The 115,343-nt window shown below is 43.7% G+C and carries 108 protein-coding genes and 6 tRNA genes (2 of these 114 only partly in view); 38 read left to right on the top strand and 76 right to left on the bottom strand.

The genetic code is table 11. The annotated features are described in order from the left end of the window. Positions 1-737, bottom strand: partial view of an FAD-binding dehydrogenase gene (locus QQL66_RS03150; protein WP_284378666.1) — the start only. The gene continues 874 nt to the left of window position 1, outside the view; 737 of the gene's 1,611 nt are visible here — the first part of the coding sequence; its start codon is at positions 735-737; its stop codon lies beyond the left edge, outside the window. 143 nt (positions 738-880) lie between these two features. On the opposite strand from QQL66_RS03150, the gene QQL66_RS03145 reads away from it, so the two are divergent. Further along, complete coding sequence (locus QQL66_RS03145; RefSeq protein ID WP_284378664.1) at positions 881-1,888, top strand: AraC family transcriptional regulator; 1,008 nt, start codon at positions 881-883, stop codon at positions 1,886-1,888. Position 1,889: 1 nt separating this feature from the next. Here the strand turns inward: QQL66_RS03145 and QQL66_RS03140 are convergent, their stop codons facing one another. Then, positions 1,890-2,681, bottom strand: coding sequence for a substrate-binding periplasmic protein (locus QQL66_RS03140; RefSeq protein ID WP_284378662.1), 792 nt, complete (start codon positions 2,679-2,681; stop codon positions 1,890-1,892). Positions 2,682-2,953: 272 nt separating this feature from the next. Between QQL66_RS03140 and trpB the strand changes: the two genes are divergently transcribed. Then, a complete protein-coding gene (trpB, locus tag QQL66_RS03135; RefSeq protein ID WP_284378661.1) occupies positions 2,954-4,189 on the top strand; it encodes a tryptophan synthase subunit beta in 1,236 nt (411 codons plus the stop codon). Between the two features lie 125 nt (positions 4,190-4,314). Here trpB and lepB read toward each other — a convergent pair whose 3' ends face one another. The 4 genes from lepB to QQL66_RS03115 all read right to left on the bottom strand — a co-directional run bounded on the left by lepB (position 4,315) and on the right by QQL66_RS03115 (position 8,150). Next, positions 4,315-5,118, bottom strand: coding sequence for a signal peptidase I (gene lepB / locus QQL66_RS03130; RefSeq protein WP_284378660.1), 804 nt, complete (start codon positions 5,116-5,118; stop codon positions 4,315-4,317). A 355-nt stretch (positions 5,119-5,473) separates the two neighbouring features. Continuing rightward, positions 5,474-6,367 (bottom strand): TIGR02285 family protein, encoded by an 894-nt coding sequence (locus tag QQL66_RS03125; protein ID WP_284378658.1) that lies wholly within the window; start codon positions 6,365-6,367, stop codon positions 5,474-5,476. 154 nt (positions 6,368-6,521) lie between these two features. Further along, a complete protein-coding gene (locus tag QQL66_RS03120; protein WP_284378656.1) occupies positions 6,522-7,016 on the bottom strand; it encodes a pyridoxamine 5'-phosphate oxidase family protein in 495 nt (164 codons plus the stop codon). Positions 7,017-7,256: 240 nt separating this feature from the next. After that, complete coding sequence (locus tag QQL66_RS03115) at positions 7,257-8,150, bottom strand: DUF2167 domain-containing protein (protein ID WP_284378653.1); 894 nt, start codon at positions 8,148-8,150, stop codon at positions 7,257-7,259. Between the two features lie 363 nt (positions 8,151-8,513). Between QQL66_RS03115 and QQL66_RS03110 the strand changes: the two genes are divergently transcribed. After that, positions 8,514-9,290, top strand: a complete 777-nt coding sequence (locus tag QQL66_RS03110) for a substrate-binding periplasmic protein (RefSeq protein WP_284378651.1) — start codon at positions 8,514-8,516, stop codon at positions 9,288-9,290. Between the two features lie 24 nt (positions 9,291-9,314). On the opposite strand, the gene QQL66_RS03105 is transcribed toward QQL66_RS03110, so the two are convergent. The 3 genes from QQL66_RS03105 to QQL66_RS03095 form a co-directional block, all read right to left on the bottom strand. After that, positions 9,315-10,136 (bottom strand): metal-dependent hydrolase, encoded by an 822-nt coding sequence (locus QQL66_RS03105; protein ID WP_284378649.1) that lies wholly within the window; start codon positions 10,134-10,136, stop codon positions 9,315-9,317. 197 nt (positions 10,137-10,333) lie between these two features. Beyond that, a complete protein-coding gene (locus QQL66_RS03100) occupies positions 10,334-10,870 on the bottom strand; it encodes a heme NO-binding domain-containing protein (protein ID WP_284378648.1) in 537 nt (178 codons plus the stop codon). An 81-nt stretch (positions 10,871-10,951) separates the two neighbouring features. Then, complete coding sequence (locus QQL66_RS03095; RefSeq protein ID WP_284378645.1) at positions 10,952-11,584, bottom strand: TetR/AcrR family transcriptional regulator; 633 nt, start codon at positions 11,582-11,584, stop codon at positions 10,952-10,954. Between the two features lie 171 nt (positions 11,585-11,755). On the opposite strand from QQL66_RS03095, the gene QQL66_RS03090 reads away from it, so the two are divergent. Then, entirely contained in the window at positions 11,756-12,859 is a 1,104-nt protein-coding gene (locus QQL66_RS03090; RefSeq protein ID WP_284378643.1) for an MBL fold metallo-hydrolase, read from the top strand. On the opposite strand, the gene QQL66_RS03085 is transcribed toward QQL66_RS03090, so the two are convergent. Both QQL66_RS03085 and QQL66_RS03080 read right to left on the bottom strand, forming a co-directional pair. Beyond that, on the bottom strand, positions 12,856-13,632 hold the full coding sequence (locus tag QQL66_RS03085; RefSeq protein ID WP_284378641.1) for a substrate-binding periplasmic protein: 777 nt from the start codon (positions 13,630-13,632) through the stop codon (positions 12,856-12,858). The genes QQL66_RS03090 and QQL66_RS03085 overlap by 4 nt on opposite strands. 133 nt (positions 13,633-13,765) lie before the next feature. Next, complete coding sequence (locus tag QQL66_RS03080) at positions 13,766-14,344, bottom strand: TetR/AcrR family transcriptional regulator (RefSeq protein ID WP_284378639.1); 579 nt, start codon at positions 14,342-14,344, stop codon at positions 13,766-13,768. A gap of 275 nt (positions 14,345-14,619) precedes the next feature. Here QQL66_RS03080 and QQL66_RS03075 point away from each other — a divergent pair, with 275 nt between their 5' ends. After that, positions 14,620-15,393 carry a sigma-70 family RNA polymerase sigma factor gene (locus tag QQL66_RS03075; RefSeq protein ID WP_284378637.1) on the top strand — a complete coding sequence of 258 codons (774 nt, stop codon included), beginning with the start codon at positions 14,620-14,622 and terminating at the stop codon, positions 15,391-15,393. Between the two features lie 134 nt (positions 15,394-15,527). Here QQL66_RS03075 and QQL66_RS03070 read toward each other — a convergent pair whose 3' ends face one another. Next, positions 15,528-15,965: a PACE efflux transporter gene (locus QQL66_RS03070; protein ID WP_284378635.1), complete on the bottom strand. Its 438-nt coding sequence runs from the start codon at positions 15,963-15,965 to the stop codon at positions 15,528-15,530. A gap of 139 nt (positions 15,966-16,104) precedes the next feature. On the opposite strand from QQL66_RS03070, the gene QQL66_RS03065 reads away from it, so the two are divergent. Then, positions 16,105-16,983: a LysR family transcriptional regulator gene (locus tag QQL66_RS03065; RefSeq protein WP_284378633.1), complete on the top strand. Its 879-nt coding sequence runs from the start codon at positions 16,105-16,107 to the stop codon at positions 16,981-16,983. A gap of 45 nt (positions 16,984-17,028) precedes the next feature. On the opposite strand, the gene QQL66_RS03060 is transcribed toward QQL66_RS03065, so the two are convergent. Together QQL66_RS03060 and QQL66_RS03055 are read right to left on the bottom strand one after the other, a co-directional pair. Then, positions 17,029-17,105: transfer RNA gene (locus QQL66_RS03060), tRNA-Asp, on the bottom strand. A gap of 16 nt (positions 17,106-17,121) precedes the next feature. Then, positions 17,122-17,197 (bottom strand) — tRNA-Val (locus QQL66_RS03055). A gap of 381 nt (positions 17,198-17,578) precedes the next feature. On the opposite strand from QQL66_RS03055, the gene QQL66_RS03050 reads away from it, so the two are divergent. Beyond that, positions 17,579-17,830 carry a hypothetical protein gene (locus QQL66_RS03050; RefSeq protein ID WP_284378631.1) on the top strand — a complete coding sequence of 84 codons (252 nt, stop codon included), beginning with the start codon at positions 17,579-17,581 and terminating at the stop codon, positions 17,828-17,830. On the opposite strand, the gene QQL66_RS03045 is transcribed toward QQL66_RS03050, so the two are convergent. From QQL66_RS03045 to ppsA, 10 genes are all read right to left on the bottom strand, one after another. Then, entirely contained in the window at positions 17,810-18,388 is a 579-nt protein-coding gene (locus tag QQL66_RS03045) for a YjbF family lipoprotein (RefSeq protein ID WP_284378629.1), read from the bottom strand. The two genes, QQL66_RS03050 and QQL66_RS03045, sit on opposite strands and share 21 nt — an antisense overlap. 64 nt (positions 18,389-18,452) lie before the next feature. Further along, the gene (locus tag QQL66_RS03040) at positions 18,453-18,707 is read right to left on the bottom strand and encodes a ComEA family DNA-binding protein (protein ID WP_284378626.1); all 255 of its coding nucleotides are present in this window, start codon (positions 18,705-18,707) and stop codon (positions 18,453-18,455) included. A gap of 166 nt (positions 18,708-18,873) precedes the next feature. After that, on the bottom strand, positions 18,874-19,572 hold the full coding sequence (pyrF, locus tag QQL66_RS03035; RefSeq protein ID WP_284378624.1) for an orotidine-5'-phosphate decarboxylase: 699 nt from the start codon (positions 19,570-19,572) through the stop codon (positions 18,874-18,876). Positions 19,573-19,593: 21 nt separating this feature from the next. After that, complete coding sequence (locus tag QQL66_RS03030; RefSeq protein WP_284378622.1) at positions 19,594-20,754, bottom strand: tetratricopeptide repeat protein; 1,161 nt, start codon at positions 20,752-20,754, stop codon at positions 19,594-19,596. 11 nt (positions 20,755-20,765) lie between these two features. After that, the gene (locus QQL66_RS03025) at positions 20,766-21,065 is read right to left on the bottom strand and encodes a LapA family protein (protein ID WP_284378619.1); all 300 of its coding nucleotides are present in this window, start codon (positions 21,063-21,065) and stop codon (positions 20,766-20,768) included. Further along, a complete protein-coding gene (ihfB, locus tag QQL66_RS03020; RefSeq protein WP_284378617.1) occupies positions 21,065-21,367 on the bottom strand; it encodes an integration host factor subunit beta in 303 nt (100 codons plus the stop codon). The genes QQL66_RS03025 and ihfB overlap by 1 nt, the downstream gene beginning before the upstream one ends. A gap of 210 nt (positions 21,368-21,577) precedes the next feature. After that, positions 21,578-22,474: a diguanylate cyclase gene (locus QQL66_RS03015; protein ID WP_284378614.1), complete on the bottom strand. Its 897-nt coding sequence runs from the start codon at positions 22,472-22,474 to the stop codon at positions 21,578-21,580. 116 nt (positions 22,475-22,590) lie between these two features. Further along, a complete protein-coding gene (gene rraA / locus QQL66_RS03010) occupies positions 22,591-23,076 on the bottom strand; it encodes a ribonuclease E activity regulator RraA (RefSeq protein ID WP_284378612.1) in 486 nt (161 codons plus the stop codon). A gap of 15 nt (positions 23,077-23,091) precedes the next feature. Further along, on the bottom strand, positions 23,092-23,775 hold the full coding sequence (locus tag QQL66_RS03005) for an NAD(P)H-binding protein (protein ID WP_284378610.1): 684 nt from the start codon (positions 23,773-23,775) through the stop codon (positions 23,092-23,094). A 52-nt stretch (positions 23,776-23,827) separates the two neighbouring features. Further along, positions 23,828-26,194 (bottom strand): phosphoenolpyruvate synthase, encoded by a 2,367-nt coding sequence (gene ppsA / locus QQL66_RS03000; RefSeq protein WP_284378607.1) that lies wholly within the window; start codon positions 26,192-26,194, stop codon positions 23,828-23,830. A 245-nt stretch (positions 26,195-26,439) separates the two neighbouring features. On the opposite strand from ppsA, the gene ppsR reads away from it, so the two are divergent. Next, positions 26,440-27,261 (top strand): posphoenolpyruvate synthetase regulatory kinase/phosphorylase PpsR, encoded by an 822-nt coding sequence (gene ppsR, locus QQL66_RS02995; RefSeq protein ID WP_284378604.1) that lies wholly within the window; start codon positions 26,440-26,442, stop codon positions 27,259-27,261. A gap of 54 nt (positions 27,262-27,315) precedes the next feature. On the opposite strand, the gene QQL66_RS02990 is transcribed toward ppsR, so the two are convergent. The 5 genes from QQL66_RS02990 to QQL66_RS02970 all read right to left on the bottom strand — a co-directional run bounded on the left by QQL66_RS02990 (position 27,316) and on the right by QQL66_RS02970 (position 30,976). Continuing rightward, positions 27,316-30,423 (bottom strand): response regulator, encoded by a 3,108-nt coding sequence (locus QQL66_RS02990; RefSeq protein ID WP_284378601.1) that lies wholly within the window; start codon positions 30,421-30,423, stop codon positions 27,316-27,318. 199 nt (positions 30,424-30,622) lie between these two features. Beyond that, positions 30,623-30,698 (bottom strand) — tRNA-Gly (locus QQL66_RS02985). A gap of 2 nt (positions 30,699-30,700) precedes the next feature. Further along, positions 30,701-30,776 (bottom strand) — tRNA-Glu (locus QQL66_RS02980). A 46-nt stretch (positions 30,777-30,822) separates the two neighbouring features. Beyond that, positions 30,823-30,898, bottom strand: a tRNA-Gly gene (locus QQL66_RS02975). 2 nt (positions 30,899-30,900) lie between these two features. Next, a tRNA-Glu gene (locus QQL66_RS02970) sits at positions 30,901-30,976 on the bottom strand. A 213-nt stretch (positions 30,977-31,189) separates the two neighbouring features. Between QQL66_RS02970 and QQL66_RS02965 the strand changes: the two genes are divergently transcribed. Continuing rightward, positions 31,190-31,981, top strand: a complete 792-nt coding sequence (locus QQL66_RS02965) for a hypothetical protein (RefSeq protein ID WP_284378598.1) — start codon at positions 31,190-31,192, stop codon at positions 31,979-31,981. Between the two features lie 118 nt (positions 31,982-32,099). After that, positions 32,100-34,475, top strand: a complete 2,376-nt coding sequence (locus QQL66_RS02960) for an ATP-binding protein (protein ID WP_284378595.1) — start codon at positions 32,100-32,102, stop codon at positions 34,473-34,475. Between the two features lie 4 nt (positions 34,476-34,479). Here QQL66_RS02960 and QQL66_RS02955 read toward each other — a convergent pair whose 3' ends face one another. From QQL66_RS02955 to msrB, 3 genes are all read right to left on the bottom strand, one after another. Beyond that, positions 34,480-34,929, bottom strand: coding sequence for a MarR family winged helix-turn-helix transcriptional regulator (locus tag QQL66_RS02955; protein WP_284378592.1), 450 nt, complete (start codon positions 34,927-34,929; stop codon positions 34,480-34,482). 35 nt (positions 34,930-34,964) lie between these two features. Continuing rightward, a complete protein-coding gene (locus tag QQL66_RS02950; RefSeq protein ID WP_284378590.1) occupies positions 34,965-35,441 on the bottom strand; it encodes a glutathione peroxidase in 477 nt (158 codons plus the stop codon). Between the two features lie 132 nt (positions 35,442-35,573). Then, positions 35,574-35,978, bottom strand: coding sequence for a peptide-methionine (R)-S-oxide reductase MsrB (gene msrB, locus QQL66_RS02945; protein WP_284378588.1), 405 nt, complete (start codon positions 35,976-35,978; stop codon positions 35,574-35,576). 105 nt (positions 35,979-36,083) lie between these two features. Between msrB and QQL66_RS02940 the strand changes: the two genes are divergently transcribed. The 4 genes from QQL66_RS02940 to QQL66_RS02925 all read left to right on the top strand — a co-directional run bounded on the left by QQL66_RS02940 (position 36,084) and on the right by QQL66_RS02925 (position 39,268). After that, positions 36,084-37,295, top strand: a complete 1,212-nt coding sequence (locus QQL66_RS02940) for a pyridoxal phosphate-dependent aminotransferase (RefSeq protein ID WP_284378585.1) — start codon at positions 36,084-36,086, stop codon at positions 37,293-37,295. Between the two features lie 44 nt (positions 37,296-37,339). Beyond that, positions 37,340-37,768 (top strand): hypothetical protein, encoded by a 429-nt coding sequence (locus QQL66_RS02935; RefSeq protein ID WP_284378582.1) that lies wholly within the window; start codon positions 37,340-37,342, stop codon positions 37,766-37,768. A gap of 178 nt (positions 37,769-37,946) precedes the next feature. After that, on the top strand, positions 37,947-38,831 hold the full coding sequence (gene htpX / locus QQL66_RS02930; RefSeq protein ID WP_284378580.1) for a protease HtpX: 885 nt from the start codon (positions 37,947-37,949) through the stop codon (positions 38,829-38,831). 182 nt (positions 38,832-39,013) lie between these two features. Continuing rightward, positions 39,014-39,268 carry a hypothetical protein gene (locus QQL66_RS02925; RefSeq protein ID WP_284378577.1) on the top strand — a complete coding sequence of 85 codons (255 nt, stop codon included), beginning with the start codon at positions 39,014-39,016 and terminating at the stop codon, positions 39,266-39,268. A 63-nt stretch (positions 39,269-39,331) separates the two neighbouring features. Here the strand turns inward: QQL66_RS02925 and QQL66_RS02920 are convergent, their stop codons facing one another. Next, positions 39,332-40,495 carry an ATP-NAD kinase family protein gene (locus QQL66_RS02920; protein ID WP_284378575.1) on the bottom strand — a complete coding sequence of 388 codons (1,164 nt, stop codon included), beginning with the start codon at positions 40,493-40,495 and terminating at the stop codon, positions 39,332-39,334. Further along, positions 40,495-41,637 carry a 4-phosphoerythronate dehydrogenase PdxB gene (pdxB, locus tag QQL66_RS02915; protein WP_284378572.1) on the bottom strand — a complete coding sequence of 381 codons (1,143 nt, stop codon included), beginning with the start codon at positions 41,635-41,637 and terminating at the stop codon, positions 40,495-40,497. Before pdxB ends, QQL66_RS02920 begins: the two co-directional genes overlap by 1 nt. A 222-nt stretch (positions 41,638-41,859) precedes the next feature. Between pdxB and QQL66_RS02910 the strand changes: the two genes are divergently transcribed. Then, positions 41,860-42,120 carry a WGR domain-containing protein gene (locus QQL66_RS02910; protein WP_284378569.1) on the top strand — a complete coding sequence of 87 codons (261 nt, stop codon included), beginning with the start codon at positions 41,860-41,862 and terminating at the stop codon, positions 42,118-42,120. 116 nt (positions 42,121-42,236) lie between these two features. On the opposite strand, the gene rhlB is transcribed toward QQL66_RS02910, so the two are convergent. Beyond that, entirely contained in the window at positions 42,237-43,694 is a 1,458-nt protein-coding gene (gene rhlB / locus QQL66_RS02905; protein WP_284378566.1) for an ATP-dependent RNA helicase RhlB, read from the bottom strand. Positions 43,695-43,764: 70 nt separating this feature from the next. Beyond that, on the bottom strand, positions 43,765-44,376 hold the full coding sequence (locus QQL66_RS02900) for an elongation factor P hydroxylase (protein ID WP_284378563.1): 612 nt from the start codon (positions 44,374-44,376) through the stop codon (positions 43,765-43,767). A 110-nt stretch (positions 44,377-44,486) separates the two neighbouring features. Between QQL66_RS02900 and QQL66_RS02895 the strand changes: the two genes are divergently transcribed. Next, positions 44,487-45,962 (top strand): MATE family efflux transporter, encoded by a 1,476-nt coding sequence (locus QQL66_RS02895; protein ID WP_284378561.1) that lies wholly within the window; start codon positions 44,487-44,489, stop codon positions 45,960-45,962. Here the strand turns inward: QQL66_RS02895 and QQL66_RS02890 are convergent. Further along, a complete protein-coding gene (locus QQL66_RS02890) occupies positions 45,931-46,389 on the bottom strand; it encodes a gamma-glutamylcyclotransferase family protein (protein ID WP_284378558.1) in 459 nt (152 codons plus the stop codon). The two genes, QQL66_RS02895 and QQL66_RS02890, sit on opposite strands and share 32 nt — an antisense overlap. Positions 46,390-46,536: 147 nt before the next feature. Between QQL66_RS02890 and QQL66_RS02885 the strand changes: the two genes are divergently transcribed. Then, positions 46,537-47,202 (top strand): hypothetical protein, encoded by a 666-nt coding sequence (locus QQL66_RS02885; RefSeq protein WP_284378555.1) that lies wholly within the window; start codon positions 46,537-46,539, stop codon positions 47,200-47,202. A 133-nt stretch (positions 47,203-47,335) separates the two neighbouring features. Next, positions 47,336-48,229: a DMT family transporter gene (locus QQL66_RS02880; protein WP_284378553.1), complete on the top strand. Its 894-nt coding sequence runs from the start codon at positions 47,336-47,338 to the stop codon at positions 48,227-48,229. 20 nt (positions 48,230-48,249) lie between these two features. On the opposite strand, the gene tusA is transcribed toward QQL66_RS02880, so the two are convergent. After that, entirely contained in the window at positions 48,250-48,495 is a 246-nt protein-coding gene (gene tusA, locus QQL66_RS02875) for a sulfurtransferase TusA (RefSeq protein ID WP_284378551.1), read from the bottom strand. A 62-nt stretch (positions 48,496-48,557) separates the two neighbouring features. After that, positions 48,558-49,046 carry a hypothetical protein gene (locus QQL66_RS02870; protein WP_284378549.1) on the bottom strand — a complete coding sequence of 163 codons (489 nt, stop codon included), beginning with the start codon at positions 49,044-49,046 and terminating at the stop codon, positions 48,558-48,560. Positions 49,047-49,235: 189 nt separating this feature from the next. On the opposite strand from QQL66_RS02870, the gene QQL66_RS02865 reads away from it, so the two are divergent. After that, positions 49,236-49,520, top strand: a complete 285-nt coding sequence (locus tag QQL66_RS02865) for an antibiotic biosynthesis monooxygenase family protein (protein WP_284378547.1) — start codon at positions 49,236-49,238, stop codon at positions 49,518-49,520. Between the two features lie 205 nt (positions 49,521-49,725). Beyond that, entirely contained in the window at positions 49,726-51,273 is a 1,548-nt protein-coding gene (locus QQL66_RS02860) for a methyl-accepting chemotaxis protein (RefSeq protein ID WP_284378542.1), read from the top strand. Positions 51,274-51,424: 151 nt separating this feature from the next. On the opposite strand, the gene QQL66_RS02855 is transcribed toward QQL66_RS02860, so the two are convergent. After that, positions 51,425-52,057, bottom strand: coding sequence for an alpha/beta family hydrolase (locus tag QQL66_RS02855; RefSeq protein WP_284378539.1), 633 nt, complete (start codon positions 52,055-52,057; stop codon positions 51,425-51,427). Positions 52,058-52,268: 211 nt separating this feature from the next. Here QQL66_RS02855 and ccoN point away from each other — a divergent pair, with 211 nt between their 5' ends. The 10 genes from ccoN to fnr all read left to right on the top strand — a co-directional run bounded on the left by ccoN (position 52,269) and on the right by fnr (position 62,273). Then, the gene (gene ccoN, locus QQL66_RS02850) at positions 52,269-53,714 is read left to right on the top strand and encodes a cytochrome-c oxidase, cbb3-type subunit I (RefSeq protein WP_284378536.1); all 1,446 of its coding nucleotides are present in this window, start codon (positions 52,269-52,271) and stop codon (positions 53,712-53,714) included. A 20-nt stretch (positions 53,715-53,734) separates the two neighbouring features. After that, a complete protein-coding gene (gene ccoO / locus QQL66_RS02845; RefSeq protein WP_284378534.1) occupies positions 53,735-54,343 on the top strand; it encodes a cytochrome-c oxidase, cbb3-type subunit II in 609 nt (202 codons plus the stop codon). Positions 54,344-54,384: 41 nt separating this feature from the next. After that, positions 54,385-54,555, top strand: a complete 171-nt coding sequence (locus QQL66_RS02840) for a cbb3-type cytochrome oxidase subunit 3 (RefSeq protein WP_284378532.1) — start codon at positions 54,385-54,387, stop codon at positions 54,553-54,555. Between the two features lie 3 nt (positions 54,556-54,558). Further along, positions 54,559-55,458, top strand: coding sequence for a cytochrome-c oxidase, cbb3-type subunit III (gene ccoP / locus QQL66_RS02835; protein ID WP_284378530.1), 900 nt, complete (start codon positions 54,559-54,561; stop codon positions 55,456-55,458). A 125-nt stretch (positions 55,459-55,583) separates the two neighbouring features. Next, the gene (gene ccoG, locus QQL66_RS02830; RefSeq protein WP_284378527.1) at positions 55,584-57,035 is read left to right on the top strand and encodes a cytochrome c oxidase accessory protein CcoG; all 1,452 of its coding nucleotides are present in this window, start codon (positions 55,584-55,586) and stop codon (positions 57,033-57,035) included. Positions 57,036-57,094: 59 nt separating this feature from the next. After that, on the top strand, positions 57,095-57,601 hold the full coding sequence (locus QQL66_RS02825; RefSeq protein WP_284378525.1) for a FixH family protein: 507 nt from the start codon (positions 57,095-57,097) through the stop codon (positions 57,599-57,601). 44 nt (positions 57,602-57,645) lie between these two features. Continuing rightward, positions 57,646-60,033 (top strand): heavy metal translocating P-type ATPase, encoded by a 2,388-nt coding sequence (locus tag QQL66_RS02820; protein WP_284378523.1) that lies wholly within the window; start codon positions 57,646-57,648, stop codon positions 60,031-60,033. 16 nt (positions 60,034-60,049) lie between these two features. After that, complete coding sequence (gene ccoS / locus QQL66_RS02815) at positions 60,050-60,274, top strand: cbb3-type cytochrome oxidase assembly protein CcoS (protein WP_284378520.1); 225 nt, start codon at positions 60,050-60,052, stop codon at positions 60,272-60,274. A gap of 33 nt (positions 60,275-60,307) precedes the next feature. Next, positions 60,308-61,309 carry a sulfite exporter TauE/SafE family protein gene (locus QQL66_RS02810; protein ID WP_284378518.1) on the top strand — a complete coding sequence of 334 codons (1,002 nt, stop codon included), beginning with the start codon at positions 60,308-60,310 and terminating at the stop codon, positions 61,307-61,309. 184 nt (positions 61,310-61,493) lie between these two features. Then, positions 61,494-62,273 carry a fumarate/nitrate reduction transcriptional regulator Fnr gene (fnr, locus tag QQL66_RS02805; protein WP_284378512.1) on the top strand — a complete coding sequence of 260 codons (780 nt, stop codon included), beginning with the start codon at positions 61,494-61,496 and terminating at the stop codon, positions 62,271-62,273. A 95-nt stretch (positions 62,274-62,368) separates the two neighbouring features. Here the strand turns inward: fnr and ppnN are convergent, their stop codons facing one another. Next, positions 62,369-63,742: a nucleotide 5'-monophosphate nucleosidase PpnN gene (gene ppnN, locus QQL66_RS02800; RefSeq protein WP_284378510.1), complete on the bottom strand. Its 1,374-nt coding sequence runs from the start codon at positions 63,740-63,742 to the stop codon at positions 62,369-62,371. Between the two features lie 71 nt (positions 63,743-63,813). Further along, positions 63,814-64,362, bottom strand: coding sequence for a hypothetical protein (locus QQL66_RS02795; RefSeq protein ID WP_284378508.1), 549 nt, complete (start codon positions 64,360-64,362; stop codon positions 63,814-63,816). Between the two features lie 273 nt (positions 64,363-64,635). Here QQL66_RS02795 and QQL66_RS02790 point away from each other — a divergent pair, with 273 nt between their 5' ends. Further along, the gene (locus QQL66_RS02790) at positions 64,636-65,064 is read left to right on the top strand and encodes a universal stress protein (RefSeq protein ID WP_284378507.1); all 429 of its coding nucleotides are present in this window, start codon (positions 64,636-64,638) and stop codon (positions 65,062-65,064) included. 83 nt (positions 65,065-65,147) lie between these two features. On the opposite strand, the gene QQL66_RS02785 is transcribed toward QQL66_RS02790, so the two are convergent. After that, on the bottom strand, positions 65,148-67,079 hold the full coding sequence (locus tag QQL66_RS02785) for an ATP-binding cassette domain-containing protein (protein WP_284378504.1): 1,932 nt from the start codon (positions 67,077-67,079) through the stop codon (positions 65,148-65,150). A gap of 322 nt (positions 67,080-67,401) precedes the next feature. Here QQL66_RS02785 and QQL66_RS02780 point away from each other — a divergent pair, with 322 nt between their 5' ends. Then, positions 67,402-69,387, top strand: a complete 1,986-nt coding sequence (locus QQL66_RS02780) for a transglycosylase SLT domain-containing protein (protein ID WP_284378502.1) — start codon at positions 67,402-67,404, stop codon at positions 69,385-69,387. A gap of 28 nt (positions 69,388-69,415) precedes the next feature. Here QQL66_RS02780 and QQL66_RS02775 read toward each other — a convergent pair whose 3' ends face one another. From QQL66_RS02775 to QQL66_RS02755, 5 genes are read right to left on the bottom strand one after another with little or no spacing between them, the layout of a single operon-like run. After that, on the bottom strand, positions 69,416-70,546 hold the full coding sequence (locus QQL66_RS02775) for a glutathione binding-like protein (RefSeq protein WP_284378500.1): 1,131 nt from the start codon (positions 70,544-70,546) through the stop codon (positions 69,416-69,418). Between the two features lie 56 nt (positions 70,547-70,602). Beyond that, a complete protein-coding gene (locus QQL66_RS02770; RefSeq protein ID WP_284378498.1) occupies positions 70,603-70,914 on the bottom strand; it encodes a DUF4389 domain-containing protein in 312 nt (103 codons plus the stop codon). Continuing rightward, positions 70,914-71,942 (bottom strand): NAD(P)H-dependent glycerol-3-phosphate dehydrogenase, encoded by a 1,029-nt coding sequence (locus QQL66_RS02765; RefSeq protein ID WP_284378496.1) that lies wholly within the window; start codon positions 71,940-71,942, stop codon positions 70,914-70,916. The genes QQL66_RS02770 and QQL66_RS02765 overlap by 1 nt, the downstream gene beginning before the upstream one ends. Before the next feature lie 45 nt (positions 71,943-71,987). Continuing rightward, positions 71,988-72,482, bottom strand: a complete 495-nt coding sequence (locus QQL66_RS02760) for an STAS domain-containing protein (RefSeq protein ID WP_284378492.1) — start codon at positions 72,480-72,482, stop codon at positions 71,988-71,990. A gap of 1 nt (position 72,483) precedes the next feature. Beyond that, the gene (locus QQL66_RS02755) at positions 72,484-73,668 is read right to left on the bottom strand and encodes a response regulator (protein ID WP_284378489.1); all 1,185 of its coding nucleotides are present in this window, start codon (positions 73,666-73,668) and stop codon (positions 72,484-72,486) included. A gap of 245 nt (positions 73,669-73,913) precedes the next feature. Here QQL66_RS02755 and QQL66_RS02750 point away from each other — a divergent pair, with 245 nt between their 5' ends. Then, complete coding sequence (locus QQL66_RS02750) at positions 73,914-74,210, top strand: PilZ domain-containing protein (protein ID WP_284379356.1); 297 nt, start codon at positions 73,914-73,916, stop codon at positions 74,208-74,210. Positions 74,211-74,267: 57 nt separating this feature from the next. Here QQL66_RS02750 and QQL66_RS02745 read toward each other — a convergent pair whose 3' ends face one another. Together QQL66_RS02745 and QQL66_RS02740 are read right to left on the bottom strand one after the other, a co-directional pair. Next, positions 74,268-74,996: an MlaA family lipoprotein gene (locus QQL66_RS02745; protein ID WP_284379353.1), complete on the bottom strand. Its 729-nt coding sequence runs from the start codon at positions 74,994-74,996 to the stop codon at positions 74,268-74,270. 198 nt (positions 74,997-75,194) lie between these two features. Next, complete coding sequence (locus QQL66_RS02740; RefSeq protein ID WP_284378487.1) at positions 75,195-76,205, bottom strand: porin; 1,011 nt, start codon at positions 76,203-76,205, stop codon at positions 75,195-75,197. Between the two features lie 244 nt (positions 76,206-76,449). On the opposite strand from QQL66_RS02740, the gene QQL66_RS02735 reads away from it, so the two are divergent. From QQL66_RS02735 to nhaD, 3 genes are all read left to right on the top strand, one after another. Then, complete coding sequence (locus tag QQL66_RS02735) at positions 76,450-77,364, top strand: lysophospholipid acyltransferase family protein (RefSeq protein WP_284378485.1); 915 nt, start codon at positions 76,450-76,452, stop codon at positions 77,362-77,364. A 111-nt stretch (positions 77,365-77,475) separates the two neighbouring features. After that, positions 77,476-78,861 (top strand): ATP-dependent RNA helicase DbpA, encoded by a 1,386-nt coding sequence (gene dbpA, locus QQL66_RS02730; protein WP_284378483.1) that lies wholly within the window; start codon positions 77,476-77,478, stop codon positions 78,859-78,861. 150 nt (positions 78,862-79,011) lie between these two features. Continuing rightward, a complete protein-coding gene (gene nhaD / locus QQL66_RS02725) occupies positions 79,012-80,415 on the top strand; it encodes a sodium:proton antiporter NhaD (protein ID WP_284378481.1) in 1,404 nt (467 codons plus the stop codon). 90 nt (positions 80,416-80,505) lie between these two features. Here nhaD and hrpA read toward each other — a convergent pair whose 3' ends face one another. The 3 genes from hrpA to QQL66_RS02710 form a co-directional block, all read right to left on the bottom strand. Next, positions 80,506-84,486, bottom strand: coding sequence for an ATP-dependent RNA helicase HrpA (gene hrpA / locus QQL66_RS02720; protein WP_284378476.1), 3,981 nt, complete (start codon positions 84,484-84,486; stop codon positions 80,506-80,508). 129 nt (positions 84,487-84,615) lie between these two features. Next, the gene (locus tag QQL66_RS02715; RefSeq protein WP_284378474.1) at positions 84,616-86,301 is read right to left on the bottom strand and encodes an AMP-binding protein; all 1,686 of its coding nucleotides are present in this window, start codon (positions 86,299-86,301) and stop codon (positions 84,616-84,618) included. A 148-nt stretch (positions 86,302-86,449) separates the two neighbouring features. Further along, on the bottom strand, positions 86,450-88,153 hold the full coding sequence (locus QQL66_RS02710) for an AMP-binding protein (protein ID WP_284378472.1): 1,704 nt from the start codon (positions 88,151-88,153) through the stop codon (positions 86,450-86,452). 240 nt (positions 88,154-88,393) lie between these two features. On the opposite strand from QQL66_RS02710, the gene QQL66_RS02705 reads away from it, so the two are divergent. Beyond that, complete coding sequence (locus tag QQL66_RS02705) at positions 88,394-89,341, top strand: alpha/beta fold hydrolase (RefSeq protein ID WP_284378470.1); 948 nt, start codon at positions 88,394-88,396, stop codon at positions 89,339-89,341. Positions 89,342-89,376: 35 nt separating this feature from the next. Here the strand turns inward: QQL66_RS02705 and QQL66_RS02700 are convergent, their stop codons facing one another. The 21 genes from QQL66_RS02700 to QQL66_RS02600 form a co-directional block, all read right to left on the bottom strand. Further along, positions 89,377-89,790, bottom strand: coding sequence for a hypothetical protein (locus tag QQL66_RS02700; RefSeq protein WP_284378467.1), 414 nt, complete (start codon positions 89,788-89,790; stop codon positions 89,377-89,379). Positions 89,791-89,823: 33 nt separating this feature from the next. Next, on the bottom strand, positions 89,824-90,777 hold the full coding sequence (locus QQL66_RS02695; protein WP_284378464.1) for an AgmX/PglI C-terminal domain-containing protein: 954 nt from the start codon (positions 90,775-90,777) through the stop codon (positions 89,824-89,826). Continuing rightward, entirely contained in the window at positions 90,778-91,281 is a 504-nt protein-coding gene (locus QQL66_RS02690) for an ExbD/TolR family protein (RefSeq protein WP_284378462.1), read from the bottom strand. Beyond that, on the bottom strand, positions 91,278-91,796 hold the full coding sequence (locus tag QQL66_RS02685) for an ExbD/TolR family protein (RefSeq protein ID WP_284378460.1): 519 nt from the start codon (positions 91,794-91,796) through the stop codon (positions 91,278-91,280). Before QQL66_RS02685 ends, QQL66_RS02690 begins: the two co-directional genes overlap by 4 nt. 4 nt (positions 91,797-91,800) lie before the next feature. Further along, positions 91,801-92,466, bottom strand: a complete 666-nt coding sequence (locus tag QQL66_RS02680) for a MotA/TolQ/ExbB proton channel family protein (protein WP_284378456.1) — start codon at positions 92,464-92,466, stop codon at positions 91,801-91,803. Positions 92,467-92,530: 64 nt separating this feature from the next. After that, complete coding sequence (locus tag QQL66_RS02675; protein ID WP_284378454.1) at positions 92,531-92,842, bottom strand: hypothetical protein; 312 nt, start codon at positions 92,840-92,842, stop codon at positions 92,531-92,533. After that, positions 92,842-93,483 (bottom strand): tetratricopeptide repeat protein, encoded by a 642-nt coding sequence (locus QQL66_RS02670; protein ID WP_284378452.1) that lies wholly within the window; start codon positions 93,481-93,483, stop codon positions 92,842-92,844. Before QQL66_RS02670 ends, QQL66_RS02675 begins: the two co-directional genes overlap by 1 nt. Continuing rightward, positions 93,470-96,388, bottom strand: a complete 2,919-nt coding sequence (locus tag QQL66_RS02665) for a tetratricopeptide repeat protein (RefSeq protein WP_284378450.1) — start codon at positions 96,386-96,388, stop codon at positions 93,470-93,472. The genes QQL66_RS02670 and QQL66_RS02665 overlap by 14 nt, the downstream gene beginning before the upstream one ends. Continuing rightward, the gene (locus QQL66_RS02660; RefSeq protein ID WP_284378448.1) at positions 96,388-98,415 is read right to left on the bottom strand and encodes a tetratricopeptide repeat protein; all 2,028 of its coding nucleotides are present in this window, start codon (positions 98,413-98,415) and stop codon (positions 96,388-96,390) included. The genes QQL66_RS02665 and QQL66_RS02660 overlap by 1 nt, the downstream gene beginning before the upstream one ends. Positions 98,416-98,429: 14 nt before the next feature. Continuing rightward, positions 98,430-98,924, bottom strand: coding sequence for a hypothetical protein (locus tag QQL66_RS02655; protein ID WP_284378445.1), 495 nt, complete (start codon positions 98,922-98,924; stop codon positions 98,430-98,432). A 37-nt stretch (positions 98,925-98,961) separates the two neighbouring features. Beyond that, positions 98,962-100,080, bottom strand: coding sequence for a DUF3570 domain-containing protein (locus QQL66_RS02650; RefSeq protein ID WP_284378442.1), 1,119 nt, complete (start codon positions 100,078-100,080; stop codon positions 98,962-98,964). Further along, positions 100,067-100,249 carry a DUF4266 domain-containing protein gene (locus QQL66_RS02645; RefSeq protein ID WP_284378441.1) on the bottom strand — a complete coding sequence of 61 codons (183 nt, stop codon included), beginning with the start codon at positions 100,247-100,249 and terminating at the stop codon, positions 100,067-100,069. The genes QQL66_RS02650 and QQL66_RS02645 overlap by 14 nt, the downstream gene beginning before the upstream one ends. Before the next feature lie 81 nt (positions 100,250-100,330). After that, entirely contained in the window at positions 100,331-100,813 is a 483-nt protein-coding gene (locus QQL66_RS02640; protein ID WP_284378439.1) for a TlpA family protein disulfide reductase, read from the bottom strand. 59 nt (positions 100,814-100,872) lie between these two features. Beyond that, the gene (locus QQL66_RS02635; protein ID WP_284378438.1) at positions 100,873-101,547 is read right to left on the bottom strand and encodes an outer membrane beta-barrel domain-containing protein; all 675 of its coding nucleotides are present in this window, start codon (positions 101,545-101,547) and stop codon (positions 100,873-100,875) included. Then, positions 101,544-102,365, bottom strand: a complete 822-nt coding sequence (locus tag QQL66_RS02630) for an SH3 domain-containing protein (RefSeq protein WP_284378437.1) — start codon at positions 102,363-102,365, stop codon at positions 101,544-101,546. The genes QQL66_RS02635 and QQL66_RS02630 overlap by 4 nt, the downstream gene beginning before the upstream one ends. Beyond that, complete coding sequence (locus tag QQL66_RS02625; RefSeq protein WP_284378435.1) at positions 102,365-102,811, bottom strand: sugar phosphate isomerase family; 447 nt, start codon at positions 102,809-102,811, stop codon at positions 102,365-102,367. The genes QQL66_RS02630 and QQL66_RS02625 overlap by 1 nt, the downstream gene beginning before the upstream one ends. Positions 102,812-103,016: 205 nt before the next feature. Next, positions 103,017-105,938, bottom strand: coding sequence for an HzsA-related protein (locus tag QQL66_RS02620; protein WP_284378433.1), 2,922 nt, complete (start codon positions 105,936-105,938; stop codon positions 103,017-103,019). A 114-nt stretch (positions 105,939-106,052) separates the two neighbouring features. After that, positions 106,053-107,108: an FAD:protein FMN transferase gene (locus tag QQL66_RS02615; protein ID WP_284378431.1), complete on the bottom strand. Its 1,056-nt coding sequence runs from the start codon at positions 107,106-107,108 to the stop codon at positions 106,053-106,055. Continuing rightward, positions 107,089-107,871 carry a substrate-binding periplasmic protein gene (locus tag QQL66_RS02610; protein ID WP_284378428.1) on the bottom strand — a complete coding sequence of 261 codons (783 nt, stop codon included), beginning with the start codon at positions 107,869-107,871 and terminating at the stop codon, positions 107,089-107,091. The genes QQL66_RS02615 and QQL66_RS02610 overlap by 20 nt, the downstream gene beginning before the upstream one ends. Positions 107,872-108,008: 137 nt before the next feature. Continuing rightward, positions 108,009-109,190 (bottom strand): vWA domain-containing protein, encoded by a 1,182-nt coding sequence (locus tag QQL66_RS02605; protein ID WP_284378427.1) that lies wholly within the window; start codon positions 109,188-109,190, stop codon positions 108,009-108,011. A gap of 37 nt (positions 109,191-109,227) precedes the next feature. Further along, positions 109,228-110,076 (bottom strand): AAA family ATPase, encoded by an 849-nt coding sequence (locus QQL66_RS02600; protein WP_284379350.1) that lies wholly within the window; start codon positions 110,074-110,076, stop codon positions 109,228-109,230. 305 nt (positions 110,077-110,381) lie between these two features. On the opposite strand from QQL66_RS02600, the gene cysK reads away from it, so the two are divergent. Further along, the gene (gene cysK / locus QQL66_RS02595) at positions 110,382-111,350 is read left to right on the top strand and encodes a cysteine synthase A (RefSeq protein ID WP_284378426.1); all 969 of its coding nucleotides are present in this window, start codon (positions 110,382-110,384) and stop codon (positions 111,348-111,350) included. A gap of 84 nt (positions 111,351-111,434) precedes the next feature. On the opposite strand, the gene QQL66_RS02590 is transcribed toward cysK, so the two are convergent. Together QQL66_RS02590 and QQL66_RS02585 are read right to left on the bottom strand one after the other, a co-directional pair. Continuing rightward, positions 111,435-112,223 (bottom strand): class II glutamine amidotransferase, encoded by a 789-nt coding sequence (locus QQL66_RS02590; RefSeq protein ID WP_284378425.1) that lies wholly within the window; start codon positions 112,221-112,223, stop codon positions 111,435-111,437. 186 nt (positions 112,224-112,409) lie between these two features. After that, a protein-coding gene (locus QQL66_RS02585; protein WP_284378424.1) for a VWA domain-containing protein crosses the window boundary here: on the bottom strand, positions 112,410-115,343 show its 3' portion. Its footprint extends 249 nt past the window's final position; 2,934 of the gene's 3,183 nt are visible here — the last part of the coding sequence; the start codon falls outside the window, past its right edge; its stop codon occupies positions 112,410-112,412.

The raw sequence follows: 115,343 nt of genomic DNA, 5'->3' as shown, positions 1-115,343 counted from the left end.
TGCAATCGCCCGTCAGAGTAATGATGAGAGCCGTTCAAAATGGTCTCAGGAGCCGATTGCCACTCGCTGTCCCAATGCTGTCGTACCTTTTCCAGACAACCGTTGATGCCACCCGTTGCCACCACCGTATTATCAGCCAGGATTTGGAATTGCTGGCAGTGGGTTTCATCAAGCCCGACACAGCCCACCACTCGACCACCTTTTAACAGAACGTCATCCACCCGATGCTCAAAAAGACAGCGCAAGTTCTGAACGTTTGGATGAGAAATTAAATGATCGATTAAGGCCGTAATCAGCCCATGCCCGGTTCCCCAGACCATATGAAAGCGCGGCACCGAATTACCCGGCGTGTACAAACCACGCTCAACCCAGTGCACAACGGGGAAAAATCGAACGCCACGATCTTTCAGCCAGTGATAAATCATTTCGAGGGATTCGTGTACATAGCATTCGGCCCAAGCTCTTGGCCATTTATCCTCTGGGTCAAACTCAGCAAAATGCAGCCAGTCATGCAAAGCGAGCTCAGGGGAATCCTTAATGCCAGTTCTACGTTGCTCTGGCGTGTTCACCATGAACATCCCACCAAAGGACTCTTTGGCCAGGCCACCAAAGTTGGCCTCCGTATCACGATCAAGCAAAATCACCTGTTGATTGGCATCCAACAATTCAATAGCAGCGGTGATTCCCGCAACACCTCCGCCAACAATTACGGCATCGCACTGATACTCATTGGTCATTTTTTCACCTCATCAAGATGCAATTCATTGATTCAGTTCAGTAGATTAATTGACCAACTTGGTATGCTCATTGATCAGCAAGGTCTAGGTTTTTGTCCTGAGAGGACAGCCCCCATAAGAATAAGAGTTCAACGAGGCCATTCATGACACAGCACAGCATCACCGTCTCCTCCAATTGGGCAAAGAGTATTCTGGAGTACAGCGGTCGAGATAAAGACGCTCAGAAAGAGATTCTTCAACGCGCTCAACTCACTTCAGAAGACTTCTCTACAAAAAAACGCTTGTCGATGGATCAAACCGTTCAGCTCTGGGGTGCCTGTATTGAGCATTCGAACAATCCGTTTTTCGGATTACATTTTGGGGAACAAGTCCGACCTGGCACCTTCCATATTGTCGGATACACCTTGATGAACTCTGCAACACTGGGTTCAGCTCTGGACAAGCTAAATCAGTACCAACGGTTAATCAGTGACGGCGGGATTTTTCAAAAACTCCCAACCAAGAAAGGAACCTGGCTCATCTACCATCAAAAGCCCGATTCCTTGCCGTTTTACTATCATCAAATTGATGCGGTTTTTGCCGCGTTGATCGCATTTGCCCGCTGGACCACGGGGGAAGAAATTATGCCGATAGAAGTTTCTTTCCAACGACCTCAAACCAATGATGAAAGTGAATACCTCCGCCTGTTTGGAGCAGCCCCTAACTACGGGCAAACCTTCGATGGCATTTTGATAAGCGATGATGCACTGTCGCTGCCGCTCCTGGAAGCAGATGAAGAGCTTTGCACCATGCATGAAGAACACGCCAAGCAACGATTAGGTGAGTTGGGCCAGGTTCGCAATATTCGCCACAAGGTAGCTCAGCTCATCGAGCATCGATTAAGCTCCAGCCATGTGACGCGCCCGCATATAGCGCAATGTTTGAACATGAGTGAAAAAAGCCTGCAACGACGACTCGCAGAAGAAGATACCTGTTTTCAAACAGTGTTGGACAATGTCAGAGAACGCTTGGCCCGACACTATTTGGAAGAAACAAAATTACCGCTGAGCGAAATTGCTGAGCTGCTTGGCTTCACAGATAACAGCGCGTTTTATAAAGCATTCAAACGATGGACAAATTTAAATCCTGGCGCCTATCGAAAACAGAGTTAACTCAGAAAGATTCCATATACGTTTTACGAAAGGCCGTTTGAATCTCAGCCAGTCGCCCCTGTTTCCGAAGTTTGGTAAGACTGCGATTAAAATCTATTAAAAACTGGGGATCACTATCTCGCTTAAGAGCCAGATAAATATTCGCCAGAAGCAGAGGTTCAGGTAGACTTTCAAACTTGTTGGTAAGGTTTAAAGAAGCAATATTTTTCGGTGCGGCCAAGTCATTATCCACCAGTGCATCCAAACGTTTGGCGTCCAATAAGGCATACAACTTCTTAACGTTTCCATCGATAGCCTGGAATTTTTTCTCATGCTTGGCACGGTCAAAATCATCACCGTAGCTCCATCCAAGTTTAATACCCAAGACCAAGCCGGATAAATCAGCTATATCCTTAAAGTTAAATGACTGACCTTCCCTCACCCAAAGTAAGTTGCGTTCAACATAAAAGGGCTCCGAATGGTCCAACAGCTCAAGCCGCTCATCATTCTTAACGATACCAACGACGACACCCTCTCCCGCTTTAGCAGAATGCAAGGCACGCTTAAAGGGATACATACTGAATCTGTATGGAATCTTCATGTCATCCAGAATGTCACGCACCAGCCTCACCCATAAACCTTCTGGTTCCGAATTTAGCTGATAACTGAAAGGCGCATTGTCTTCATAGAAAATAATGTTCTTTGGCTCAGCCCATGAGACAGACGCACAAAACAAACCTAGAAAAAAACAAAGAAACAAAAAGCCTGAAGAAGAGAGAGGCTGTAAGCTAATTCCAAAAGACTGTCGATACATGGATGAAAGCACCTAGGATGAGCAGGATGGTAATTTGGGGCTTGCTGATCATTCGAAACAAACGAATTAAACAACTATAGCAGCCACCTCAAGGTTCCCTGATACAAAGAAACACCTGACACAATACACAACTTTAAGGTATTGTTCTTATTTAAGAAACCACGGTCTGATTAACCAGTCAATTATTTACAAATCTCTTCATTGATTTCGAACAAAGTATAGATTCAATAGCCACTTATACTTTCGAGATCAATTTTTCGCGGGAGGAAGACGTGAGCGATACTATTACCAACACCTTTAACCACAACCTACCGAATGCTGACGGTTATTTTGGTGACTACGGCGGCAGTTTTATCCCTGAAGAGCTACAAACCGTCATGAATGAAATTACCCAAGCTTATCTTGAGATTCGTGAAGACCAAGGCTTTCGGGATGAATTAGCGGATCTGTATCGCCATTATGTTGGACGCCCCAGTCCGGTTTTCCACGCAAAAAATCTAAGCCGCGAATATGGCGCAGATATCTATCTTAAACGTGAAGATCTGAATCACACCGGAGCTCACAAGATCAACCACTGTTTGGGTGAAGCCCTTTTAGCCAAAAAAATGGGCAAAAAGAAAATCATTGCGGAAACCGGTGCCGGACAACACGGTGTAGCACTTGCGACCGCTGCCGCATTGGTCGGTCTGGAATGCGATATCTACATGGGTGAAGTAGATATCAAGAAAGAACATCCAAATGTGGTTCGTATGGCTATTTTGGGGGCCAAAGTCATTCCTGCAACTCATGGACGAAAAACCTTAAAAGAAGCCGTCGATGCCGCGTTCGAAGCCTATCTGAAAGACCCGGTTAACCAACTGTATGCCATTGGCTCAGTAGTTGGCCCACATCCGTTTCCAATGATGGTAAGGGATTTCCAATCCATTATTGGCAATGAAGCCAAAGCGCAATTCCTCCAGCAAACCGGAAAACTACCGGAAAACGTTGTAGCTTGTGTGGGTGGTGGATCTAATGCTATGGGCATTTTCAGCGCCTTCCTTGAAGATATGGATGTCGATCTTTGGGGCGTTGAACCAGCAGGCCGAGATTTACATACCGACGGTGAACATGCTGCGACCATGTTCAAAGGTGAACCGGGCATCATGCATGGATTTAAATCGTACATGCTGAAAGATCAGGACGGAGAACCGCAGGAAGTTTACTCGGTTGCCAGTGGTTTGGATTACCCGTCAGTCGGTCCTCAACACAGTTACTTAAAAGATACCGGACGCGTTAACTATGACGTGATTAACGATCAAGAAGCCATTGATGCTTTCTTTGCACTCTCTCGTCACGAAGGCATTATTCCTGCTATTGAGTCAGCTCACGCGGTCGCGTATGCCTTAAAGTTAGCTTCTGATCATAAAGGAAGAAGCATTCTGGTGAATCTTTCTGGACGGGGTGATAAAGACATCGACTTTGTCGTTGAAAACTATGGTGAGGCCTATGGCGTGAACGTCACTAAATAAGCCCCTGATATGGAAAAGGCCCGAAAATATTCGGGCCTTTTTAGTGTTTACTCAGAATATATTCTTACTATGTATTAGTACTTACCTTGTATTAGTACTTACCTTGTATTAGAACTTGCTCTGAATTAGCGAACCGACTGCCCCAATCGACCAAAATCGAAAGACAAAAGCACATCGGTTACCGTACCGACCATCAACTTTTCAGGAATGGTCCCGAAGAAGCGACTGTCTTGGCTTTGATCACGAAAATCACCTAACACAAATATTTGCCCAGGTGGAACCATCCGCTCTTCCATACTCATCGAATGATCCATACGGCGAAGCACCTCTGGCACCTTTGTGGTCATATCAATTTCCCCATTGCGATAAACCTGACCATAAATGATTGAAACGCGATCCCCGCCTACAGCCACTACACGACTGATCGACGGCACAATATCAACCTCTGAGGTATAAAACGCAACCACATCACCCGGCTCAACTTGCTTGTCGCGGGAGTTAATCAAAACCCATTCCCCAGGATCAATAGCCGGTACCATTGCTGCATTCTTGGCAATCGTAACTTCAACCCCCAGTAAAGAAGTATTGGTGTATGACAAATAACTAAACCCTAACTGCCAAGCCAACACAAAACCGATATAGCCCCACCAGGAGTTATAAGCTTTTGGCTGAAAATATTGATCTGACTGTTTGGCTAAGCGTGCCGAATGCCATATGGAGAAGAGATAGATAGCAAGAAAAGTGATGAAGAAGAGCAAAGCGCCATTGAATGAAGATAACCAGCCCATAGACCCGAGCGAAATCAATGAGCCATAAATAGCCACCTGAATTGCTAACGCGATGTTTAAATGACCAACATAAAGATGGCCCAGACCAGGATAAATTAATGATAGGACGCCTGCTGTGGCAGGACTTCTTTCGTACAACATTCAGTACATCCTTATACTGTTTTTACCAACAAAAAAGTTCACATGAAAAGCTGAAACATCTAGCCCGAAGTCTCTTTCGCTTAAAAAGAACTAATGTTTTTCGCTTGAAAAGAACCAACGATCTTAAGCGTAATGTTCGGGCCAGAGAGAGTCTAACCTCAAATACAAAAATCACCTAATGATCTAAGAGGTCAATATATAGCCAAGTTCATAGCAGTATCCGAATCGGCATAATAGCTATCGTAGCAAATACGCGACTTAACGATCTGATCTCCTGTTCGAAAAAACACCGGAGTTGAGCAAGAGACCAGGATTAACACACAGCAGAATCAACAAAAAAGGATTCAACAAAAGATCATGGTTTAACGCTCAAGCCACGGGTTAAAAATTGCTGCTGATAGGCTTTTTCGAAAGACGATTGGCTGAGTTCATCCAACCATTGAGTAAAAAAGGCTTTATAAATATCAAGAGGACGTAATTGTAACAGCAGGCGATTAATGTCGCCCATTACCTGCTTGCCCCACTCGGTTTTAGAACAAGCCACATAGCCAAAATCATACGTACTGTGTTCATCCACCATAAGGTTCACAACGTGCCATTTATTACCAAGGCTATGCCGCACATAACCCGATTCCATTGGAGACCCCAACACATAATCAACCCTACCCAGAATCAGCATATTAATCAGGCCACGATAGATGTCATCTCCTGAGCGACGCTCTAATCGTGCTGTCTGGTCAAATTCAGACAGAAGCTCATCGAGCACTTTGCCGTATGAACGCCCGGTTGAGATGCCTCCTCTGAAAATCCGATCAGACAATATTCGTTTTATCGACACATGGGATTTTTTTCCAAACCGGTCAAAATCTTCCTGCCGGATAGTAATGCCTACCGGCGGGAACATGGTTGAAGGTACAGCTGAAAAATAGGCGATACCCTCTCGTTCAGGGGTTCTATACAAAGACCCGTGACAGACGTTCTGCCCAACCCGCATTACCTCAACCACCCGGGGCAAGTTCATCACTCTTTCAGAGTGTTGATAATCAGGCATGTATTGCTGCAAAAGATTGGTAATTTTATCTACAACCCCCTGATTTTTAGTCTCACCCTGTTGAATATGATAAGGAGGCGCATCCATTTCAAGCCACTTTATGGCCTTTTCTGCATGAGTATTCGCACTACAACATACGAAAAAAACACCAAGGAAAGCAGCCCAAATCAATGGATTATTTAGTCTATCTGTGATCACAACATTATCCCCCACCCTCAGCACAACTATAGCTGAAAGTCTCAACAGAGAAGAATAACGGACCAAACAAGGGTTAAAACTGCGAACAAAGAGCGAACCATGAGGTAATTACCAACATGGTTCGAAGATTAGAAATTAATTAAATAACAACCGATTAATTCCAAAGATGCTCCATCATTTTGGGGTATTGAACCGGTCTGAAATCCGATAACTGAATGTCTCTGACATGAGTGAAATCAGACCACAGCAATTTACTGCCTTTGGTCCACGCCAGAGGCTTAATACGTTGAGCGATAGCGGTCACTTCTTCACCAGTTGCTTCTCTTAGTTCACCCACCGTCCCGTAGAGACGTACACCGGGCGCTGATTTGAACTTTCCTTTCAAAAACGAGCTTAACCAAAAAGAAGTCTTGGTATTAACCGCCATCAGACAAATATTCGGATTGTGCTTGAGGTTCTCTGCCAGTTGAGAGGTGTAAGTGTCAAAAAAGAAGGCGGTTTGATCGTCTCTGAGAAAGACTGTACCAATCGGCGTGATATTAGGAACCCCATTCTCCCCTACCGATGCAATGGCACAATGCATGCTCGATCGTTGTCCTGTGGTTACTACGTTAACAATGTCGCTCCAATATTTTTTAAGTGGTGTCATACGTTACTCTCCAATGTAATAAGGAAACGGACAACCAACACTTTGCACGACATTAATGAGTAAATCAATCAAACGATCAATTTAAATTTATAGGTTTGGTTCAAACAATATTGCCGGCCAAGCCAAACAACAGACGTATCACTTTACTTAAAAAGAGCGGCTTGAAAAAGAAACGTTTGAAGCAAGCATAAAAAAGGGAGCCATTGGCTCCCTCTACAACACAGATAGCAAGCTTTTAACTTAATCGTCTGACTTCTTACGAGAGAACAACGATTTAAAGATGGCACCAATTCCCACAAGGATAAAAACACCAAACTTTTTAAGGAACAAAAGGGCTGCTGCCAAGATGCCAGTCTTAGCGATCACTTTGCCCGCCACTAATGCACCTAAGCCATAAGCTGCCACCTTATCAATTTCAGGATCAAAGTCGCTGTATTGAGAACCTTCGTCAAACGAAGCCAATGCTAGTACCGTAGAAATATTAGAATCAATGGTCTGTTTCTGATTCATTCCAGCAATGAAGTTAAGCACCAATACACCTTTACGACCTAGCACACGAATGTTGTAGTTCAGGGTGTGATTTTCATCGCTTCCGAACTGAATTTCCTTCGCCCAATGTAATTTTTTCTCAACCGAATCATAGTATGGAGGCGCAGCCCAACCAATGATCTCGATGGTGTCATAGCCGGCTTCTTTACGAGCTTTGTTCGTCGCCTTGGCATCGGCCTTCATTTCATCAAGCAATTCTTCGTAATCGATCTCATCAGCATCCTCATCAGACACATAACCATCTTCTTCATAGTTAATGGTCACCGCCCATGAGTCACCGTCGAACGGCGTCATGCCCTCAGGAAACAACATCCCTAACGATAGTTGCCCTGGTGGATTTCCCCACACATCAACCAATACTTTTTCTGCATCTTGTGGACCAAGGTAATAGAAATTTTCAGGTACGTTTAACACCGCACCCGCTTCTGGCAACTTGATTTCCCCTGTTTGGCGATCCAAGCTGTCCCAAATGTCTTTTGCCCAAGACAAATATTCCTGCTCTTCCTGCGAAACTTCTGCTTCTTCAGCAAACGCAAAAAACGACATCCAACCTAGCAAAATGCTTAAAACAATCCTTAACGTCATGTTTCTTCCTTTTATTATGATTTTAGAAAACGGCCATAAACAACAAACAGCGAAAAAGCAGACAAATACTGCGGGCTTCCGGATATACGTTGAAATGAAGTTGCGAAGAATGAACTTAAACTAATCGTACGAAGAGAAAACGAAAAGAGATATCACCGACGTCCTTCCATGACCGTCACAGAATATCGAAGGGTATGCCTTCACCCTACTCTCCTGTAGGAGGCATAAGTCTACAAATAAAAAACTCAATAATAAAGTATAGCGGTTGGAGCGACCGCCTATCCGATCCTAAGAAAACCAGAAATCTGCTAAGCTCAACCTTAGCGTATAAGATAATATGTTCGTGTACTGAGGCTCTCAGGAATGAGATATCTGGCTGTAACCTTACTGCTTTTGCTTCATTCAGATCCAAACTTTGCTGAAAACAGTTTCCCCCGAGTTGAAATTGTGTGCGAAGAGTGGAAAGACTATACCAACAAAGATGGTTCTGGCTTGTACTGGGATATTTTGAAAGCCATTTATCAACCAAAAGGCATTGAATTAAATTTACAGACGGTGCCCTGGAAGCGAGCGAAAAGACTCGTCAGCACAAGGAAAAAAGATGTACTGGTTGCAGAATACTATCTACCGCAATCAGACTATGTATTTCCTCAGATTCACTTTGCCGTCGAAGACCCAGTTGTTGCGCTCTTCGATCCATCGCTCATTCAGTGGAAAAAGATAGAGTCACTCAGCCCTGCTCGATTAGCCTGGGTGCGAGGCTATGATTTTTCTGATTACTTAAACTTTCCCATAGAATTAATAGAAGTAAATAACACCCAACAAGGATTAAAAATGTTATCGGCTGGGCGTATTGAAGTGCTTCTTGATTACGAGCAAGGCGTTAAGGAAGCAGCAAAACAAGAACATATGGATATCAGTCAATTTCAGTTGGAACAAGCCCTGCCCGGTAAAAAACTCTATCTTGCCTTTGCTAAAAATGACCATACCCCCAGACTCATTGAGTTATATGAACAGGGCATGAAAAGTATTTACTTATCAGGAGAATTAGAAAGACTCTACAAAAAATGGCATCAGTCGCAAAAATATCTCTGGTTTAAAGATTCAATAAAAAACCAAATTACGCCTACCGAGAAATAAGAGCAGTGGAAGATTTCTCAAAGCCTAAGGAACCTTATCCGAATTGGTATTTTGAAGAAGCCTTAGCTGGTCCTTTGTCCAAGGCGTGTAGCCTTTTCGACAGTATTTCCAAGCCCCACTAAAAAATAACGGCAAACTGTCTCCTATAAAACCAGCCCAACGTCGCCAGTCCGTCAGTGTTTTCAACCGACGACTTTTCGCCAGGAAATAGCCCTGTACCAGATAAGTACTGAGCGCAGAAAGCGGCATCCAAAAAAGTATTAAAGACAAGCTAAACCATAATGGCTTATGACCGAATTCCCGATAGACATCAAAGCATACCGCTTGGTGTTCCAATTCTTCCCCGGCATGCCAGATTAAGAATCGAACGGCTTCATTCTCCTCTGTATTTCCCTGCCAATATTTTTGTTCAATCAGTACAGCGCGACTGATATTAACCGTAAAATGTTCCATCGCGGCCGGGATAGACGTGACGAAAGAGGTTGGCATGAACTTAATCAAAAACTCGAATGCCTTTACTTGCCAATGCGTTAGTCCCTCAATTGCAGAGAAGCCAGCCTCAGCCAATTGTTGATTGGCCAAGCGATGAAGACGTGCATGAGTTCCTTCTTGCTTTATGAGCTGCAACACCTCAACGCGCAACTGAGGGTTATGAACCCCTGGTATCCTTCGTCGCAGGATATCGATAACAAGACGTTCAGTGGCGGGAATGAATACAGACAAAGCATTCATGAAATGAGAGGTTTGGGCAGTCGACAACCATATTTCAGGCACAGAAGTAAAATCAAAACTCGGCTTTCGTACCTTAATGTCAATCCCTGCCTGATGTGAACTGGTGAGCGCCATATTGCACCTTATCGTAAGAAAACCATCCCATAACAAACCTAATCACGTTAACTGCCCCGAAAACTCACCAGGCATCATAATAGGTCATGCAAACCTTACAGTGTAAGGTTATTGAAGTCCAGCAGGTTTAAAACAAGAGCTATAAACAAAAGAAAACGAACGAAAAGAGAAGGCACAAAAAGAGAGAAAACAGGCCATTACTGAATAATAATTTCTATCTCACAATAGTCAGCACCATGATGCATGCACATAAGATGTCGTAACTCGATTTGTTCCTGAAAGAAATCTGCTGCACCGATAATTAAGCCTTCTGCCAAATAACACAGCTTACGTTCAGAACGATAAAACATGGTTAACTTATTGGCTTGCTGAATGAACTCGATTTTAGGAACTCGAACATCGGGATAGAGCCTTTGCACATCCTTGTGAACAACACGATCAACACTGATCATAAAGCTGCGAAAAGACATGTCCTGCTCGCGGGCTTCTGGCATAAAATCAAGCAAACGAGGAAAGATATATCGGCCAAACATCTTGAGAAGTTCAGAAACTGGCACATCGACTTGCTCAGCCACAGGAGTCAAAATAGAAAACAGTTCAAAATCAAAAGTACTACCAGGCTTGCCGTATTGAACCTGGTTTTCCAACGTCTCTGGTACACTTGATTCCCAAACATCAGCACCAAAACGCTCACTGATAAAGCTCTTCAACCCTGACAAGTACACACCTAACATATAAATCCTCCCTAATCCCTGGATGGTTCTATAAGTATAGAGTTTACTGATGACGGGTAAGAGAACAATAATCTTGGCCTGTTAGTCGTTACCATAATAGGCAAGGAACATATCTGTTGCTTCTTCAATAACTTGCAGACATGTTTGGTCATCGGGAAACGATTTTCCCTTTAAAATCATTGGCCAAAAAATCTCACCCTTAATAAGACTAAAGAACTGGTTAGCAGCCCGCTGACTATTAGAAATTCTTAGTTTTCCCGCCTTGCCAGCCTCATCAAGAAAATGAATAAACCCAGCTTCAGCCTCTTCTAATTCCGACAATACCCTCATCATTTTTTCAGGATCACGAATGGTTTCAGACAAGATCAATCGTGTTAGCGGTAAAGAATCTTCGTTCGAAAAAAGCTGCATCTTGAGTCGGGCAATCTCTATGAGCTGGGGCCGAACAGGAGTTTGAGCATCAAAGCTAAACTGCATAATCCCCTGAGTTTGATTCAGCAGTTCTAAAATAATGGAGCTAAAAAGTACTTCCTTGCTTGGAAAGTGATTGTACACAGTTCGCTTGGAGACTCCCGCTTTCGCAGCCACGGCATCCATACTCGTCGCTAAATACCCTTGCTCAACAAAGGTTTCTTTGGCTGCATCCAAAATAGATTGGCGCTTTTGCTCTGAGACGGAACGTTTCTTTTGAGACTCACTCTTTTGATCAACCATTCAACTTGCAACCTTCAAATCTACAACCTTCAAACCTATAACCTTCAAACTTACAGAGTGTAAACACTAAACCTTCAGTCGGCCATTGGTCGACAATTTTACACTTATCAGTTTACTTTTCAAAAAACATAATTACACTACACAGTGTAGTTTAATAAGACATCAAATATTATGATTAAACGAAAACGTCTTCTGCTTATTTCAACCACACTTATTTCTATTATGGGAGTCTCTGCTATGTCTGTCGGTGCCTTAAATTCAAAAGCCCCTAACAGCCTTGAAGAAGTGTCGAAATCCAGTCATTACTCAAATGGAAAGTTTCACAATACGTCCAACAAAACGGTAGAGTTTAAGTGGAGTAACCTGGCTAACTACGCGAAAGAATATTACAAACACCGCGCTGTAGAGACTGAACCTAAAACAAAGATTCCGGTTCAAGCTATTTTGACCGAAAACATTCTATCTGCGTCAGAAGACACCATTTGGCGACTTGGGCACTCAACTCTTTTATTAAAAATATCAGGGCAGTTAATTTTAATAGATCCTGTTTTTTCAGATCGGGCGTCCCCCTTCTCTTTCATTGGTCCAAAACGCTTTCATCAACCCCCAATATCTATTGAAGACTTACCGCCACTCGATGCAGTGCTCATATCACACAATCATTACGACCACTTAGATAAGCAAAGCATTAAGCAACTGGCTCACAAGGTAACGAATTTTGTTGTCCCACTGGGTAATAAAAACGATCTGATTGCCTGGGGCGTCTCAGATGAAAGAATCACTGAGCTGGATTGGTGGGAATCGATTAGAATTGATGAAGTACATGTTGTCAGTACGCCTGCTCAACATTTTTCAGGTCGAGGGCTTAGCGATCGGGATAAGAGCTTGTGGTCGTCTTATGTTATCAAGAGTAATGACACTCGCGTATTCTTTTCCGGCGACACAGGCTACTTCAACGGTTTTAAAGAGATTGGCGAAAAATACGGTCCCTTCGACTTAACCTTGGTAGAAACAGGAGCGTACCACCCGAGCTGGGCCACAATTCACATGCTCCCTGAACAGAGTATGCAAGCTCACATAGATCTACAAGGTCGACGCATGATGCCCATTCATAACGGAACCTTTAATCTGGCAATGCACTCCTGGCAAGATCCGTTTGAACAAATCACTCAGCTGTCGCAAATTCACAAAGTTAATGTACTGACACCGAAAATGGGACAACCCATAAACATCCAGGGCAATGAAGATACAACCCGCTGGTGGACTGATCTCTAACGATAGCGAGCAATGATAGCTTCAAGCTGCCCGTTGCCTTTAAGCTTTAGAATTTCGGCATCCAGCATTTCTACCAGTCCATTTTCTAACCCCGGAGAATACGCCAAATGGATATCGTAGTCAGGAATTACACTGGACATATCCAGCGAATAGATCTGATCCTCAGGGAATGAAAAACGTTTGAGATTGTGCTCTACCCGCAACTCCATTTCGATGAATACGGATTCTTGCGGGTGTCGTTGAATTAATTTGAATGCTGAGTCATACGTTTTAACAAACTGCCGCGTCATCTCCTGTTTTTTAAGGAACGGCGCCAGCCCCGGATAATCAAAGCCAAACAACAAAATGGCATGCTTGCTCTTTAATTCCGATAAATGAGAGATATTTGTTTGCGAAGGATTAACATTTTTTGCAACCACCGCTACATGATGAGCAGTAAAAATAGGAAATTTTGATAAGCGTTCCGCTTGAATTCCCTGCCATTCAGGAGAGCCTAAAGCAATCCAGTGGCTGTCGCGAGTTTGCTCCATTTTTCGGAGCATCCGTCGGAAAGGCAAAGTTTCATAATTCAGACTAATATCTGATTGGGCAAAAATAGCCTCTACCAGATCTGATGCTATTCCAGAATAACCGCCCTCGCCTGATGATATCTGAAAGGGGCGAGCCTGCTCTTCAATAACATAGTAGGTTAACGACGTTTCACTGCCCCGCGCTTCTGACAAAAAAGCAAACATGAACCACGGGACACAAAGAAACTGAATGAATTTAAACACATAAGACGCTTCATACACACGATAGACGTTGTACACCTTGAGACTCCCTGTCTTAAGTTTTATCTCCTATAAAAGCGTGTATGTGCTTAAAAAGCAAAGGTTTAATAGGTTAGAAGTTATCAATCTGTGTGGTTTAACCACAAGCAATACTTTCCAGCTGAACAATCATCATTTCTTTGGCAATTCTGGCCGCCTCTTTTTGCCCAACGGTATGTGCATAGACAATCGCCCCGTCCATTAATAAACAAATCTGAACAGAGAGCTTTTTACTTTGAGGAATACCCGCATCATCCAACAGTCGCTGGACATAGCTTTGCACAGACAACTTATGCTCGGTAGCTAGCTGATGAATGGGATGAGAACAGCAGGTAAACTCAGCACAGGCATTGATAAAGTTACAGCCACAAAAAGAATCTCTTTGTATCCACTCATGCAATGCATCGAACATTGCCCTTAGTTTTCCACAAGGCTTATCCTCATAAGATTTAGCAAACTCTGCTACACGACCATCCATCCATTCGGAGAATTGCTCATGTCGCATACGAAGCACTTCAAGAATTAACTCATCCTTGGACTTAAAGTACTTATACATAGTTGTTTTGGATACACCTGAAACCGACTGAACCATGTCTATTCCAGTATTGTGAAATCCGTGTTCATTAAACAAATTTAGTGCTGTTTCAAGCAGCAACGTTTTTTTTGTAGATGCCATTTGTAGCATTCACCTACTCACGAAGTGGTTGTTAAAACGCAAGGTTCATTCTGCATAGGTTACCACAATCATCACAAAGTTCGTTTTATGTCATCGAAATTTTTAATCAAAAACACTCTTGACTGTACAGATCTGTACACTTACCCTTAACAAAAAAACTGAACAGGTCTGTACACCAACTAAATAGTTGGTTCTAGCATTCCTGATCTACCAAATACTCACCAGGCTTAAAAGACAGGCCGGCGTCTTAAGCTGAATGACACTAGGAGAGAAAGATGATCAGCACCACTATCGAACAGCCATGCTCAGGTAGCTTGATGAATCTTCAGGATTGCCAGAAAAGTCAGCTTCCAGAAAATCTATCCAGCGTTCAATACGGATTTCAACTTGATCAACTGCTGAAATCAGATTCAGCAGCCAATGAAGCGCAACATCAGGAAGTCCTCACGCAAGATCAAATCTGGGTAAAGAAGTTTCAAGACGGCGACACAAGAGTCTTCAATCACTTGGTTAACAAGTACGAACGAAAACTGAGAAATATGGTATCCCGGATTATTTTCCACCGGGATGATGTTGATGACATCCTTCAGGAAACGTGGTTGAGCGTGTACAAAGCACTCAAAAGTTTCCGTGGAGACGCCCAGTTCTATAGTTGGCTGTATCGTATTGCTCAGAATACGGCGATCTCTGCAGTGAAGAGAGAAATCGTAAAGAAAAAAGCATTTGAGCCCGGCTATGTAGATCAGGAATATGCACAAGATGCATATAACGAAGACTCACCGCTGAATCTGACCAACCCAAGTTATTCACCGGAAGAGCATTTGCTTGATCAGCAATTGGAACAAAAACTGGAAGAAGGTATTGCCAAATTGTCAAAAGATCTGCGTGAGACCTTCATTTATAGAGAAAGACATGGACTGAGCTATCAGCAGATTGCTAGCATTCAAGCAATTCCAATCGGAACGGTCCGCTCACGAATAAACCGGGCCAGAGACATCATTACCAGTCAACGAGGCCTGGAAGATATAAATCTTACTCCGGTTGTTTAGCCCATGTTGCTGAACCTAGTTACTGGACTTAAGCGTTATTCATCAGTTTTGGCGGATGATAACGCATTTATAACCGATCAAAGCCAGAAAACGACTACACAGTCTCTGGCTTTGTTCATATCACCTAACAATTACTATATGGACAACTCAGACTGTTTATATGAACGAACAAACCACTTCTGACGAGCGATGTCATATAACCAATTAAAGCCAACTGCATAAATCAAGAAGAAGACGACGACGCCTAAATCCATCCATAAGACACCCCAAAAGTCCATTTCCATCACCCACATAATGACGGGAAACGAAAAAATCAGCATTCCTAGCTCAAAGAGTACAGCATGCCCTACTCTGATTTTTATCCCCCTTGCAGCGCGATCATCTCCAAAGACCCGATCAAACAGTAAATTAAATATGTAATTCCACATCATCGCAATCATCGAAAGTGTAATAGCCAAACCGGTTAAGTGAATCGGATCTTTGCCCGTTGCCCAATAGGCCAGCGCAGATAAGATCACCAAAGCAATAACTTCAAATAAGATGCTGTGAAACACACGTTCTAACTTGGACATTTGATCCCCTCCTAAAACGAGGGCAGTATATCCACAATCAAGATAGTAAAAAGTTAGAAACCATCACTTATACTGATACATTAACTAATACGTCATGCTAGTAAGCCGTATCCATACATAAACGATTCAACTAGAACCTATGAATAACCTCGACTACCTAAGAATGTTTGTTATCTCCGCAGAAACAGGGTCTTTTTCTGCTTGTGCCAGATCGTTAGGAAAGGCGCAATCCGCCATCAGCCAAGGTATAGCGAACCTGGAAATCGATTTAGGCTGTCAGCTATTTGACCGTTCAAGCCATAAACCTACGCTTACAGAACAAGGCCATCGATTACTTTCTCATGCGAAAGCCGTTCTCATGCAATCAGAAGAGCTCAGAACCGCAGCCAGTGCGATGAGCAAAGACCAGGAATCCAACTTAATTCTGGCAATTGATGATGCAATATTTTCACCCGCTTTCGAGCCAATCATTCAGGAATTCTCCCAACGATTTCCAGCAACGGCATTGGAATTACTTTCAATTGCCAGTCCTGACATTGCGGAGATTGTTCAGACCGGCCGTGCTGACATAGGACTGATGTTTTGTGATTTTGTCTTCCCTAAGGAAGTTGATCTCTGCTTTCTTGGTAATCTGCCTTTCTATGCGGTGGTCAGCCCCGAACACCCGCTGGCTACACTATCATCGGTTACTGTCTCCGATTTGCTTCCCCAGCGGCAAATACTGCTTAAGGGCGTGGATGGGCGCGAGTTAGCTCAATTCGCCCCCCTGTCTGCTCAACTATGGTGGAGCAACAATTTCTACATGCAATCAGAGCTCGTAAAACAAGGAATGGGCTGGGCCTACTTACCTCAGCATATGGCACATGCAGGCATACATAGAGGGGACTTTACAGAACTGAAGTTGAGCTTCGATCACAAACCATGGAATCCACCCATTGATCGAGTCATGCAAAAAAATCGTGTAGCTGGCCCAGCATTACTCTGGCTATCAGAAGCGTTAAAAGAAGTTTTTGACTAAAAGAAAGAATATGAAATAGAGATCATAAAGAAAGGGGGGAAGAAATGGCGGAACAGACGGGACTCGAACCCGCGACCCCCGGCGTGACAGGCCGGTATTCTAACCAACTGAACTACTGCTCCGCAATGAAACGAGATTTGGTGGGTGGTACAGGGCTCGAACCTGTGACCCTCGCCTTGTAAGGGCGATGCTCTCCCAACTGAGCTAACCACCCGAAAATACAGCAATTTCGGTAACTGCCTCTCATTTCGTGGAGGAGTATTCTACACAGATAAACCCCAAACACAACCCTTTTTTATTAGGAAAGATAAAACTTTTAGCTCATTACCCAAATAATGGCCTAATTTGTACACTTTCTAATCTAAACATAAAGAATAGAAGAAAATGGTCGATAAGCTTACATAATCTGTAAACGATGTTTCTGTGACGTTTTCCGGAAAACACGAGCGGCAGCTCAAGTTCGAGAGACATTTTGTTACTCTTAAGGACTAACGCTTACGCGACGACATATGTTTTAAAAAAAATCGTTCATTTTTAAAACATATCAAAAATGTGAACCAGTTATAGTTTTATTAACGAATATTGGGTTTGAAATATGCTGGGCAATACCTTTGAACAATGCATTAGTATCGCATTCATGGCCGAAGAGGATCATGACTACGCTGCTGCGCTCAGCTATTTGATCAAAGCGTTAAAGCTTGCCAACTCAGTCAGTGAAACCGTCCAGTGCAAAAGTGCCATCAATATCTGTTTGAATGAGCTTGAAGGACAAACCAATCATGATGAGCAACTTCTGATTTTACGAAAATACTGTATTGATTCCCCATCAGCGGACATGCTGAGTTAAGTATGCAGGCGTTTTAGGATCAACAAACTGCAAGGTTTGTCTCAAAGCGCCAGTGTCCTTATCAAACCAGAAATAGTTCTCATCTTCCCAGTAAAGTTTTTCACTATGGAAACGTTCAACGTAACGCTTGGTTTGATAGGTTTTACCCAAAATCTCAAGCGTTTCTTCACCATCGAATTCAAATGTTGCCCGTATAGGTGTGGCAAAGTAGTTACCGGGCTGAAGATCTACCTCATAGTAAATGTTCTGATCAAACGGTAGTCCTTGCTGAACCTGCCAGACGGGATCAGTACCCCGGAACTCTAAACCAACCCGATTAATAGGAAGATTAACGGTCTTAACAATCCGTCCATATCGTGTAACGTACACCGTATAATCGGCCGCAATCCAATGAACATCCTGATTCATGGTTCTGGAATGAACCACCAAAGATTTAGGCCCCATCCCGATCTTGAGAACCATAGAAGCATACGGAAGGTTTTCTATATACTCACGACTGAATTGAGCATCTGGATGCCCGAAAAATGCTATTTCTAACGACTTTCCAACTACGCCCATAGCAGAATTCTGTGTGCATCCAGATAAAACAAAGAGGCTAATAAAAGCCGAAATCTTTATAAAACTACTCAGAGAGTAAGAGTTTGTCTTTGCTCTTTTCAATCCAGGTAGCGGAAATACCCTTGACTTGATCCAGTTCATCGATAGTTGAAAAACGGCCATGACTTTCACGATACTGAACAATCCTTTCTGCTATGACAGGTCCAATCCCTTTTAGAGCTTCCAACTCTTTCTGCGTGGCACTGTTTATATTGATGACTTCTGACGCCCAAACACTAACAGTTAGAACTAGTGCGGCAATAGTAATTATTAGTCTCATCCCTTTTCTCCTTGTGATTTAGTCTCATCACACTAATAAGAATTAAAAGAGATGGTTTCTTCTCACTCATAAAATCGTAACTTGGTATGACGGCAATCAGATTAAAGTTCAATGCACACCCATACCAAGTAACTAGCCCTACTCAATGTAGAGCACTCGGACTGCTCTAAATATTTTCCAGATCAGAAATAATGTCCTGAAGTGTTTTCACTGGATCTTCAGATTGTGTAATCGGTCGGCCAATCACAAGATAATCACTGCCATCCCGAATCGCATCTTGAGGCGTAACAATACGCTTTTGATCATCAGCTGAAGCTCCAGCAGGTCGAATACCTGGCGTCACTAATTTAAACTCAGGCGATACCAAAGTACGTAGCATTGGTGCCTCTTGAGCAGAACACACCACACCATCAAAGCCACTTTTTTCGGTCAGAAGGGCCAAACGTTTCACTTGATCGATTGGCTCAATGTCCAAACCAATACCAGCAAGGTCTTCACGCTGCATACTGGTCAATACAGTCACAGCAATTAGTAAAGGTTTAGGCACGCCTTTTTGTTCGAGCAGCTCGACAGTACGTTCCATCATCTTTTGACCGCCAGACGCATGAACATTAACCATCCAAACACCCAGCTCTGCCGCTGCTAAAACTGCCTGTGCAACGGTATTAGGAATATCATGAAACTTGAGATCCAGAAACACATCGAATCCCATTGATTGTAAAGCCTCTACAACCGCAGGTCCTGAACGGGTAAACAGTTCTTTACCAACCTTTACGCGACACAAGGAAGGGTCAAGTCTTTGGGCCATGTTTACTGCATCTTTCTGACTTGGATAGTCCAAAGCAACAACTATTTGTTTATTCATATAACCTCATTAATATCGCGTTTACTTAGCCTCTAAGCCAAATACTGGGCGAATCGATTCCCACTTTCTGCAGTTTGGGCACTGCCAATACATTTGATTTGCGAGATAGCCACACTTCTGACATTGAAACTTATGCCGCTCTTCAATGATTTGACGACATAAGTTACGAAACATCTTCATTGTAGCCTGATCCTGTTGCGTATCTGACTTGAGGTGCAAGTCTACCAATTGAACCAGCCCAGGAATAGAGGGACGAATCTTTAAATACTCGGTAAGGAAAATTAACGCAGCATCCTTTCCTTCATCGACCATGATCAGTTGAACTAATTCTGAGGCAATGGAAATAGACGGATTCAATTGATACCAGTCTTCCAGTACTTCACGATAGCTATTAAACCAAACACCTCGTCCTTTGAAGCATTGCTTTAGTAAAGGGAGCGCTACAGGTGCCATTGCCTGATCTAGGGTTATTAAGCGCTTTAGCCGTTTTAGCGCTTTGCGGGAATTACCAGCTTGCAAATGAGCTTCTGCAAAGTGATAGTGCAACATCACACTGTCGGGCTGGAACTTCTCGGCAAAATTCAGATAGCTATAACTGTCCGATTTAAAAGAGACAGATAACTTACAACAGGCTCCAACCACTCGAAGTGACAGTTTTGGAGATAAATGCTTTAAGCCTTTGGCTAAATCCAGAACTTGCTGCCATTCTTGCTGCTCTTCCCACAACGAAAACAACAACTCCTGAACAGATTCAGACTCTTCATGAGAATGTGCCTCAAGCAATAATTGCTCTGCTCGATCATGCAATCCACCACTGTAATAATCTTGTGCTAGCTCAACATGAACTTTTTGACGCACTTCATCCGATAAATCAGGGCGAGCTAACAGACGCTGGTGTACGGTAATGGCTCGATCCAGCTCACCTTGCTTTCTGAAAAGTTTGGCAAGAATAATCTGCAAATCAACGGACTCAGAATCGTCCTCAAGCATGGTAATGAAATGATGAATTGCCTGGTCAGGCTCTTCATTGATGAGGTAATTCAACCCTTTAAAATATTTTGAAGATAACGGTTGAATCGGTTTTGTAAGATTATTTAATTGAAAAAGCCCCTGATAACGACCGACCCCCCATCCTACTGCAAGTGATATAAAGACTGCGGCAAAGATAAGAATGTCGCTCATTGAAGAACCATCTATTCCTTAAGACCAAGTAGTCTCAACTTATCCCGTTCTTTCTCAACCAAGCTTAATTGACGCTTCATCAAGGCTAACTTGGATTGCAGCGTTAGAATCCGAATTCCAGTAGCAAAAGCGCCCGTCAGTAAGCCAATTGAAAAGATTCCTAGAAGTAACACAGGCAAGTGGATATCGCTTAATTGCCAACGATAAAAACGGATATTAACATCAACAGGGTTGTCTCCAACGAAAACAGCCCCTGTGATAAAGACAAATACCATCAGGAGGATAAAAAAGACGAGTTTAAAAAATCGCATTAAAGTTTCTTTTCTTCAAGCATCCCATCGTTTACTTGATCACGAAGGTCTTTACCTGGTTTGAAATGAGGAACATATTTTCCTGCCAGCTCTACAGGATCTCCAGTTTTTGGATTTCTTCCTTTACGCGGTTCTCGGTAATGCAAAGAAAAACTTCCAAATCCCCGAATCTCAATTCGTTCACCGTTCGCCAGCGTCTGAGCCATCTGTTCGATAATCGTTTTAACAGCAAGCTCTACATCCTTCACCGACAAATGACTTTGACGAGCAGCTATTCTTTCAATCAACTCTGATTTTGTCATTTCGGCCCAAGCCTCTTTAGTGATTATTTTTAATCAAGTTAGCACAAAAACTAAAGATGAAAAAGTAAAGTTATAATCAAAATCAAAGATTTACACACCAATTTACATCAAAGGTAACAGATTGATTGCCTAACTCATTAACAGAAACAAGATTTACAAAACGAATGAGAGTGATTCAACCGTAATAGCGTCAAAGCGATCAAATAAAAACTAACAACTGATCATATTTCGGCCAGAATGCTTAGACTTATATAAAAGTTCGTCGGCACGATTGAACAATCTTTCAACAGGCTCATTCTCATGACTTTCGGCCACACCACCACTGATTGTCACCGTTAACCCCTCTACGCCCATCAGAGTATTGGCGATTTCCTCTCGAATACGCTCCGCCAACATAAAGGTATTTTCCAAAGACGTTTCAGGGCAAATTATCATGAATTCTTCACCGCCATATCGACCAGCAATATCCACTTGCCGCACAGCATTCTTTATCACGTTCGAAACTTTTTGAAGAACAGTGTCACCAACCTGATGTCCATAGGTATCATTGACCTGTTTGAAGTGATCCAAGTCGAACATAATAACGGACAACGGAGTATGATATCGCCAGCTAAGTTGCTGACAATAGCTTAATCGTTCAAACATATATCCGTGATTAAACAAGCCTGTTAAATCATCATGAACGGCTTTTTCTTCTAATTCCTTATTCTTTTGCTCCAGTTCTTTCATTAACGTATTGATTCGAACCTGAGTTCTCACACGAGCCAAGAGCTCAACATTAATAAAAGGTTTACTGATAAAATCAACAGCGCCAACTTCAAAACCAGCAACGACATCCTCAGTACTGTTTCTGGCAGTGAGGAAAATAACCGGCACGTTCACAAGCTCATCGATTTTTTTCAACCGTCGACATGCCTCGAAACCATCCATTTCAGGCATCATCACATCCAGCAGAATCAAATCAGGAACAACCTTAGCAGCCACATCCAATGCTTGTAGTCCATTAGTTGCAACCGCAACACGGTAGCCCTCTTGAGACAGGACTTGCCCCAAAATTTGAAGGTTCTGCGGGATATCATCGACTATTAGAATCGTTTCTTGCGACATAACACCTTAAATAAAATAAAGTTTTTTTTAGCTTAGCTCATAATTTACATTTGTCGCCATACAAAAAGAGCCATTTTTAATGGCTCTTTTTGTATATTTATTACTGCTGTAATCAATTACTCAGGCATTGATAGGGCTTTGTCCGAAAGAATCACCCCATTGTTGTCTGCATAGACGAACATACCTGGCTTGATTGTTACTCCGGCAAATGTCACATCAACGTTTAAATCACCCAAACCACGCTTGTCTGTTTTACGAGGATGAGTATTTAGCGCCTGAACACCTAGATCTAATTCCATGATTGCATCAACATCACGAATACAACCAAAGATAACAAGACCTTCCCAGCCATTTTCAACAGCTTTCTCAGCCAACATGTCGCCCAACAGTGCAGCTCGCATAGAACCACCACCATCAACAACCATAACCTTACCTTTACCTGGTTGTGCCACTTGCTCTTTAACAACAGAGTTATCTTCAAAGCATTTAACTGTGACAACTTCTCCACCAAAAGATGAGCGACCACCAAAATTGTTAAAGATAGGTTCTAAAACTTGTACTTCAGGATACTCATCACATAGGTCAGGAGTAATGTATTCCATTCTCAGCTCCAATCATTAGGGGTTTAACAAGCGCGTTATCATATCAGATGAGATAACGTTGGTTCGAGCACTGGATAATCCAACCTGCTCGGTTGCTACTTTATACATGGCTTTCGCCAGATCTTTACTGTCTGTAGGACGATACTTGTGCAGAAGTTTAAGAGAGAAAACCGGGTTAATAAGAGCACTCAATTTAAGAGAAATACCCTCCATTAACCGCTTCTCAGACCTATCACCTTTTAACAACGACGGTCTGAAGATCGTTAAGCGGTTAATATCTAACACTTTCAAATCATCTTCCAGCTGCCCTTTCACAGACAAATAAAAGGAGCCAGCATTGGCATCAGCACCAAGAGACGAGATCAGTAAGAAATGTTCTGCTTTGGAGGACAACAAATTGACTAACTTCATTGGCAAAAAGTAATCAATCTTTTTAAACGCGTCCTTACTACCGGCTTTAGAAATCGTCGTACCCAAGCAGATAAAAACATCCACCCCTTCCGGCAAGGTCTTAATATCTTCTGAAGATACTTTTTCCAAAGGCTTTTCAATGACAGTCAAACGGTCACTTTCAACATCTAACGGGCGTCTCGTGAAAGCATAGACCCGCTGATAATGTGTCGAAGCTAGGAGCTCATTGAATAAATGACCTCCTGTTAACCCCGTAGCACCAAAAATAACCGCCGACTTTTCTACCATATCCCTAGTTCTCTTATGTATTCCCGCCACTCATTTACAGAATAAGAAGCTATTACTTATCTTTATCGGCCAAGAAAAACCAGGTATCCAATACAGAATCCGGGTTCAAGGAAACACTATCAATCCCCTGAGCCACCAGCCACTGAGCCAAATCCGGATGGTCCGAAGGCCCTTGACCGCAAATACCTATGTACTTACCGGCTTTTTTACAAGCTTGAATTGCCATAGACAATAAGGCTTTCACCGCTTCGTTTCGCTCATCAAACAAATGAGCAATTACGCCCGAATCACGATCCAAACCTAAGGTTAACTGGGTTAAATCGTTAGAACCGATTGAGAATCCATCAAAGTGCTCAAGAAATTGTTCAGCAAGCAATGCATTTGCCGGCAACTCACACATCATGATCAAGCGAAGTCCATTCTCACCACGCTTCAGACCATTCTCAGCCAAGAGTTCAACCACTTGCTCAGCTTCACCTACGGTACGCACAAATGGCACCATAATTTCAACATTGGTAAAGCCCATTTCATCACGGACCTTTCTCAACGCCTGACATTCCAGTTGGAAGCAATCTTGGAAGCTCTCAGAAATATAGCGAGATGTACCACGGAACCCAAGCATTGGATTCTCTTCTTCCGGTTCGTAAATTCGACCACCAATAAGATTGGCATACTCATTCGATTTAAAGTCAGATAAACGAACAATGACCTTTTTAGGCGCAAACGCAGCGGCCAGGGTCGATATCCCTTCAACCAACTTCTCGATGTAAAAATCAACAGGATTTGAATAACCTGACATGCGACGTTCAACAATACGTTTTACATCCTCAGGCAAGGTATCAAAGTTCAGCAACGCCTTAGGGTGAACACCAATCATTCGGTTAATAATGAATTCCAACCGAGCCAAACCAACACCAGCGTTCGGCAATGCCTGGAAATCAAATGCCCGATCAGGATTACCCACGTTCATCATAATTTTAAAAGGTAGATCAGGCATGCTTTCCACTCGATCCGTTTTGCGTTCAAAATCCAGCATACCTTTATAAATCATCCCTGTGTCCCCTTCCGCACAGGACACAGTCACAGCATCAACTTTTTGAAGCCGCTCGGTAGCATCACCGCATCCCACAACTGCCGGAATACCCAATTCACGAGCAATGATCGCAGCATGACATGTACGCCCACCTCGGTTAGTCACAATAGCAGACGCACGCTTCATTACTGGCTCCCAGTCCGGGTCAGTAAGGTCTGTAACAAGAACATCACCTGGCTGAACTTTATCAATTTCAGAAATGTCATGAACAATACGTACGGGCCCTGAACCGATTTTATGACCAATGCTTCGGCCTTCAGCGATCACAGTACCAGTCTCTTTCAACAAGAAACGCTCCATCTGTGTATTCGAAGCACGACTTTTTACTGTTTCTGGACGAGCCTGAACGATATAGAGCTTCCCATCATCACCATCTTTTGCCCACTCGATATCCATAGGACGCTGATAGTGGTTCTCAATAATAATGGCCTGCTTTGCTAACTCCACGACTTCATCATCGGTAATCGATAATTGCTGACGCTGAGCACGCTCAACAGGTATGGTTTCAACCGTTTTACCCACTTCCTCTGAATCCGCATACACCATTTTCACTGCTTTGGAGCCTAAGTTACGTCGGAGAATCGCAGGACGACCGGCTTCAAGTGTTGGTTTGTGAACGTAGAATTCATCAGGGTTTACAGCCCCCTGAACAACCGTCTCCCCTAATCCATAAGAAGAAGTGATAAATACAGCATCACGGAAACCGGATTCTGTATCCAGAGTAAACATCACACCGCTACTTGCTGACTCGCTGCGAACCATACGTTGAATACCAGCAGACAGCGCCACTTGCTTATGATCAAACCCATAATGTGCACGATAAGAAATGGCTCGATCATTAAACAGTGAGGCAAACACTTCTTTGATGGCCTGCAATACGCCATCAACACCTTTAATGTTTAGGAAAGTCTCTTGCTGTCCTGCAAATGAGGCATCCGGCAAATCTTCTGCTGTTGCAGAAGAGCGTACAGCGACAGCGATATCATGCCCGCCAGAAAGCTGCTCAAACGCCTTTTCTACGTCCGTTAAAAACTCTTTAGAGAACTCAGCTGACATAATCAACGATCGAACTTGAGCCCCAATCTCAGCAAGCTGAATAACATCAGACACATCTAATGAATCAAGCAACGAGTTAATTTCATCAGATAAACTATTTGAGTTTAGGAAGGTACGATAAGCATGAGATGTTGTAGCAAAACCATTCGGAACAGAGACACCAGCACCGCTTAAATGACTGATCATTTCACCCAGAGAAGCATTTTTTCCACCGACTTGTTCGATGTCCGCCATACCTAATTTATCGAACCAAATAATATTCTCGCTCAAGATTGCCTCCTGTCTATGACTGTGTTCCTGGTCTTGCCAGCACTACTGATCTTGCGCCGTATATTACTGGAAAACAACCCTCAAAAACTAGCACAGATCAATAGACTTCTCTGATTCCTCAAGAATTTCAGTATAGGAGCACGAACATACAATTTGTTGATTTTCAGTATTTTTTAGATCAATTTTCCTGAGCACCGGATATCACGTTATACTTTCAGCATTTGAGTCAAGAGATGTGGGACAACATGAAAAGGACGGTCTTCTTTATTTCCGATGGAACAGGTATCACTGCTGAGGCGTTGGGCAATGCGTTATTAAGTCAGTTCGAAGGCATGGAGTTCAATCGTGTTCTACTGCCTTACATAGACACCATTGATAAAGCACGCTCTACCCTAGAAAAGATTCACACAGCCAAGAACCAAGACGGTGTGCGCCCGATCATTTTCGATACCATCGTCAATAAAGAAATCCGCGAATATATCCGTACAGGAGACGGTTTCCCGATTGATATCTTTGAAACGTTCCTCTCCCCTCTTGAACAAGAGCTCGGTCACAGCTCCTCTTATTCCGTAGGTAAATCACACTCCATCGATGAAGAAAACCGTTATAAAGGCCGAATTGATGCCGTCCACTTCGCAATGGATAACGACGACGGCGCTCGCACTAAAAACTATGATAAAGCCGATATTATTTTGATTGGCGTGTCTCGGTGTGGCAAAACCCCAACCTGTATCTACATGGCACTTCAATACGGTTTATGTGCGGCCAACTATCCATTAACAGAAGAAGACATGCGCGATGGCATGATTGGCCTACCTAAGTTCCTTGAAGCCAATAAAAACAAATTGTTTGGATTAACAATCGACGCTGAAAACTTATCCAACATCCGAAATGAGCGTAGAGCCAACAGTCGATATGCGTCACTGGCTCAATGTGAAATGGAAGTGGATATGGTTGAAGAACTCTTTGTTCGCATGAATATTCCTTATATCAACAGCACCTACTTTTCCATTGAAGAGATCTCCGCCAAGATATTAGACATAACAGGCATCGAGCGTAAAAACTAAAAAGGCTGTATTACAACAGCCTTTCCATCAATAAACACAAACCAGTTAATCTAGCTACGCACTGTAGTTATTCGCTACATCAAGCGTTCCAGCCAGACATTCTTCAAATCGATCCTTCAAAGAGTCGATATCATCTAAGTTCTTGTTCTTAAAAGCGTATTCGAGACTTAGAGCCGCTTCACGGAGCGGCAATGCCGAGAGATTGGAGGCGCTGCCTTTCATGCTGTGCACAATAAAAATACACTGCTGAGTATCTTTCGAAGCAATAGCATCATTTAAACGAGTCATCACATTCATCGACTCTTGGCAAAAAATGCTCATCAACAGCTTCAATCGGTTCTCATTTCCTCCTACACGTTTAAGGGCTGCATCAATATCTATCCATGCCTCTTCAACGCTATCCGGCGAATCAATATCTATATCAGCCTGCAACACCTCCATCGCCATCGAACCTGCATCGATTGGCAACCAAGTGATCAGCTTGTCTTTCAAATCACCAATATCTACAGGCTTGGATAAATAATCACTCATGCCAGCATCCAAACAGGCTTCACGATCCCCTTTCATTGCATTTGCCGTCATCGCAATGATTGGTAAGTCTTGCCATTGGCTCTGTTTTCGAATCATTCGGGTTGCCTGGAAACCGTCCATAATTGGCATCTGTACATCCATTAATACCAAATCAAAGTCGATACGCTGTAAAGCCATCAAGGCTTCTTTGCCATTCCCTGCCACTTCAACATGAGCCACCAAATCGGATAGCATCATGCGAGCAAGCTCCTGATTCATTAGATTATCTTCAACCAGCAACACCTTAGCATTAGGCCAAAACAACGTATTGTCTTTTCCTTCTGAACTGTCATCTTTGGATACAAACTTACCAAAGGATCGCTCAACCTCTTCAACCAAACCACAAATTGTTAACGGTTTTTCCAGGAAGTTCTGAACATCGAACTCTGAAGAACACCTAGACGTATCTTCATCCAAACTACTTAAACTCATGATAATCGGAAGCTGATCCAGATATGGCATGGTCCGAATCTCCGACACTAACGCTTCACCCGACATAACCGGCATATCGAAATCAACAATCAAAAGATCAAGACTCGCACTGAATCTTAAATCTCGTAAAGAAGCCAACGCATCTAATGAAGTAGAGACCGTTTTGACTTTGCAAGAAAGGTTTTCAAAGACATGCTCAAAGAATTGGCGTGACTCGTGATGGTCATCCACCACCAATACCTGAATTCCTTTTAAATCATCATGCAACGAAGGGTAGGCAAAATCATCATCCGCACGCTGTAGTCTCAACACAAATCTAAACGTGCTCCCCACACCGTCTTCACTTTCGACTTCGATGGCACCACCCATCATTTTTACTAATTTCTTACAAATCGCGAGGCCAAGACCGGTTCCGCCAAACTGACGACTGGTTGAACCATCCGCTTGCTGAAACTCACTAAACAACATTTCTTGTTTATCTTGAGCAATACCAATACCGGTATCTTCGACGCAAAACTGAATAGCTACCGCATCCGCCTCCTCAGCCAATAATCTGACACGAACAACCACATGACCGGCATCAGTAAATTTCACCGCGTTACTGACAAGGTTAATTAAGATTTGGCGAACCCTAAGTGGATCGCCTTTCACCATACGGGGAACATCAAAGTCCTGGAGATGAATTAATTCGATATTATTTTTTCGAGCAGAATCACCAAACATTGTGATGACAGCTTCTAGTTCAGCCAATAAATCAAACTCGATGGCCTCCAGATCCATTTTCCCTGCTTCAATCTTAGAGAAATCAAGAATGTCATTAATGATTCCCAAAAGAGATTGAGAGGAACCGCGAATCTTTCGAATGAAATCTTGCTGCTTATTATTAAGCTCTGTATCCAGCATTAAATTGGAAAAACCAATAATGGCATTCATTGGCGTTCGAATTTCGTGACTCATATTAGCCAAGAACTCACTCTTGTGGCGACTTGCCTCCTGAGCTCGTTCACGTGCCTGTTCAAGTTCCATATTTTTCGTTTCTAACGAATCATATTGGGACTCAATCTGAGCACTCATGGTATTAAAGGCTGCAGCTAAATCCCCCACCTCATCGCCGGTCTCAATTTCTACCCGAACTGACCGATTCCCTGAAGATAACTCTTTTACAGATTTAGACAGTTTAAAAATCGGCCGGACCAGACTACGGGCAAAGAACAGAGAAACCACAGCACCCGCCGACAACACCATGATACACATCCAGAACATATCACTACGAAGATCAAAAATCGGCTTCATAACGATCGATTCCGGAGTTACATCAACCAGCGACCAATCGCCTTCATGATTAATCCCGTATTCGCTTAAATTAGCAAAACCGGCCAAAACCATTTCGCCGGAAGAGTCTTGGTAATTAATACTGCCCTCTTCTTCATCCTTTAATAGCTCTAGCAGGTTTGGAAACGACTTTGAGTCAGGCATTGGATTAAATGTTTGACTGGAAGGATCAAGAGAAAAAAGAACATCGCCTCGGGCATTCACCAGATATGCATGTTTATTGCCGATTGTTCGTCGATCCATCTCAGAGACTTTATTTTTAACATAATCGAGATTAACGACCGACGCTAACACGCCCATGACATTTAAGCCGTTATCAACAATGGGAGTAAAAATAAACGCGATCAGCTGATTTCCACGAATATGAGCATCTCGAAAGAAAACATCGCCCTGACGCGCAGAGAACGCCTGCATTAACAAACGACGGCTGTCATCATCTCGATTTTTAATCCAATCAATTAACTGACTGCTTTCAGTAACACTGATGGTTTTACCGTCTTTTTTAAAAAGAATGAGTTGTTTTAGATGGGGATTCTCGATCAATACAGGCAACATATAGGATTGCACCTGTTGATCATCCTGATATTGAAAAACCTGAGACTGAGCAAGAATTTTCAGCTCCACCACCCGCTCCATCATAAACTCATCAATGGCGCCGGCAGTATTTACAGCCACATTTACAATATTTCTCTCAATCGATTCACGAAGCGCCCGCTCTGAGGCAGTGATCGCCAACCATGTTGTCAACGCGACAACAAAGACCGTCAATACAACACCAAACGAAATCAATTTGGTAGACAAGCGAATCTGAGAAAATGAGAAAGCCAAAAGGTAGTCCGTTATCAGTTATAATTTTCGAATAACTTTAGAACAGAAAGCATAATAAATAAACTGATTGATCCCTTTGGGAATCAGAGATTTATAAGAATAGCGTAACATCAGACAAAGCGACTCAATTCTTAAGAAAATCAAACCACTTTTATACAGGCATAAAAAAACCAGTCATGTAGACTGGTTTTTAAAATTCTGGAGCGGGAAACGAGACTCGAACTCGCGACCCCAACCTTGGCAAGGTTGTGCTCTACCAACTGAGCTATTCCCGCATTGGCGTCCCATAGGGGGTTCGAACCCCTGTTACCGCCGTGAAAGGGCGGTGTCCTAGGCCACTAGACGAATGGGACACTAAAACTTTAACTAACGATGTAAGAAGTTATGCTAATGCATAATTGGAGCGGGAAACGAGACTCGAACTCGCGACCCCAACCTTGGCAAGGTTGTGCTCTACCAACTGAGCTATTCCCGCATTGGCGTCCCATAGGGGGTTCGAACCCCTGTTACCGCCGTGAAAGGGCGGTGTCCTAGGCCACTAGACGAATGGGACTCCGTACTTCCTACTGACCTCGTCAGAAAGTGCGCGTATCTTAATAACACATCGGTAGAGTGTCAACTCTTTATATTACTTTTTTTACATTTTTATAAAACTGAGGCTAAGGCCTTGAGTTATAGTGATTTTAGTCGATAACAAGACTAATATTAAAATAGGTATATCAGCTATTTGCATATACATAGCAACGGTACGTAGGATTAAACCAATATGTCATCAGGACTTACGACAGGACTCATAGTATTAGGCATCATTATTATCTTGATCGGGATTGCCTATATTAACCAGCAGATGGAGAAGAACCGTATTGAGCGTTCTCGCATCTCTCAAAACTTGCACGACCAAATAAACATGCTGGAATCACTACTACGAGACCTTCCTCCCCACTACCTGCATAAAGGATTAAAACGCCTACTTATAGAAAGCATGATGTATAAGGCAAACCACCTATTTTCCATTGGCGATAAAACACAAAAGAATTTTGCAAAACAAATGCTGGGGGAAGCCCAGACACAACTCGCTCAAGTAAATACATCGGTCGAGCCTAAAGAATTTCCCGTTAAAACCTCAGAACAAGTCAGACGTGTACGCAATCTATTGGAAGTACTTAACCAGCATTTATTAAGCCTGGCTCGTGGCGGAAGAATTAGCAGAGATAAAGCCAAGAGCTATCACATGCTGGTTAAATATCTTTATACCCAAGCAGCGTTTGAGTTTTATCGCGCAAAAGCCGAAGAGCAGGAATCTTCAAATAAGATTCGAAGTGCAATACATCAGTATTACCAAGAAGTTACCGAACTAGAGAAGTTTGCCAATAAGAATGGTAACCGTATCGAATACGTTCGTAAGAAGATCGACGCACTTAAGCGGAAAGCGGATGAAGAAGCTATGGCGAAACGAAATCACGCTAAAGCCACTGATCAGCCTTCTCAATTAGAGAAAGGCATGGATAAGCTCGCAGCAGAAGACGAACAAACAAAAATGAAACAAGTTTATGACTAACCCAAGTATTTAGTGGTACGCTTTCAAGCTTAGGAATCTAAACTATTATAAAACAATGTTTACAAGGACTTGTTCAGCTGCTTACTACATATATATGTAGCTGAACCATATCGCTCAAATGAGAATACCTACGAGACAACGCCTTTCTTATCGACAGGCAAGAAATACTCTTTGTGTAGCATTCTTACTAGGCATCATATTTAGCCTGTTTGTTATAACTGCCAACTATTATCGCATTCAATCAAAGGTTGAAGAGCAAATTCAATCGTTAGCAAGTATTACCATTTCTCCTGCTTCTCGAATTGCATACAACATTGATATAGAACTGGCGAAAGAACTGGTAAAGGGACTAGCACAACTTCCGCTCGTTAAACAGGCTGCAATTATAGAGCCTTCCGGCGACATTCTTGCCTCGTCCTATCGTGAAACGCCGGAAAGTAAATACAGCCAACTCATCGGCCTTCTCTTTAATAAATCTCCGGAATATTCATTCAAACTTTCCGTTGCACACGATCCAACAGAAGAACTGGGTAATCTCCATCTCACTATTAATATGGAGCCCACCGGTGAACGGTTTATTAATGACAGCTTAACGCTTCTGGGAACCGTGTTAGTTCAAGCCTGTATTCTGGCCTTTTCACTACTGGTCATGTTTTATTTCATGCTTACTAAACCCCTAAGCTCCATCACATCACAACTATCAAACATTCATGCCAGTGAAGACCCAACCAAACTTCGTATAGATCAGCTCAAACAACATCAACAAGACGAAATCGGGTTATTAATTGAAACAACCAATAAACAATTAAGTGAAATTGAACGAAGCTTCCACGAACTAAAGCAGGCAGAAAAAGATCGACAGCGTTATACGGAACGCCTGGAACAAGCTGTTGAGTTAAGAACAAAAGAACTGACAGAAGCAAACGATGAACTTACCAGCGCTAACCAAATGCTGGAAGTTGCACGAAAAGATGCCGAGCGAAGCAGCCAAGCTCGAGCGATCTTCCTTGCGAATATGAGTCACGAGATTCGAACACCATTAAGCGGTGTACTCGGAATGATCAACCTTGCGCTGGAATCAAAAACAGGTATCGATGACGCCACCAGAGACCAACTCAAGCTGGCCAGTGCATCCGGTGATACACTCCAACAAATTCTGAACGACATTTTAGATATCGCCAAAGTTGAGTCAGGGAAGATTAACCTTGAAGCAATGCAGTTCGATTTAAGAGAAATGCTTGAACAGACGGTAACGCTCTTTAAAAATTCCCCTCAAGCTGAAAAGATCGACATGTATCTTTCAATTCAGCCTGATTTTCCTGGAAAAGTTACCGGTGACCCTACCCGGATACGCCAAATCATCAGTAATTTAATAAGCAACGCCTTAAAGTTTACCAACAAAGGACATGTTGCAATTATTGCAGAGTACCTCCCGACCTCTGGTTCGACAGCTCATGGGCACGCGACTACTTCTCATAACATCCGACTAAAAATCATAGATACGGGCATAGGCATGACCCCGGAGGAGCAAGACGTTATATTCACCCCGTTCACCCAGGCAACCTCTCACACCACACGAAAATATGGCGGTACAGGGCTTGGTCTCACTCTGGTTAAGCAACTAACCGAGTGTATGCACGGTGACATTACCATTGAGTCTGAAAAAGGCGTTGGTAGCTGCTTTACACTGAGTTTCCACCTTCCTTGCGAAGCCTGGATTGAGCAGCAATTTCTAGTCAACCAACCCGATTTATATCTGATAAATACTCAAAACAATCACCCTATTGAAAATCAGGATCTGATAGATCAGTTAAAATTCTGGGGCGGAAATTTGAAATTTGCAGATTCGTCAGATGCTGTAGACATAGCGGAAAACCAAATCTATCTGGCCTTTTCCGAGAAGAACGAGTCTCATCAATCGCTGCCGGAAAACAAAACCATAATTATCGTCGATGAGGTCTCTCCAGAAAGTCGTTATTTACAACTCCAAAGACCGATCTTCCATAGCCTGCTAAAAGATGCGCTCAAGAAAGCTCTCAACATTAAAGCGAACAAACAAGAAGCCAGCTCAAACGCAGATGCACCTACACATAGCTACAATAAAGAACGTATCCTTATCGTAGAAGACAATGAAGTAAACCAGAAGGTTGCCACTGGTCTGCTGAAAAAACTTGGCTTTACAGAAATCCACATCGCCGACAATGGACAAATTGCAGTTGATCTACTGAAAAAAGAAAACAGCTTTGACCTCATATTAATGGACTGCCACATGCCCGTTATGGACGGCTATGAAGCAACACAGGCCATTCGAGACCTCCCTCAAGGGAAGAACATCCCGATTATTGCCGTGACGGCTAACATCATGAATGAGGACAAGCAGAGATGCTTTGATTGCGGAATGAATGATTTCTTAACCAAACCATATAGAAAAGAAGATTTGATTAGGAAGCTCGACCAATGGCTACTTGATCCGGAGCAGTCAGCATCAGTCTAACCAACTACCCCAATAACTTCAGATTCAACTCTTTGAGCAGTGTCATTAGCTGATCTCTTAATTGAAGATCCTCTTCTGACACATTCAAATCGCACTGAAGTTTCAATGGGACCTGCTCCGCCTTCGCACGCAGAGCAGCCCCCTTCTCTGTCAGCAGAACATCAACCCTTCGTTCATCGTCCTTACCGCGCTGACGATTCAACAACCCGTTTTGCTCAAGTCTCTTCAATAACGGAGTCAGTGTTCCTGTGTCCAACATGAGCAACTCACCGATATCACCGATTGAACTAGTCTTTCCCTGATTCTCCCACAGCACCATCATCACAAGGTACTGAGGGTATGTCAGCTCAAGCTCATCCAATAAAGGACGATATCGACGCGTCATAGAGCGCGATGCACTGTACAACAAAAAACACAATTGATTATCCAATTTTAACTGCTCAGGATAACTCACATCACACCCTCATCAATCTATATCTGCTCACTGAATTAAAGCATTTTCTCAATATCTGCCTTAATTTTTTCTGGCGGCGTTGTCGGCGCATAGCGGGATACGACCTCACCGTCTTTGTTAATCAGGAACTTGGTAAAATTCCACTTGATAGTTTCACTACCCAACAAACCTTTCGCATTGCTCTTTAAATATTTATATAAAGGATGTGCATCGGAACCGTTTACATCTACTTTTTCAAACATTGGAAAAGAAACGCCGTAGTTTTTCAAACAGAAAGAAGCAATCTCTTCGCTGCTACCCGGTTCTTGATTCCCAAACTGATTACACGGAAAACCAAGGATCTCAACACCTTTCCCCTCCATTTCCTTATACAAAGCCTCCAACCCTTCATACTGAGGCGTTAAGCCGCACTTGGAAGCCGTATTAACAATCAGAAGAACCTTCCCTTGGTATTTCTCCAAACTGACTTCTTCACCCGTTAACGTATTAGCCGTAAATTGATAAACACTCATAATCTGCTCCAAATTAGATATTGCCAAATAATATTGTGCACAATATATTTATTTTGACCAATTTACAACCAATCATACAATCCACTAGAAAGCCTCAGATATACTAATGAGGCCTTTTATCACCAAGCGAACTTACTCACCATCCTTTAAGTCAGGCTCAAAGTGAAGAGAAACACTGTTCACACAATACCTAAGCCCCGTAGGTAAAGGCCCATCAGTAAACACATGACCAAGGTGAGACCCACAATCACTGCACGTAATTTCTACACGTTCCATACCGTGAGTTGTATCTCGATGTTCCTCTACAGCTGCACTGTCAACCGCTTGAAAGTAACTCGGCCAACCAGACCCTGAATCATACTTCGCCATTGAACTGAACAGAGGCTTGTTACAGCAGACACAATAATAAAGACCAGAACGCTTCTCATTGTAATATTCACCGGTAAAAGCCCGTTCTGTCCCCTTTTCCCTACAAACATGAAACTCCTGCTCGGACAATAACTCTCGCCACTGAGCTTCCGTCTTCTCAATTTTCATACTGTCCTCCTTTATTTTTTAATAAGTGTACATTTACAGCTTTCATGACGCACAGGTATCATTGCAAACTCTCACTAAGTTAAGGGTATTTCCGAGTCACTGTCTATGCACACGATCAATAAATCAAATAAGCTTTTAAATGTTTGTTATGACATCCGTGGTCCAGTACTACGTGAAGCACGTCGTCTTGAAGATGAAGGTCATAAAGTCCTAAAACTAAATATCGGAAATCCTGCCCCATTTGGTTTTGATGCGCCAGACGAAATTATCCAGGACATGATTCGAAACCTGTCGAACGCACAGGGGTACTGTGATTCTAAAGGCTTATTCGCAGCCAGAAAGGCCATCATGCACGATTGTCAGAATCGCAATGTCAAAGGTGTGGAAATTGATGACATTTACATCGGCAACGGTGTCAGTGAACTCATTACCGTATCCACTCAAGCCCTACTTAATAATGGTGACGAATTACTAATCCCTGCCCCGGATTACCCATTATGGACTGCCGCAACCAGTCTCGCTGGCGGTACAGCCGTGCATTACATTTGTGACGAACAAAGTAACTGGATGCCTGATATTGAAGACATCAAGCGAAAAATTACTGATCGTACCCGTGGTATTGTTGTCATCAATCCAAACAATCCAACCGGTGCAGTTTACCCTGATAGTGTTCTTTTAGAGATTCTTGAATTAGCGCGCCAACATAACCTGATCGTTTTTGCTGACGAGATCTATGACCGAATTCTTTATGATGGCGCAACTCATACGCCTTTAGCGTCACTGTCGGAAGATGTTCTCACCATCTCTTTCAATGGTTTATCCAAGGCTTACCGGGCTGCTGGGTTCCGTTCTGGCTGGATGGTCATTTCCGGACCAAAGCATCATGCAAAAGATTACATTGAAGGTCTTGAGATCCTATCTTCGATGCGGCTATGTGCGAATGTCCCAAGTATGTTTGGCATTCAAACTGCCCTGGGTGGTTATCAAAGCATTAATGAATTGATTCTTCCGGGCGGTCGCTTATTAGAGCAAAGAGATCTTTGCTATGAAGCACTGAATCAAATCCCTGGGATTAGCTGTACCAAACCTGAAGGTGCTTTGTACCTCTTCGCAAAGATGGATAAACGCTTCAACATTCAGGACGATGAACAGTTTGCATTAGATTTACTTCGACAAGAAAAGATTCTGATAGTACAAGGCACAGCATTCAACTGGCCTCACCCGGATCACTTCCGAATTGTATTTCTTCCTCATAAGGAAGACTTAATGCAGGCAACCACCAGACTTGAGCGATTCTTTAGCCGCTACAGTCAATAATACAAATTCAACAAATAATACGGTTTGAGCAGTAGAGAGAAAGCATGGACGAATTACACATTGAGGACTTTTATCGAGATTGCGCTATTGTGCTCTTAAGGCTTTATCGCAGTTTTCCTCGAAAAGTATCTGTCTATGTTGGCGATCTCTGCGGATATGAAGAAACCGATGAAATAGGACTGTACAGCGATCGCTTTCAGTCCTGCTTCGCAGCCATTGTCTGGCTAACGGAAGAAGGATACATCAGACATGCAGGAAGCATCGGCCAAGAAGCCATTGAACTGGCAACATTGACTCACACCAGCTTTACCCATCTATGCGGTAAACCCTACGCAAACGAGAGTGGTGATTTTCCACGCTTTGCTACATTAGCCGCACAACTGCATGAAGCCATCACTAAAGGCACGTCTAACGAAGTCAATCAACTTGCCCAACGCCTGCTGAGCAACTTAGCTTCAAGCACTGAGATATAGATCCCTAGAGACCGTAGTCAGCAAACAAACACACAGATACTCAAACTTTATGACGTATTAAGTGTCATATTTCATCATAATAATCTCTGGAAATCTTGAAACTTAATTTATCGCCCATACTGATAGTACTAGATAAGATTTCCCGTAATGAATACCAGAAGCGTTTTGAGGAGAAATAATGCTTAGAATCGGTTTATTCTTACTAACCAACCTTGCCGTAATCATTGTGGCAAGTATTACTTTGAATCTATTGGGTGTCGGTTCCTATCTGGATGCCAGAGGCGGCCTAAACCTTCAAAGCCTACTAATTTTCTGTGCAGTCTTTGGGTTTAGTGGCGCATTGGTCTCTCTGTTTATTTCAAAATGGATGGCTAAAAAGACAACCGGCACACAAATCATTTCACAAGCAAGAAATGCAGACGAGCACTGGTTACTTGAGACAGTAAAAGAGCTTTCTGAGAAAGCCGGTATCGGTATGCCAGAAGTTGGCGTTTTCCCTGCCCAACAGGCAAACGCATTTGCTACAGGCTGGAATAAAAACAACGCGCTTGTTGCCGTTAGTGCAGGTCTACTGCAGCGATACAGCAAAGAAGAAGTCAAAGCCATTCTTGGTCACGAAATCGGTCACGTTGCCAATGGCGACATGGTTACGTTGGCACTGATTCAAGGCGTAGTGAATACCTTCGTGATGTTCTTTGCCCGCGTCATTGGTCATACCGTTGATCGCGTAATTTTGAAAAATGAAGAAGGTCACGGGCTAGGTTTCTTTATCGCAACCTTTGTTGCAGAAATCATTTTAGCCTTCCTGGCTCAAATCATTGTTATGTGGTTCTCTCGTCGCAGAGAATACCGTGCCGATGAAGCAGGTGCTAAACTCGCCAGCCCGGCAGGCATGGTAGCGGCACTAGAGCACTTACGCGCAGAAACTGAAGTACCAAACCAAATGCCTGACAGTTTAGTCGCCTTTGGCATCAACCAAGGCATGAGAAGTGGCTTACAAGCGATGTTCGCTAGCCACCCTCCTCTAGAAGAGCGAATTAAAGCACTTCGTGAAAGATACTAAGCACTGTTCCTATTTGTGCGTAAGAATAAGCCCCGAAGTTTCGGGGCTTTTTTGTATAAGAAACAACCAAATTCACACTAATGAATGAGCTTTCCACTTACAACAAATAACACGTTGCTCGTTAGTTCCTTTCGCTTTTTAAAATCTATATTGAGATGAGAAAAGGAGCCTAGGGGAAAGCCATGTCTGTACAACTACAATTCATACAAGATTGTTCTTCTCAAGATGATGAACAAAGAGCACGGATCATCAGCGCGCTTGAGGTTGAAATCAAACATTTCACCAAAGCCATGAATGCAATCCGCAATTTACCAAGCAGTCATGATGAAGGCATGGGAGAAGCCTACGATGCTTACTGTCGAATCATCAGCGCCTATCAGGAAATGATTAATGTCAGAACGGGAATCATTGAACGCCTAAGAACAAGCAGAATTTGATAGCGATGATTGAACGACTCTACAACGAGTCGTTTCTAGAAAACCGAGAAGAGGTAGAGCTCACTAGGGACAGACAGAATAAGACGTCACACCATCAGAAACCGGATATACAATTTCATCCTGATATCCGGTTGTGATGCGATACCAACCACACAATTCGCGGTCAAGCGCCATATCACCGGTATCAGTCAGCATAGGTCGACCTTCCAAAGATTTGATTTTTGTCTTGGTAGCAATAATCTGAATATGGTCTTTTCCTAACTTACGAATAACCTGAGGACTCAATTGCTGATTCCCCCGACCAAACACATGCCCCTGGCCACCAATTACAGATATAACCAACTTTGCCTGATCAGCCTGATCAATGTATTCAACTAATTGAGCTTCAGAAACATCGTTCGCAACCAGCTCACGATTCCTCACCAAATCCACGCCCAACAAAGTGCCTTCCAGTCCCAATTCATCTAGAATTGCCTTGGTGGTTGCGCCTGAGCCTATGATGTACAAGACATCATCTTCCATTGTTTCAACAATTTCAGCAGCAATATCGGTGATAACCCACTCTTCCTTTTCAATGCCACCACACTTCATCATTTGAACAAATCGACCTTCTTCTGGAACAAGCATTTCACCATACAATCTGGCTTGTACTCGCCCGTCTCTGAATGCCTCTTCATCAATATCACGAACATCAGCGGAACGCACGCCGATCAACTCGCCTTCAATCATCTGAAGTAACAGAGCACCGGCAGATTGTGGATTAACAGCATACACCGCTGAGTGAATTTTCACTCCGGCTGGAATACCAAGCACAGGAATACTCTCTCCAACCACCGAACAGATATCCCGTGCAGTACCATCCCCACCCGCAAACAAAATCAAATCGACACTGTGATCAAGGAACTGTCGAACAGAAAGAGAGGTATCTGATGCATCGGTAGCACCAATGTGTGAGTAGTCTTTATCTTCAAGGGCTATAACAGAAACTGATTGAAAGCCCATTGAGGAAAGTAATGACTCCCCCATAAGTCCAGGCGCAGTAACAAAGGAAAGAAAGGCGTTGTGTTTCAATAACATTTCCAACGCCACAGCAACACGTTCCTGAGCTTTCGGAACAGCTCCCATTGAGATGGCCTGATCAGCCACACCATCACTGCCCTTCAGGCCAACGCTACCACCCAAGCCTGCCAATGGGTTAATCAGCAGGCCGATCTTTAATTGATTCATCAGTTTTTAACTTTTACTTTAAAGCCCGCCGCTTCAAATTTGGGTGAGTTTGCCGAATCATTTCTACGCATCTTCACGCTTAATGAGGAAAACTCTCTTCGGGTCGGATAATTCTTACGAAGCAGATCAAAGGCCTCAGAAATGTTGGCAGATCTCAGAACCGCTCGTCTTAGGGCCCTGTCATCCCGGCGTATGTCATAAGCCACCTGTACCAAACGAGGAAACACCTCTTCAAATACAGAGCCTTTCGCAAACCCCACTTGAACCAGATCCGGTTCTGGCAGCATTTGAGATAATTGCTTACGGTTGGGTAATCCCAAGAAATGGCAGATTTGTGAATAAATCTGGAAGGTTCCTTTATATTTACCATCCAAACTATAACCAGCAATATGTGCTGTCCCAAGATCAACCAAATCCAACAGTTCTCGTTCCACTTCAGGTTCAGTTTCCCAAACATCAAGAACTGCTTTAAATTCAGTGCATAAAATCAAATGTTGCTTTAATGCCGCATTATCAACCACAGGACCACGCGCACTATTAATCAGAATCGCATCTCGATTCATCCTACGAAGCACATCTTCATCGATGAGATGATAAGTCGGATAGTCTGTATCTTCGGTAAGAGGAACATGCAGTGACACCACGTCGCATCCAATCACCTCTTCAAAACTGGTTAAAGGTAAGCTGTCATCCTCAAGGAACGGATCATACGCTTTGACTTCAACACCCAACTTTCTGAGCCGATGCACTAAACGACTGCCTACGTTACCAGCCCCAACAACACCAACAGTGAGATCAGTTATGTCTTTGTTTTCATCCTGACACAAACAAATCAATGCACTGATAACGTAATCCACTACAGAGTGAGCGTTGCAACCTGGCGCATTCGCAAAACCAATCCCCTGAGCGGCAAGCCAATCAAGATCAACATGATCAGTTCCTATGGTCGCCGTTCCAACAAACTTTACTTTCGACCCTGACAACAACGCCTCATTCACTTTCGTGACAGATCGAACCAGTAAAATATCTGCATCCTTAACATCATCCGCTGTCATCGATCGCCCAGGAAGGCGAACAACTTCACCAAGTTCCTGAAACAGACTTTCAACTAACGGCATGTTTTCATCAGCTACAATTTTCATAAGTAAAAATCGCAATTCCCTTAATAAATAGGAGTGGAATTCAGCAAAACCGGCCACTCTTGCCAAGAAGCAATACTAAAATGTTTCCAACTATATTCACAAGGTCATATCAGGCACTTTTCATCAGCAACAAACCATCGGTAGTCGCGCCAATTAAATTGCTCAGATATAATCGAGCCAAGTACCTATAACCTTATAGTAAATCCGGAATTATAAACCACCATGCTGATACGATGGCATAAAGACAATTCGTATTTTATCGCGCATATCCATCAGGATTTGTTTGGTGGTTGGGTATTCACTCAATCTACAGGCATCATCGGCAGCAGCAACGGAAAAGTAAAAAATATTCCTGTCGCCAGCCATTCCGATGCCGTAAAAAAACTGGATCAACTCGTAAAACGCAATCAAAAAAACGGCTTTATCATAAAAGAGCGTAGTGATGAGCCGACACAATTGGACTGGATTCTCGAGTACAGTTAAATTCTTAAGTACAACCTACCTCTTGAGCGCAACCTACTTCTTGAGAGCCACTCATTTCTCAAGAGCCACCAGCCAATAAAAAAGGGCGCAACCGCCCTTTCTTAATTTTCAGTTTATTAATTCTCGATGTATTCCATTTTCAATTTATCGCCCACATAGGCTTCAATCTCAGGAATTACAAACGCATCATCTTCACTGGCAAAACTGATTGCATGACCAGTGCGCCCGGCACGTCCTGTACGACCGATACGGTGTACATAATCTTCAGGATCTTCCGGCAAGGTGTAGTTAACAACGTGCGTGATGTCATCCACATGAATACCTCGACCAGCAACGTCAGTAGCCACCAGCACTTTAATACTGCCTTTCTTAAAGTTTTCCAGTGTTTTAAGACGTTTGTTCTGAGGCACATCACCAGACAAAATCGCCACTTTTACATTATCGGCTTTCAACTTCTCATAGAGACGACGTGTTTGATCTCTACGATTCAGGAAGACGATCACAAGCCCTACATCATCGCCATCAATGATCTTTTTCAACTGACCATATCGTTGAGAGGCTTCAAGTAAGTAAACACGTTGATCTACTCTATCCGAAGTCACCTGCTCAGGTTCAATCTCAATACGAACCGGGTCCATCGTCCACTGTTCTGTCAGACGAATGATGTCGTCGTTATAAGTTGCACTGAACAACAGAGTCTGACGATCTTCTTTATGAGGTGTCTGTCGAACAATTTTCCGGACATCCGGAATAAAGCCCATATCCAACATACGATCCGCTTCATCCAGAATTAATATTTCAACCTGATCCAGATACACATCTTCTTTGAACATGAAGTCGATCAAACGACCTGGTGTCCCAATCAGAATATCGACAACTGAATTACGAAGCACCTGGCGCTGTTTGTCGTAATCCATTCCACCAACCACACAAGCCACCGTTAAATCGGTATAGCGGGTTAGTTCACGTGCATCCTTCTCAATCTGAAGAGCAAGTTCGCGAGTTGGAGCCAACGCCAACACACGAGGTTCACTCGCAAAGCGTTCACCCTGATAAGGATTGTTCAACAGGTTTTGAATAACTGAGATCAAAAATGCAGCTGTCTTACCGGTACCGGTCTGAGCCTTGCCGGTAATGTCTTTGTGCTGCAATGCAATAGGAATTGCAGACGCCTGAATTGGCGTACAGTAATTGAACCCTGATTCGCAAATGCCTCGCATCAGATCTGAATGCAATTCAAAGTCATGAAAACGAACCTTGCCCTCTTCTACCGGGACAACAAATTGATCTATCGACCAATCACTCTTATTGGAGGTACGAGCATGTTTCTGTTCGTGCTGATCTCTCGGCTTGGCCTTATTATGGCTGCGCTTATTTGATTTGGCGTTTGCCTGACCATGTGGCTTGTTGCCAGATTTTGAGTTATTCCCTCTCGGCTTTCTCGAACCACCAGACTCTTGCTGACCAGTTTTCTTCGTTTTTTGCTGCTGAGATTGATTCTTTGAAGAAGATTTATCTTTGCCTGAAGCTTTATCTTCAGAACGTTTTGTCCACGCTTTCAGTGCTTTAAGCACAACTTCACCTACTTATGTTGATGCCAACCCTGCCCGCTTTATTCTTTCTAAACGAACTATGTCAGCAAACTTACTCCAAATACCCTAACTTGGAGCGACTAAACCAATGAGACTCCAGCGAAGCAACACCTCTATATTCATGCAATAAGGTGTTAATCAACTTCATGGGTCGTTCACCGATACCGTTTTCTATATAACTATGGGCCTGCTGATGAACTCGATCAGCAAAGCCTTTGGCATCCACCGGGCTGCCGTTGAGGTTATCAAAGCTTAATCGAAATGGAAATGCTGCTGCTTCAGCTAAAATCCACTCCAATGCCTGCGGTTTCACTTCCACCTGTTCAAATAATGTCTGTTGCTCAGGCGTGCGGCCATCAGGGCAATACCAGTAACCATAATCAAACTGCTGGCGTCTTTCTTTTCCAGCAATACACCAGTGACTGATTTCATGTAGCGCACTGGCAAAATAATCCTTAGTAAAAAAGATAGCATGTAAATTGGTTTGCCTCATGTGCATAGGAACGTATTCAGGCTCTGGATTAAAACCTATTAACTCAGTCTGTTCACTTCCTTTAAAGCATTGATTAAACAACGAAATTATATCTTCCGCTTTATGACCTATGCTTTCTTCAGCGCTATTTACAGCGTCTAGTGGAGACTCCAGAACACTCACATCTGACATCAAAAAACCTACTCTTAATCACTGTCCTTTCTAATAAGGTCGGCGTATTATAGCCATCCTCGTTGTCGAAGTCTTATTGTTTCCCTTATTACCTCTCCCAAGTTGTATCCATGACTAAATTTAACGACATTTTCGTTGAAGCCAAGCGCCTCATCGAGTTGGCACTACCTATTATTCTGTCACTCAGTCTTAGTTGCTCAATGTCCGTAATTGATACCGTCATGACAGGGCAAGTGTCCGCTCAGGATCTCGCAGCAGTTTCTATTGGTGCGGCAGGATGGAACCTGTTGTTTCTGACCATGACTGCCGTGATCATGGCACTCACTCCACAACTGGCCAAGTTGTTTGGTGAGAGAAACTACTCGGCCATATTGGATTGGGTATGTGGTGGTCGGTGGTTTGCATTGCTCGTCACGTCTGTTTTCTATGCCGCCAGCGTTGTTACATTATATGCCATCAGTCGTTTGGACACGGCACCCGGCACCATTGATCTTGCAAGTAACTACTTACTCTTTATTCTTTTAGGACTACCTGCCGCAGCACTATTACAAGTACACAAAAGCTTATCGGAAAGCAGCGGTAACACGAAACACATTCTGTTGGTTACCGGCATCGGGGTTCTTCTTAACATTCCGTTGAATTATTTATTCATCCACGGTCTGTCATTGGACAACCAAACGGTACTCATACCCGCAATGGGCGGTGCGGGCTGCGGAATGGCCAGTGGCATCATTTTCTGGCTAACACTGATCGGGCTTATCCAGATTCAAAAGAAAGACAAACAGCTTACGCACAAAATTTTTAACACAGACGACTCTAACGACTGCAAGCATCGAAATAATTTCAGCTGGACAGTGCCCAAAGAGTTCAAAACCATCGCCTCTCAATTGGCTAAAGTTGGCATCCCTATCGGGCTGGCAATTTTCGCTGAAGTATCGGTCTTTACCTACATTCCATTAGTCATCGCTCATCTGGGAAAAATCCAGGTTGCGTCACACCAGATTGCACTGAACGTATCCTCCATGATGTTTATGATTCCGTTAGGTATGAGCCAAGCAATTACAGTAAGAACAGGGTATCACCTTGGGCGAGGCAGCCCTCAAATGGCTCAGATGGTATCAAGGACAGGCATTGCCATCGCTTTTCTGTTTGGCATTGCATCGATGTCACTGATCATGCTCAACAGCAATTCAATTCCAAAACTGTATACCGATAATGAAGAGGTGTTGCTACTGGCCAGCTCGCTACTCATTCTCGCCGCCATTTTCCAATTATCAGATACAGTGCAAGTGACCGCTGCAGGTGCACTTAGGGGATATCAGCTTACAACCATTCCGATGATTCTCACCCTTGTTTCCTTCTGGGTGATCGCCATTCCAGTCGGTTACATTCTTGGACTGGAATCTGATGTCAGAAGCTATTTGGAAACGATCATCTATCTGCCAGATCCAATGGGAGCAAAAGGCTTCTGGATTGCACTGATTTCCGGGCTCAGTGCTAATGGTTTATTACAAACGGCGTATTTGTTTTATATACAAACCAGGCGACATACTGCTACTCACCAGGATTCGTTTTCACCTTTGTAAGCTTGTGATAGTAATCTTCTGATAAATGCTCACGACCAGCTAACAAGTGATCCAAATACCAGCGATCCGGTCGCAGACCTTCCACAAGAGTCGCTTTGTTTGCGATATATACCCAAGATGGTATATATCCGTGAACGGTTTCGATAGAGAAAATCTCTCGACTGTATAACCTTGGCGCACCTTCAAAGGGATCCATCTTCCGAATTTGATGCTCATCTTCAAGGCGATACAACACACCCTCAACATGAGAATTCGGGTCATATACAATATTTGCATAGGCACGTGCAGGATGATCCCAAGCCTTTTTATTAAACGCTAAGCGATAGCCTTTCATCACTCCTTTGACCGAATCTGAAAACGACAAACCTCGAACTGCCATTCGATCTCTGTTCATATTCGAACCGTACGCAAAGTAATAATGTTTCATAATCTACTGCCGATACCTTAGTTAATCACTTAATAAATTCGAAGCTTTGGGCTATTGCGTCTAAGCTTTCCCATACAGCCTGACTACTCTCATTTTATGACGACTGATCTGGAAAGTAACATCATTAATCTCGATAGTTACAGGGGGATGAAAAAGTCACTCCCTAAACAGGGTAGCCGTATTGTCCGAATTTCTTCAGAGCTGGATGGCATGGAAGCCTTGTATAGCTCAGACCTCAGCCCCGAGCATCTATTTTCCGTTAAGATTCTTTTCTGGGCACTCTTAGATAACGGTGAAGCCTACGCGGTTATCCCCTGGCTTGAAGACACCATCACGACAGAAAACAACCGTTCACTCGAAGGGAGTTGGCAAGGCTATTTTGATGCATCCCAAGATCGGATTTTCTTCAAACCACCAAAGCATAAACAACAAGAGTTGAAGCTGGCCCACCAGTTTTATGAAACACGCGCCTCTCATAATGAAAAGTCGAAGACTACAAAACTGGAAGTTACCCCCCAGCAATTACCCGATCACTTAGGCACACATGCCGCATTCAAAAAAACCAATGAAAAAGGGTTCTACCTTAAACCCGTCATCAGCTGGCAACTCACTCAAGATGGTGATTTACAAGCAATGGTTCCAAAAGTGGATGACCCTAACATCCAACCAATCATAGGTTCAGATGATGAACTAATGGCCGCCAACACACATGCCGAATTTCGATACTACTTCCAACACGGCATCGCAAAACGGATTAAACACCAAGATCCTAACGCACTTACGGTTGTATCGCTTTTGATTGATCTGGTGTAATTCTCACTATCGATCATGGTTATTCCATTGACACTATTTTATTCGACTAGATTCGCCGCCATCACGCCTTGAAAGCTGAGCAACACTGCGGAAATATGATAGAATCGCGTTTTTCTTTCCGGTTGTTCTCTCTATGTTAGCCTCGGCCACCGTTCGTGCATCTCTCCTTCTACTCGCCGCAGAATTCTTATTAGCCTCTATGGGCGCACTTATCAAAATTTTGGCCCTGGATTTACCCAATGAAATGATCGTTTTCTTCCGCAACCTTTTCGGTTTGATGGCCATTCTTCCACTATTAATGACGATGGGGAGCAATCTGTTCAAAACAAGCTGCTTCCGTTATCACCTGCTACGGGCCACTGTCGGTGTATCCGCCATGTATTGCTTCTTTTACAGCATTGGTCACATAGCGTTTGCGGAAGCCATGTTAGTAAAACTATCTGCACCGTTATTTATTCCGATTATTGCCTTTATTTGGCTCGGCGAACGAATCTCTAACTGGTCGAAAATAGCAATCATCGTCGGCTTTGTTGGTGTGGCAATAATCTTAGACCCAGACGCTTCAGAATTTACGCTAATCGCCTTAATTGGCCTCGCTGGCGCTGCACTAGCCAGTTTGGCTAAAGTCACTATAAGAAGGATGGGCAGCACAGAACCAAGCGCACGCATTGTGTTTTACTTTGCCTTACTCAGCACCCTGATTTCAGTTGTGCCCCTGCTCTGGACTTGGAAAACCCCCAGCCTATACGCACTTGGTTTATTATGTTTGATGGGCACCATGGGGACCGCAGGTCAATTGATGATGACGAAAGCCTATACTTTGGCGCTACCAGGGCGCATAGCGCCATTCACCTACGCTTCGTTGGTCTATGCATCTGTTTATGGCTGGGTATTTTGGGATGAATCGCTGCGATGGGCAACAGTGATTGGCAGTCTACTGATTTTCGTATCCGGACTATTAACACTGAAGAAAACCAAAAAATCGTCTCACTCAAATCAAAGTGAAGCGACCACACCTGCACAATAGATATTAATTAGCGTCGTAATTTAACGGCGCTTAATAAAATAGATATAGGTTCCATCACTTTCCTCTTCTTGAATCAAGGTGTGATCCAACATTTTGCAGAACTGAGGAATATCACGCGTGGTCGAAGGATCAGTAGCCTCAACTTTCAAAACCTCTCCGGAAGCCATCTCACGTACTTTTTTGTGCAACATCATTACAGGTTCAGGACACATCAAACCTTTGGCATCGAGTTCATGCTGGAAATCAGGAATGATAGATTCAGACATCTGGAAAAACCTTCTTAATAACTAAAATTAATGCATTCAGCACTGTGGTTAAATCAATAAACTTAGGATAGTTCAGAGCAATCAGGACAAATATGCTTTGAATCGGACTTTCGCCACCCCAACGCAATCAACCGAGATTCAGCATGTTGGACCTGGGCATCAGAATCATCATATTCTCGACTAACAAACTCTAAAGGATATGACTCTTGGCACACATCGCACTTTACTTGCCAGGTGAGAATATTTAACGAACCAAACTCCTCACCAGAAAGCTCAGCCTGCCACTGATCCGAAGGCTCAATCAAGTAGGACATTTGATCAACAGTTAACGGAAGACTCAGTGTTTTACTGCCCTTTAAAGACACATAAATCACATCCCCCGTCGATAATCCAACACCTTTCCCAGTTGCTGAAAAACGACCTTGCGAATGAGTAGAAAAACTCAATAGCGCATTTGAATGTTCAGTGCGAACATTTGGAGAGGTTTTTCGATAGTTCGTTCGATCCGGCAATTCACGCGCCACCAGATTTATTGCTATAGCAGAGGTCACAACAAAACCTAACTTTTGAGTCAAAAATAATTACATTAAATACTAAAAATGGCGGTATGATACTGTAATCCTTGAAAATCTGCTGGGTTTTATTTAAAACCGAAGCAGCGGCCTATTTTCTTGGATAGCAAACCAGTTAGGAAGCGCTAAACTTTATCTATACAGGCAACAAAACATAAGGATCTCGTAGTGATTAGAGTATTGATTGAACGAAATATAATGGACGGTCTTGAAGATATTTATGAAGAATCGGTTCGAAATATACTGCAATCAGCCATTCAAGCCCCAGGATTTCTTGCCGGTGAATCAATGAAAGATGCCAGCAATCCACTTCGCAGATTAACACTGTCCAAGTGGCGCTCTATCCAAGACTGGAACAACTGGAATAACTCCAACCAACGCACTGAATTGATGTATAAAATTGACCCTATGCTATCCGAACCAGAAAAAATCACGATTCTGGAACACGCATAAACACCACTTCTGGAAGGCAATCACCCCCTGCCTTCCAAACCATACCTTTAAGTTTTTCACTCAATAGCCGATAAATACCATTAGTACAGCCCAGGCACATTCAATTGTGACTAAAAAATACGTCCACAACTACAACTACGGCTACAACAACCTATTATTGATAGAGGCTATCTGAAATAGCCCACGCTGTTATCGAGACTCGATTATGAAAAAAAACTTACCTGTTACCCATAAGAACATACCCGTGGAAAACAGGCATGAAATAGTGTCTGTTACCACCGAAAAAGGTGTGATCACTGATGTAAACGAAGACTTTGTTGAGCTTGCTGGCTTTTCAAGAGAAGAGCTCCTGGGGCAAGCGCATAACCTTGTACGCCATCCGGATGTTCCTCAAGCCGTGTTTGCCGATTTATGGCAGCATTTAAAAGCCGGTAAAGCCTGGATGGGTATTGTAAAAAACAGAGCAAAATCCGGGGATCACTACTGGGTCGACGCCTATGTTAGCCCCATTAAAGAAAAAGGTAAGATAACAGGCTATGAATCTGTTCGACGAAAAGCGTCTGATGAACAAATCAAACGCACAGAAACGGTCTACAGGCGCCTAAACGAAGGCAAAAAACCAGTTCCTTTCTACGCTGAACTGTCTGAATTAATCGAGTATGGACTTTGTTTCTTGTTATTCGCAGTGGCACTGATCGGTCATGAGTTTGTTGGTTGGGCTCTGAGCGCGCCTCTGGCAATTATTGGTGCTGTGCTTTCAGGAAAGCTTTATAAACGTCAATTAAAGCTGGCTGTTCCGGAAGCATCGGACAATGCAGACTCCAACTTCATACAATACATGTACTTAGGCGCCCCGCATAAAGCCAATGAGCTAGCCCTTCACTTGAAAGCTGCGAACTTCAGGCTTCAAACTGTTGTTAAACGTATTAACCTCAGTTCAACGAAATTAGCCAGTGCAGTGAAAGAAAGTCACAGTTCAACGCAGCAAACACAATCCCAGATTCAAAAACAGCAAACCGAGCTTTCCGACGTACTTGGTGAAACAACCGATATCCTCGAAGGCATTAACGCTATTTTCCAAAAGCTGGAAAACTCGCGAGAGCTTACCCAAAAAGCCCATCAACTGAGTGATAAAGGTAACTACATCATTCAGGAAACCATCAACACCATTCAGGAATCATCTAACTCAGTAGAAAAGGCTGAACAAACCGTTGATCAGCTAGCTCAACGCTGTGATCAAATCAGCAAATTTGTGGATGTTATTAAAGGCATTGCCGATCAAACGAATCTACTGGCACTGAATGCAGCCATTGAAGCCGCTCGCGCCGGAGAGCAAGGTCGGGGGTTTGCCGTAGTTGCGGATGAAGTTCGCTCTCTTGCCATGAAAACGCAGGAATCCACCAACCAGATTCACGAAATTATTGAGCAGCTAATTTCCGAAGCCTCAGACGCCGTCAACATCATGCAGTCCAGTAAGACAACCACCGAAACAGGTGTCGAACAAGTCACTGAAGCAGGTGAAGCACTTCAAGACATTCGAACTGCTGTTGATGAAATCAAACAGATGTCAGAAGAGATCGCGGCCTTTACAGAGCAACAATCTCAACAGACCGGCATTATTCAGGAAAAGATCAACACAGTAATGACCCATAGCTCTGACACACTAAAATCGATGGAGAAGTCTTCGGAAATGAGTGAGTCTCTGATGGAACTTGCTAATGACCAGCGTCAGTTACTGAATCAATTTAACTAACCTAGTGAACCAACCCTTTCAGCCATCGGTGAGCTGCCATTCAATTTGGCAGCTTGCTGGCTTTTAGATGCCTAAAGCTCACGCATTCACCAGCTTGCATTTCACGCTACTATTTATATAGCCAACCCAGCTAGTTATATAGCTAACCTTATTAGGCACGTGTCTTCATCCACTCTACCGCCATCTCCACTGCATTCTTCAGGTTTTCTTCCTGAGTCACACCGGAAGCCTTACGTGGTGTAAGGTCATGATTTCCATCAACCAACCACTTATGTTCAACCCCGTCAAATTCCTGATAGCCAGCAATCTCTTCTCTCGTACCAAAGGCATCACGTTCACCCTGAAGAATCAAAATAGGAAAGGATGCATCTTCAAAGTGTTCATTACGCACTTTTTCTGGCTTTCCAGGCGCGTGATACGGATACCCAAAACAAACACACCCCGTCAAAGGCAAATCAATCTCAGAAGCTAGCATCGTCGCCATGCGCCCGCCCATTGATTTCCCTCCAATAAATAGCTGCTCACCTTCCTCTACAGCCTGAGCAATGACAGAGCGAAAACATTCCAAGAGTTTAGGAGCCCGATCCGGCGGACGCTTTTTACCCGTTGCTCTGCGCTCCTGCATGTAAGGAAACTCAAAACGAATCACCTTAACACCACGCTGAGCAAACAAATCAGCAACCGTTTCCATAAACTCTGAATCCATCGGAGCACCAGCTCCATGCGCAAAAATAAAAGTTATACCGCAGCCTTCATTCCTCGCGTTTGTTGTTAGAAATTCCATACTTCTCCCAGCTTGTTCTAAACTCTGTTTAGCCATTTTAACCACTAACACTCAAAATACTGACATAGATCATAGGGTTAATAGGCCCACACAGATTCATTTCTAATTGAAGAATCCATATAATTCAAACCATCGTTTGCATTGTATGCTGGATTTACGCATACTTGCGCGCGATTTCATAAACCATAACTAACTAAGCCTGGAAACTGATATGAGTGCTACTGCGAATCAGTCTACCTTCGAACACCCAACCTACAATTATGGGGTTGTGCGCCAGTTCGCTATCATGACCGTGATATGGGGTATTGTCGGTATGGGAGTCGGTGTTTTAATTGCATCGCAACTTCTATTTCCTGAACTAAACCTGAATCTGCCATGGACGCATTTTGGTCGTCTTCGCCCACTACATACTAACGCCGTAATCTTTGCATTCGGTGGTTGTGCCTTGTTTGCAACGTCTTACTACGTTGTTCAACGTACATGTCAGACACGCTTAGCGTTTGAACCTCTTGTGAAATTCACATTCTGGGGTTGGCAAGCAGTGATCGTAGCCGCAGCTATTACGCTACCGCTAGGTCTCACTTCTTCTCACGAATACGCTGAACTTGAATGGCCTATCGATATCCTGATTGCTCTTGTATGGATTTCATACGCAATCGTTTTCATCGGCACAATTCGTAACCGTAAAACCAAGCACATTTATGTTGCTAACTGGTTCTACGTTGCCTTTATTCTGACGGTTGCTGTTCTACACATCGGTAACAGCATGCAGCTTCCAATCAGCATGTGGAAATCATACTACGTATATGCTGGTGCAGTGGATGCGATGGTTCAATGGTGGTACGGACACAACGCTGTAGGTTTCTTCCTAACAGCTGGTTTCCTTGGCATCATGTACTACTTCGTACCTAAGCAAGCAGAGCGTCCAATCTACTCATATCGTCTATCAGTAGTTCACTTCTGGGCGTTGATCTCTATCTACATCTGGGCTGGTGCTCACCACCTTCACTACTCTGCACTTCCTGAGTGGGCTCAAAACGTAGGTATGGTAATGTCTGTGATCCTTCTTGCTCCATCTTGGGGTGGTATGATCAACGGTATGATGACCCTATCTGGTGCTTGGCACAAACTTCGTAACGACCCAATCCTTCGTTTCCTAGTTGTTTCTCTATCTTTCTACGGCATGTCTACTTTCGAAGGTCCAATGATGTCAATCAAGTCTGTGAACGCGCTTTCACACAACACAGACTGGACTGTAGGTCACGTACACTCTGGTGCACTTGGCTGGGTAGCAATGGTATCTATCGGTGCTCTTTATCACCTTCTACCACGCCTGTATGGCCGCAAAGAAATGTTCAGCGTTAGCGCTATCAACCTTCACTTCTGGTTGGCGACTATCGGTACAGTTCTATACATCGTTGCGATGTGGATCAACGGTATCGGTCAAGGTCTAATGTGGAAAGCAGTTGACGTAGACGGCACATTGAAGTTCAGCTTCGTTGACAGTGTGGTATACAGCAAGTTCGGTTACGGCATGCGTATATTAGGTGGTGCGGTGTTCTTGAGCGGTATGTTCGTAATGGCATACAACTTCTATCGCACAATCCGTCAAGCTAAGACTGAGCAAGCGACAGCTGCTCAAGCTCAAACGGCATAATCAGGAGCAAGGAGTAGAATATGCAACACGAAACAGTCGAGAAGAATATCGGCCTGATGATCGTTCTTTCTTTGATCGGTATCAGCTTCGGTGCTCTTGTTGAAATCGTTCCTTTGTTCTTCGCAAAGCAGACTACAGAACCTGTAGAAGGCCTTAAGCCGCTTACTGCCCTTCAACAAGAAGGTAAAGACATCTACATCCGTGAAGGTTGTAACGTATGTCACACACAGATGGTTCGCCCTCTGCGTGCAGAAGTTGAGCGCTATGGTCACTATTCTGTAGCTGGCGAGTATGTTTACGATCACCCACACTTATGGGGTTCTAAGCGTACTGGTCCTGATCTTCACCGTGTTGGTGGTAAGTACAGTGACGAATGGCACCGTGCTCACCTTTACAACCCACGTGACGTAGTACCTGATTCAAACATGCCTGCTTTCCCTTGGTTGTTTGAAAACAAACTAACAGGTGACGACACAGGTAAGAAACTAGCAGCACTTCGCACTCTTGGCGTACCGTATACTGACGAGCAAATTGATAACGCTCGTGCTGAAGTACGCGGCAAACGCGAGATTGATGCAGTTGTTGCTTATCTTCAGAACTTGGGTACAGCACTTAAAGATAAGCGTTAATTTGCAACCGTTAATTTGTAACTAATACGGGGACTGAACTGATGGATGTTAATGATTTAAGAGGTCTAGCCACTATTACGATGGCTGTAGTATTCACCGGCATCATTATTTGGACCTTCAGTTCAAAACGCAAAAAACCATTTGATGAAGCAGCGAATCTTCCTTTTGACGATGAAGATTCGACTCCTTCGGACAAGAAGAATCAGGAGTAAATCATGGCAGAAGAAAATGTGCTCACAGGATTCTGGAGCTTATGGACTTGGATCATCAGTGTTGGCTTGATCCTAAGCTTCCTTTATCTGCTGCACTTCGCAAAACGTATTAAAGGTTCGGACTCTCCGGATCGTAAAATGCATCATACCTTTGACGGTATTGAAGAGTATGACAACCCAATGCCTAAATGGTGGCTGATGTTGTTCTACGGCACGATTTTCTGGGGTCTAGGTTATCTTGCAGTTTACCCAATGGGTAACTCTCAAGGTCTATCTGGCATCACCAACATTTCGCGTCTTGAAGCAGACCAACAAGCACACCAAGAGAAGTATGGGCCAATCTTCGAAAAACACGCTGCTGTTCCTGTTGAAGAGCTAGCAAACAACGAAGAAGCAGTAAAAATTGGTCGTCGTCTATTCTTGAACAGCTGTGCAGTTTGTCATGGTCAAGATGCTCGCGGTGGTTATGGCTTCCCTAACCTAACGGACAACGACTGGTTGTACGGCGGTGCAGGTGACACAATCAAGACAACCATCATGGGTGGTCGTCAAGGCATGATGCCAGCTTGGGGTGAAAGCCTGGGTGAAGACGGAGTTAACGATGTAGCTAACTACGTACTTACCCTAAGTGGTCGTGAAGATGCAGATAAAGAAGCTGCAGCACGCGGTAAAGAGTTATTCTCTAACTGTGCAGCGTGTCACGGTCCGGATGGCAAAGGTAACCAAATGCTTGGTGCACCTAACCTAACTGACAACACCTGGTTGTACGGTGGTACGTTACAACGTGTTAAACACACGATTCGTAACGGTCGTTCAGGTAAGATGCCTGCACACCAAGATCTACTTGGTGAGCAAAAGGTTCACATCCTTGCGGCGTACATCTACAGCCTTTCTAACAAATGATGCAAATCATCTAGTTAGAAAAAAATGCGGCTTTTCAGCCGCATTTTTTGTTTTCGGCCTATACATTCATTAGGCAGATAAAGATAATACCCCCGCACAAAGTAATGATTAGCTAAGAGGCTGCTATGGGCGATAAGATCCCAATGAAAGACGTTGCATCAAACGATGACGCTTCAAACAAAGCCAAAAACGACCCCGCCTTAATGTTTACAGGCGAGGAAGCGATTAAAAGCAGAGATAAAATCCAGGTTCGCGCCATTACTGGTCAGTTCACCAAATTCAGAAAAATGGGTGGATGGCTTCTATTCTGCTTATTCTTCGGTACATCATGGCTGAACTGGAATGGACACCAAGCGGTTCTTTGGGATATTCCAAATCGCCAATTTAATATCTTTGGCATTACGCTCTGGCCTCAGGATCTAATGCTACTTTCCATGCTTCTTGTCATCTGTGCCTTTGGACTCTTTGCTATTACCATGTTTGCGGGTCGTATATGGTGCGGTTACACCTGCCCTCAAACGGTCTGGACCTTCATCTTCATGTGGATTGAAAAGCAGGTTGAAGGTGACCGAAATGCCCGGATTAAGTTAGACAAACAGCCTTTCAGCCCTAAAAAGCTTGGTCTGAGATTAACCAAGCACGCACTATGGCTGTTATTCGCCTTTGCGACCGCAATTACCTTTGTTGGCTACTTCACACCGATACGTGACCTTGTAGTCGATATTTTCACGTTCAATTCAGATACCTCTACCCTTTCCTGGCTCGGCTTCTTTACAGTGATGACCTACCTGAATGCGGGTTGGTTAAGAGAACAAGTCTGTATCTACATGTGCCCATACGCACGTTTCCAGGCTGTAATGTTCGACAAAGATACGTTGATCGTATCCTATGACGAAGAACGTGGCGAAAACCGAGGGCCTCGTAAGAAGACTGCAGATCCAAAAGAGCTTGGCCTTGGCGACTGTGTCGATTGCTCAATGTGCGTTCAGGTTTGCCCGGTTGGCATCGATATTCGAGATGGCCTGCAATACGAGTGTATTGCTTGTGCAAAATGTATTGAAGCCTGCGACAGCATCATGGATAAGGTCGGATATGAGCGAGGTCTAATCAGCTACACAAGTGAACACCAGCTGAAAGGTAACGAGTGGAAACTCTTCCGCCCTCGATTCATTGGCTACATCATTGCTCTGATTGTGATGTTCAGTGCTCTCATGTACAACCTATTTACCTTGATTCCTGTCGATTTGGAAGTTGATCGCGGTCGCGGCGCAAACTTGTTTCGTGAGAATTTCAAAGGCGACATTGAGAACAGCTACAACATCCGAGTTATGAATAAGTCTCAACACGCAGAAACCTATGTTCTATCCGCAACAGGGTTTGAAGGGCTTTCAGTCGTTGGCGATACAGAGATTACTCTTGAATCAGGTGAAATCAGTCAGGTTCCAGTGAGTGTTATCGTTCCGGTTACCAATCTTGAATCAAGAAGTGAACCTATTTACTTTAAGGTTGTCGCAGAAAGCGATGAAAACATTTTTGCAGAAACCGAGAGTCGCTTTATGGGCCCTCGTCGTAGATAATACACACCGCCCGTCTGCGTAAGGCGGGCCTGTGTTCACACATTTCAATGAGTAGTTTGATGACTGAGAATAATGAAAACCAAGGTAACTGGAATCAACCTTGGCTTTGGTTCACTTTGGCGCCTTTAATCCTTTCCGTAGTTCTTGGGCTGACCATGCTCAACATCTCCTTCCATATTCAAGACGGGCTAGTTACCGACGAATATTCAAAGGAAGGATTGGCAATTAACGAACAAATTGAAAAAGAAGTAAAAGCAAAAGACATTCAGGCAGAAGCGACTATCAGCCTGGATGCAGAATCAGGTGAGCTCACATTGGACTTCACCAGTCAACTGACTGAACTGCCTGCTAATTTAATGATTGAACTCGTACACCCAATCATTAAAGACAAAGACATCTCGGTGGTTCTTACACATAACAGCCAAGGTCGTTATTTAGGTCAAGTTGAGAATGGAATTGAAGGTAAGCGCTATGTAAGTATTCACGAACTTCAAAACCCTACCTGGGTATTGAAAGGTGAACTACATTTCCCTATTTCCAGCGCGACAACCCTTAGCGCTCATTAATTAAAGGCAGGGTTCACCCCCTGCCCCTACCTGTAACGAGTACTATGCAAGATCGTAGCTGTTATCACTGCGGTGAGCCCGTTCCAACCAACGTAGACATTACTTCCGAACTCGACCATCAAACGAGGTCATTTTGCTGTATTGGTTGCCAAGCTGTTGCACTGACGATCTCAGGTGCTGGACTAGATAACTATTACCAGTTCCGAACCAAAAATGCAGAACAGGCCAGCGATCTTTCAGATCAACAAGAAAAATACGCGTTGTATGATGAACCGAGTGTTCAGGAAAAGTTCTGCAGTTATGAAGGGAACTCAGCTTCGGCAACCCTACTGATTAAGGGTATTACATGTGCGGCCTGTGTTTGGCTTATCGAAAAACACCTTGAAAAAATCGATGGCATACAAGAAGTCAGAGTCAACCTTAGCACCCACAGAGCCAGTATCACCTGGGATACAAATACGTTAAAGCTTAGCGATCTGTTTTTTGCTATCGACGCGATTGGCTATCACGCGGAACCCTGGAAAGCGAACCGAGCAGCTCAGCAGCAACAAAAAGAAAGCCATACCGCCCTCATTCGTCTTGGTATAGCCGGCATTGGCATGATGCAAGTAATGATGATGGCCAACGCCTTGTATTTCGGTCATTACACTGGCATCGATAAATCCTATGAAGCCTTTATTCGCTGGGCCAGTTTATTCTTAAGCACGCCAGTTGTTCTTTATTCTGCCTTCCCGTTTTTTAATGCCGCGATACGCGACTTGAAGACCAAGCACTTGACGATGGATGTGCCCGTTTCAATTGCTATTGCGCTTGCTTACTCCTCAAGTATTTGGGCCACCTTTAATGGCGCTGGTGAAGTCTATTTCGACTCTGTCTGTATGTTCACCTTCTTCCTATTGCTTGGCAGATACTTTGAGATGAAGGTTCGTCATCAGAATTCTCAGGTCACTAACGACCTAATCGGGTTAATGCCAAATTCAACCTTGGTTTATACCGACGGCGAATACAAAGTTACGCCTACAGAACAAATCAAGGTGGGTGATAGAATTTTGGTCAAAGCCGGCCACACAATTCCTTCCGATGCTAAAGTCATCGAAGGCACCGCCGATGTGGATGAGTCTGCTTTAACAGGTGAATACCTTCCTGTTCGCAAAAAGATTGGTGATTTTGTAATGGGCGGAACTACCTGCCTTGATCACCCTATTGAAATAGAAATCACCACCATTGGTCATCAAAATACCCTCAACCTCGTAGTTGAGTTGATGAACAAAGCGGAATCAAACAAACCCAGAATTGCACGCATTGCTGATACCATTGCCAGCCGATTCGTTGCTGCGGTATTGATAACTGCAGTGAGTGTTTGGGGTACATGGATGTTCATTGACCCCGACAAAGCATTTTGGATTGCTTTATCTGTCTTGGTGGTAACATGTCCGTGTGCGCTCTCTTTAGCAACACCCACTGCCATTACAGCCGCCACATCCTCTCTTAAACGCTCAGGTCTTATTATCACCAGCACACATGTTCTTGAGGGGCTGCCAACCATTACCGATATTCTGTTTGATAAAACAGGTACTCTAACCGAAGGTAAGCTGTCTATTTCAGACATCGACATTCCGTCCCATTTGCCTGAATCAGAAGCTCTTGCCTTGGCAGCTCGATTGGAAGCTGCCTCCGAGCACCCTATTGCCCGAGCTTTCCCAACAACAAACCAGCCAGCTCAAGATATCGAGATAACACCCGGTGGTGGCCTGAGTGGCACCGTCGACGGTAAGACCCTGTACATTGGCCACAGTCAATTTATTCAAGAGAAGACATCCATCAATGAAGTTGTGCTTCCAGATAGCCATAACTGGGTTGTATTAGCTGATGGACAACAGGTTCTTGCCTTTTTTAAAGTTGAGGACACTTTAAGAGCAGATGCAAAAGAGGCCATTCAGGCGCTCCGCCAGCGGAAGATCAATCTCCACATGCTGACAGGTGATCGCTCCCAAAATGCCGAAGACATGGCCAGAACACTGGATATCGAACACGTACATTCGGGCCTCACGCCTCAAGGAAAACTTGATCAACTATCAAAACTGCATACTCAGGAATGTCGTACCTTAATGATAGGCGATGGCATTAATGACATTCCTGTTTTGGCCTCGGCCGGCATTTCCATCGCGATGAATGAAGCAACCGACCTGGCAAAAACCAAGTCCGATATGATATTGATGAATGGTCAACTCAACGCCATTAATAATGCGTTCACCATTGCCGAACAGTGTCGAAAAATAATCAAACAGAATCTCGGTTGGGCTTTGATATATAATCTGATCGCCTTACCGCTGGCCGCCACAGGATTTATTCCTCCTTGGGCTGCTGCAATCGGTATGTCAGCAAGCTCACTGGTCGTTGTGCTGAATGCACTCAGACTAAGAAACATCTGAACTTGAGGTAACGTGTGTGGACAGTATCCTTTTCTTAATTCCTATCTCAATTATCTTTTTGACCATTGCCGTTATTACGCTGGTATGGAACATCAAAAGTGGCCAGTTTGATGATATGGAAACGCCTGCGCATAAAATTCTCTTCGATGACGATGAAGATTTGCTGCCAGATGATGCCAAACCCATTAAGAAAAACAATTCGGACACGAATTCCGACACGCCATCCAACAAACCAGAATAACCTTCTGCCAATCAAGATATAACAGGCCCACACATGACCGTTGATACCCTCTCATTTACCGCTGCCCTGCTTATTGGTTTACTTGGTGGCGCACACTGTATAGGAATGTGTGGAGGCATTACGGCCACGTTTGGTCTAAATAGCCAAGGCAATATTTCCCAGCGCTTCAGCAAAAATCTGGCGTTCAATCTAGGGCGAATCACCAGCTACACCGGAGCAGGTTTTCTAATTGGTTTAGCCAGCTCTCTTCTTGCTAATCTTAGCCCGACCGTCGGTATGATACTTCGACTGATTGCCGGCGTTTTCATTGTGCTGATGGGGCTATACATTGCTGACTGGTCTCGCGCAATTACAAAAATAGAAAAGCCAGGACAATGGATATGGAAACGTATTCAACCGCTCACTAAGCCTTTCCTACCAGCAGATACCGTTTATAAATCCTTATCCCTTGGTTTACTTTGGGGATGGCTTCCTTGTGGACTGGTTTATAGCACCCTAGTGCTTGCTTCAGCCAATGCTTCTCCAACCAGCTCCGCACTAGTTATGTTTGCCTTTGGTCTCGGCACCTTACCTACAATGCTAGCAACAGGTTTACTAGCATCCCAGCTCAGCAACATTATCCGTAACAAAAACATCCGAAACTTAGCTGCCATAATGATGATATTGATGGGGCTATGGATTATCTGGGGAAATGGCCAACATCTGCTCGGCCACGGAAATCATGCAAACCACACGACTCACACAGATCATACAAATCATTCAGAGCATAGTGATCATGATCATAGTACAATGCAGCATAATTCGTCTGGCCCTGATCATTCGAGCATGAATCATTCTGCAATCGATCATTCAACCATGGATCATTCACAAATGAATCACGATGACATGATCAAGACTCCGATTAGCCATGAGCAGAATGGGGACGATCATATGATTCATAGAGAGAAGACAGAAGAACCATCGATACAAGGTATCAATGATCAAACACCTGAGATTGACCATTCAAAAATGGATCACTCGCAGATGCAGCATTAACCATTAGAGTGCGCTTTTTTAAACATCTATACTATCAGTTAGTAAAGTGAATTTTGCATAAGATAGTCGATGCATTTCTTTTTTTAGTCACTAGAGCGCATAGCTAGAAAATGCACCACAAACGTGCTTTTAAGAATGGTAAAGCTGTGTTATAAATTACCAAAACTTACGGAAGCTGAAGCTTATGTCTCAGAAAACAATCACTAGCGTTAAAGGGTGCGGTACCGCAGTTAGCTGCCAGGACTGCTCATTGAGCTCACTCTGCTTACCCTTATCACTTCACGAGCAAGATATTGACCGTTTTGATGCAATCATTAAACGTGGTCGACCTTATCAAAAAGGTCAAACATTATGGCGCCAGGGGGATGATTTCCATTCTGTGCTTGCTATTCGATCAGGCAGTGTGAAGAGCTTTATTACCAGTCCTTCTGGAGAAGAACAAATTGTTGGCTTCCACTTTGCGGGTGAGATGATTGGTCTTAATGGGTTATTTAATAAAAAATACCCTATTACCACCGTCGCACTGGAAACGACAACCGTATGTGACATTCCATACGACAGCCTGGATGCGTTAGCGGATGATCTGCCTGAACTACGTGATCAGGTACTTCAAAGCATGAGCCAGGAAATCTCTGAAGACCAACAAATGATGCTTCTTTTAAGTAAGAAAACATCTGAGCAGCGTCTTGCTACTTTCCTAGTTTCAGTCTCAGAACGATTCCACCGCCGTGGATACTCTGCAACCCGCTTCCGTCTAACTATGTCGAGAAACGACTTAGGTAACTTCCTAGGCTTAGCGGTAGAAACGGTTAGCCGTATTTTCAGTAAGTTCCAACAAAAAGAATTGCTACGCTTCCTGGACAGCAGCCGAGACATTGAACTGCTGGACGTTGATGGTCTTTATGAACTTGCCGACCTTCAAGATGGAACAGCCAGTGCTTGCGGTAAACGAGTAGCGGGTTAATAGTCCGCTCTCACTGAAACCGGTTATACAATAACTGGTTCATAAAAAAGCCCGGCATAGAAACCGGGCTTTTTTATTACCTATGAAATATCATTTCAGTCAGTAACCACCTGATAACAAGGTACGTATTTACTGCCCGGTAATTTCATTCGCTTCTGCTGAACAAAAGAAGTTAGCAGTGTATCCAGTTTCTTCATCAAGTTAGTTTCACCGTGCAACTTGAACGGGCCATGCTTGTGAATCTCTGCAATTCCCTGCTCTTTGACATTCCCCGCTACAATACCGGACATAGCTCGTCGTAACTGAGAGGCCAGCATGTGAGGCTCCTGCCCCGTATTCAGGTTTAATTCAGACATCGATGCATGGGTTGGAATAAACGGCTCTTGAAAGACAGCAGCAATATCCAACATCCAGTTAAAGTAGTAGGCATCTTTTCGCGCCTTACGATGTTCTTTCACCTCAGTCATTCTGGCCTTCAACTCAACAGCCACCTTCTCAGGGTCATCAATGATGATCTCATAAAGTTTTTGAGCTTCAGGCCCCAAAGTATCTCCAATAAACTCGTCGATCTGTCGGAAATACGCTTCGGACTCTTTAGGGGCCGTAAAATACACAGGAATTTCAGCACCATGCTTATTCCCCATGAGTACACCTAATAAGTAGAGAATCTCTTCCGCAGTTCCTGCCCCTCCTGGGAACACGACTATGCCATGCCCCAATCGTACAAAGGCTTCCAGACGTTTTTCGATGTCCGGCAAAATAATTAGCTCATTTACAATCGGATTTGGGGATTCCGCTGCAATAATGCCTGGTTCAGTTAGACCTATGTATCTAGGGTTTCTGATACGCTGCTTCACATGAGCAACATTGGCACCTTTCATCGGCCCCTTCATCGCCCCAGGACCACAGCCAGTGCAGATATCAAAGCCTCTGAGCCCTAATTGATAGCCAACTTCCTTGGTGTAGTCGTATTCATGCTCACTAATGGAGTGTCCACCCCAACAAACAATAATATTAGGATCAACACGTGCCTGGAGAGCATTCGCCTGACGCAAGGTATGAAAAACCGCTTCCGTGATTAGAGGACCATTGCCTTCCTCATGCAATAAGTCCAGATCCAACTGACTGCTTAAATGAATAATATCTCTGAGAACGGAAAAAAGATTTTCTTTGACCCCCTGAATCATTTTTCCATCGACAAATGCCCTCGCTGGTGCATTTTGAACAGCGATACAAGCACCACGCGCTTGAGGAACAATACTAATTTCAAAATCCAAATACTGATTTTCTAACTGTTCAATGTCGTCGTTATCAATGCCACTGTTCATAACAGCCAGAGAACAACGTCTGAACATTTCATAGAGTTTGCCTTTATTAAGGCCGCTTAACTGATTGATTTCATTGATGGATAGAATATCCAAACTTCCGACGGGTGATAATACTGAATAATCAATTACTTCTGATGGCATAATGCACTCCTTGCCAATGATCCATATTTCATTTTAGTTGAAATATCCTTGTTATTACCGAAAACGGGACTTCACTCTCCTTCATGTTCATCTAAAGATGCAAAATAGTCACCAAGTAGCCCTCTGAGGGTATTAGCCCAATCTTCAAATTTGATGACATCGTCAGCCGTTCCATCTTCATTCCAACCTATGGTTATCCCTCCGGACAATATCGACACTGCATGAAGTTGCTCTTTATAAGCACCTAGCAATGACTCAATATGCTGTATTATAGCTAGAGGTAATTCACCTTGGTTAATATACCAATCCCATCCTGCAAACGAGGAAGAGGATGAAGTCTCTTCAACATTATGATGACTTCGAATAAGCATCCATCCCGAATGAAGCCTATTGCTTTCAACTCCATCAAATGAATAACCTGCCGCATCGACAGCGCCTTCTTCCACTCGCCCGGATAAATTGATTAACGGGTATTTAATTAATTTAACGCGAACACCTTTGATGATGGCCGCTTGGCGAAGACCTGCAATTCGTCGATCACGCTTAGAGGGCATAATCCACAAAATAGATCCAAGCACCATCAAAAATGCCAAACCAGCGACAATCACCCAAAGCTGCATTACATCACCCTAATTACGCTCTAAATTTAAGAAAAACATTGATTTAAACCAATTCCAACTTTTGTCACACACTTATCATAAAGTTGAAAGATCAAGCACTTACTTCAATAATAAGATCATAGTAAAAGGAAATGGTCTACGAAAATAATTTACTTGAGGATCTCGTAACCCGGTAAATTGTTTGAAGTAAAAAGCGTCATGTGCCTTTCAGAAACCTTAAAGGCCACAGACAAATACGGAAACCTGATGAGCAAGACAACAGAGGATTAAAGGATGACCAACTATTCAACCATTCTATTGGCAGTCGATCTGTCGGAAGAATCAGAAAAGGTAATTGAACCAGCTAAAACCTTTGTTAATGCGTTTGGCTCGAAAATTCATGTCCTTCACACCATTGAACCTTTTGCTTTTGCTTTTGGCGGAGACATTCCTTTTGATGTTGTAGAAATACAAGATCAACTTATTGAGCATGCCAAAGAGAATATGCGTCAACTCATCAACAAAACAGGCATAGAGGTAGTGGAAACTGATGTTGTTGTAGGCTCAGTGAATGCTGAAGTCCACCGTAAAGCCAAAGAGATTGACGCCGATCTCGTCATTGTTGGCAGTCATGGCCGACATGGCTTGGCCTTACTATTAGGCTCTCACGCTTCTGATGTAATTCATCATGCTGAATATGATGTATTGGCGGTAAGAATATAGATCTATAGAAAACGCCCCTTATGGCGAATTTTTAAAGCCATAAGGGGTCGTTTCCAGCACACGAACCGGACGATCTTAAAACGTTAGCCTTCAGCCATCGCTTCCAACTCAACCCAACGCTCCATAAGAACTTCCAACTTTTCCTCTTCTTCGGCTAGCGCCTGAAGTTTGTTGGTCACCAGCTCATGATCCTGCTGATAAAAATCAGCTGCGGAAGTCTCTTCCTGCAACGCTTCAACAACAGCCTCCTGCTCAGCCAATTGATCCGGCATCATATCCAGCTCTCGCTGTAATTTATAACTGAGCTTTTTGGGCTTAGGTTTATCAGTATCTGAATTCTCAGTTTTTGTGCTCTGAACGGTTGAGGAACTCACTGAATCCGTCTTTTCTTCTGGACGTTTAGCCTCTTGGCTGCCTTGATCCAAGAATTTAAATTTCCCTCCGGAAGATTGCCAATCGTTAAATCCACCAATGATTTCTTCAACCACACCGTTTCCGTGGAAGATCAGGGAGTTACTGACCACATTATCCAAGAAAGAACGGTCATGGCTCACTAGAATAATGGTACCGTCAAAGTCCATCAGTAACTCTTCCAACAGCTCCAATGTTTCCATGTCCAAATCGTTGGTCGGCTCATCAAGAACCAAAACATTTGCAGGCTGACTAAAGAGGCGTGCCAGCAACACCCGGTTCTTTTCTCCACCGGATAAGGCTTTCACCGGGGTACGAGAACGCTCAGGCGTAAATAGAAAATCATTTAAATAACCAATGATGTGTTTATTTTGCCCACCAATGGAAATGCTATCCCGCCCTTCCGACACGTTATCAATGACGCTTTTTTCTAGATCGAGCTGACTTCTAAGCTGTTCAAAATAGGCCACTTCCATTTTCGTGCCCAAACGCACATCACCCGAATCAGGAGTCAGTTGCCCTAAAATAATTTTTAGAAGAGTACTCTTACCAACACCATTCGGCCCAATCAAACCGACTCGGTCACCACGCATAAGTAAGAAATTAAAATCATCAAGAATCTTCTGATCACCGTATGCATGAGAAACCGATTTCAACTCAGCAACCAACTTACCTGAACGATCCCCCGAGCTAATTGCAAAAGACGCTTTACCAACCCGGGTTCTGCGCTCTGTGCGCTCTTGCCGCATTGCCTTTAAAGCTCTGACTCGCCCTTCATTACGGGTACGCCGGGCTTTAATGCCCTGACGAATCCATACCTCTTCTTGTGCCAGCTTCTTATCGAATTCTTGCCAGTGCTTTTCTTCAGCAGCTAACCATTCTTCTTTACGAACCAGGAACTGCTCGTACGAACAATCCCAACTGGTTAAATTGCCTCGATCCAATTCCCAAATCCGATTCGCTACCGACTTCAGGAAACTCCGATCGTGGGTGATCAAAAGAATACTGCCTTCAAATTGGGTCAATTGCTGTTCTAGCCACTCAATGGCCAGGATATCCAAATGGTTGGTCGGTTCATCCAGCAACAACAAATCAGGCTCAGAAACGAGTGCTCTACCAAGAACGACTCGTCGGCGCCACCCACCCGAAAGCTCTGACATTTTTTTGTCTTCAGGCAGCTTTAGCCGCTTAAGTATCTGATCAACCTTTTGTTCCAGAGACCAACCATCTCTGGCTTCAATCTCGCTCTGAATTTTGGCTAACTTTTCTAAATCAGCATTAGGATCTGTCGTTAAGGCATGATATTCGGCAATAAATTGGCCCACTTCTGCCAAGCCACCAGCAACCACCTGATAGACGGTTTCATCATCAGCATCCGGCAAATCTTGCTGTAAGACCCCAATCTTCAAACCGTCATGACGGATAATATCTCCACTATCAGGAAGCTGCTCGCCAGACACCAATTTGAGCAAAGAGGATTTGCCCTGCCCATTTCGACCAATAATGGCAATTCGGTCACCTTTGTTAATGGTTTGAGATGCACTTTCGAGAAGGGGCTTATCACCATAAGCCAAACAGACTTGATCCAATTGCAATAAATTCATTGTTCCCACATCTATCTATGACGTATTTACGACACTCTGTTCCGTCATTCAGAACAGAAATAGTTCCTAAGAAATAAAACCTAAAGTGTGATTATTTCTAAACAGTAATAAAAAATTAATCTCTTTAAAATCAGCAAATTAAAAAACATTGTTAAGATTTCTTCACATTTACTCTTGCCAATCACAAAATAAGTCTTAATCTTAGAACTGAGATCATTCTTTAAACAAAAATTGCGGCACACCGATAATATCTATAGCCTCTGCTTTGTGCCCTCGTACTAAGCGATGTCGCCATTTAAATTCGACTGCTAAAGATACAGCCATGTTACTTATTAGAAGCCTCATTGTTGCCATTATAATGTTTCTTCCAACCCTTGTGTTGGCAAAGTTGAGCCATAACCAACAAACTTACATTGATGCACTTGATGCGCTTAAAGATGGGCAAGTCGAGGTTTTTGACAAACTGTCTCATTCGCTGTCCGATTATGTATTGAGCCCCTACCTTGAATACGAACGTATTAAACTGAACGATTATCAGGACATTGAAGCCATCAAGGCATTTATTCTCAAGTACCCAGATCAATCAATCACACACCGACTAAAAGTTGAATGGCTGTCTTCTTTCCCAAAGAAAGAAAAGTGGCAAGCCTTTCTGGACAATTACGATGAGAACCTCTATTCCAGAGAACTTCGTTGTTACTATTTGCGAGCTCTTTACAAAACAGGCAAGCAACAGGCTGCATTAAAACAGACCAAAGACATGTGGGTTGTCGGCCGGTCAGCTCCGAAAGCATGCGACCCTATTTTTAAAGTTTGGCTTACATCAAGCTATTTCAAATCAGAATACGCTTACGAGCGAGTTAAACTTGCTCTCGCCCGCAGAAAAACATCGCTGGCAAGTTACTCTACAAATTTCCTGAAAGGCGATCAAAAGCAAGCCGCAGCTATGATGATCTGGGCACATAAAAACCCGGCAATTCTATCCAGCACGAAGCGCTTTCCTACTGCAAACCCTTATATGAAAGATGCAATCATTCATGGTTTGAAACGTCGTGTTCGCAAGCAACCCGATGCAGCTCTGGCTTATTGGAAAAAACACCGCAATCGCTTTAATTTCTCGCCAGAAGAAATCCATAAAGTTGAACAGCGGATTTATCTAGGATTGGCGCGCCAATACGATAAAAATGCGTCCAAGCTATTGTCCTCATTAAGAGATGAGTACAACTCAGAAGAAGTGCTTGAGTGGCAAATTCGAGTCAGCCTCCGGAATCGGGATTGGCCATCGGTTGTACGTTGGATTGAACAGCTATCTCAAACCAAAGAGATGGACTCGGACTGGCACTATTGGCACTACAAAGCCTACCTAAAACAGGATCAGGAACCACCTCAGATTGTTAAACAGAACTTCACAAAACTTTCTAAAGAACGTTCTTACTATGGTTTCCTTGCATCTGAAATGCTCGGTCAATCTCTGACGTTAACCAATATTCCTGTACCTATATCTCAGGACATGCATTTAAAAGTACAAAACTTACCGGAAATTAATCGCGCGAAAGAACTACTGGCCATAGGCCATCGCCAACAGGCCCATAAAGAATGGCAGTTTGCAGTCAATAAATTGGATCAACAGGGGCTAATGGCACTTGCACGAGTCGCCAGTGATTGGGGCTGGCACAACAGAGCTATTCGAGCGGTCATTGATGCAAACCATTGGAACGACCTAGCTATTCGTTTCCCAACTCCGTATCAAAGCACCTTTGGTAAGGCGGCCACTAAAGTTGAACTGCCATCATCCTGGTTGTTTGCTATTGCTCGCCAAGAAAGTGCCTTTTCAGAACAAGCCCAATCCAGTGCCGGAGCAAGAGGCCTAATGCAGTTAATGCCGGCTACAGCCCGTCAGACAGCAAGAAAAATCGGAATTTCCTCACGCTCATCGTTATATGATCCGGATTACAACATTCGCCTGGGTTCTTCTTACCTATCCATGATGCACAAACGTTTTAAAAAGAATCGAGCCTTGGCTACAGCAGCATATAATGCTGGCCCTCACAGAGTGGACAGCTGGATTAAGTCGTCTACAGCGCTGCCTATTGATGTATGGATTGAAACCATTCCTTATGACGAAACCAGACGTTATGTAAAAAATGTCTTGGCCTTCGATGCCATCTACCAATACAAACTAGGCCAGAAAGAACCTAAGCTTTTCTATAATCATGAAAAAATTTATTTGGGGAAGCATTCAAGAAAAGCCAGTAATGACGAAGCTGACTTAGATAACAAAGCAATCGCTTCAATCGACGCTCTGTAAGCTCACTTAATAATCTTTGGATTTATCTTTAATCAAGAGCGTCGCGATGATAAAAGCCGTGATCTTTAAAGGTTACAGATCGAGTAACCTTCATATCTAGCAGCTCCGAGAGATCTAAAGAATCCAGTAAGTTTTCTATAAACTCCTGATTCTCACCGTCACACGCTGTGTACAAATCCAACAGTTGCTGTAACTGCCATACCTGCTCTACCGCCGTAGGCTGTTCAACAGAAACCGCATTCCAGACAAAACGATGGGTAGAAACAAATCGAGGAATCACTTCGTTTTTAACACGATCATTAGATGCCCATAGTTCCCAAGCCGAAAGATTTTCCTTCCAGAATTGGATCACATCATCGGCAATTAACTGAAACAAAGGATATAGGGTTTCCGGAATGTGTCCTATTTCTTCCCAAGCAGGTACTTCAGGAGCATCAGCTTCTTGATCAGGCCCGGACTCAACACCAATCATTCGCTCCGTCCACTGCTTAAGATTAGGCGCCCTGTCCAACAGTAATTCCCTGGGACGAATGTCTTGATAAAAATGAGCGAACAAGGGCCCCATCAATGCCAGGTCAGCAAGACTTAAACGATCACCAAGCAAATAGCGATGCGTTTCAAAGTGCTTATCCAGTATATGAACCATTTGCTCGGCATGATATTCAAAGAAAGGTCCGTTGTGCGTATTCAAACCAAACAAGCTAAATTTCTGGCGTTCTTTATTGGCCTCCAACTGAGCTTGAGTGGGCGACTGATAAATTCTTCGCAGCCTTAAATAGGCACTCACAATCGCCTCATCATACCCCCAACGCATATAAAGCGCGGGTAAATACATAAAGGAATCGCAGTATAACTCAATGAGTTTAACTACAAACTTCAGTACTGGAGTATCAGGAATCACGGAGCATGACGACTCAGAAGCCATCGCTTCAAGAGAGTCAATCGTATTGATATGCGGCTGAAAGATGCTGTTATCAGGAGTGATTAAGACAGGACAGTCTTCCAACCCTGTCTTTGCTTTAACTAGCTGATCAAATTCCTTTTGAGTAGGAACGACCTCATCAAACGGGAGGGACTGATAATCCAGATACGCTCTAATTTTCGCACTGTAATAATCAGCTCGAGTCGCATAAAGAAGGTGATTATTCACACTGTCCATTTTATAGCTCACCTCCCCTGGTGTTTGAGAGACTTCCTGAGAAAATTACTGGGAATTTATTCTGATTTAGTTCGTCCCAACTCCTTTACCATCTCTTCACTGGTTGTTGGCCAATCAGAGAAAGGAAAAGGTTTTTCTTCAGTGTTATAAGTCAGATACTGAAATATTTGATAATAATAGCAGCTTATCCCATCGCCCAACTGCCTCAAAGTTTCATTATCTTTATCCGTAAGCAGATGAAATAGATATTGAGCAATCACCAATAACAAAAGCACAACATCTAATAATCGATATATCACCGCGAAAAGCACCATGAAGGCTAAACGCAACAACTTGTTTTCTAACTTTGCCTGATCATCATAATTCATTATTCATCACCATCCTTAACAGCAAATTCCACATCCTGCTTATGAGCACCTAACATTAGGCTCCTAGCTACATCTTTTACAGTTTCACCTTTGTACAACACCTGATACAAACCAGAAACCAATGGCATGTATACACCCATTTCTTCTGCTTTATCGTAGACGATTTTGAGCGTATTGATACCTTCCGCCACTTCTCCTAGCTCATCTACGGCTTGCTCAAGGTTCTTTCCTTTACCGATAGCAAAACCGACACGATAGTTTCGACTAAGTGGAGACATACACGTCACAATTAGATCCCCTACCCCAGATAGTCCAAGGAAGGTCATTGGGTTTGCTCCTAATTGCACTGCAAATCGACTCATTTCAGCCAGACTGCGGGTAATGAGCATACTCTTGGTATTTTCTCCTAACCCCAATGCAGCAGCTAAACCAGAGATAATTGCGTAGATATTCTTTAGGGCACCGCCTAGCTCAACGCCATAATTATCATGGCTTGCGTAGACTCTAAAATAATCATTACTTAATAACTTTTGCACCAATTGGCATTTTTCATCATTGGAGGATGCAATTACTGAAGCAGTTAAATGTCGCTTAGCTATCTCTTTCGCCAGATTAGGGCCACTTAGAACACCCACTTGATCCGTAACGAGTTCTTCTTGAATGATTTGACTCATTAGCTTGAAGGATTCAACTTCAATGCCTTTAGTGGTGCTTACAAAAAACTGGCTGTCATTTGTATATGGACGGATTTGAGTTACAACGGATCGGAAGGACTTACTAGGAATCGAAACAAACACCACTTCTGCATTTTCCACCGCCAGTTTAAGATCGGTCGTCGGAATCAAGTTTTCGTTTAGATGGTAATCAGGCATATATCGCTGATTCTGGCGGGTCACTAGAATCTCATCGACTGTTTCCTGGCTTCGCATCCATTGAAAAACCTGGTGTCCATTTTCTGCAGCAATATTTGCAATAGCAGTTCCAAAGCTGCCTCCGCCTAATACGGCAATCTTGACTGATTCAGTCATGAAAAATCCTATCGAAATTTAAATATTAGAACAAAGAAACAAAGATCAGCCGTGCTTACCATCACCTTCCAAGGTGTACACTAGATCTTTAAAGGTTTCTTTATTAGATTCGTTCATTGCCATTAAAATTTTATGAGCTTCAAGCACTTTTCTATGAACGACTTCTTCACTACCTTCAATAACGGGTAGCTCACTTAGATTAATTGGGGTTGTAAGAGGTTTATTCAAGATCACAAAAACCTGATGAAAGCCCATACTTTCCAATATACGGGTAATATCATTATTTGTGGAAATGATTGTTGGGATGAGGTGGTGTTTTTTTCTGGATAAAACAGAAATTTTTGCAAGTAATCCAAGAGAAGTACTGTCGATGCCATCAGTCTCAGTAAGGTCAATCAGCACGGCTTTAAGCTGATCACTCTGACACATAGATTCAAGAAATTCATCTAAGGTTGCACACAATGTAAGACGAACATCCCCAATGAACTTTAGAATGTATGTACCGTCTTTCTCTGAAACGAGGATTCTACCGTTTTCCATATTACATCCGACGAGTCAAACTCAGAATAGCAATATCATCTGGAGCGTCTTGAATACTTTTGAGCTTCAAGGTTTCACAGATACCGTCAATATTATCAGCTCCAGCTGCCACGACATCCAACAAATATTCTTCTTTCTCTAACAAGCTCTTTTCACCGAGTAACTCAAGAACACCATCGGAAAAGGTAATTAAAGCAAAATCATCCGCGACGATTTCCAGCTCTTGCTGAGAATATTCAGCCTCTTCAAATAAGCCTACTGCAAAGCCACCATTATTGGAAAGAAATTCACAGTGATTACCAGATTTCAAAATCGGGAGTGGTAAGTGACCACCAATGCTATAGACCAAAGTATTCTCTTTTGTATCCAACACACCGTAAAAAATAGTCAGATGCTTACCCATGCCTGTTTCAAGCAATTCTTTATTTATTCGCTCAAGCACCAAAGCCGGTTGGAGGATATCATCTTTACCATGCTTCTTATACGACTTTCTCAACCGGATAGTAAGATTTTTCAGAAGAACGGTAACAAAGGCTGAGGAGGCTCCATGACCCGAAACATCAGCCATGTAGAGCAGGACTTTATCCTCAGTAATACGGAAATAATCAACAAAGTCACCGCTAAGATATAAGGAAGGAAACAAGCGATGCTGGATACGATAATCACCCGCTTCATATTCCTGTCGAGGCAACATCCGTTGTTGAATATGACGCCCCGCTTTTTGATCCTGTTTTAGAAGGGAAATCCGTTCACGAAGTTCTTGGTTTGCAGCTTCAAGTTCTTCCCTATACAAACGGTTTTGATCAATCAGTTGTTTCTTTTCAAGACACTGCTCAATGGAGTGAACCAATATCTCCATATCCACAACAGGCTTAACGATATAATCCGAGGCACCGAGTCGAAGAGCCTGCACTACATCTGTCATTACGCCAGCGCCCGAAACAACAATCACGGGAGATTCGGGTGACGACTTTTTGATCTCCGAAAGTACGGTCAGCCCATCCATCTTGGGCATTCTCAAATCACACAATACAACGTCCGGCTGAGATTGAGTAAAAAGTTCTAAACCACTACCACCATCACTGGCTTCTTCTACCAAATAGCCACTGTCTTCCAGATAAGCAACCAGACTACTTCGAACAGCATCATCGTCATCGATAATCAAAATTTTGCCTGATTCAGTCATTCGGCTTCCATTCCTTCGTGCAAATAATTCAGATTAAACAGTCATTTCAGGTAAATCACAGGAAATCTAACACTACCAGCTAAGAATAGCACCCTAATCTGTAGAAATGACAATCAACGCACAATTCTTCACTTTAGAGTGACTCCTTATCCGACAAACTTTGCCCTTTCTTTACACAGAGCTAAACTAGCAGTATAAAGTGGTCTATATACAAGAAAAATAAATACCGAACTAGAGGTATTGTGATGTTGGCTCGCGACTATCAAGAAAAAAGAAACTTTATTCGGATGCAGATGGATGTTCCAGCAACCATCACTCTGACACATAATGACCAGGTTATTCAGGCACGCTGCCTGGATTTAAGTGGTAACGGCATGCTTCTCTCTTCGCCAGAACCTATTCAGGAAGAATCAATATTTCATATTGTTATCTCTTCTACCCGACCGAATCTTCCACCTCTAGAGGCAGAAGTAAAATGCACACGCTGCATTGAGAAAGACGGTCAGTATGAAATTGGTGTTCTGATTGAAGACATAAACTAAAGAGGGGCTCATTTATGAGCCCCTCTTTAGTTTATGAATTGATTCAAGCGAAGAAGTTTATTCCGGCAGGTCTTCAAAATCATCAATTGAATCAGAGAATGGATCTGTAACAGCGCCGTCATTCACCTTGAATTCACGTGTTTGTAGGTAAGCATCACGTAAGAAAACGTACTTATCATCACCAAAAACCACTCGTTCAGCAGCCAGCAAGTCAGCTCGCTTATCGACCGCATTCAGACCAGTCATTCCAAGACGAGTATCCGGATGAATTTCTTCACTCATAGGTTCAAAGTCTAACGGGCCTGGAGTGTACCAATCACCGACACGTCCCGCTGTATCACGAAGGGTACTTGGACCAAAAACCGGCAACATCAAGTAAGGCCCATTTGGTACGCCCCAATAACCTAAGGTTTGTCCAAAATCTTCATCTCTTTCATAGATACCTGCATGGGTTGCAACATCCACCAAACCAAACCAACCAACAGTTGAGTTCAACGCAAAACGACCAAGACTGACGCCAGCACCTTCAAACTTCAATTGCAGCAAATTATTAACTGTGTTCTCAAGTTCACCTAGGTTACGGAAGAAATTTGTCACACCCTGATCCGCAACAGATGGCATAACGTAACGATACCCTTCTGCAACAGGCTTCGCGATATAAGTATCCAGCCACTCATTAAGAGAAAAAACACTGCGATTAAATGGTTCCCACGGATCGGGATCACTCGCTTCAGACGCCGCCATGGCACTCAAAGGAAAAAGAAGTATAAAAATCAAAGGCAACACACGTTTCAATGTTATATCCCTTAAACAACGTCAGTAAAAAAACGACAAACTACAGAGACATCACTCTATTTACAAGAGGCGATTTCTTAAAATTAAATGAGAATCAAAGAATAAAATAGTTCCATTATTTATAGATGTAAAAAAGGGAGCTAATCAGCTCCCTTCTCAGTTCAGAATACAGTGATGTAATGTGTATTCTTAGAACTTATGCTCTAGACCAAGACCGTAAACAGTCAACTCGTCTTTTGCGTCGTTTTCACCGTCGCCATAGTAAACATAAGTCTTAGTTTTCTTACCTAGCTTGTAATCAACGCCAAGAGTGAACATTTCGCCACCCTCACCATCGATTGGACCTTTGGTATCTACCGACTGATCCGAGCTGATGAACTGACCTTTAAAAGTCAATTTATCCATGCTGTATGCAGCACTCAAAAGGAAACCATCATCATCGTAATCTTTATTCGACTCTAACTCACCTTCAGACGTTTGATAAAGAGCACCCAAAGTGATGTCATTGATTTTGTAACCAGCAACCGCACGAATAATGCTGATGCCTTTGTTTTCAGTCATATCGTTTTCATATGCCAACGCAGCATAGAAAGGTTGCTTCTTATATTTGCTGTCGCCAGCGGTTACAGCAATAGAAGCACCTTCACTGATACCATCACGAACTTCATCATCAGTATCATCCCCATTTGTATCACGTTCAGCGCCATCACCCACTTCGATCATAGTATCGATTGTGAACATATCTGCGAACTTAGGAGAGGTATAGCGAATCGCATTATCCTGACGATTTTCACCATCAAGAAGGATATTCATATCAACCACATCGCTGAACAGGTCAACTTTACCTTGAGCTTTTTTAAGTGGCGTATCCATGTTACCCACTTTCAAAGTACCGAAACCACCTTTCAAGCCAACAAAGATATCACGCTGTTTGAAAACGTCTTTCGAGTCGCCAGCCTCTTCTTGGTCTGGAGAAATTTCATATTCAAGTTGATAAATAGCAGTCAGACCATAATCCAGTTCTGCGTCACCTTTAAAACCAAGACGTGATGCATGACTTTCAAGTTCCCAAGTATCTTCACCAGTATCGACATTACGAAGAGATACGTTCAATTTACCGTAGATAGTTGCATCAGCAAGAGCAACACCAGGAACAGCTACAGCAGCAGCGATTGCGAAAGGTAGTAGTTTACGCTTCATTAATATGCTTCCCATTAATATATTTAAGTGCATTACTTTTTTAGAGAACTCAGAGCCAGTGCTCATCCGTTGAAGCGTATTCTTGATGTTTAATGTTACAGATGAATAAAAAATTTATTACATATATGTTTCAGTTATAAATAACACCAGAATCAGCCATATCCTTGATTTTTAAAGCGCTAACCCTAGGAGCCACATCGAATAAGCGATAGAATTTGCGGTTTATTTTTCATGGGAAAGTTAAATGGCCAGTAAGCACAAACATAAACCAGTGTGGCACCCCGCCCTTTTACCTTCTTGGTTTGTCGTTTTCATCATGTATTTAGTCTCCCTCCTTCCGATGACATGGAAACAATCATTGGGAGACAAACTAGGCAGAATGGCCTTCAATAAACTAAAAGGCCGTCGCAATGTTGGTAAGAAAAACATCGCCGGTTGCTTTCCCGAGCTGTCAGATCAAGAACAAGATAAATTGGTAGAAGATACCTTTGTCGCTTGTGCAAAGGGTTTTCTAGAAACCACGCATTCCTGGTGGCGAAATGTTGATCCTTATGTAGACACTCTCATCATCACCGGACAAGAACATCTGGAAGAAGCAAAACGTCGAGGAAAAGGCGTCTTCTTGATTGGTGGTCATTTCAGCATCTTTGATATTGCCCTGCCTTTCTTTGCTGCACAGCTGGACAAGCCGGGCTACATGTATCGACCGAACGACAATCCTGTCATCGACCGAATGATTGAAAATGGCAGAAGACGGCATTACAACATTCAAGGATTCGACAAATTTCACCTGAAAGATATGATCCAATACATCAAAGAAGGTGGTGCGGTATGGTATGCACCAGACCAGGATTTTGGCCGTAAGTGTGAAGTATTTGTGCCGTTTTTTGGCGTCAATGCAGGCTGTATCACGACCCCAAGCTGGATTGCCCGTGAATCGGGAGCAACGGTCATGCAAGTAAGTCAGTTCAGACATCCTAACGGACAGTATGAAATCTGTTTTTCACCGATCCTGGAAGACTTCGGACAGGATGAAGAGAAAGATGCAGCAACCTGGAATGCCCATCTGGAAGCCGCAATTCGCAAACACCCAGATCAATACCTATGGCTACACAAGCGCTTTAAAACACGTAAGCCGGGCGAAGACAAGTTTTATTAATCGCCACCTTTTGTCTGTCCTAAACAATTACCAAGATCAAAACCATCTATGATTGGAGTAACGTGTTGTAGCGATACTCCAATTTCTTACCTTCTTACTCTGGAAACTACTGTGTCAAACCAAGCCTTTAGCTCACTCGACTTACCATCAAAACTCCTCAGCAATCTTGATCAGCTTGGTTACAAAACCATGACCGACATTCAAGCACTGAGTCTTCCCGTTACGCTGGAGGGTAAGGATCTAATCGGTAAAGCCAAAACCGGCAGTGGTAAAACCGCTTCATTTGGCATTCCTATTCTGACGAAACTAAATCCAAGATTTTTTGGGGTTCAGGGATTGGTACTTTGCCCAACGCGAGAACTGGCCACCCAGGTTGCCAACGAAATTCGTAAACTGGCCAGATACTTATCAAACATTAAAATCGTAACCATATGCGGTGGCCAACCCATTGGTCCGCAAATCGCAACACTTGAACACGGTGCTCATATTATTGTTGGCACACCGGGCAGAATTAAAGACCACCTCAGAAAAGGAACGCTTCAATTAGAAGGTATTGAAACCTTTGTGCTGGATGAAGCCGATCGCATGCTGGATATGGGCTTCTTTGAGGACATCAACTACATTGCTGATTTCACGCCAAGAAAGAAACAAACATTATTATTCTCTGCAACCTTCCCCACGGACATTGAAAACTTCAGTAAGAATTTTCAACGCAACCCGGTTGCTGTAGAGGTTGAAAGCAGCCACTCACAACAGCATATTCAACAAGCGTTCTACAAGGTTGAGAAAGGGATCGAGCACAAAAATAAAGGTTTGGTACGTATCCTTAGGAATTTCCAACCAAAACAAGCGATTGTCTTCTGTAACACCAAACAAACCTGTAATGACGTTGCCGACTATCTCAAACAATGCGGTTATTTAGCACTCTCTCTTCAAGGTGACATGGAACAAAGAGAACGTGATTTAACCTTGGTTCGATTTGCCAATCAAAGCGCTCATATACTGGTAGCTACCGATGTGGCAGCACGAGGAATTGATATCGCAGCATTGGATGCCGTGGTGAATTATGACCTACCACGTGATCCAGAGGTTTACGTTCATCGTATTGGCCGAACAGGCCGAGCGGGCGAACAAGGTCATGCCTTCAGTCTCTACCTTGGTTCTGAAAAGATGAAATACGACCTCATCAACAGCATGCAGGCCGAGCCAATTGAGATTCTTGAGATTGATACCTTAAAGGAACACGGTCCAAGGCCGGAAAAAACCAGAATGGTGACGCTTGGCCTGGATGCAGGTAAGAAGCATAAACTCCGCCCTGGAGATATTTTAGGTGCCTTGACCAAAGAAATCGGCATTCCTGGATCAGCCATAGGCAAAATCAACATTTTTGACTTTGTAAGCTATGTTGCGGTGGATCGTTCAGAAGCGAGACAAGCAGTTAATGGCCTAAGTGAAGGCAAGATTAAAGGCAAGAAAATTCGCGTACGTCGGATATAGCCCTTTAAACACTAGGGATTAACTCTTGATTTAGGCCAAGTAAAAACAAGATTGTGAGCTGATCTTATATTTACTTGGTCTCCGGTATGATAAATTCTCAACGCTTGAAATGCATACCTGAAAACAATAACTCTCTAGGATCTAGTAGCGATGAAGTACCTACCTCTATTTGTCCTCTTTGCGTTAGCTCCAGGTCTCGTGTCAGCTTCTGAAGCGCACAACATTTTGGATCTAACCCAAAGTTGGACAGGCTATATTGCCATAGCCATCTTCACCTTAGCTTATACCCTTGTAATTCTTGAAGAACAGATACACATGCGAAAATCAAAGCCAGTGATGATCGCAGCAGGACTGATCTGGGTCATCATTGCACTGACATACAATCAACACGGTAATCCTCACGCCGTTGAAAGTGCCATTCGTCATAACTTCCTGGAATACACTGAACTCTTCTTTTTCCTACTGGTTGCCATGACCTACATTAACGCCATGCTGGAACGAGGTGTTTTCGAAGAACTTAGAAATTGGATGGTTAACAAAGGGTTCAGCTATCGAACACTTTTCTGGACAACAGGCATCCTCGCATTCTTCATTTCTCCAATTGCAGATAACTTAACCACCGCATTAATTATGTGTGCAGTGATCATGACCGTCGGTCAAGGCCAGCCTAAATTTATTACACTAAGCTGTATCAACATCGTGGTTTGCGCTAATGCCGGCGGTGCGTTCAGCCCATTTGGTGATATCACCACCCTGATGGTATGGCAGAAAGGTCTTTTAGCCTTTGAAGAGTTTTTCTCTCTGTTTATTCCTTCCGTTACGAATGCATTGGTTCCCGCTCTAATCATGCAATTTGCCATTCCGAAAGGTAAGCCAGAGATCCTAGGTGTGGACTCAAGTCATTCTGCAATGAAATATGGTGGCTTGGTGATCGTAGGCTTATTTTTAGTAACCATTATCACGGCTGTGAGCTTCCATAACTTCTTACACATACCACCGGTCTTCGGCATGATGTTAGGTTTGGGCTATCTCAAACTGTTTGGTTTCTATTTGAAGCGTAAGTCACGTATGTATAACTTCGGCCCGGAAAACCCACCGGGTTCCAATGTTGACCCGTACAATTTCGATGTATTTAACCGCATTGCCCAAGCAGAATGGGACACCTTATTCTTCTTCTACGGCGTCATCCTGGCGGTAGGTGGCCTTGGCTTCATCGGCTATCTGAATCTCACCTCTGCCTTTATTTACGGCGATTTAGGCCCGACCGTTGCTAACACTCTGGTTGGATTGCTTTCCTCGATTGTCGACAACATCCCGGTAATGTTTGCCGTGCTTACAATGGAGCCTGATATGTCTCAAAGTCAATGGCTGCTGGTAACGCTAACGGCAGGTGTAGGTGGCAGTTTACTTTCGATTGGATCTGCGGCCGGAGTGGCCTTGATGGGTCAAGCCAGAGGCCAATACACCTTCTTCGCCCATTTGAAATGGACTCCGGTGATTGCCCTTGGTTACTTCGCTAGTATTGGAGTTCACTTCCTAATCAACGGCAGTTAATCAGAAGGCTAAGTTTAATTAGAACGTACGATTTAATTAAAAAGCCTCATTCAATTCTGACCCACAACCGGGTCAGAATTGAGCGATTGATTATAATTGGACCGTCTTCCAACACTCTTCTAACCGTTTTGCTGAAACCTTTTGCGTCGTTCCAAGCGCTTGTGCAAAAAACGAAACCCGCAACTCCTCAATCAACCATCTGAACTCTGTTAACGCCGGATCATAACGGTGACGAGTTTTGTTTTTCTCAAGCATGTTCGAATAGCGATTCCAAAACTCATTCAAGGTGTTCATATAATCCTGAGCTTTTAGAATATTTCCTTGGAGTTTATCCAAACGATATTCAATGGCATCCAGATAGCGAGGATAGTGTTTTAAAACATCTGGTGGTGTCTCAGTCAGGAAGTTACGGTAGACCAATTGAGACAAGTGTTTCTTCTCATCACTGAATACAAAAGCCGTTGCTAAGGTAAATTTGCCTTTCAGTTTATTTGCCAACCCCTGATATTTGAGCATGATCGCATTTAGTAACTCTGCCATGTCACATCCTCGATCATACAAGTCTGATCGAATACCTTCATACAAGTTCTGGAATACGTCAGGTGTTCTCACAACGTCTAATTCATCAATATATCGAAGTAACAATGCTGTGACGAAATCATCAATCAACTGATTGCGATTGCCTATGGTGGCAAAACACAACGCCGTTTTCTCAAACTTTGGCAGTTCTTTGATCAGATGTAAGATCTGAGGTCGTAAAGCAATTTTTAATAAGCGACAAACACCAAATCGATGCTGATGGTTTGCCCAAAGCTCGCTATCCGTTAACGCAATAGAAGCACTGGCCGAATCATCTTGTAAGTAAGGGAATCCCTTAACCACGACTCCGGAAACACTGTATTCCCACTCACTGGGTAACGAGCCGAAATCCCACTCAGTAATGTCTTTGCGGTTAAACTCATCCGGTGTACTGGAAGAGAGTTTTAAATCAGTAGACTTATCACCCCAATTTTCCAGCAATTGATGCAAATCCCGACCTTGATCGATCACATTATTGGCTTCATCAATGAGCTGAATGTTCATGGTGAGATGCGGCTCAACTTCAACTCGTTGCCAATGCTCCTCACTGACACGGATGCCGGTGAGGTAGAACAACTGATCCGAAATCTGATCAATCAGACGCCCTTTACCTTTGGTTAACCTTGGCAGCACCTTTTCCACATAGTCAGGAACCGGCACAAAGTGACGTCGAAATTGTTTGGGCAGCCCCTTAATCAAAGCCACACAGCGTTCTTTCAGAAAGGCAGGCACCAACCAATCCAGTTCTGCCTCAGGGACTTGTTTTAAGGCTGACAAAGGCACTTTTAAAGAGACCCCATCATCTTCCTTGCCAGGAGAAAATGCGTAACTCAGCGGCAGTTTCAACTGCCCAAAGCTCATCACATCCGGAAACTCATCTTCAGACAAGGCAAACTGATCGTCTTTGAACAAATATTCCTTGGAAATCAGCAACGCCTGATCTCGGTTCTGACCTTTTTCTTTTCGCCACTTTTCGAAGCTAATATGTCCTGTCACAGACTCAGGCAGCAGCTCATCGTAGAAACGATACAGAGTCTCATCGTCCACAAGGATGTCTCTACGACGGGTTTTATCTTCCAACGCTATCACTTCGTTAATTAAGGCACGATTTTTTTGGAAGAACCTGGCATTAGTATCGTAATCACCTTCCACCAGTGCCGTTCTGATAAAAATTTCTCGACACAGCGCAGGGTCGTGTTTCTGGTAAGACACTTTTCGTTTTGGCGTGGTTGTCAGACCGTAGAGACTCACACGTTCAAACGCAATGACCTCACCTCGCTTTCGCTCCCAATGAGGCTCAGAGTAATGGCGTTTGACTAACTCACCCGCCATTTCCTCAACCCAATGCGGTTCAATCTTGGCGACCATGCGAGCAAACAGCTTCTGAGTTTCCATCATCTCTGCTGCCACAACCCATTTAGGTGTTTTACGCGCTAAAGGTGTACCCTGCCCTATATAGAAAAGTTTTTGACGAGCGCCTTGATACTCACGACGTTCTTTTAATTGACCAATTTGAGCCAACAATCCTGTTAACAACGCCTTATGGATGGATTCGTAAGACGCAGTATTTTCATTCTCTTTCAGATCGAGACTCTTTGCGAGAATGTGAAGCTGGCGATGCATATCTCGCCACTCACGCATCCTCATGTAAGAAATGAAGTTCTTCTGACACCACTTCCGAAGTTGGCTATTACTTACTTCCTGACGCTGCTCTTCGTAGGCATTCCAAAGATTAATTAATGCCAAAAAGTCGGATGACTCATCTTTAAACGCCGCGTGTTTTTCAGCCGATTGCTGTTGCTTATCTTGAGGACGCTCTCTTGGGTCCTGTAAACCAAGCACACCGGCAATGATAATAATCTCAGACAAACACTTGAGTTCATGGCCGGCAATTACCATTCGGGCAATACGGGCGTCGAGCGGTAAGCGAGCCATTTGACGCCCTACCTGAGTCAAGCGCTGTTGAGAAACAGCACCTAGCTCTTGCAACAGACGGTATCCATCTTTAACAAACCGGGAATCCGGAGCCTCCACAAATGGAAACTTTTCAATGTCTCCCAACCTAAGATCGAGCATTTGGAGGATAACCGTTGCCAGATTGGTTCGATGAATTTCAGCGTCTGTAAACTCTGGACGCTGAATGAAGTCCTGCTCATCAAACAATCGGATACAAATACCCGGTGCGGTTCGTCCACATCGACCTTTACGTTGATTTGCACTGGCCTGAGAGATCGCCTCAATGGGTAAGCGCTGAACTTTGGTGCGATAACTGTATCGACTAATTCGAGCAACACCTGAGTCAATGACATAGCGAATGCCCGGCACCGTTAATGAGGTTTCAGCCACGTTGGTAGCGAGGACAATCCGTCTTCCCCCACCGGAAGGGTTGAAGATCTTATTTTGCTCAGCGCTACTCAGACGAGAATACAAAGGTAGGATTTCTGCATCTCGATAGTCTCTGGCTCTCAGTTCTTTTGCAGTTTCCCTAATCTCTCGCTCACCCGGTAGAAAGACCAACACATCACCATTTCTTGGCCACTTCTGACCATCAGGTCCACCGGTCTTTTCAATGTGCTCTAATTCCTCAATGCCTTGCGCAATGGCTTGAAAAAGATCCAAATCATCCTGATCTTCAACTGAACTTGAAAGCGGTCGATACCAAGTCTCGACAGGATAAGTACGTCCGGATACCTCGATTACCGGTGCATTATTAAAATGCTTTGAGAAACGTTCGAGGTCGATGGTTGCAGAGGTTATAACGACTTTTAGATCAGGTCTTTTCGGGAGAATGCGTTTTAGATAGCCCAACAAAAAGTCGATATTCAGACTTCGCTCATGAGCTTCATCAATAATGATGCAGTCATACTGATTAAAATAACGATCAAATCGGGTTTCATTAAGCAAAACCCCATCGGTCATCAATTTAATCAGGGTCTGTTCATTGGAGTTATCTTTAAATCGAACCTGATAACCCACTTCTGCGCCGACCTCGACCTTCAGCTCTTCTGCCAAACGATTAGCAACTGATGTCGCCGCTAATCTTCGAGGTTGAGTGTGGCCAATACGAGCTTTTCGACCATAGCCCAGTTCAAGGCAGATCTTAGGAATCTGAGTGGTCTTACCTGAGCCGGTTTCACCGGCAATAACCGTCACTTGGTTTTCCGAAATGACTTTTTTAATTTCATCAACTCGTTCGGAAACCGGTAAAATTTCAGGGTATTGGATCGATAGCGATACAGACTCACGACTGTTTCTGATATCAACAGAACGCTCAATACGCTTAACTATTTGCTCAACCGTTAAGGGTTTGCGAGGTTTAGACGCCCTCTTTTTAGTATTGGAAGCTTTGCCCTTGGGTTGCTCAGCAGAATCCTGTCCTTTACCCAGACTTTCTTCCAAGTCCTCAATCGCCCGCCGTAGAGAATATTGATCCTTTAACAAGCATTGAGCGACTTGATCTTTAAGCTTCGTGATCAATTCGTTTTGGGACATAACCGCTGACCTAACCTATGAGAACGTCTAAAAAATTAATTGCGAGGTAGAAAAGAGTACAAACAAAAAAGCCCCGCTACCTTAGCGGGGCTTTTCGAAGAGCTCAAGTACCGATTTAATCGTTAGCGATTAAGCCGCACCGATTTTCTTCAATTCTTCATCACGAAGCTCACGACGAAGGATCTTACCAACGTTTGTCTTAGGTAGTTCATCGCGGAACTCAACAAACTTAGGTATTTTATATGCTGTCAAACCATCACGACAGAAATCACGAACTTCTTTGTCCGTTAAATTTTTGTTGGTTGTCACAGCAAAGACCTTAACCGCCTCACCACTCTTATCGTCTGGTACGCCAATTGCCGCACACTCAACGATGTCTGGGTGGCTCACGATGAAGTCTTCAAGCTCGTTTGGATAAACGTTGAAACCAGATACGATGATCATATCTTTCTTACGATCAACGATCTTCATGAAACCATCGTCTTTAATTACCGCAACATCACCTGTTTTCAACCAACCATCTTCAGTAATGGTTTTAGCGGTCTCGTCAGGACGCTGCCAGTAACCTTTCATCACCTGAGGACCTTTAACACAAAGTTCACCAGGCTCACCCAAAGCTAGATCATTACCATCGTCATCAATGGTTTTACAGATGGTGTTCGGAGCAGGAATACCAATAGTACCAATCTGGCCATAACCAGGAGGGTTGAACGATACAATTGGAGAGGTCTCAGTCATACCGTAACCTTCAGAAACGATACAACCCGTCACTTGTTCCCATTGATCCGCAGCGTCTTTCGTTAACGCCATACCACCAGAAATGGTTAGCTTCAAAGAGCTGAAGTCTAACTTGCGGAAATCTTCGTTATTACACAACGCCACGAATAAGGTATTAATACCCAGCATACCTGAGAAATCCCAGTTACCCAGTTCTTTAATGAAACCAGGAATGTCACGTGGGTTTGGAATCAAAATACTGTGGTTACCTGTGTACATCATAATCATACAGTTCACTGTAAATGAATAGATGTGATAAAGAGGCAACGGCGCGATCACAGTTTCCTGACCTTCGTTCAGCACAGCTTCGAAGAAAACGTGCGCCTGACACATGTTCGATACCAAGTTACCGTGCGTTAGCATGGCACCTTTTGCAACACCCGTTGTACCACCGGTGTATTGAAGAACAGCAATATCATCACGGTTAACAGATGCTTTATCAAAGCGTCCAGAAGCACCCAGCTTCAACGCTTTATTCAATGAAATATGTTCAAGATTATCGTAAGCAGGAACCATCTTCTTAACACGTTTAACAACTGTGTTGATGATTTGCTTTTTAGGGAATGGGTGAAGATCAGCAATTTCAGTAACGATAACATGCTTCACACCAGTACGAGGAACCACGTTTTGAGCCAGAGATGCCATCCCCGCATAACAAACAAGTGCTTTGGCACCTGAGTCATTAAACTGGTGTTCCATTTCGCGCTCAGTATACAACGGGTTGGTATTAACCACGATCATCCCTGCACGCATTGCACCAAATACCACAACTGGGTATTGAACAACGTTAGGGAGCTGAACAGCGATTCGATCGCCTTTTTCTAGGGTGGTGTGATTCTGGAGATAGGAAGCAAATTGTGCAGAGAGTTTTTCTAATTCACCGTAAGTGATTGTTCGTCCCATATGAGTAAACGCAGGCTTTGTGGCAAACTTTGCGAATGACTCTTCCATAACTTCGACAACGGAGTTGTACTTTTCTACATCTACTTCACTAGGAATACCTTCCGGGTATTTGTCCTTCCAGAAATTCTCAATCATATAGCCTCCTAACCAAGCTCCATCCTAAAAAAATTAACAACCCAAAAATGAGTGAGGCAGAAGCGTAACAGCTTTCTGCCTCATAGAGAAGGTAATCAGCATTAAATCTTTTTCATTAATAAAAGAGGTAATGCGTTTTCCTTTTCGGTTAGTTTGACGCTAGCTCCGCATCACGAAGTTCACGACGTAAAATCTTACCAACGTTTGTCATTGGCAGCTCTTCACGGAACTCGTAATGCTTAGGAATCTTATAGCCAGCCAAGTTTTCACGACAATACGCTTTCACTTGATCAACCGTTAGACTCTTGTCATCAGGAACAATGAATAACTTAACTGCTTCACCAGATTTCTCATCCGGAATACCAATCGCAGCAGCGTGTTCAACACCTGGCAACTTAGCAACAACGTCTTCAATCTCATTTGGATAGACGTTGAAACCAGATACAAGAATCATGTCTTTCTTACGATCCACGATTGAGATGTAACCTGCTTCATCAATTTGAGCCACGTCACCAGTTTTCAACCACTCACCGTCAAGGAAAGTTTCAGCCGTTGCTTCTGGGCGTTTCCAGTAGCCTTTCATTACCTGAGGACCACGAACACATAGCTCGCCACGCTCGCCTTCAGCAACGTCTTGACCATCATCATCAACCAAACGAATTTCGGTAGATGCAACCGGTAGACCTACAGTACCGTGTTTAATGTAGTCACCTACCGGACTTAAACATACTGCCGGAGAAGTTTCAGTCATGCCGTAACCTTCACCGATGTCACAGCCTGTCATTTCTTTCCACTTCTCAGCCGTTGCACGAACCAACGCCGTACCACCGGAAAGCGTCATTTTCAACTTGCTGAAATCCAGGTTTTTGAATTCTGGGTCGTGCATCAAGCTTACGAACAACGTATTCAAGCCAGCGAAAGCTGTAAACTGGAAAGGCTTAATGATCTTGATGAACATTGCAGGATCACGAGGGTTGGCAACTAACACACTGTGGTTACCAAGTGACATCATGCACATACAGTGACAGGTAAATGCATAAATATGATACAGAGGTAATGGCGCAATAATGGTTTCATTGCCGACATCCATGAACGGACGACCAGTTTCCGGGTTCTCTTGCTGAAGAGACGCACGCACCTGAAGCATGTTAGCCACAAGGTTACGATGAGTCAGCATTGCACCTTTAGCAACACCTGTCGTACCACCGGTATACTGAAGAACAGCGACATCATCTGAATTCGGGCTAGCCACTTTCATTTGATGTTTTGCACCTTGTTTTAGTGCAGAACGGAACTTAACCGCTTGAGGCAAGTTAAACTCAGGAACCATTTTCTTGATGTGTTTTACCGCACCATTGATCAACCAACGCTTAGGCGCTTCACGCATGTCAGCCAAGCTGGTCACGATCAAATGTTCAATGCCGGTTTCTGGCAATACTTGCTGAACTTTATCACCGAACGTGTCCATAAAGATCAACGCTTTTGCACCAGAATCATTAAACTGGTGTTTCATCTCACGTACAGTGTAAAGAGGGTTAGTGTTTACCAACACCATGCCCGCACGCAGCGCACCGTATGCAGCAATCGGGAACTGAACGATGTTTGGCATTTGAATCGCAACACGATCACCTGGTTGCAAATTAGTGTGATTTTGAAGATATGCAGCAAAATCAGCACTCAAGCGATCAATATCGCCCCAAGTAAAGGTTTTGAACACACTGGTGAAAGCCGGACGGTCAGCGTATTTTTTTACTGAAGTTTCCAGTACTTCGACAACGTTCTTGAATTCATCAGGATTAATGGTATCAACGACACCTGGTGGGCGTTTGCCACTCCAGAAATTGGCATCCATAGTAATAGGTCCCTGTTCGTAATTATTGTTCTATTTAGAGATTTATTTTTTAGAACTGGGACAGTATCAACATTGTAAACTTTTGTGAATACTTTCTAGGGCTTTAATGCGCTCCTTTTGTCGAAAAGCGCCGCATGGTTCTCGTAACACTGCCGAATCACTTCCTATTGACGACCTTTTCAGGTTAGTATTTTGTCCTTTTACACAGAGTTCACTCTTCGACGTCATGGATCTGACCTAATGGAAAGCAGTACAGGCACTATTCACGGAACAGATAACTCACCCATTTTTTACCGTTGCTGGCTCCCTGATCAACCCGACCAAATTCAAGCCGTTATTCACATATCACATGGAATGGCAGAGCACAGTAAACGCTATGAGCGCTTTGCTGAACAATGTGTGGCTAAAAATGTCGCAGTCTATGCACACGATCACCGAGGTCATGGGCACACCGGTGCTAAAGACATGCTAGGTCATTATTGCGACCATAAAGGTTGGAAATTGGTTTTATCGGACATGAATGATGTCCAATGCATGATTCGTAGAAATCACCCTACCACCCCTATCTTTATTATGGGACACAGCATGGGTTCGTTTATCACCCAAGGCTATGTTTTCAAATATCAACCAGACATCAAAGGCTTAATTTTATCCGGCAGTAACTACAGTGCTCCTATCAAATACAAAGCGGCCAGACTGATTGCCAAAATGGAAAAATTACGAAAAGGCCCAAGATTTCAAAGCAATCTTATTGAAAAGCTCACCTTTGGCAGCTTTAACCAACGGTTTAAACCAAATCAAACCCAATATGACTGGCTATCCAGCGACCTGACAGAAGTAAGAAAATACATTGAAGACCCGCACTGTGGTTTTATTTGTACGACCCAGCTTTGGTGTGACTTACTTGCAGGCCTAATCAATATTTCACAACCAAGCGCATTTAAACGGCTCTCACCTGACACACCTGTGCTTATCTTTGGTGGCCAGGAAGACCCAGTTGGACATTTTGGCAGTGGACTTATTGCACTCTCACGCCACTACACAGATGCAGGCATCAAAGATGTAGATCTTCAGATTTATTCTCAAGGTCGACATGAAATGCTTAATGAAGTGAACAGAGAAGAAGTGGGCTTACATATTCTTAGCTGGCTAGATTCAAAGCTCAGAGCATTGGACTCGGTTAACTAGCTCCCCTTAAAGGGTTAAATTACTAAAGAACTAGATCACTCAATATCACTGCACTGCAGAGTAGAATCCAATACAGAATTAAGGAACCGAACAGGTTCCTTTTCTTTTAAGGATAATACAATCTCAGGCAAATCAGTTAAACGTTCAACAACACTACGAAAAGCATTCTGATTCGACACCGACACCCCATTCACAGCCAAAAGTTCGTCCCCGGATCTGATACCTGAATCAAACAAAAAGCTCTGTGTATCCAGATGAGTCACACGATAGGAAGTAATCACTAACTCAGGGTAAGCTCCTGTCATTACAGGCTCATAGCCAACCTCTGACGCCCAAAGAGATCTGTCCTGACTCCAGGCATCCAGAATCCCTTGGGGAAGATACGTACATTGAGCGTGGCTAATCGCCGAAGTAAGTAAAGCAACACTAAAAAGATAAGCTCTTATCATACATCACTCCATTTCTTACTTCGGTTCATAGGACTAACTGTCACCGAAGACAATCCATTGCTTAACTGTCGTTTTGGTTACATCTTTAGCACCAAAGTCAAACAGACGAATTCGAGCAGCCAAGCGACGCTCTACTTTAGCATCGTTCATTTCACTTTCGACAACCTTACACGATGATACAGATCCGTCTGGTTCAATGGTCAGCTCAAACCAAACCTTTCCGCCCAACAGTGGATTTTTACGAAGTGCTTTATTGTAGATGGTAAACAACGATCCTTTATTAGCATCCATAACACGACGAATATCTTCATCGGTTCGCTTACCTTTCCTACCTGCTTGTGCTTTTTGCTCCGCTTCTGCAGCCATATCGGCCAAAGCACTTTCATCATTCAAATCAGCAACAGACTGACCTTGAAGACCAGAACCCGCAGTTCCGCGAGAAACACCAGCAGCAGAGACACCACCGCTTCCCGTTGTTGCTTTGGAGGCAATGACAGCACGCTCTACTTTTGTTGCTTCCTTGCCACCCTGATTAACGGTTGCTCCCTTGGCGAGCGTCCCTAAATCCAGAGATTGCCTTAGCTCTTTTAACGCATCAGCATGTTTTAAAAGCCCTGAATTCTTAGCCTTCTCCCTCGCCTGCTCCAGTTTCTTTTGATCAGGTTTAGGCTTTGGTTTTTCTACCTTTGGCTTAGGTTTTTCTTTGGGCTTTTCCTCCTTAATCTCCGGTTTTTTCTCCTCTTTCTTTTCAGGCTTAGGAGGCGGAGGGGGTGGTGTTACCTTCTTCTTTTTCAGAATCACCTTCGATAATTGAGGAGGTAATTTCTCTAACTCCTCTCGTTCCGGCTCTGTCAAAGGAATAAAAGGCATGACAAAACCAAGAATCAGCACAAGAGCCAAAATTATACGTAAGATCTTCTGGTAACGACTCTGATCTTCAGGAATAACGGTCCAGGGAAGTTGATATTGTGGAATCACCGTTGCCATTTACGCCCCCTTACTCACCTTGCGATTTACCGCAAGAGAAATATTGGTGTAATTGGCTTCAGCACAGGTGGCCATAATCTTCTTCAACAACGCATAAGGGATCTGTTTATCCCCCACAATGGTGACCGCCCGCCCTTCTTCTAACTCTTCCTCAGATAAAACCCGTTGTTTAGAGGCCTGATAGACCAACTCTTCCTGCAACGATGGAATCAGAGACTCTGGCCCCGACACATCACTCACAGTAGCTACTGCACGGCCTTGTACAAGGATCTGCTCGCTGTTCACAAACACAACCAAAGACTCTGCCGGCAATTGCTCTGCCGCAGACTCAGGCATTTTAATGGATTCATTGTTTTGCAGTACTTTTACATCAGACTGATTCACCATCAAGAAAAAAACCAGAATGGTGAAAATATCCATCAAAGAAACCAAGTTTAGGCTTGGCTGCTTCTTATTACGTGCAAAGTGACGAGACATACGCTTAGCGCGTCGAGACATTTTCATGACTTACCTCCCGCACTTGCACTGCTATCAAGATCAGGAGCATCGCCAATTGAGATATCAGGAAAAAGTTCTGCATCCACTAAAGAAGCAGCAACCACCGCTTTGTATGAACGAACCGTATCCATCACCGCTACAAGCGTTTGATAATCTGTAGACTCCTCGGCCAGCAGAGTAATATCACGTTTCTCTGGAACCTGTTTCTTTAAATCAATTAATAATTTAGACAAAGCAGCAAAGTCATACACTTCACTCACTCTCGGGAACTCTTGAATTGGGCCTTTGATCGTATCCGCTAACACCAACTTGTCTTTACGGATGACCACCTCCAACTGCAACTCATTGAGGTCTATTTCCTCATTGTTTTGCGTTTTCGGAAGCTTCAATTCCAACACGGTAATGTTGGCAAAGACCATGCTTAGCAGCAGCACAGGAACCAGAATAATCATCAGGTTCATAAAGGCAGTAATATTGAGTTCCGCTTCATCGACATTATGTCGAATGCGCTTCTTCAACATACGATTATTCGCCTTTTGCTGTTTCAGTCGTCTGAGCTTGGTTTGTTTGCTTTCGATCGAAGATGGTATTCAGTACTTTCACACCCGCCATTTCAAAACTATCAATGATCTCATTGGTTTTGGTTTGAAGCAGTGCGTGTAAGATCAACAGAGGAATAGCCGTCATCAAACCAAATGCGGTGGTATTCATCGCAACTGAAATACTTTGTGATAGCAAGGTCGCCTTTTCTGCCGGATCAGCATTAGCTACCGCCGTAAACGCGGCAATCAGACCAATAATCGTCCCCAAAAGACCTAAAAGAGTTGCAACGTTAGCCATTGTTGCCAAATACGGGGTGCGTTTCTCAAGGCGAGGAAGCGATTCCATCAACCCTTCTTCCATCGCGTACTCCACATCATCACGACGAGCACCGCCAGCTAAACGAGAAATACCAGCAGCAATCAACTCACCCATAGGCGTTCCCGAGTCATTACCAAGCTTCATAGCACCTTTGAAGTCTCTTTTAGAAATCATTGGCATCAGAGATTCAAACACTTTTCGGTTCGATGAACGTGCCGCTGAAAGATAAATCCAGCGTTCAATCGCAATAGCCAAGCCAATTGCAGCAACAATAGCAATTGGGTACATAAATGAACCACCTTCCTGAAAAAAGCGAACGATAGATTCCATGAAATTCCTCTCTGATTTCTTTATTTCCAATGAATTAAATTACACATTTCGCCAACAGCGACGACTATTTTTGCGAAGATGTTTCTGTGTCTTTATAAAAAGTGTCAACCTTACGTTTAAAGTCGAAGTAGTCTAAATACTCATCTCGAGCGTGCAAGTCTGGCTTGATCTCTTGCTTCAATCCACTCAGCTCTGCATCTGTTTGCCAAGGCATAATGAAAAGAACTTTCGGTTGTTCCTGATTACCACGAACAAAAATTCCTTCCAGCTCAATTACTTCCTCTGCTCTGACAAAAAAGCTACCTACTAGCAACAATCCATAGAGCACGAACTTAAGAAGCAATATTGATGTTAGTAAACGAGAAATACCAAACATTAGCCTTCCTCCTTCGCTGGAATACGGCGTTGAAGATCCAAGATCCAACCTTTCACCAACTTGTCGCTATTGCCCGTTTTCTCCATGTAGAGTTTATATTGTTGTAGAGCAAGTTCCGATTGATGTAGATATAAATCGAGTAAGATTCCGTAGTTTTTATGTACGATTGGGGACTGGTCCTCAAAACTGAGGCAATTTTTATACACGCCTTCTGCTTCTTGAAACTTACCTTGGCTCCGCAGTGCGCGTCCTAAAGAATTACAAACCCGAGGATTTGACGGATCAATCGCATGTGCCATCTGCAACAAAGAAATTGAAGCCTCTAATTTCGAGTGCCCTTCAAGAAGAAGCGCCTTGTTATAGATAGCTGAAACAAGGTCAGGTCGTTGCTGTATTAACTGATCCAGCAATTTTTCCGCGTCCTTAGTTCGCTTCTTTTTCAGTGCAGTCATAGCCTTACTGAAGATATCACGATAGCTGGCATCAATAGTTAACAGCCCTAAGCCAGCGTATTCACTGTAATCAGCAACGGGTTCAACCAGCACATCATTTCTTTCGGATGTTACCGAAGGCGCTTGCTGAACCGCACATGCGGTTAGAAACATAATCAAAAGGACGACTAAGCAGTTATTGAATAACATCAGCATATCCCTCTACTTGCTCATCCTTGGCATACCTCGCCGGCATAATCTTAGCCAAACGTTTATAACTTTCTTTTACCCAATCGTCATAGATGCCATCAACAGTGCGGGCAATGTTGGTTTCATAGACTTCAATAGAGGTTTCTTCGAATGGGTACGCCTGCTCTTCTAAAAGAATGTCGTACTGTTCCAGTTCTAACTCATCCAGTCCTTTAGGACGTTCAGAGTTCATCAGGTCTTTACTCATCCTGTAATACGCGTCGGCAATTCGGTGTGTAGAAGCCGTAGAAAATTCAGAAACGCCATAATCAGCAACCGCAGTATATTTCTTAATAACCGTCTGCATCGCGCTCTGTTTGCGTTTAATGGATTTACCCAGAGGAAGCGTTAATTTTGCCTTTTTAAAAGCCTGCCAATCGTCTTCTGCCAGCTCATACGAAGCCGCTGCCGCTAAATACACAGAACGCTCCGTGCGTTCTGGGCCAGCATTTTTATCATTCTCAATGATTTTTTTCAGCCAAAACTTACGTTTATTTGTTTCCTTTAGTGCTTTATATAACTCAGCCAATTTATGCTGTGTTTCTAAGTTCACAATAAACGGGGCGGGATAGCCATGAGCATAAGAACGGTAGCGATCAATAGCTTGAGGAATTTTATCGCCCTGCTCATAGTAAGTAGCCGCCTGGAATAATGCTTTACGTCTCTGTTCCTGGTCTGATTTCTCATCGTTCGCCATAGCCGTCAGCTCGTTTGCAGCATTTGACCACTGCTCACTTTGCTCATAGGCATAAATCAGCTTGTCGCGAATCCCCTCACTCAACTTATGCTTAGGGTAGGTTTTTCTAAAGGCATTCAGTTTGGCGATAGCCGGCGTCCATTGCTTTAAGATCAAGTGCTGCGCAATGATGTCGTACTGAGTCTGAATCTTAATATCGGCTTCTGGAACAGTCACCAGAACGCGTTCAAAGTGATTCAATGCTTCCTGGTTTTTGTTCTCTTTAGCCAGAGCCTCACCTTGTCGATAAATACTAATCGCCAAACGCTGTCTTAAAGATGGATAAAGCTGATGATTCTTTTTCATCAGGCGCAACGCCTGGAAGTAACCATTTTCGGCTTGAGGATAATCCGCTAACTCAAAGGAAGCATGACCGACAACCACCCAAGAAGCACGTCTGTTCTTTCTTGAAGAATAAGGTTGCCATTTAAGCGACTTCCACGATTGATCCACAACGTATTCAGATTTACCCGTTTCAATCAGCTTAACGATCACTTTTCTAGCGATGTCTCTGGCAGGTTCATATTCATTTAATTTAAGAAGACTTTCAGAAGCATCCACCAAAACACCAATCGAGCGACTATCATTTCCAAACACATCGGCATATTTCAGAGACTGTTCAATTTTGGTTCGGACATCCGACTCAAGTTTGCTTTGCTCTGCAATGCGTTGGAAAGCAACCACAGCGGCGTAACCTGCTGCAGATCGTTTCTCAATATCATAATCAGGGTAGTCATAAGCAGCTTTCGAGTAGGCGAATGAAGCATTTTCAGAGTCACCAAGAAGCGTATAAACATCCCCAACCCTATGGTATTTATCAGCAACATCTGGCTCTTTCGGGAAATCTTTTATATAGCCGTTATACCAGCCAATCGCTGTATTAAAGTATTCCTTCTGCTCTTGACTGTTCTTCTTGGCTTTTTGGCCACGAGTATGAAAATAGCTGGCTAACTGTCCCATATACTCTTTTAATCGTTGAGTATGCTTTGGTGAGACCGCATCAACTTGAGCAGTATACCATCGGCTAGACAACCCATAATCAGTAGCGTATTGAGCCTTCGCAGGAATAATCACTGAAGGGAAACGACCCAACTCATAAACCTTAATGACTCTTGCAAATACTTCAGGACTGTCTGCAGCCAAAGGATGACGTTTCACATAAGCTAGATAAACATCCGCTGCATCCTGATAGCGTTCTTTTGACTGATATAAAAGCCCTAAACTTGAGAAGACGAGAGATTCATAATGACGCTCACCTACCTTCTCATAATATTGAACGACCGACTTACCACCTTCGAGATAGCCGAAGGCATAACTCATCGCTCGGAAAGAGTCTTCAATTAGCGCTTTTTGGTTTTTAGTTAACGATTGATAAACTTCTTTTGAAGGCGCCAGATGATCTAGCAATGCAGTAAACTCATCCAAAGACGCTTCATAATCCGCCTGTTTGAATAAAGCCCAGGCTAGCATAAATCGTGCATTAACAACCATCTTAGGGTTGTCTTTGCGTTTAACCACCTGTTCATAGGCTACGCCCGCCTGAGGGTATTGTTTATTGCTATAGAAAAACTCAGCCCGACGATAATAAGCCTCACTCGCTAAAGGCGAATTAGGGTATTTCTCCAATAATGTTTCGAGTAACTTATCACTGGCTTCAAGATTACCTTTTAACCCGTAGGCTTTAGCCAGTTGGTAGTAGGTGGTGTCATTATCTGGATTATCCGGGTAATCCCTTAATAGTTTTTTATAGGCCTGGATGGTGGAGTCAAACTTACTCATTGCAAGCTTCTGCTGCTCGAAGGTTTCCCCCTGCACTTGCAGCTCTTCACTTTCCACCATCGCCAATCCGGCCAGACGACGTTCGATACGAGCCTTTATTGCCGGATCAGCAATTAATTTCAAAGCTCTTTGATAACTCTTTACGACACTAGAATGGGACACAGCCTGAACATTAACGGGTTCTACATCCGGTATGTTGGCAGGATTAACCTGATCGACTGGCTCAATCTTAGGCTTTAAAGATTCAACTTCCTGAAAAGAAACATCTGACTCTGTAGTTTCCGGCGTTGTAGCACAGCCGGCTAACAGAAAGAAAACACAACCTAAAGAGGTATAGAATCGAAGGCTCATCAGTGGGTGCCTCCATTTGAAGCTAGCGTTCTGGCGTCCGACGAGTCAGGTTCTACGTGGCCTAATTCAAACGCAATCTCATCGCGTAATCTGGCTGAGGCCAATATGGATTGTTCTAAATAAGTCTGAGCTACCTTTTGACGCTCTGCCAACTTTCGATCCAACATACTAACAACTTGAGATTTCAGATTATCCTGTAAGGTATGAGTCTGTTGGACCAGACCTTGAATGTGTTTAGCTAAACGATCGATCTTTTCTGAATATCCCTTGAATCGAGACGGCGCATAGACTTCTGCTGCTTTCATCTTGGCAAGAGCACGATCCGACTCCTGAAGTTCATCGTTTAGATTCTTAACTTCACGCTGATAACGACGGAAATTACTCGGGAAGGCTTCCCTCATTTCCCAGAAATGAATTCTGTTCAAATGTTCATAACGTGCTTCATAGGAAGTGGTTTTGTGCTTTCGCGCATACCCTTCCATCGACTTCAGGTGTTCAATATTCGCCTTTACTCGCTCAAGCAGCTTGTTATTGATCAACTGTTCCTTCGAACCAACTGAGAAAATATCCTTATAATCGGAGATTGAGTCCAAACGTCTGGTATGAGCCTGAGCTTCTGTTTGATAACTCTTCAAACGAAGATCCGCTTCCATTCGTTTAATCTTTTGAGCCGTCTTTTCATAACCTAATCGACGGTTTTCTACCATATAATCAAAGGTTTCAATGTAATCTTTCTTCGACTCAAGAAGACTGGAAACCTGAATAAGATCTCTATGATCTGACAATAGCTGCTGGAAACCTTCATCCTGCCATACCTCTTCTGTCCATAAGAACAGCGGCTGATCCGGTTCAATATTTATTTGGACAGGAGACCAAAACGTCTCACTGGAAGATTGAATCGTTCCAAACCAGTCACCGTTCTGATTTTCATTTCTAAGTTTGGACAGTGCTTCTACCTGATCCGCATAAAAATCAATTCCTTTTTCAAACCACGCCAGCGCTTTTTCTTTATCACCCAATTGTTCAGTAACGTTGGCTGACATCACAAAGGAATCCAAGGCTTGATATGAAGGTGAGCTTGTTAACGAGCGCCACACTTTACTGGCTGAGTCGAGCTGACCGTCCTGCATTAAGCTCCATGCTAACCAGCGACGGGCTTCCACCGTGCGTAAGGTATTAGCAGGCACTTTTTTAAAGTAGTCCACTGCCGAAGACCAATGCCCTTTCTTTGAAGCATCCATCCCCATTTGAAGGTTTTTATGGGCTTCCAACTCTTTAAGTAAAGGAGCGACATCCTCATCATCTTGGCCAAACCAAGTGCTGTCTTCAGGGTCTGAGTTTTCCACCTTAGCCGCACCTGGCGTCACACTGACCAAGCGTTTTGAGTTATAGGATAAAATCGGTAACCACTCCAGATCCTCAAGGGACGACAACGACGTAAGAGCTTTTTTCTTTTGCCCCAAACGGATGTAGGCGTCTAACTCATAGAGATATTTGAAACCTTGTTGTTCTTCAGTTAACTGAGTTTCATCCACTTTACCAACCCACTTCAAAACATTGGCAAAATCTTGTTGCTGATAGTAATAGCGTGTCAGATACAAATACGCCGTAGGAAGATGAGCTGAAGATTGATTTATGACTTTCTGATAACGCTTTTCCGCTTCATCCTGCATCCCAAAATAGTGATAGAGGCTTGCTTCAATCAGCGTCAGATTGTTCTGGGCAGGTTCTGATGGCGATAATTCAGGCGATTCACCTTCTGGTTTCCGGTTCGGCAGATGCTTCCATACCCCCTTACTTTCGGCCACTAATACATCAGTAATGGCATTCAAGTACTCTTCTTGATGCTGGGAATAAGAGACATGCTTGAGAGACAAACGTGCAATCGCTTGATCAGACGTGAGTGAGTCCTGAGCTGTTTGGGCAGACATCACAGGTGAAGACAGTATAAAAACAACACCCATCAAACATAACTGCGACACAGTTCGGGACACGTTAAGAATCGTATTAATGCGGGAGGACAACACGAAAAGAACCTCGATTATTGCCACTCACGGACTTGGAATTCTGGCTGTAAATCTTCTGACTGGCCCACAACACTGATTTCCAGGAATTTTGCTTCTGTGTCCTTGGAAAAAGCATGTTCAGTCACTCTACGATAGTCTCGCCCCTTGGGGCCTAATCCACGGAAGGTTGCCACCAAACGGTGATCCCCCGTTTTTAAATGTCCCACATATAGACGCTGAACTCCGCCTTTATTCAACGAAGCAGACTGTTTTTCTGTATAGAGGTAATTAGCTACTTCCTTCCCATCAATTTCCAATGAAACAGAATCCAATTTAAATAGGTTCTCAGTTTCAGAGGAAACAAATACGGTTAATTGGGTACTGGAAGGAAATAACAATTCTTCTTCCAGCAAATACAAATCCCGATTCAACTCCAGTACAACTTTCTTTAGATTTTGAACCTGCTCGTGCAGAGGTACGATGGTTTCTTCATCCACGCCATTGGCGGCAAACGAAACAGAAGACAACATCAAAGAATACAAAGTAAAAAAAGCAATGATCCATCGCTTAAAAGTTAGTACTGAAAGAAACATAGGCTACGGTCGCGTCAAATTCGTAAAGCTGTTTATTATTGTTCTGATTAAAATCACCGCCTTGATACTCATAGAAATCGTTGTATTGATAACGAATCCATTCAGCACCAAACGCTAACGAGGGTGTTTTTAGCCAGCTAATATCCTGAAAGAGATACTCTACACCCAGGCCAAGACTATAGGAATCAAAATCGCTTAGCTCTTTATCTCGACTTCGGTAGGTAAACACCGAAGAGAACTGATCCTGATAGAAACTTGCCGAGGACTGGCCATAATAACGAACCCACCCTTCTATGATCCAGTGGGTTTGTAAAGATTTCGTTGCAGACAACCGAAAATCATCCGCTTTTATATCCCACGTGTCAGAAAAATACCTGTATTGAGCTTTAATCGCCGTCGACCATGTCTCAATAAAGTAATCGGCTCCCACCGAAAACGCATTACTCCGACGAGTGCGCGGCAAATTTTCATCAAACAAGACGCCATTAATGACAGATTTTCGGTAGGGACTACCTAAAAAGCCTGTATCGGAAATATGCTCATAGTTCGCCCTAATAACCATTTCAGGCAACACCACCTGCGACAGCCCCAGTCGATAGAAATCGTGATCGGCTGTATCCGAGAAATCAGAAATATTACTTAACACCGTATCCGATCCTGACGAGTAGCCCAAAGAAGCTGTGGTCAGCCCGCCAAAAAACTCTTCCACATAATCAAAGTGATAGGTGTCCGACTGATAGTCGCTTTCATCGCTATTCACGTAAGCAATTGAGATTTTTGCATCTTTTTCAATGTAATCCGCAGATACAGAGTATTCTGTTCGTTCATCCTCATAAGGACTGGCATAGGACTTCACATCAATCGAAGCGGAACTGATTTCGTCCACATAATACGAAGCAGACACAGACACCGAATCCGCGACGGACTTACGAACAAAGAGGGCTGGTCCGGTCACTTCCACACCACCACCGTCGTAATAATGGTAGGTGGCCTCCGCATGATCTTTTGGTAAGGTGATTGCCCAATTCAATCCAGACAAAGGCAATAGCATCAGCAAAAAAACGAGTTGGCTACGCAACCTAGTTACACCCACAACCACCTCCCTGGCTGCCCGTCGCACCTTGCGATGCTCCCCTTACTGAATAAACATGTTCCCGAAACTGGGCGGGATAAGTATGTCGTTCACGCACCATTTCTTCACGACTTAACAAACCACGCTCATAAGGTGCAACCCAAGGCTGAAATTCAGGCAGTTTAGTCATTTCCTTCCACGAGGAACACCCGGTAAAGAGAGGAAATAACATCAGAAGACAAGTAAGTTTTATGGCCCGTTTCAAACGGCATTACTCCTTTAATAGCGCTTCGATGATTTGTTCATATTTCTGCTGATCCCCTTCCTGGTACCCCAGATGAACATGGCGTACTTCACCATCACGACTGAGGAACACACTGCCAGGCATGGCACGAATGTTATATTCCTTAACCACAGAATGAGACTCATCCAGCAGAACCGGATAGCTTAAATTAAACTCTTTCAGATACCCGGACACGTCCACATCGGGGGTATCTACATTGATAGCCAAGACAGTAAAACCGGCACGTTTAAATTTCTTTTGAAGCTGTTCTAAAATTGGTAATTCTTGCTTACAGGGTCCACACCAGGTTGCCCAGAAGTTCAGCATAACCACGTCGCCATAATACTCACTCAGGCGAATATTCCCATCAGCAACCGAGCGTAAAGCAAAATCAGACGCTTGCTGACCAGCTGACGCCAAATTCATACCGAACAGAAGACATAAGGCCCACATTGTTTTAATTATTTTCATACCCTTCCCCCGCTTAGGCTTTCCATTTCAAAGATTGCCCGAATAAAACTTCAGGCCATCTAGAAAAAGATGCCTGTTCCTATAGATACCGCTAAATTATGCTTATTTTCCGCTTCTCCCAAGAGATCCGATTCAAAAAAATAGTCTCTCGCTTCGACCCGAAATGCCCACCAGTCAGTGGCTAACACACGTAACCCTACACCTAAGTTATAGGTTTCCAAATCTTCATCCAAAATTGAGGTACTACCAATACCGCCGATCAAATACAAAGAAGAAGGGAATGCCCACTTACCTATAAACACTTCTCCAGGCATCAACTGAAGCCCTATGGAAGCATCATAAAACTCAACGTCTTCGGTTTGATTCTCAAATAAAGGCACCCCGAAACGGCGATAATTATCATCATTGATTTCAGTGGTCGCCCAGCTCGCCTCAACGAATAAAAAATCCAAAGGATGATAAGCTAATCGGGCACCTTTGAACGTTTCTGAACCGAAATCTTCCAAAGAAATAAGACCAGCCATGACAGAGATTTCAAAGTTCTCAGAGTCAATCGCAGGAACGTCCACGTCCTCACCGCTCAAATCGGGTTTGTAGATCCAATCGGTATTTTCATTTTGTACGGTTTCGTCAGCAGTCTCTTCTGCAAACGCCACTGTTGTTACACCAAAGACCATAACACCCAACACCAGCCCTAGGACCGATTGCGTCCACGCTACACTCGACTTACTCAAAAGAAGGCTCCTATTCCTACACTTACTAAATCCAAATCATCTCGGCGATCATCATCCACATGCAATAGCATTCGCCCAAACTCAGCTCTCAATACAAAATTACGGGTAAAGTAAAACCGCATGCCGATTTGCGCCATGGTGATTTCATCTGTTGTGGTCTGTCCGCCAATGACGGTACTGTTTGGGTCATTTTCCAGCTCGCCCATGGATAACCCAAAATAAGGTTCCCAACGGCGACCACGTAATGGTTTCCCTTGAATGCCGATGCCATAAAATCGTGTATCGGCAAAGTCATTAAACGCCTGACCGTAAAAAGCCTCGGCTTCCAGAAATTCTGAAATCTTGTAACCAAGGCGACCATTAAACTGGGTGTCTTGAGCTAATCCACCTACAAAGACAGATATTTCAAAACGAGCGTCATAAAAATCTTCCAAAACAGCTTCTTCGAAATCCTTCCCATCGCCATAGACCAGTTCAAGCGAGGATAGCTGTTCTTCTTCAACCCAACCTTCAGTACCGTTATCGGTGACCACCCGATACCAGCTGGTACGACGTCGGACGACTTCCAATATCTCACCTTGTTTAGCACTGTAATGTTTGGGGTAGCCGTACCCAGGCCCGGTGTAGAGATCAACAAAGGTTCCTTCAACTTTCAATAACACTCGATCACTCTGAATCGGCTCATCAAGTGTACTTTCAACAAGGGTTTGAGTAGTTGAGACGCTGCTCTGACTTGCCGGATCGAGTGTTTCAGCGTTTAACGCAGCAGAACAAACACAGCCAATCAGGAAAATTAAAAATCGTAAAGGCTGAGCCATTAAGGCGTATCTCCAGAGGTTACTTCTTCAGGGTTGGAAATCCAGGCAAGGATCGTCAGGTAATTGGGATCATTAACATTAGCAAAGATATCTCCCCCCGCATGGCTGCCAGTAATACTAAAGGTGCCTGCTAACGGCTCTAATAACAACTTACTTTGGCTCGGTGTGGTTAAGTTGGAGAGCGACTGTGCAACCCGGTAGTTGAAATCCATCTCGAACGAGTCCTGAGCTGCATTGGGATAGAGCTTCAAACCGCCGCCTGAGCCATTCCCGATGTTATGACACCCGGATGACGAACAGACTTTACCGTCAAGATCCATATCAAAAATCGCATTCACCGATGTTTGATAATCTTCAAAGATCAACTGCTGATTGACTGCAATTTCTTCATTCTTGACTGACTCACCGCACCCCACCAGCACCAAAGCAAGTAATGACGTTGACACAAGAGATCCCCTAACAAAGGAAAATCTCTTGTAGTTAACCGTTAATAGATCGTTCATGTGCTTGGTGCGTTTTTGATGTTTAACGTCCATGCTTTCCTCAAAAAAGCGTCATTATTCCTGGAATATCAGCGGGTAATTTACCTACCTTCTGATAATAAACCCGCTGACTATCAACCCAATATTTCACCCCATTGATCTTAGCCACCTACGGGCCAGCTAAGATCCATGACTTAACGGTTTGATACTGAGTTGAAGTCGTATCCCAAATCGGAACAAATATCGTAGGTGCTATATATTCAGGATCATCCGGATCGGTCGGTACATAATTTGGGTCATCTGGATCAGTTGAAGCATCTTCAGGATAGTCCGGATTCGCCACTTCGACCTGAGGATGTAAAGGGTTAGGAGCAATTGCATCAGAAGCCGGTCGAGTCAAAAGCGCCGTATTATCAGGAGCAGTAACATCGTGAATCATCGAAGCAGTCACATTGAAGTCCCCTTCTATACTGCCTGTCAGAATAAATTTACTGAACTCAAAATTGCCATTTAACGGGCCACTCAAACCGTTGCCGCCGAAAGGCTGATGACAGCGTGCACACCAGTTCATCAGTATTGGGTGAACCTCATCCTCATACGTCTCAAAGTTCAAGCTAGAAATCGAACTGCGTATTTCATTGACGGCGAAGAAACCATCCTCTCCGGCATTATCCTCGTAAGGCGTATTCAAATACTGTGCGCCCAAATCAATCCACTCAGCAATCAGCCTCAGTTCTGAAGAGTTAAGATAAGTTGTATGATCCGTAGCAATGTCATCCAAACTTTGACTTGCACGAAGTTCCTCTGCAAACAGAACTTCCATTAAGAAACTTGCCCGACTGCCACCACGAGAATTATTACCTCCGACGATCGGATCTTCCCGAACAACCTCAAGCTCCAGACTGTCCTCATCCATTTGTCGAATGATCGGCAAACCATCTTCATCCATTAACGGATCACCAATCACCAATTCATCGTAGGATTGCAAACGACCTCGGGCATTGGTGGTATTTCTCAAATCCAACCCGGCCGACACAAGATTATTTGAATCGGGATCGTTATGACATGAAACGCAATGCTTGTCCCACAACGGTTGAATATGCTCCGGATAGTTAATAACCCCACCTACCGGTGCAGTCATGATAGTGGTGTCCAAGCCAGAGTAATCAATGGTCAGATCCGCGTCCGCAGCTCGCACGGAAGGATCGGTCCAATAATCCACAAAAGACAGATCCGTACTTAGAATCAACTTCGCAGGATCAAGACGCGTTGCCGTTTCCGCCATAGACTCACCAGACTCCACATTGCTGGCCAGTAAGGTATTTGGATGATTACCGGCAATTCCTGCACCGTTTAACGCGCTTCCACGTCTTGGAGAGTGACAGCCGTTACAGGTTCTTGTTTCACCCGGACGTACATGAACCCAGTTGGTATGCACCTGAATCGCTCTGCCATTTTCATCCACCACAGAAATCCCGAGCGGCGTGTCCGCAGGCACTTCTAATTTAAACGAGCCATCAGGTTCCAACGGAGCGTAACCGATAATCTCCTGCATCTCGAACATGGATTCACCGATGGACTCACGATCAATCCCACGAGGCGTAGGTACCGCTCGAGTGATACGAATAAAGCGTCCAGGTCTTTGAGCGGCTGTAGTTAAAGCAGGGTCTTTTAACGTCGTCAAATCCGCCGCGCCACTCAGCTGAGGAATATTTTCATTCTCCACCAGCATAGAGTTACCCATTAAATTCTGACTGTCCGTATCGTAAACGCTCTTCACATTCAGAATGGCCTTATTACGATTAACCAAATCAGCATCCACAGTTTTATCTGAAATTACGTTTGGCGCCGGACGAGGAACAACAGGAACCGCATCCGTAATTGCAACGCCTTGCGAAGGTAAAACCAAAGGTCTCAATGTTGTTTTAGTCGGATCAAACATATACAAGCCATAGGCAGGCGTTCCTTCCACCGACATCGACTGACCGGTGAGGACGTTGGTTTCTTCCGCTTCAATGTAAGGCGTCCAACTTACCAAGACACGGTTCGTTCCATCCCACAGCGGATAAGGTGTAGTAAACCGGCCGTTCGTGGAAATACTTCGACTCAATGGAATCGGGTTTGGTGAAATTTCGATTTGACCGCTGGTTCGTGAACCACTGTAATTCGGATCAACTTCCGTATTCTCAGAGAAATTACGTACATCAATTTCATACAGTCCACCGCCTTCATTAGTGCCGGACAATGGCATCAAATCGCTGATCACCATGCCCTGCTCTGTCTCACGAGGGTGTAAAAAACTGTTCCCCGGGCTGAATGCACCATAAAAAATGAAGGTGTTAGTTCCGTCAGGATTCATCGTAAAAATAGGGAAATGGTTTCGACCACCCACATGATCCCAGCGGGAATACATGATCTCACCAGTAGATAATACGGTCGGATTACGATCATGACTTTGATTGAAAGAAATTTGTTCAATGTCAGTACCATCAGCATTCATGCGATGAAGCACAATCACACGTTCACGCTCGTATTCATCCAGATACTGATAAGGTTCTTTGTTTTCGGCTTGCATCAACGCCAAGCTGGTTTGTTGGCGATTCGAGGAAAAGACGATTCGTCCATCAGGAAGATAGGCAGGGTCAACATCATCCCCTAAATCCGCAATGGCATTATCCTCAATCACACGCCTTAATTGTTTCGAGGCAATGGTGTATTCCCAAACATTCCAGGTGGCGTCGTTCGGCCCCCTCATTGAAAAGATAATCTTGGTACCATCAAAAGAAACTTCGGGGTCAGATACATCCCCTTGTCGATTGGTATAGCTACGAGTGATATTCACTTCAGAAGCACTGGCGGAGGCAATTTCACGATAGTATAAATCGCCACCCGCGTTAAACCGAATGCCATCGGTTGGGTTCCCTAATGAGGAGGTGGAACGTTTTACATAAACAAGAGGAAACTGGCCATCCACCAATAACCCTTCTTCGGAACCGGCTCCATTTTCGGCACCTGAACACCCGACAAGAAAGGCGATCAGAAGACCAATTAGTACGTTTTTCCCTAACACTACATGCTTCATGAATTTCATGGCAAAGCTCTCCAATGAGACTGTGCGCCTATTATCCTTTAGTTTAAAAAGCCACAAGTGACTGGCTTCACAGATCCTTGTTATTTTTTTCATTAAAGCGTTACAGGCTGCAACTTATTTCGGATTAGAGGGAGAAACTAAGCCTTTACTGGCGAAAATTTGACCTGTTTTATCTACAACAATGACATCGTACCCCGAAAGCGATTCGATCAACTGAATGCCGGGTTTAATACCCATAATGAAAACCGAGGTCGATAATGCATCTGTTTTCCATGCATCAGGCCCCATCACGGTGACACTCATTACCTCATCGGCAGGTAAACCAGAGACTGGAGATAAAATGTGATGAACACGCGTCCCTTCATCCATAAAAAAGCGTTCATAGTCGCCGGATGTAGAGACAGCAATATTTTCTAATGGAATCCGAGCAATCACTTCCTTTTCCTTTCTGGGGTGTTTTATCCCTAACATCCAGGGATATTCACCCTTTTTCCCTAATACGTAGGAATCTCCACCTAGAGAAAAATAGGCCGAGCGTATACCTTTTGAAAGCAACAAAGCTTTAAGCTGTTCAATGCTTTCACCTTTGGCAACGCCACCCAAATCGACTCGAATCCCGTCTTTCAACAAAACCAGCTGATGGTTTGGCTCTAACTTCAGGTTCTTATAACTCACTTTAGTCAGCGCATCTTTTCGCGCAGTATCCGAAGGTCGAATATGTTCTCTGTAACGATACAAATGCCCTACTGAAGCGAACGTGATATCGAATGCACCACGAGTCAGCTCGGACACAGTTAAAGATCGTGAAATTAAGTCATAGGTATGAGGACTGACATCTACCCTACCTGCCCCAGCATTATTAATGCGCCAAACGTCACTGCCCTCAATCCATGGACTCCATTCGTTTTCCAAAGAGTTCAATAAGGCACGACACTCATCAAAACGCTGATGTGCAGTTACTTCATCAGGCGCAGATAAAGTCAGGCGAAAGCGCGTTCCCATAGATGCAGACTCAAACGAATAAAAAGAATCAGCGCCCGTCGATGAAATAGCTGATGAAATAGCTAAAGCAGAAGAACTGACTCCAAACGCCAATACACAGGTAAGAAAAAATAAGAAAACTAAAAATTTAGCAGAATAACCAGAGGATTTAAGGTTGGTGGATACCATATTTGGACCAAATTGCCTGTAACTTTCCTTGTTCAGAGAGCGTCTTGAGGTATTGATTAACATCCGACACTTTCAAGGCATGTTCTTTTCTAATAAGAATGGTGTGATTATAAACTTGGTCTAAGCGATCGGATATTAATATTTTGTCTTTGTATTCCGGGTTCTCAGCCAAAAACTGATGCAGATAGGACTTAGTTACCACTGCAATATCCGCAATACCAGTCCCACTGAATAACGCACGAATACTGTTTCGGTGGCTGGACGTCAGATAGATATTGAAGTTTTCCCTCAGAAAAATTTCATCACTGTTAAAGTTAGCAAACCCGTAGTGGTACCCTAAAATCGCCATCAAACGCTTATCTTTGATGGAATCAAAATAGCTCTGATCCCGCCCTGCCACCTTCCGGGCAATATAGACTTCACCACCATTCAGATAGGAATCAGACTCCTCAACAGGATAGTCCGACCACCCCCACTTCTTACTCTCAAAAAACAAGGCGTCTATACGACCATTGTTAAAATGACGATAACGACCTTTTGGCGTGGTGCTCACAAAGACAAACTGATAAGTGTTTTGAAGTTGATTCAATGCTTCGATGAGATCAATGGTTAGCCCATTAACATTTTGATTGGGATCATCAGGAATATTAACAAACGGAGGGAAAGAATAGCCGCCAACTTTAACCGTGACCGGTTCAGCGCACACACACCAAGAAATCAGGGAAAGCACGAGTGAAAATACAAGCCCAATAAAACGCGTCAAAGTCACTTCCTATATAAACTACTAGTTCCATTAAGCTGATGCGCCTAACCCACTGAAAGTATAGAAGCTTATTTATAAATCGCCATAAAAAACCCCGAGCATATTAACTCAGGGTTTCATCGAGAATCATCAAAGAGTTACTTATTAAGATCCTTCATGGCGCGTTCCAAGCCTTCGATAGACATAGGGTACATACGCTCATTGACCAAATCCTGCATGATCTGTATTGAGCCCCCCCATCCCCAACGGTCTTCAGAAATCGGATTCAACCAGGCCACTTTGTCATAATGATCAACAATGCGCTGCATCCAAATTGCCCCTGGCTCTTCATTCCAATGTTCGACACTGCCACCTGCATGGGTAATCTCATAAGGAGCCATTGAAGCATCTCCTACGAAAATCACCTTATAGTCCGGGCCGTACTTATGAATGATGTCATAGGTATCCATGCGCTCAGCACCACGGCGAAGATTGTTCTTCCAAACCGACTCATACAAACAGTTATGGAAGTAGAAATACTCCATGTGTTTGAACTCGGTTTTAGCCGCAGAGAACAACTCTTCACAAACTCGAACGTGAGGGTCCATAGAACCACCGACATCGAAAAACAGCAGTACTTTTACTTTGTTTTTCTTTTCGGGCACCAATTTTAAATCCAGATAACCCGCGTTTTTGGCCGTGGATTCAATGGTGTCATCCATGTCCAGAATTTCTTCTGCGCCATCACGTGCGAATTTACGCAAGCGTCGTAGCGCCACCTGAATATTTCGAATACCCAAGGCTACAGAATCATCGAGATCTTTAAAGGCACGTTGTTCCCAAACCTTTGCCGCCTTCTGGTGACGGGACTTTTTCTGCCCGATGCGAATCCCTTCCGGGTTGTAGCCTTCCGCACCGAACGGCGACGTTCCCCCCGTACCAATCCACTTATTGCCACCCTGGTGACGTTCTTTCTGTTCTTCCAAACGCTTCTTGAGAGTTTCCATCAACTCTTCAAAACCGCCGAGAGACTCAATCATCGCCTTCTCTTCTTCCGAAAGCATTTTCTCAAGCTCTTTGCGAAGCCACTCTTCTGGAATTATGGCCTTTTCGAACAAGTCATCGAGCATTTCAATCCCTTCAAAATAAGAACTGAATGCCTTATCAAAACGATCAAAATACTTTTCATCTTTCACCATGACCGTTCGACTAAGTAAATAGAACTCGTCGATGTCGGCAAACGCCAACTTATGATCCAGCGCTTCCAACAGATCAAGGAACTCTCGAATGGAAACCGGGACTCTGGCTTTCCTTACTTCATAAAAGAAGTCGATTAACATAACCAGACCTCACTGCTCAGTAATAAGTAACAAGTCATTAATTACGAGAGGCGCGACGACTCATAAATGCCAGACGATCTAACAAGTGTACATCTTGCTCATTCTTCAGTAACGCGCCATACAAAGGCGGAATGGCTTTGGCACTGTCTTTCTCAAGCAACGCTTCGGCAGATAACTCGTCGGCGACCAACAGCTTCAACCAATCGATCAATTCAGACGTAGAAGGCTTTTTCTTAAGACCTGGCACCTTACGAACGTCAAAAAATAAATCCAGCGCTTCTTTAACAAGGTTATGTTTAATGTCTGGGTAGTGAACATTTACGATATCTTCCATGGTTTCTTTATCCGGGAACTGGATGTAGTGGAAGAAACAACGACGTAAGAAGGCATCTGGCAGCTCTTTTTCGTTATTAGACGTAATGATAATGATCGGACGTGTTTTCGCTTTGATGGTTTCCTGTGTTTCATACACATGGAATTCCATCTTATCCAACTCTTGCAGCAAATCGTTCGGGAACTCAATGTCAGCCTTATCGATTTCATCAATCAGAAGAACAACTTGTTCTTCAGACTCAAACGCTTCCCACAATTTACCTTTTTTGATGTAGTTCTTGATGTCATGAACTCGATCAACACCCAATTGGGAATCACGAAGACGTGAAACCGCATCGTACTCGTACAAACCTTGGTGTGCTTTGGTTGTAGATTTAATGTGCCACTGAATCAGTCTGGTGTTCAAGGACTTAGCCAATTCTTCAGCCAGCATCGTTTTACCAGTTCCTGGCTCACCTTTAATCAATAAAGGACGTTGCAAAGTGATTGCAGCATTTACCGCTGTTTTCAGTTCATCCGTTGCAACGTAATCATTGGTACCTTCAAATTTCATCATACAACCTCTAAGCGGAATGAATTTAGTTGACATATTAACTAGTTTCAGTGAATTGCTCAATAACACCGAGATAAACGGTATAAATTTTAAACAAGTCAGATACAAATTATCTTCAATCAAAAGTAGGGAAAGCAGCTCTATACATACTTAAAAAAACAGTATTTCTTACAATCTCCCCTAATCTAAAAGACAAATAAGACTTATTTAGAATCACTCTTGCAATCCGACAAAAAGTGCATATCTTTACAAAGGCATTACTTCGGCTTCGCCATACACAGTCAAGAACACAAGGAACCCCTAACATGGCTAACATTTTTGAAGACAACTCATTGTCCATCGGTCGCACGCCTCTCGTGAGAATCAACCGAATCGGAAGCGGTAACATCTTGGCTAAAATTGAAAGCCGCAACCCGGCGGGCAGTGTAAAGTGCCGTATCGGAGCATCCATGATCTGGGAAGCAGAAAAGAGTGGCAAGCTAAAACCTGGTATGGAATTGGTTGAACCGACCAGTGGCAACACCGGCATCGCACTTGCTTTTGTTGCGGCATCTCGCGGCTACAAACTGACGTTGACCATGCCTAATACAATGAGCCTTGAGCGCCGTAAAGTAATGAAAGCCTTGGGCGCCAACATTGTGCTGACTGAAGGGGCCAAGGGCATGAAAGGCGCATTAGCCAAAGCCGAAGAGCTAGTCGCTGAAGCACCTGATCAACGTATTCTTCTGCAACAGTTTGAAAACCCTGCTAACCCTCAAATCCATGTAAAAACTACAGGCCCGGAAATCTGGGAAGACACTGACGGCGGGATCGACGTGTTAGTGGCTGGCGTAGGGACTGGCGGGACGATTACCGGGGTAGGTCGCTACATCAAAGAAACTCAAGGCAAGCAAATTCTATCAGTTGCTGTAGAACCAGAATCCTCCCCTCAAATCACCAACGCATTAGCTGGAAAAGAACCTGAACATGCGCCGCATAAAATTCAGGGCATTGGCGCTGGTTTCATTCCTGGCAACCTGGATCTTAGTCTGGTGGATCGTGCTGAAACAGTGACCAACGAAGAAGCAATGGAAATGGCTCATCGTCTAATGAAAGAAGAAGGTATTCTTGCCGGTATTTCTTGTGGTGCAGCAATGGCAGTTGCTGAGCGTCTTTCTCTTACGGATGAATTCAAAGACAAAACTATTGTCGTTATTCTGCCTGATTCAGGTGAGCGCTACCTTTCAACAGTGTTATTTGAAGGACAATTTACTGAAAACGAGACCGTTCAATAAGATCGGTAATAAAACGTTTTAGTGCCCCAATAAAAGAGCCACCTACCAAGCAGGTGGCTTTTTTGATGCCATCATAAAGCGATCTCACTTCACCTGACAGACCATTTCCCCCTGCCGGAATACCACCAACTCCCCCTCTTCCATAGTCGTCCAACGTTCATCGTCAGTAAGAGGTTCAGTAGCGATCACTGTAACTACATCATTTGGCGTGGTTTCACTACTGAAATCCACCTGTAACTCAACGTCTCTAAGACGAGCTTCACCAAACGGGGCACGACGAGTAATCCATGACAGCTTAGTCGTGCAATACGCATAAAGATAGACGGAGTCCGTCAGCAGCATGTTAAATACACCAAACGACCGCAAGTGATCTAGCTTTGGTTTGAGCTTATGAGCGAAATCACAACTTGTGGCTTCCTCAGGCCCTATCTTTGCGATTTCCGACATAATCCAGCAAAAGGCATGTTCACTGTCTGTTTCCCCCACAGGCTGAAATGCGTGTTGCTCAGCAGGACATAAAGCCAACTGTTCAAACTCTTTAAGCTGCCCGTTATGGGCATAACACCAATGTCGCCCCCACAGTTCACGAGAAAAGGGGTGAGTATTTTGAAGACTAACAGCACCGGAATTTGCCTGACGGATATGGCTGATCACAATGTGACTTTTAATAGGGTAATCTTTGATTAATCGAGCCAATTCAGAATCACAACAGGGTTGAGGGTCAATAAAGGATCTGAACCCTTTGTTCTCATAAAAACCAATACCCCAACCATCCTTGTGTGGCCCTGTTCGACCACCACGCTCAATCAACTCAGAAAAACTAAAGCAGATATCCGTTGGGACATTCGCACTCATGCCTAGTAATTCACACACAAAATCCACCTAATCAATAATCACATTTTGTCAGTCGTACACATAGTACCAAAACAAAAATCATGGCAGGAATAAAAAACTATAGCCGTAATAAAAGACAAATTCTTTACCCCGTCAGTTCATCTTCGCATAAAAAAGGAGGAGCTTAGCTCCCCCTTAAACCTGAACTAATTCAGTATCAATTATCTAATCATCTGAATCTTTATTCTCTTGATTCTGCCTGATGGCTTCAGCATCAATCTCTGCCATGATCCGATCGATATCAATTTCACCATCATCAGGCGCATTTAACTCATCAGCGGAGATATCCTCCAAAGCCGTAAGCGCTTCATCCAGCGGCATTATATCGTCTTCATCATCCAACTGATCCAACGCGCTTTCCAGCGCATCATCTACAGATGAGTCCGTCAAATCTTCAGTTACTTCGTCAGTACTTTCTTCCGTAGGTTCGTCAATGGATTCGTCCATTGCTGCCATATCTTCAACCAACGCATCAATATCCGAAGCATCAATATCCGAAGCATCAGGTGCGTCGTCCACATCCATCACTGAAGCAGAATCATCAGGTGCTTGCTCAGCCTGAGCAGCAGTACCAAACGCTTCCTCTTCCAAGTCCTTAGTTAATGCATCCAACTCTGAATCCAAGTCGTCTAAATCATCAATATCAAACTCTTCTGTAGTTTCAGGCTGTTCTGCATCAGCAAGCAATTCATCCAACGCTTGATCGATGCTGTCTCCGAAGTCATCCACTTCAGTTTCAATATCAGCATCGCTTTCGATCAACTCACCTTCATCCAGCATTTCATCTGACGAATCCAGGTCAGTTTCATCCAGAATATCTTCCATGTCTTCCAACAGATCCTCATCAGAGGACATTTCATCCAACAGATCATCCACACTGGACTCTTCAGTGGATTCTTCCGCCGCTTGCTCTAGATCAAAGTCATCTATTTCATCGTCCGAATCAAAACCAATTTCCAATTCAGGTTCCGATTCTTCTTCAAGAGCTTCGTCTAACGTCGGAATCTCCGATTGTTCCACAGACTCCTCAACCATGGCTTCCAACTCAGACTCTGTTTCCTCAAGCAACGCATCCAGCTCTTGGTCTATGGTATTTTCCATAGATGCGTCTTCATCAGGGACAGGATCAAATGCATCATCTGGCATTTCATCGGAATCAGAGCTTACGTCTTCCTCCAAATCTTCCACCATATCGTCTGCATCCAACTCGGTTTCATTACCTGATAATTCATCTAACGCAGAGATCAGTTCATCCTGCTCCAGGTCTGGCACATCGTCATTAGAAATACCGGCATTTTCAGAGTCTTCCGAAACACCACCCATGCGTTCCAGCTCTTCCCTAACGGAATCGACCTGCTCACTAAGCTCTGGAGTTTCTTCAAACTCACCTTGAAGCTCACCAGAGTCAAGCTCACTTAGAGCGCCCATTTCTGAATCTAGAGCTTCATCCTGCTCAGTCGACTCACCATCGATTTCTTCCTGAATCTTTTTGTGTGAACGCAACTTATAGAACAAGAATCCAAGAATTGCGCTGACAAGGCCAAGAACCGCCAGCATGATGATGATAAATAAATTATCGCCTTCCGGTTCTTCTGGTTTTGGCTCGGTTTCCGGCATCACATCGGCCACAGACGTTGTTTCCTCTGGCATCGACATCTTAGGCTCTTCAATGACTGGCTTAATCGTTTCCATTGGATCAGGCTCAGGAGCAATGTAACCCTCAGGATAATGAGGCAATGTCAGATCAAACGGCTTAGGTTTAATACGAAATTCTTTTCCGGTATCCAAAACCAATTTAAGATCCAAAGCGACTCGATAGAGTCCCTCGCCTTTTGTTGGGATCACTTGCACAACCCAACGCTGCCCATCTTGAGAGAGCTGCAATTCAGCTGACGCAATCAAGCTTGAATCATCAGGTGCTTTAATTTTGGCAATGACCTGCGTTTTCTCCAGATCCAACCCTTCAAGCAAAGGAATCGCAGACACAATACCTTCAGATTCTTCACCTACACCATCATAGGAAACGTCATAAGCAAAGGGCTCAAGAACTTCCACACGGTGGGTTCGTTGACGTTTAAAGGTTTTCCCATCCACAAGGATGCTGATTTCAAATTGCCCCGGCCGACGTAAGTTGCGAATTTTTTCAAAAAAGGCGTACTGGTACTCACCTTCTGTTTGTACCGCCATTTCTTTCTTAATACTCTTACCTGCTTCATTGGTCAGCTGTAATGAACCATCCAGCAAAGATAAGAATTCCGCATCTTTGACCTGGCCGTCAGCAGAATCAAACCAGGCATGCACCGATATTTCTTCACCCGAGAAAATAGTCGGTGGGATTTCATCGGATTGAAGGGTCAAATCAGAAACGACCGTCACCCGGTTATCAGGATCAGCTTCCGCTTGAAGAATCCACTCACCTTCGTACGGACGTTTTACCGTAATCAGATCGTACTTGGCATCCGTATGCCAGGTAACGTCAGGGTCATCAGTTTTAGCATTGATGATGGACTCATCAGGAGCCACAAGCTGAGTTGCCTCGCTGCCTTCTTTACGGAAGATCAGGGCCGTGAATTCTTCAATACTGGAATCAATTAAGAACTTGTTGTCTTCAAGCGGCACTTCTTCACTCGGTACAGACTGATCAAATAAACGAACGAAGGCTTTTAACAACTCATCAGAGTTTTCCGCCACAGTGCTCATGCCACCTGTACTCAGTGACAATTGTTTCAGGAAGTCTTGATCTGCTTTATCAGACAGAGCAATGGTATGAAGTTTTACGCCGGCCTCGGCAAATTTCGGAACTAACTCTTTTAAAATACGCTCTTGTTCTTGCTTATTAACTTCCGGGTCTTTATTGATATCGACCATCCCATCGGTCAACAAGATAAAGAAGGGCTCGTATTCTGAGTTCAGGCGATCCAGATCGTACCCTGCGGTATTAATGGCATCGCCCATGTTGGTGAATAGTCCCACAGAAGAAATATCATTGGACTTCTGCTTAGCTTCATCCTTCCAAGCATCATCAATAACACGATGCTTAACCAACATATTGACGTATTGACCAAAGGTCCAAACACCGGATTTACTGTCTTTTGGAAG

It is taken from the genome of Litoribrevibacter albus, assembly GCF_030159995.1.
GTDB lineage: Bacteria > Pseudomonadota > Gammaproteobacteria > Pseudomonadales > Litoribrevibacteraceae > Litoribrevibacter > Litoribrevibacter albus.
Note: the sequence above shows the minus strand (reverse complement) of the source record. Positions and strands in the feature narration are given on the sequence as shown.

What these genes read in the sequence shown, in the direction of transcription:
- QQL66_RS03145 (WP_284378664.1), top strand. Translation starts at nt 881, where the DNA reads ATGACACAGCACAGCATCACCGTCTCCTCCAATTGGGCAAAGAGTATT.
- QQL66_RS03140 (WP_284378662.1), bottom strand. Translation starts at nt 2,681, where the DNA reads ATGTATCGACAGTCTTTTGGAATTAGCTTACAGCCTCTCTCTTCTTCA.
- lepB (WP_284378660.1), bottom strand. Translation starts at nt 5,118, where the DNA reads ATGTTGTACGAAAGAAGTCCTGCCACAGCAGGCGTCCTATCATTAATT.
- QQL66_RS03120 (WP_284378656.1), bottom strand. Translation starts at nt 7,016, where the DNA reads ATGACACCACTTAAAAAATATTGGAGCGACATTGTTAACGTAGTAACC.
- QQL66_RS03115 (WP_284378653.1), bottom strand. Translation starts at nt 8,150, where the DNA reads ATGACGTTAAGGATTGTTTTAAGCATTTTGCTAGGTTGGATGTCGTTT.
- QQL66_RS03110 (WP_284378651.1), top strand. Translation starts at nt 8,514, where the DNA reads ATGAGATATCTGGCTGTAACCTTACTGCTTTTGCTTCATTCAGATCCA.
- QQL66_RS03105 (WP_284378649.1), bottom strand. Translation starts at nt 10,136, where the DNA reads ATGGCGCTCACCAGTTCACATCAGGCAGGGATTGACATTAAGGTACGA.
- QQL66_RS03100 (WP_284378648.1), bottom strand. Translation starts at nt 10,870, where the DNA reads ATGTTAGGTGTGTACTTGTCAGGGTTGAAGAGCTTTATCAGTGAGCGT.
- QQL66_RS03095 (WP_284378645.1), bottom strand. Translation starts at nt 11,584, where the DNA reads ATGGTTGATCAAAAGAGTGAGTCTCAAAAGAAACGTTCCGTCTCAGAG.
- QQL66_RS03090 (WP_284378643.1), top strand. Translation starts at nt 11,756, where the DNA reads ATGATTAAACGAAAACGTCTTCTGCTTATTTCAACCACACTTATTTCT.
- QQL66_RS03080 (WP_284378639.1), bottom strand. Translation starts at nt 14,344, where the DNA reads ATGGCATCTACAAAAAAAACGTTGCTGCTTGAAACAGCACTAAATTTG.
- QQL66_RS03075 (WP_284378637.1), top strand. Translation starts at nt 14,620, where the DNA reads ATGATCAGCACCACTATCGAACAGCCATGCTCAGGTAGCTTGATGAAT.
- QQL66_RS03070 (WP_284378635.1), bottom strand. Translation starts at nt 15,965, where the DNA reads ATGTCCAAGTTAGAACGTGTGTTTCACAGCATCTTATTTGAAGTTATT.
- QQL66_RS03065 (WP_284378633.1), top strand. Translation starts at nt 16,105, where the DNA reads ATGAATAACCTCGACTACCTAAGAATGTTTGTTATCTCCGCAGAAACA.
- QQL66_RS03050 (WP_284378631.1), top strand. Translation starts at nt 17,579, where the DNA reads ATGCTGGGCAATACCTTTGAACAATGCATTAGTATCGCATTCATGGCC.
- QQL66_RS03045 (WP_284378629.1), bottom strand. Translation starts at nt 18,388, where the DNA reads ATGGGCGTAGTTGGAAAGTCGTTAGAAATAGCATTTTTCGGGCATCCA.
- QQL66_RS03040 (WP_284378626.1), bottom strand. Translation starts at nt 18,707, where the DNA reads ATGAGACTAATAATTACTATTGCCGCACTAGTTCTAACTGTTAGTGTT.
- pyrF (WP_284378624.1), bottom strand. Translation starts at nt 19,572, where the DNA reads ATGAATAAACAAATAGTTGTTGCTTTGGACTATCCAAGTCAGAAAGAT.
- QQL66_RS03030 (WP_284378622.1), bottom strand. Translation starts at nt 20,754, where the DNA reads ATGAGCGACATTCTTATCTTTGCCGCAGTCTTTATATCACTTGCAGTA.
- QQL66_RS03025 (WP_284378619.1), bottom strand. Translation starts at nt 21,065, where the DNA reads ATGCGATTTTTTAAACTCGTCTTTTTTATCCTCCTGATGGTATTTGTC.
- ihfB (WP_284378617.1), bottom strand. Translation starts at nt 21,367, where the DNA reads ATGACAAAATCAGAGTTGATTGAAAGAATAGCTGCTCGTCAAAGTCAT.
- QQL66_RS03015 (WP_284378614.1), bottom strand. Translation starts at nt 22,474, where the DNA reads ATGTCGCAAGAAACGATTCTAATAGTCGATGATATCCCGCAGAACCTT.
- rraA (WP_284378612.1), bottom strand. Translation starts at nt 23,076, where the DNA reads ATGGAATACATTACTCCTGACCTATGTGATGAGTATCCTGAAGTACAA.
- QQL66_RS03005 (WP_284378610.1), bottom strand. Translation starts at nt 23,775, where the DNA reads ATGGTAGAAAAGTCGGCGGTTATTTTTGGTGCTACGGGGTTAACAGGA.
- ppsR (WP_284378604.1), top strand. Translation starts at nt 26,440, where the DNA reads ATGAAAAGGACGGTCTTCTTTATTTCCGATGGAACAGGTATCACTGCT.
- QQL66_RS02965 (WP_284378598.1), top strand. Translation starts at nt 31,190, where the DNA reads ATGTCATCAGGACTTACGACAGGACTCATAGTATTAGGCATCATTATT.
- QQL66_RS02960 (WP_284378595.1), top strand. Translation starts at nt 32,100, where the DNA reads ATGAGAATACCTACGAGACAACGCCTTTCTTATCGACAGGCAAGAAAT.
- QQL66_RS02950 (WP_284378590.1), bottom strand. Translation starts at nt 35,441, where the DNA reads ATGAGTGTTTATCAATTTACGGCTAATACGTTAACGGGTGAAGAAGTC.
- msrB (WP_284378588.1), bottom strand. Translation starts at nt 35,978, where the DNA reads ATGAAAATTGAGAAGACGGAAGCTCAGTGGCGAGAGTTATTGTCCGAG.
- QQL66_RS02940 (WP_284378585.1), top strand. Translation starts at nt 36,084, where the DNA reads ATGCACACGATCAATAAATCAAATAAGCTTTTAAATGTTTGTTATGAC.
- QQL66_RS02935 (WP_284378582.1), top strand. Translation starts at nt 37,340, where the DNA reads ATGGACGAATTACACATTGAGGACTTTTATCGAGATTGCGCTATTGTG.
- htpX (WP_284378580.1), top strand. Translation starts at nt 37,947, where the DNA reads ATGCTTAGAATCGGTTTATTCTTACTAACCAACCTTGCCGTAATCATT.
- QQL66_RS02925 (WP_284378577.1), top strand. Translation starts at nt 39,014, where the DNA reads ATGTCTGTACAACTACAATTCATACAAGATTGTTCTTCTCAAGATGAT.
- QQL66_RS02920 (WP_284378575.1), bottom strand. Translation starts at nt 40,495, where the DNA reads ATGAATCAATTAAAGATCGGCCTGCTGATTAACCCATTGGCAGGCTTG.
- pdxB (WP_284378572.1), bottom strand. Translation starts at nt 41,637, where the DNA reads ATGAAAATTGTAGCTGATGAAAACATGCCGTTAGTTGAAAGTCTGTTT.
- QQL66_RS02910 (WP_284378569.1), top strand. Translation starts at nt 41,860, where the DNA reads ATGCTGATACGATGGCATAAAGACAATTCGTATTTTATCGCGCATATC.
- QQL66_RS02900 (WP_284378563.1), bottom strand. Translation starts at nt 44,376, where the DNA reads ATGTCAGATGTGAGTGTTCTGGAGTCTCCACTAGACGCTGTAAATAGC.
- QQL66_RS02895 (WP_284378561.1), top strand. Translation starts at nt 44,487, where the DNA reads ATGACTAAATTTAACGACATTTTCGTTGAAGCCAAGCGCCTCATCGAG.
- QQL66_RS02890 (WP_284378558.1), bottom strand. Translation starts at nt 46,389, where the DNA reads ATGAAACATTATTACTTTGCGTACGGTTCGAATATGAACAGAGATCGA.
- QQL66_RS02885 (WP_284378555.1), top strand. Translation starts at nt 46,537, where the DNA reads ATGAAAAAGTCACTCCCTAAACAGGGTAGCCGTATTGTCCGAATTTCT.
- QQL66_RS02880 (WP_284378553.1), top strand. Translation starts at nt 47,336, where the DNA reads ATGTTAGCCTCGGCCACCGTTCGTGCATCTCTCCTTCTACTCGCCGCA.
- tusA (WP_284378551.1), bottom strand. Translation starts at nt 48,495, where the DNA reads ATGTCTGAATCTATCATTCCTGATTTCCAGCATGAACTCGATGCCAAA.
- QQL66_RS02860 (WP_284378542.1), top strand. Translation starts at nt 49,726, where the DNA reads ATGAAAAAAAACTTACCTGTTACCCATAAGAACATACCCGTGGAAAAC.
- QQL66_RS02855 (WP_284378539.1), bottom strand. Translation starts at nt 52,057, where the DNA reads ATGGAATTTCTAACAACAAACGCGAGGAATGAAGGCTGCGGTATAACT.
- ccoN (WP_284378536.1), top strand. Translation starts at nt 52,269, where the DNA reads ATGAGTGCTACTGCGAATCAGTCTACCTTCGAACACCCAACCTACAAT.
- ccoO (WP_284378534.1), top strand. Translation starts at nt 53,735, where the DNA reads ATGCAACACGAAACAGTCGAGAAGAATATCGGCCTGATGATCGTTCTT.
- QQL66_RS02840 (WP_284378532.1), top strand. Translation starts at nt 54,385, where the DNA reads ATGGATGTTAATGATTTAAGAGGTCTAGCCACTATTACGATGGCTGTA.
- ccoP (WP_284378530.1), top strand. Translation starts at nt 54,559, where the DNA reads ATGGCAGAAGAAAATGTGCTCACAGGATTCTGGAGCTTATGGACTTGG.
- ccoG (WP_284378527.1), top strand. Translation starts at nt 55,584, where the DNA reads ATGGGCGATAAGATCCCAATGAAAGACGTTGCATCAAACGATGACGCT.
- QQL66_RS02825 (WP_284378525.1), top strand. Translation starts at nt 57,095, where the DNA reads ATGACTGAGAATAATGAAAACCAAGGTAACTGGAATCAACCTTGGCTT.
- QQL66_RS02820 (WP_284378523.1), top strand. Translation starts at nt 57,646, where the DNA reads ATGCAAGATCGTAGCTGTTATCACTGCGGTGAGCCCGTTCCAACCAAC.
- QQL66_RS02810 (WP_284378518.1), top strand. Translation starts at nt 60,308, where the DNA reads ATGACCGTTGATACCCTCTCATTTACCGCTGCCCTGCTTATTGGTTTA.
- fnr (WP_284378512.1), top strand. Translation starts at nt 61,494, where the DNA reads ATGTCTCAGAAAACAATCACTAGCGTTAAAGGGTGCGGTACCGCAGTT.
- ppnN (WP_284378510.1), bottom strand. Translation starts at nt 63,742, where the DNA reads ATGCCATCAGAAGTAATTGATTATTCAGTATTATCACCCGTCGGAAGT.
- QQL66_RS02795 (WP_284378508.1), bottom strand. Translation starts at nt 64,362, where the DNA reads ATGCAGCTTTGGGTGATTGTCGCTGGTTTGGCATTTTTGATGGTGCTT.
- QQL66_RS02790 (WP_284378507.1), top strand. Translation starts at nt 64,636, where the DNA reads ATGACCAACTATTCAACCATTCTATTGGCAGTCGATCTGTCGGAAGAA.
- QQL66_RS02785 (WP_284378504.1), bottom strand. Translation starts at nt 67,079, where the DNA reads ATGAATTTATTGCAATTGGATCAAGTCTGTTTGGCTTATGGTGATAAG.
- QQL66_RS02780 (WP_284378502.1), top strand. Translation starts at nt 67,402, where the DNA reads ATGTTACTTATTAGAAGCCTCATTGTTGCCATTATAATGTTTCTTCCA.
- QQL66_RS02775 (WP_284378500.1), bottom strand. Translation starts at nt 70,546, where the DNA reads ATGGACAGTGTGAATAATCACCTTCTTTATGCGACTCGAGCTGATTAT.
- QQL66_RS02770 (WP_284378498.1), bottom strand. Translation starts at nt 70,914, where the DNA reads ATGAATTATGATGATCAGGCAAAGTTAGAAAACAAGTTGTTGCGTTTA.
- QQL66_RS02765 (WP_284378496.1), bottom strand. Translation starts at nt 71,942, where the DNA reads ATGACTGAATCAGTCAAGATTGCCGTATTAGGCGGAGGCAGCTTTGGA.
- QQL66_RS02760 (WP_284378492.1), bottom strand. Translation starts at nt 72,482, where the DNA reads ATGGAAAACGGTAGAATCCTCGTTTCAGAGAAAGACGGTACATACATT.
- QQL66_RS02755 (WP_284378489.1), bottom strand. Translation starts at nt 73,668, where the DNA reads ATGACTGAATCAGGCAAAATTTTGATTATCGATGACGATGATGCTGTT.
- QQL66_RS02750 (WP_284379356.1), top strand. Translation starts at nt 73,914, where the DNA reads ATGTTGGCTCGCGACTATCAAGAAAAAAGAAACTTTATTCGGATGCAG.
- QQL66_RS02740 (WP_284378487.1), bottom strand. Translation starts at nt 76,205, where the DNA reads ATGAAGCGTAAACTACTACCTTTCGCAATCGCTGCTGCTGTAGCTGTT.
- QQL66_RS02735 (WP_284378485.1), top strand. Translation starts at nt 76,450, where the DNA reads ATGGCCAGTAAGCACAAACATAAACCAGTGTGGCACCCCGCCCTTTTA.
- nhaD (WP_284378481.1), top strand. Translation starts at nt 79,012, where the DNA reads ATGAAGTACCTACCTCTATTTGTCCTCTTTGCGTTAGCTCCAGGTCTC.
- hrpA (WP_284378476.1), bottom strand. Translation starts at nt 84,486, where the DNA reads ATGTCCCAAAACGAATTGATCACGAAGCTTAAAGATCAAGTCGCTCAA.
- QQL66_RS02715 (WP_284378474.1), bottom strand. Translation starts at nt 86,301, where the DNA reads ATGATTGAGAATTTCTGGAAGGACAAATACCCGGAAGGTATTCCTAGT.
- QQL66_RS02710 (WP_284378472.1), bottom strand. Translation starts at nt 88,153, where the DNA reads ATGGATGCCAATTTCTGGAGTGGCAAACGCCCACCAGGTGTCGTTGAT.
- QQL66_RS02705 (WP_284378470.1), top strand. Translation starts at nt 88,394, where the DNA reads ATGGAAAGCAGTACAGGCACTATTCACGGAACAGATAACTCACCCATT.
- QQL66_RS02700 (WP_284378467.1), bottom strand. Translation starts at nt 89,790, where the DNA reads ATGATAAGAGCTTATCTTTTTAGTGTTGCTTTACTTACTTCGGCGATT.
- QQL66_RS02695 (WP_284378464.1), bottom strand. Translation starts at nt 90,777, where the DNA reads ATGGCAACGGTGATTCCACAATATCAACTTCCCTGGACCGTTATTCCT.
- QQL66_RS02690 (WP_284378462.1), bottom strand. Translation starts at nt 91,281, where the DNA reads ATGAAAATGTCTCGACGCGCTAAGCGTATGTCTCGTCACTTTGCACGT.
- QQL66_RS02685 (WP_284378460.1), bottom strand. Translation starts at nt 91,796, where the DNA reads ATGTTGAAGAAGCGCATTCGACATAATGTCGATGAAGCGGAACTCAAT.
- QQL66_RS02680 (WP_284378456.1), bottom strand. Translation starts at nt 92,466, where the DNA reads ATGGAATCTATCGTTCGCTTTTTTCAGGAAGGTGGTTCATTTATGTAC.
- QQL66_RS02675 (WP_284378454.1), bottom strand. Translation starts at nt 92,842, where the DNA reads ATGTTTGGTATTTCTCGTTTACTAACATCAATATTGCTTCTTAAGTTC.
- QQL66_RS02670 (WP_284378452.1), bottom strand. Translation starts at nt 93,483, where the DNA reads ATGTTATTCAATAACTGCTTAGTCGTCCTTTTGATTATGTTTCTAACC.
- QQL66_RS02665 (WP_284378450.1), bottom strand. Translation starts at nt 96,388, where the DNA reads ATGAGCCTTCGATTCTATACCTCTTTAGGTTGTGTTTTCTTTCTGTTA.
- QQL66_RS02655 (WP_284378445.1), bottom strand. Translation starts at nt 98,924, where the DNA reads ATGTTGTCTTCTGTTTCGTTTGCCGCCAATGGCGTGGATGAAGAAACC.
- QQL66_RS02645 (WP_284378441.1), bottom strand. Translation starts at nt 100,249, where the DNA reads ATGACTAAACTGCCTGAATTTCAGCCTTGGGTTGCACCTTATGAGCGT.
- QQL66_RS02640 (WP_284378439.1), bottom strand. Translation starts at nt 100,813, where the DNA reads ATGAAAATAATTAAAACAATGTGGGCCTTATGTCTTCTGTTCGGTATG.
- QQL66_RS02630 (WP_284378437.1), bottom strand. Translation starts at nt 102,365, where the DNA reads ATGGCTCAGCCTTTACGATTTTTAATTTTCCTGATTGGCTGTGTTTGT.
- QQL66_RS02620 (WP_284378433.1), bottom strand. Translation starts at nt 105,938, where the DNA reads ATGAAATTCATGAAGCATGTAGTGTTAGGGAAAAACGTACTAATTGGT.
- QQL66_RS02615 (WP_284378431.1), bottom strand. Translation starts at nt 107,108, where the DNA reads ATGGTATCCACCAACCTTAAATCCTCTGGTTATTCTGCTAAATTTTTA.
- QQL66_RS02605 (WP_284378427.1), bottom strand. Translation starts at nt 109,190, where the DNA reads ATGTTAATCGACTTCTTTTATGAAGTAAGGAAAGCCAGAGTCCCGGTT.
- QQL66_RS02600 (WP_284379350.1), bottom strand. Translation starts at nt 110,076, where the DNA reads ATGAAATTTGAAGGTACCAATGATTACGTTGCAACGGATGAACTGAAA.
- cysK (WP_284378426.1), top strand. Translation starts at nt 110,382, where the DNA reads ATGGCTAACATTTTTGAAGACAACTCATTGTCCATCGGTCGCACGCCT.